110 protein-coding genes and 2 pseudogenes (1 of these 112 only partly in view) are annotated in these 113,220 nt (G+C 66.2%); 58 read left to right on the forward strand and 54 right to left on the reverse strand.

All coding sequences use genetic code 11. From position 1 onward, the window contains the following. A protein-coding gene (locus tag OIE68_RS25510) for a VOC family protein (RefSeq protein ID WP_040695175.1) crosses the window boundary here: on the forward strand, positions 1-208 show its 3' end. Its footprint begins 221 nt before the window's first position; 208 of the gene's 429 nt are visible here — the last part of the coding sequence; the start codon falls outside the window, past its left edge; the stop codon is at positions 206-208. A gap of 27 nt (positions 209-235) precedes the next feature. On the opposite strand, the gene OIE68_RS25515 is transcribed toward OIE68_RS25510, so the two are convergent. From OIE68_RS25515 to OIE68_RS25525, 3 genes are all read right to left on the reverse strand, one after another. Further along, positions 236-1,072, reverse strand: a complete 837-nt coding sequence (locus OIE68_RS25515; RefSeq protein WP_327101803.1) for a carbohydrate ABC transporter permease — start codon at positions 1,070-1,072, stop codon at positions 236-238. Between the two features lie 65 nt (positions 1,073-1,137). Further along, the gene (locus OIE68_RS25520; RefSeq protein ID WP_419150561.1) at positions 1,138-2,064 is read right to left on the reverse strand and encodes a carbohydrate ABC transporter permease; all 927 of its coding nucleotides are present in this window, start codon (positions 2,062-2,064) and stop codon (positions 1,138-1,140) included. Beyond that, complete coding sequence (locus OIE68_RS25525) at positions 2,061-3,353, reverse strand: sugar ABC transporter substrate-binding protein (RefSeq protein ID WP_327093618.1); 1,293 nt, start codon at positions 3,351-3,353, stop codon at positions 2,061-2,063. Before OIE68_RS25525 ends, OIE68_RS25520 begins: the two co-directional genes overlap by 4 nt. 204 nt (positions 3,354-3,557) lie before the next feature. On the opposite strand from OIE68_RS25525, the gene OIE68_RS25530 reads away from it, so the two are divergent. Next, positions 3,558-5,870: a carbon starvation CstA family protein gene (locus tag OIE68_RS25530; protein ID WP_327093619.1), complete on the forward strand. Its 2,313-nt coding sequence runs from the start codon at positions 3,558-3,560 to the stop codon at positions 5,868-5,870. Further along, a complete protein-coding gene (locus tag OIE68_RS25535) occupies positions 5,867-6,130 on the forward strand; it encodes a YbdD/YjiX family protein (protein ID WP_419150562.1) in 264 nt (87 codons plus the stop codon). Before OIE68_RS25530 ends, OIE68_RS25535 begins: the two co-directional genes overlap by 4 nt. Before the next feature lie 9 nt (positions 6,131-6,139). On the opposite strand, the gene OIE68_RS25540 is transcribed toward OIE68_RS25535, so the two are convergent. The 4 genes from OIE68_RS25540 to OIE68_RS25555 form a co-directional block, all read right to left on the reverse strand. Next, positions 6,140-6,658: a methylated-DNA--[protein]-cysteine S-methyltransferase gene (locus tag OIE68_RS25540; protein WP_327093620.1), complete on the reverse strand. Its 519-nt coding sequence runs from the start codon at positions 6,656-6,658 to the stop codon at positions 6,140-6,142. Beyond that, positions 6,655-8,283, reverse strand: a complete 1,629-nt coding sequence (locus tag OIE68_RS25545) for a DNA-3-methyladenine glycosylase 2 family protein (protein WP_327093621.1) — start codon at positions 8,281-8,283, stop codon at positions 6,655-6,657. The genes OIE68_RS25540 and OIE68_RS25545 overlap by 4 nt, the downstream gene beginning before the upstream one ends. 115 nt (positions 8,284-8,398) lie before the next feature. Next, positions 8,399-11,701 carry an AAA family ATPase gene (locus OIE68_RS25550; protein ID WP_327093622.1) on the reverse strand — a complete coding sequence of 1,101 codons (3,303 nt, stop codon included), beginning with the start codon at positions 11,699-11,701 and terminating at the stop codon, positions 8,399-8,401. Positions 11,702-11,915: 214 nt separating this feature from the next. Continuing rightward, a complete protein-coding gene (locus tag OIE68_RS25555; protein ID WP_327093623.1) occupies positions 11,916-13,097 on the reverse strand; it encodes an exonuclease SbcCD subunit D in 1,182 nt (393 codons plus the stop codon). 651 nt (positions 13,098-13,748) lie between these two features. Here OIE68_RS25555 and OIE68_RS25560 point away from each other — a divergent pair. Both OIE68_RS25560 and OIE68_RS25565 read left to right on the forward strand, forming a co-directional pair. After that, a complete protein-coding gene (locus OIE68_RS25560; RefSeq protein WP_327093624.1) occupies positions 13,749-14,906 on the forward strand; it encodes a DNA recombination protein RmuC in 1,158 nt (385 codons plus the stop codon). 56 nt (positions 14,907-14,962) lie between these two features. Next, complete coding sequence (locus OIE68_RS25565) at positions 14,963-15,961, forward strand: DUF6542 domain-containing protein (RefSeq protein WP_327093625.1); 999 nt, start codon at positions 14,963-14,965, stop codon at positions 15,959-15,961. A 130-nt stretch (positions 15,962-16,091) separates the two neighbouring features. Here the strand turns inward: OIE68_RS25565 and OIE68_RS25570 are convergent, their stop codons facing one another. Beyond that, a complete protein-coding gene (locus OIE68_RS25570; RefSeq protein WP_327093626.1) occupies positions 16,092-17,102 on the reverse strand; it encodes a 4-hydroxy-3-methylbut-2-enyl diphosphate reductase in 1,011 nt (336 codons plus the stop codon). 233 nt (positions 17,103-17,335) lie between these two features. Between OIE68_RS25570 and OIE68_RS25575 the strand changes: the two genes are divergently transcribed. The 4 genes from OIE68_RS25575 to OIE68_RS25590 are packed head-to-tail and all read left to right on the forward strand — an operon-like array spanning position 17,336 to position 19,906. Further along, positions 17,336-17,959 carry a lipid droplet-associated protein gene (locus OIE68_RS25575; protein WP_327093627.1) on the forward strand — a complete coding sequence of 208 codons (624 nt, stop codon included), beginning with the start codon at positions 17,336-17,338 and terminating at the stop codon, positions 17,957-17,959. 23 nt (positions 17,960-17,982) lie between these two features. Then, positions 17,983-19,320, forward strand: coding sequence for an exodeoxyribonuclease VII large subunit (gene xseA, locus OIE68_RS25580; RefSeq protein WP_327093628.1), 1,338 nt, complete (start codon positions 17,983-17,985; stop codon positions 19,318-19,320). Between the two features lie 2 nt (positions 19,321-19,322). After that, positions 19,323-19,565, forward strand: a complete 243-nt coding sequence (locus OIE68_RS25585) for an exodeoxyribonuclease VII small subunit (protein ID WP_040695202.1) — start codon at positions 19,323-19,325, stop codon at positions 19,563-19,565. Beyond that, entirely contained in the window at positions 19,562-19,906 is a 345-nt protein-coding gene (locus OIE68_RS25590; RefSeq protein WP_327093629.1) for a VOC family protein, read from the forward strand. Before OIE68_RS25585 ends, OIE68_RS25590 begins: the two co-directional genes overlap by 4 nt. A gap of 95 nt (positions 19,907-20,001) precedes the next feature. Here the strand turns inward: OIE68_RS25590 and OIE68_RS25595 are convergent, their stop codons facing one another. Further along, positions 20,002-20,568, reverse strand: coding sequence for a DUF4245 domain-containing protein (locus OIE68_RS25595; RefSeq protein WP_327093630.1), 567 nt, complete (start codon positions 20,566-20,568; stop codon positions 20,002-20,004). Positions 20,569-20,736: 168 nt separating this feature from the next. Between OIE68_RS25595 and glpX the strand changes: the two genes are divergently transcribed. From glpX to OIE68_RS25610, 3 genes are all read left to right on the forward strand, one after another. Beyond that, a complete protein-coding gene (gene glpX / locus OIE68_RS25600) occupies positions 20,737-21,780 on the forward strand; it encodes a class II fructose-bisphosphatase (RefSeq protein ID WP_327093631.1) in 1,044 nt (347 codons plus the stop codon). 115 nt (positions 21,781-21,895) lie between these two features. Next, the gene (locus tag OIE68_RS25605; RefSeq protein WP_327093632.1) at positions 21,896-22,459 is read left to right on the forward strand and encodes a YbhB/YbcL family Raf kinase inhibitor-like protein; all 564 of its coding nucleotides are present in this window, start codon (positions 21,896-21,898) and stop codon (positions 22,457-22,459) included. Positions 22,460-22,717: 258 nt separating this feature from the next. Beyond that, positions 22,718-24,124, forward strand: coding sequence for a class II fumarate hydratase (locus OIE68_RS25610; protein WP_327093633.1), 1,407 nt, complete (start codon positions 22,718-22,720; stop codon positions 24,122-24,124). Positions 24,125-24,342: 218 nt separating this feature from the next. On the opposite strand, the gene OIE68_RS25615 is transcribed toward OIE68_RS25610, so the two are convergent. From OIE68_RS25615 to OIE68_RS25625, 3 genes are all read right to left on the reverse strand, one after another. After that, positions 24,343-25,212 carry an acyl-ACP desaturase gene (locus tag OIE68_RS25615; RefSeq protein WP_327093634.1) on the reverse strand — a complete coding sequence of 290 codons (870 nt, stop codon included), beginning with the start codon at positions 25,210-25,212 and terminating at the stop codon, positions 24,343-24,345. Positions 25,213-25,360: 148 nt separating this feature from the next. Continuing rightward, entirely contained in the window at positions 25,361-25,897 is a 537-nt protein-coding gene (locus tag OIE68_RS25620; RefSeq protein ID WP_327093635.1) for an esterase, read from the reverse strand. A gap of 156 nt (positions 25,898-26,053) precedes the next feature. Next, on the reverse strand, positions 26,054-27,448 hold the full coding sequence (locus tag OIE68_RS25625; protein WP_327093636.1) for a PhoH family protein: 1,395 nt from the start codon (positions 27,446-27,448) through the stop codon (positions 26,054-26,056). Between the two features lie 281 nt (positions 27,449-27,729). Here OIE68_RS25625 and OIE68_RS25630 point away from each other — a divergent pair, with 281 nt between their 5' ends. Further along, entirely contained in the window at positions 27,730-28,002 is a 273-nt protein-coding gene (locus OIE68_RS25630) for a hypothetical protein (protein ID WP_327093637.1), read from the forward strand. 112 nt (positions 28,003-28,114) lie between these two features. Here OIE68_RS25630 and OIE68_RS25635 read toward each other — a convergent pair whose 3' ends face one another. Together OIE68_RS25635 and OIE68_RS25640 are read right to left on the reverse strand one after the other, a co-directional pair. Continuing rightward, positions 28,115-28,534, reverse strand: a complete 420-nt coding sequence (locus OIE68_RS25635; protein ID WP_327093638.1) for a limonene-1,2-epoxide hydrolase family protein — start codon at positions 28,532-28,534, stop codon at positions 28,115-28,117. An 89-nt stretch (positions 28,535-28,623) separates the two neighbouring features. Then, positions 28,624-29,370 (reverse strand): TetR/AcrR family transcriptional regulator, encoded by a 747-nt coding sequence (locus tag OIE68_RS25640; protein ID WP_327093639.1) that lies wholly within the window; start codon positions 29,368-29,370, stop codon positions 28,624-28,626. Positions 29,371-29,481: 111 nt separating this feature from the next. Between OIE68_RS25640 and OIE68_RS25645 the strand changes: the two genes are divergently transcribed. From OIE68_RS25645 to OIE68_RS25660, 4 genes are all read left to right on the forward strand, one after another. Next, the gene (locus tag OIE68_RS25645) at positions 29,482-30,678 is read left to right on the forward strand and encodes an FAD-dependent monooxygenase (RefSeq protein ID WP_327093640.1); all 1,197 of its coding nucleotides are present in this window, start codon (positions 29,482-29,484) and stop codon (positions 30,676-30,678) included. 169 nt (positions 30,679-30,847) lie between these two features. Then, on the forward strand, positions 30,848-32,245 hold the full coding sequence (locus OIE68_RS25650; protein ID WP_327093641.1) for a PPE domain-containing protein: 1,398 nt from the start codon (positions 30,848-30,850) through the stop codon (positions 32,243-32,245). Further along, positions 32,245-32,982 carry an ESX secretion-associated protein EspG gene (locus OIE68_RS25655; RefSeq protein WP_327093642.1) on the forward strand — a complete coding sequence of 246 codons (738 nt, stop codon included), beginning with the start codon at positions 32,245-32,247 and terminating at the stop codon, positions 32,980-32,982. Before OIE68_RS25650 ends, OIE68_RS25655 begins: the two co-directional genes overlap by 1 nt. 56 nt (positions 32,983-33,038) lie before the next feature. Then, positions 33,039-33,470, forward strand: coding sequence for a hypothetical protein (locus OIE68_RS25660; RefSeq protein ID WP_327093643.1), 432 nt, complete (start codon positions 33,039-33,041; stop codon positions 33,468-33,470). 528 nt (positions 33,471-33,998) lie between these two features. On the opposite strand, the gene glyA is transcribed toward OIE68_RS25660, so the two are convergent. Together glyA and OIE68_RS25670 are read right to left on the reverse strand one after the other, a co-directional pair. Next, the gene (gene glyA / locus OIE68_RS25665; protein ID WP_327101806.1) at positions 33,999-35,294 is read right to left on the reverse strand and encodes a serine hydroxymethyltransferase; all 1,296 of its coding nucleotides are present in this window, start codon (positions 35,292-35,294) and stop codon (positions 33,999-34,001) included. Positions 35,295-35,527: 233 nt separating this feature from the next. Then, positions 35,528-36,097, reverse strand: coding sequence for a TetR/AcrR family transcriptional regulator (locus OIE68_RS25670; RefSeq protein WP_327093644.1), 570 nt, complete (start codon positions 36,095-36,097; stop codon positions 35,528-35,530). Positions 36,098-36,260: 163 nt separating this feature from the next. On the opposite strand from OIE68_RS25670, the gene OIE68_RS25675 reads away from it, so the two are divergent. Further along, positions 36,261-36,707 carry a PaaI family thioesterase gene (locus OIE68_RS25675; protein WP_327093645.1) on the forward strand — a complete coding sequence of 149 codons (447 nt, stop codon included), beginning with the start codon at positions 36,261-36,263 and terminating at the stop codon, positions 36,705-36,707. Positions 36,708-36,719: 12 nt separating this feature from the next. Beyond that, a complete protein-coding gene (locus OIE68_RS25680) occupies positions 36,720-37,166 on the forward strand; it encodes a nitroreductase family deazaflavin-dependent oxidoreductase (protein ID WP_327093646.1) in 447 nt (148 codons plus the stop codon). A 313-nt stretch (positions 37,167-37,479) separates the two neighbouring features. Here the strand turns inward: OIE68_RS25680 and OIE68_RS25685 are convergent, their stop codons facing one another. Continuing rightward, positions 37,480-38,676 (reverse strand): DUF885 domain-containing protein, encoded by a 1,197-nt coding sequence (locus OIE68_RS25685; protein ID WP_327093647.1) that lies wholly within the window; start codon positions 38,674-38,676, stop codon positions 37,480-37,482. A gap of 177 nt (positions 38,677-38,853) precedes the next feature. Between OIE68_RS25685 and coaA the strand changes: the two genes are divergently transcribed. After that, on the forward strand, positions 38,854-39,786 hold the full coding sequence (gene coaA / locus OIE68_RS25690; protein ID WP_327093648.1) for a type I pantothenate kinase: 933 nt from the start codon (positions 38,854-38,856) through the stop codon (positions 39,784-39,786). A 101-nt stretch (positions 39,787-39,887) separates the two neighbouring features. Here coaA and OIE68_RS25695 read toward each other — a convergent pair whose 3' ends face one another. Together OIE68_RS25695 and OIE68_RS25700 are read right to left on the reverse strand one after the other, a co-directional pair. Continuing rightward, positions 39,888-40,484, reverse strand: a complete 597-nt coding sequence (locus OIE68_RS25695; RefSeq protein ID WP_327093649.1) for a hypothetical protein — start codon at positions 40,482-40,484, stop codon at positions 39,888-39,890. Between the two features lie 29 nt (positions 40,485-40,513). After that, positions 40,514-41,302 (reverse strand): isoprenyl transferase, encoded by a 789-nt coding sequence (locus OIE68_RS25700; protein ID WP_327093650.1) that lies wholly within the window; start codon positions 41,300-41,302, stop codon positions 40,514-40,516. Positions 41,303-41,491: 189 nt separating this feature from the next. Here OIE68_RS25700 and trhA point away from each other — a divergent pair, with 189 nt between their 5' ends. The 3 genes from trhA to OIE68_RS25715 all read left to right on the forward strand — a co-directional run bounded on the left by trhA (position 41,492) and on the right by OIE68_RS25715 (position 46,153). Beyond that, positions 41,492-42,115: a PAQR family membrane homeostasis protein TrhA gene (trhA, locus tag OIE68_RS25705; protein WP_327101807.1), complete on the forward strand. Its 624-nt coding sequence runs from the start codon at positions 41,492-41,494 to the stop codon at positions 42,113-42,115. A gap of 175 nt (positions 42,116-42,290) precedes the next feature. Beyond that, entirely contained in the window at positions 42,291-44,576 is a 2,286-nt protein-coding gene (locus OIE68_RS25710; RefSeq protein ID WP_327093651.1) for an MMPL family transporter, read from the forward strand. Next, entirely contained in the window at positions 44,573-46,153 is a 1,581-nt protein-coding gene (locus OIE68_RS25715; protein WP_327093652.1) for an adenylate/guanylate cyclase domain-containing protein, read from the forward strand. The genes OIE68_RS25710 and OIE68_RS25715 overlap by 4 nt, the downstream gene beginning before the upstream one ends. A 245-nt stretch (positions 46,154-46,398) precedes the next feature. On the opposite strand, the gene OIE68_RS25720 is transcribed toward OIE68_RS25715, so the two are convergent. Together OIE68_RS25720 and OIE68_RS25725 are read right to left on the reverse strand one after the other, a co-directional pair. Then, the gene (locus OIE68_RS25720) at positions 46,399-48,459 is read right to left on the reverse strand and encodes a thioredoxin domain-containing protein (RefSeq protein WP_327093653.1); all 2,061 of its coding nucleotides are present in this window, start codon (positions 48,457-48,459) and stop codon (positions 46,399-46,401) included. A 193-nt stretch (positions 48,460-48,652) separates the two neighbouring features. After that, the gene (locus tag OIE68_RS25725; RefSeq protein ID WP_327093654.1) at positions 48,653-49,384 is read right to left on the reverse strand and encodes an alpha/beta hydrolase; all 732 of its coding nucleotides are present in this window, start codon (positions 49,382-49,384) and stop codon (positions 48,653-48,655) included. A gap of 197 nt (positions 49,385-49,581) precedes the next feature. Between OIE68_RS25725 and OIE68_RS25730 the strand changes: the two genes are divergently transcribed. The 7 genes from OIE68_RS25730 to OIE68_RS25760 all read left to right on the forward strand — a co-directional run bounded on the left by OIE68_RS25730 (position 49,582) and on the right by OIE68_RS25760 (position 58,602). Further along, a complete protein-coding gene (locus OIE68_RS25730) occupies positions 49,582-50,382 on the forward strand; it encodes a PaaX family transcriptional regulator C-terminal domain-containing protein (protein ID WP_327093655.1) in 801 nt (266 codons plus the stop codon). 98 nt (positions 50,383-50,480) lie between these two features. Further along, positions 50,481-52,196: an FAD-dependent monooxygenase gene (locus OIE68_RS25735; protein WP_327093656.1), complete on the forward strand. Its 1,716-nt coding sequence runs from the start codon at positions 50,481-50,483 to the stop codon at positions 52,194-52,196. Further along, positions 52,193-54,298, forward strand: a complete 2,106-nt coding sequence (locus OIE68_RS25740; protein WP_327093657.1) for an acetate--CoA ligase family protein — start codon at positions 52,193-52,195, stop codon at positions 54,296-54,298. The genes OIE68_RS25735 and OIE68_RS25740 overlap by 4 nt, the downstream gene beginning before the upstream one ends. Next, positions 54,295-55,974, forward strand: coding sequence for a (2,3-dihydroxybenzoyl)adenylate synthase (locus OIE68_RS25745; protein ID WP_327093658.1), 1,680 nt, complete (start codon positions 54,295-54,297; stop codon positions 55,972-55,974). Before OIE68_RS25740 ends, OIE68_RS25745 begins: the two co-directional genes overlap by 4 nt. Continuing rightward, a complete protein-coding gene (locus OIE68_RS25750; protein ID WP_327093659.1) occupies positions 55,971-57,044 on the forward strand; it encodes a cupin domain-containing protein in 1,074 nt (357 codons plus the stop codon). The genes OIE68_RS25745 and OIE68_RS25750 overlap by 4 nt, the downstream gene beginning before the upstream one ends. 6 nt (positions 57,045-57,050) lie before the next feature. Further along, on the forward strand, positions 57,051-57,872 hold the full coding sequence (locus tag OIE68_RS25755; protein WP_327093660.1) for a fumarylacetoacetate hydrolase family protein: 822 nt from the start codon (positions 57,051-57,053) through the stop codon (positions 57,870-57,872). A 10-nt stretch (positions 57,873-57,882) separates the two neighbouring features. Next, positions 57,883-58,602 carry a maleylpyruvate isomerase family mycothiol-dependent enzyme gene (locus tag OIE68_RS25760; RefSeq protein WP_327093661.1) on the forward strand — a complete coding sequence of 240 codons (720 nt, stop codon included), beginning with the start codon at positions 57,883-57,885 and terminating at the stop codon, positions 58,600-58,602. A 24-nt stretch (positions 58,603-58,626) separates the two neighbouring features. Here the strand turns inward: OIE68_RS25760 and OIE68_RS25765 are convergent, their stop codons facing one another. After that, positions 58,627-61,353 carry an ATP-binding protein gene (locus OIE68_RS25765; RefSeq protein WP_327093662.1) on the reverse strand — a complete coding sequence of 909 codons (2,727 nt, stop codon included), beginning with the start codon at positions 61,351-61,353 and terminating at the stop codon, positions 58,627-58,629. Positions 61,354-61,379: 26 nt separating this feature from the next. Then, positions 61,380-61,889, reverse strand: coding sequence for a hypothetical protein (locus tag OIE68_RS25770; RefSeq protein ID WP_327093663.1), 510 nt, complete (start codon positions 61,887-61,889; stop codon positions 61,380-61,382). Positions 61,890-62,305: 416 nt separating this feature from the next. On the opposite strand from OIE68_RS25770, the gene OIE68_RS25775 reads away from it, so the two are divergent. Together OIE68_RS25775 and OIE68_RS25780 are read left to right on the forward strand one after the other, a co-directional pair. Continuing rightward, a complete protein-coding gene (locus OIE68_RS25775) occupies positions 62,306-63,271 on the forward strand; it encodes a helix-turn-helix domain-containing protein (RefSeq protein ID WP_327093664.1) in 966 nt (321 codons plus the stop codon). 34 nt (positions 63,272-63,305) lie between these two features. Next, a complete protein-coding gene (locus tag OIE68_RS25780; RefSeq protein ID WP_327093665.1) occupies positions 63,306-64,253 on the forward strand; it encodes a LysR family transcriptional regulator in 948 nt (315 codons plus the stop codon). Here OIE68_RS25780 and OIE68_RS25785 read toward each other — a convergent pair. Beyond that, positions 64,205-65,107, reverse strand: coding sequence for a serine hydrolase (locus OIE68_RS25785; protein ID WP_327101808.1), 903 nt, complete (start codon positions 65,105-65,107; stop codon positions 64,205-64,207). The genes OIE68_RS25780 and OIE68_RS25785 overlap by 49 nt on opposite strands. Positions 65,108-65,213: 106 nt before the next feature. Between OIE68_RS25785 and OIE68_RS25790 the strand changes: the two genes are divergently transcribed. Continuing rightward, entirely contained in the window at positions 65,214-65,768 is a 555-nt protein-coding gene (locus OIE68_RS25790) for a GyrI-like domain-containing protein (protein WP_327093666.1), read from the forward strand. 21 nt (positions 65,769-65,789) lie between these two features. Here OIE68_RS25790 and OIE68_RS25795 read toward each other — a convergent pair whose 3' ends face one another. From OIE68_RS25795 to mca, 4 genes are all read right to left on the reverse strand, one after another. Continuing rightward, positions 65,790-66,356 carry a TIGR03086 family metal-binding protein gene (locus OIE68_RS25795; RefSeq protein ID WP_327093667.1) on the reverse strand — a complete coding sequence of 189 codons (567 nt, stop codon included), beginning with the start codon at positions 66,354-66,356 and terminating at the stop codon, positions 65,790-65,792. Positions 66,357-66,613: 257 nt separating this feature from the next. Then, positions 66,614-67,924 (reverse strand): FAD-binding oxidoreductase, encoded by a 1,311-nt coding sequence (locus OIE68_RS25800; protein ID WP_327093668.1) that lies wholly within the window; start codon positions 67,922-67,924, stop codon positions 66,614-66,616. Positions 67,925-68,059: 135 nt separating this feature from the next. Further along, positions 68,060-68,329, reverse strand: coding sequence for a hypothetical protein (locus OIE68_RS25805; protein WP_327093669.1), 270 nt, complete (start codon positions 68,327-68,329; stop codon positions 68,060-68,062). Beyond that, positions 68,329-69,195, reverse strand: a complete 867-nt coding sequence (gene mca, locus OIE68_RS25810) for a mycothiol conjugate amidase Mca (RefSeq protein ID WP_327101809.1) — start codon at positions 69,193-69,195, stop codon at positions 68,329-68,331. Before mca ends, OIE68_RS25805 begins: the two co-directional genes overlap by 1 nt. Positions 69,196-69,337: 142 nt before the next feature. On the opposite strand from mca, the gene OIE68_RS25815 reads away from it, so the two are divergent. Then, a complete protein-coding gene (locus OIE68_RS25815) occupies positions 69,338-69,778 on the forward strand; it encodes a DUF4307 domain-containing protein (protein WP_327093670.1) in 441 nt (146 codons plus the stop codon). A 297-nt stretch (positions 69,779-70,075) separates the two neighbouring features. Then, complete coding sequence (gene greA, locus OIE68_RS25820; protein ID WP_327093671.1) at positions 70,076-70,570, forward strand: transcription elongation factor GreA; 495 nt, start codon at positions 70,076-70,078, stop codon at positions 70,568-70,570. A gap of 71 nt (positions 70,571-70,641) precedes the next feature. Here the strand turns inward: greA and OIE68_RS25825 are convergent, their stop codons facing one another. Then, entirely contained in the window at positions 70,642-71,817 is a 1,176-nt protein-coding gene (locus OIE68_RS25825; RefSeq protein WP_327093672.1) for a cystathionine gamma-synthase, read from the reverse strand. Between the two features lie 100 nt (positions 71,818-71,917). On the opposite strand from OIE68_RS25825, the gene OIE68_RS25830 reads away from it, so the two are divergent. Beyond that, positions 71,918-73,093, forward strand: coding sequence for an acyl-CoA dehydrogenase family protein (locus OIE68_RS25830; RefSeq protein WP_327093673.1), 1,176 nt, complete (start codon positions 71,918-71,920; stop codon positions 73,091-73,093). 366 nt (positions 73,094-73,459) lie between these two features. Here OIE68_RS25830 and OIE68_RS25835 read toward each other — a convergent pair whose 3' ends face one another. Next, positions 73,460-73,669, reverse strand: coding sequence for a hypothetical protein (locus tag OIE68_RS25835; RefSeq protein ID WP_327093674.1), 210 nt, complete (start codon positions 73,667-73,669; stop codon positions 73,460-73,462). 279 nt (positions 73,670-73,948) lie between these two features. Between OIE68_RS25835 and OIE68_RS25840 the strand changes: the two genes are divergently transcribed. Then, positions 73,949-74,422 carry a DUF4254 domain-containing protein gene (locus OIE68_RS25840; protein WP_327093675.1) on the forward strand — a complete coding sequence of 158 codons (474 nt, stop codon included), beginning with the start codon at positions 73,949-73,951 and terminating at the stop codon, positions 74,420-74,422. 95 nt (positions 74,423-74,517) lie between these two features. On the opposite strand, the gene OIE68_RS25845 is transcribed toward OIE68_RS25840, so the two are convergent. Next, entirely contained in the window at positions 74,518-75,900 is a 1,383-nt protein-coding gene (locus tag OIE68_RS25845) for a cystathionine beta-synthase (protein ID WP_327093676.1), read from the reverse strand. Positions 75,901-75,994: 94 nt separating this feature from the next. Here OIE68_RS25845 and OIE68_RS25850 point away from each other — a divergent pair, with 94 nt between their 5' ends. From OIE68_RS25850 to OIE68_RS25865, 4 genes are all read left to right on the forward strand, one after another. Next, a complete protein-coding gene (locus OIE68_RS25850; RefSeq protein WP_327093677.1) occupies positions 75,995-76,468 on the forward strand; it encodes a hypothetical protein in 474 nt (157 codons plus the stop codon). 225 nt (positions 76,469-76,693) lie between these two features. After that, entirely contained in the window at positions 76,694-77,548 is an 855-nt protein-coding gene (locus tag OIE68_RS25855; RefSeq protein WP_327093678.1) for an SGNH/GDSL hydrolase family protein, read from the forward strand. A gap of 69 nt (positions 77,549-77,617) precedes the next feature. After that, positions 77,618-78,838, forward strand: a complete 1,221-nt coding sequence (locus OIE68_RS25860) for an acetyl-CoA C-acetyltransferase (protein WP_327093679.1) — start codon at positions 77,618-77,620, stop codon at positions 78,836-78,838. Between the two features lie 176 nt (positions 78,839-79,014). Then, on the forward strand, positions 79,015-79,362 hold the full coding sequence (locus tag OIE68_RS25865; protein WP_327093680.1) for a DoxX family protein: 348 nt from the start codon (positions 79,015-79,017) through the stop codon (positions 79,360-79,362). Positions 79,363-79,442: 80 nt separating this feature from the next. On the opposite strand, the gene OIE68_RS25870 is transcribed toward OIE68_RS25865, so the two are convergent. Both OIE68_RS25870 and OIE68_RS25875 read right to left on the reverse strand, forming a co-directional pair. Next, on the reverse strand, positions 79,443-80,288 hold the full coding sequence (locus tag OIE68_RS25870; RefSeq protein ID WP_327093681.1) for a Bax inhibitor-1/YccA family membrane protein: 846 nt from the start codon (positions 80,286-80,288) through the stop codon (positions 79,443-79,445). Positions 80,289-80,446: 158 nt separating this feature from the next. After that, positions 80,447-81,595: a class I SAM-dependent methyltransferase gene (locus tag OIE68_RS25875; protein WP_327093682.1), complete on the reverse strand. Its 1,149-nt coding sequence runs from the start codon at positions 81,593-81,595 to the stop codon at positions 80,447-80,449. Positions 81,596-81,723: 128 nt separating this feature from the next. On the opposite strand from OIE68_RS25875, the gene OIE68_RS25880 reads away from it, so the two are divergent. From OIE68_RS25880 to OIE68_RS25895, 4 genes are all read left to right on the forward strand, one after another. Further along, complete coding sequence (locus OIE68_RS25880; protein ID WP_327093683.1) at positions 81,724-82,302, forward strand: AMIN-like domain-containing (lipo)protein; 579 nt, start codon at positions 81,724-81,726, stop codon at positions 82,300-82,302. Between the two features lie 63 nt (positions 82,303-82,365). Beyond that, the gene (locus OIE68_RS25885) at positions 82,366-82,770 is read left to right on the forward strand and encodes a DUF6153 family protein (protein ID WP_327093684.1); all 405 of its coding nucleotides are present in this window, start codon (positions 82,366-82,368) and stop codon (positions 82,768-82,770) included. Between the two features lie 82 nt (positions 82,771-82,852). Then, positions 82,853-83,506, forward strand: coding sequence for a DUF305 domain-containing protein (locus tag OIE68_RS25890; RefSeq protein ID WP_327093685.1), 654 nt, complete (start codon positions 82,853-82,855; stop codon positions 83,504-83,506). Positions 83,507-83,726: 220 nt separating this feature from the next. Then, positions 83,727-84,269, forward strand: a complete 543-nt coding sequence (locus OIE68_RS25895) for a hypothetical protein (RefSeq protein ID WP_327093686.1) — start codon at positions 83,727-83,729, stop codon at positions 84,267-84,269. Positions 84,270-84,275: 6 nt separating this feature from the next. On the opposite strand, the pseudogene OIE68_RS25900 reads toward OIE68_RS25895, so the two are convergent. The 3 genes and pseudogenes from OIE68_RS25900 to OIE68_RS25910 form a co-directional block, all read right to left on the reverse strand. Next, positions 84,276-84,920: pseudogene (locus tag OIE68_RS25900) on the reverse strand (alpha/beta fold hydrolase); the annotation flags it as partial. A 200-nt stretch (positions 84,921-85,120) separates the two neighbouring features. Then, the gene (locus OIE68_RS25905; protein WP_327093687.1) at positions 85,121-85,453 is read right to left on the reverse strand and encodes a hypothetical protein; all 333 of its coding nucleotides are present in this window, start codon (positions 85,451-85,453) and stop codon (positions 85,121-85,123) included. A 92-nt stretch (positions 85,454-85,545) separates the two neighbouring features. Continuing rightward, positions 85,546-87,147, reverse strand: coding sequence for an FAD-dependent monooxygenase (locus OIE68_RS25910; RefSeq protein WP_327093688.1), 1,602 nt, complete (start codon positions 87,145-87,147; stop codon positions 85,546-85,548). A gap of 87 nt (positions 87,148-87,234) precedes the next feature. On the opposite strand from OIE68_RS25910, the gene OIE68_RS25915 reads away from it, so the two are divergent. Then, complete coding sequence (locus OIE68_RS25915) at positions 87,235-87,951, forward strand: TetR/AcrR family transcriptional regulator (protein WP_327093689.1); 717 nt, start codon at positions 87,235-87,237, stop codon at positions 87,949-87,951. 9 nt (positions 87,952-87,960) lie between these two features. Next, positions 87,961-88,086 (forward strand): annotated as a pseudogene (locus OIE68_RS47160) (BTAD domain-containing putative transcriptional regulator); the annotation flags it as partial. A 138-nt stretch (positions 88,087-88,224) separates the two neighbouring features. Here OIE68_RS47160 and OIE68_RS25920 read toward each other — a convergent pair. Then, positions 88,225-89,175, reverse strand: coding sequence for a GlxA family transcriptional regulator (locus tag OIE68_RS25920; RefSeq protein ID WP_327093690.1), 951 nt, complete (start codon positions 89,173-89,175; stop codon positions 88,225-88,227). A gap of 292 nt (positions 89,176-89,467) precedes the next feature. On the opposite strand from OIE68_RS25920, the gene OIE68_RS25925 reads away from it, so the two are divergent. After that, positions 89,468-89,911 (forward strand): hypothetical protein, encoded by a 444-nt coding sequence (locus OIE68_RS25925; RefSeq protein WP_327093691.1) that lies wholly within the window; start codon positions 89,468-89,470, stop codon positions 89,909-89,911. An 8-nt stretch (positions 89,912-89,919) separates the two neighbouring features. Here OIE68_RS25925 and OIE68_RS25930 read toward each other — a convergent pair whose 3' ends face one another. From OIE68_RS25930 to OIE68_RS25940, 3 genes are all read right to left on the reverse strand, one after another. Further along, positions 89,920-90,960 (reverse strand): medium chain dehydrogenase/reductase family protein, encoded by a 1,041-nt coding sequence (locus tag OIE68_RS25930; protein WP_327093692.1) that lies wholly within the window; start codon positions 90,958-90,960, stop codon positions 89,920-89,922. 98 nt (positions 90,961-91,058) lie between these two features. Next, positions 91,059-91,631: a TetR/AcrR family transcriptional regulator gene (locus OIE68_RS25935; protein WP_327093693.1), complete on the reverse strand. Its 573-nt coding sequence runs from the start codon at positions 91,629-91,631 to the stop codon at positions 91,059-91,061. A gap of 41 nt (positions 91,632-91,672) precedes the next feature. After that, positions 91,673-92,023 carry a helix-turn-helix domain-containing protein gene (locus OIE68_RS25940; RefSeq protein WP_327093694.1) on the reverse strand — a complete coding sequence of 117 codons (351 nt, stop codon included), beginning with the start codon at positions 92,021-92,023 and terminating at the stop codon, positions 91,673-91,675. A gap of 59 nt (positions 92,024-92,082) precedes the next feature. Here OIE68_RS25940 and OIE68_RS25945 point away from each other — a divergent pair, with 59 nt between their 5' ends. After that, complete coding sequence (locus OIE68_RS25945; protein WP_327093695.1) at positions 92,083-92,673, forward strand: carboxymuconolactone decarboxylase family protein; 591 nt, start codon at positions 92,083-92,085, stop codon at positions 92,671-92,673. Here OIE68_RS25945 and OIE68_RS25950 read toward each other — a convergent pair. Beyond that, the gene (locus OIE68_RS25950) at positions 92,646-94,667 is read right to left on the reverse strand and encodes a glycosyltransferase family 39 protein (protein WP_327093696.1); all 2,022 of its coding nucleotides are present in this window, start codon (positions 94,665-94,667) and stop codon (positions 92,646-92,648) included. The genes OIE68_RS25945 and OIE68_RS25950 overlap by 28 nt on opposite strands. 120 nt (positions 94,668-94,787) lie before the next feature. Beyond that, a complete protein-coding gene (locus OIE68_RS25955; protein ID WP_327093697.1) occupies positions 94,788-96,011 on the reverse strand; it encodes a hypothetical protein in 1,224 nt (407 codons plus the stop codon). A gap of 181 nt (positions 96,012-96,192) precedes the next feature. Here OIE68_RS25955 and OIE68_RS25960 point away from each other — a divergent pair, with 181 nt between their 5' ends. After that, positions 96,193-97,113, forward strand: a complete 921-nt coding sequence (locus OIE68_RS25960; RefSeq protein ID WP_327093698.1) for an esterase/lipase family protein — start codon at positions 96,193-96,195, stop codon at positions 97,111-97,113. Positions 97,114-97,232: 119 nt separating this feature from the next. Further along, positions 97,233-98,357, forward strand: coding sequence for a metallophosphoesterase (locus OIE68_RS25965; protein WP_327093699.1), 1,125 nt, complete (start codon positions 97,233-97,235; stop codon positions 98,355-98,357). A gap of 71 nt (positions 98,358-98,428) precedes the next feature. On the opposite strand, the gene OIE68_RS25970 is transcribed toward OIE68_RS25965, so the two are convergent. After that, positions 98,429-98,992, reverse strand: a complete 564-nt coding sequence (locus OIE68_RS25970) for a TetR/AcrR family transcriptional regulator (protein ID WP_327093700.1) — start codon at positions 98,990-98,992, stop codon at positions 98,429-98,431. A 94-nt stretch (positions 98,993-99,086) separates the two neighbouring features. On the opposite strand from OIE68_RS25970, the gene OIE68_RS25975 reads away from it, so the two are divergent. Next, positions 99,087-100,394, forward strand: a complete 1,308-nt coding sequence (locus OIE68_RS25975; RefSeq protein WP_327093701.1) for a family 1 glycosylhydrolase — start codon at positions 99,087-99,089, stop codon at positions 100,392-100,394. Here OIE68_RS25975 and OIE68_RS25980 read toward each other — a convergent pair. The 3 genes from OIE68_RS25980 to OIE68_RS25990 are packed head-to-tail and all read right to left on the reverse strand — an operon-like array spanning position 100,378 to position 103,789. Continuing rightward, complete coding sequence (locus OIE68_RS25980) at positions 100,378-101,307, reverse strand: hypothetical protein (protein WP_327093702.1); 930 nt, start codon at positions 101,305-101,307, stop codon at positions 100,378-100,380. The genes OIE68_RS25975 and OIE68_RS25980 overlap by 17 nt on opposite strands. Continuing rightward, the gene (locus tag OIE68_RS25985) at positions 101,304-102,743 is read right to left on the reverse strand and encodes a pyridoxal phosphate-dependent aminotransferase (protein ID WP_327093703.1); all 1,440 of its coding nucleotides are present in this window, start codon (positions 102,741-102,743) and stop codon (positions 101,304-101,306) included. The genes OIE68_RS25980 and OIE68_RS25985 overlap by 4 nt, the downstream gene beginning before the upstream one ends. Beyond that, positions 102,740-103,789, reverse strand: coding sequence for a helix-turn-helix transcriptional regulator (locus OIE68_RS25990; protein ID WP_327093704.1), 1,050 nt, complete (start codon positions 103,787-103,789; stop codon positions 102,740-102,742). The genes OIE68_RS25985 and OIE68_RS25990 overlap by 4 nt, the downstream gene beginning before the upstream one ends. A 402-nt stretch (positions 103,790-104,191) precedes the next feature. Between OIE68_RS25990 and OIE68_RS25995 the strand changes: the two genes are divergently transcribed. Next, entirely contained in the window at positions 104,192-104,524 is a 333-nt protein-coding gene (locus OIE68_RS25995; RefSeq protein WP_327093705.1) for a hypothetical protein, read from the forward strand. 85 nt (positions 104,525-104,609) lie between these two features. On the opposite strand, the gene OIE68_RS26000 is transcribed toward OIE68_RS25995, so the two are convergent. Together OIE68_RS26000 and OIE68_RS26005 are read right to left on the reverse strand one after the other, a co-directional pair. Continuing rightward, on the reverse strand, positions 104,610-104,738 hold the full coding sequence (locus tag OIE68_RS26000) for a hypothetical protein (RefSeq protein WP_327093706.1): 129 nt from the start codon (positions 104,736-104,738) through the stop codon (positions 104,610-104,612). Positions 104,739-104,779: 41 nt separating this feature from the next. Continuing rightward, the gene (locus OIE68_RS26005; RefSeq protein ID WP_327093707.1) at positions 104,780-105,163 is read right to left on the reverse strand and encodes a MerR family transcriptional regulator; all 384 of its coding nucleotides are present in this window, start codon (positions 105,161-105,163) and stop codon (positions 104,780-104,782) included. Between the two features lie 46 nt (positions 105,164-105,209). Between OIE68_RS26005 and OIE68_RS26010 the strand changes: the two genes are divergently transcribed. Beyond that, positions 105,210-106,145, forward strand: coding sequence for an alpha/beta hydrolase (locus tag OIE68_RS26010; protein WP_327093708.1), 936 nt, complete (start codon positions 105,210-105,212; stop codon positions 106,143-106,145). 9 nt (positions 106,146-106,154) lie between these two features. Here the strand turns inward: OIE68_RS26010 and OIE68_RS26015 are convergent, their stop codons facing one another. Next, on the reverse strand, positions 106,155-106,913 hold the full coding sequence (locus tag OIE68_RS26015; protein ID WP_327093709.1) for a hypothetical protein: 759 nt from the start codon (positions 106,911-106,913) through the stop codon (positions 106,155-106,157). Between the two features lie 132 nt (positions 106,914-107,045). Between OIE68_RS26015 and OIE68_RS26020 the strand changes: the two genes are divergently transcribed. Continuing rightward, complete coding sequence (locus OIE68_RS26020; protein ID WP_327093710.1) at positions 107,046-107,759, forward strand: DsbA family oxidoreductase; 714 nt, start codon at positions 107,046-107,048, stop codon at positions 107,757-107,759. Between the two features lie 12 nt (positions 107,760-107,771). On the opposite strand, the gene OIE68_RS26025 is transcribed toward OIE68_RS26020, so the two are convergent. Beyond that, entirely contained in the window at positions 107,772-107,930 is a 159-nt protein-coding gene (locus OIE68_RS26025; RefSeq protein WP_327093711.1) for a hypothetical protein, read from the reverse strand. Between the two features lie 165 nt (positions 107,931-108,095). On the opposite strand from OIE68_RS26025, the gene OIE68_RS26030 reads away from it, so the two are divergent. Then, entirely contained in the window at positions 108,096-108,437 is a 342-nt protein-coding gene (locus tag OIE68_RS26030; RefSeq protein WP_327093712.1) for a hypothetical protein, read from the forward strand. Between the two features lie 3 nt (positions 108,438-108,440). Here OIE68_RS26030 and OIE68_RS26035 read toward each other — a convergent pair whose 3' ends face one another. Further along, positions 108,441-109,772, reverse strand: coding sequence for an aspartate aminotransferase family protein (locus OIE68_RS26035; protein WP_327093713.1), 1,332 nt, complete (start codon positions 109,770-109,772; stop codon positions 108,441-108,443). An 87-nt stretch (positions 109,773-109,859) separates the two neighbouring features. Here OIE68_RS26035 and OIE68_RS26040 point away from each other — a divergent pair, with 87 nt between their 5' ends. Beyond that, positions 109,860-110,780: a LysR family transcriptional regulator gene (locus tag OIE68_RS26040; protein WP_327093714.1), complete on the forward strand. Its 921-nt coding sequence runs from the start codon at positions 109,860-109,862 to the stop codon at positions 110,778-110,780. A 179-nt stretch (positions 110,781-110,959) separates the two neighbouring features. On the opposite strand, the gene OIE68_RS26045 is transcribed toward OIE68_RS26040, so the two are convergent. From OIE68_RS26045 to OIE68_RS26055, 3 genes are read right to left on the reverse strand one after another with little or no spacing between them, the layout of a single operon-like run. After that, entirely contained in the window at positions 110,960-111,454 is a 495-nt protein-coding gene (locus tag OIE68_RS26045) for a flavin reductase family protein (RefSeq protein ID WP_327093715.1), read from the reverse strand. Positions 111,455-111,468: 14 nt separating this feature from the next. Beyond that, positions 111,469-111,684 (reverse strand): hypothetical protein, encoded by a 216-nt coding sequence (locus OIE68_RS26050; protein WP_327093716.1) that lies wholly within the window; start codon positions 111,682-111,684, stop codon positions 111,469-111,471. Further along, positions 111,675-112,124 (reverse strand): LLM class flavin-dependent oxidoreductase, encoded by a 450-nt coding sequence (locus tag OIE68_RS26055; RefSeq protein ID WP_327093717.1) that lies wholly within the window; start codon positions 112,122-112,124, stop codon positions 111,675-111,677. The genes OIE68_RS26050 and OIE68_RS26055 overlap by 10 nt, the downstream gene beginning before the upstream one ends. Before the next feature lie 127 nt (positions 112,125-112,251). Here OIE68_RS26055 and OIE68_RS26060 point away from each other — a divergent pair, with 127 nt between their 5' ends. Next, complete coding sequence (locus OIE68_RS26060) at positions 112,252-113,181, forward strand: ACP S-malonyltransferase (protein WP_327093718.1); 930 nt, start codon at positions 112,252-112,254, stop codon at positions 113,179-113,181. Positions 113,182-113,220: the final 39 nt, after the last annotated feature.

A 113,220-nucleotide genomic window follows, 5' to 3' on the forward strand; every position in this document is an offset into this window, starting at 1 on the left:
GGGCGACAACCCGTTCTGTGAGCGCGGGCCGGGCACCGATTCGATCTACCTCGTCTGCGAGGAACCCGACGCCCTGCACGACCGCGCGGTCGCGGCGGGCGCGGAGGTGGTGCGCGGCCTACGCGATGAGGACTATGGTTCGCGCGGCTTCACCGTCCGTGACCCGGAGGGCAACCTTTGGAGCTTCGGCACCTACTGGGGCGAGTAATAACGACGGCCGCCATCAGCGCGGCCGTCAACGCCCGCCCAGACCGGATGCCGCGATGCCCCGCACGAACGCCCGCTGCGCGATCGCGTAGACGACCACCAGCGGCAGCAGAATGACCACCGCCGCGGCCATGAGAATCGGCCATTGCGTATGGTACTGGCCTTGTAGCCGCACCAAACCCAATGTGGCGGTGGCGATGTCGTTGCGCTGGATCATGATCAGCGGCCACAGGAAGTCGTTCCAGACCGTGATCCAAGTCAGCACCCCCAGCACCATGAGCCCAGGACGGGTGTGCGGCAACAAGACTCGCCAGAACACCTGCCAGGTGGTGCACCCGTCGATGATCGCCGCTTCCTCGAGTTCGGCGGGCAAGGTTCGGAAGAACTGGCGCATCAGATAGGTGCCGAATGCGCTGCCGAACAGACCAGGAACGATCATCGCCCACGGTGTATCCACCCAGCCGAAGGCGCGCATGATCAGAAATTGCGGAATCACGGTAACTGTCAACGGCACCATCAGCGTGCCGAGGTAGGCGAGGAAAAGTACGTCCCGCCCGCGAAAACGCAAGCGCGCGAACGCATATCCGGCCAGCGAGCAGAAAAAGACCTGCCCCGCCGTGACACATAACGCATAGAACGCGGTGTTGAGCAACATCCGCCCAAGCGGCAGCAGGTCGAAGACCTTCCCATAGTTGGACCACTGCGGACGCGCGGGAACCAGTGACGGCTCGGTGATCTCGCCATCGCGCTTCAACGAACCCGACAACGCCCACAGAATCGGAAACAGCGCACACCAGGCGACACCGACGAGCGCCACATAGATCAGGACGCCACGCACCGTCCGGCGCAGAATGGCCCGCTCCACCCGACCGGTACTGCGTGCCCGCACACCGATCCGCACCGGAAGCGACCGAACCGCCTCGTACGCATTCACGACTCCACCTCCGACCGGCGCGCGAACCACAGCTGTAAGAGCGTCAGCACCAGCAGGATCGCGAAGATCACCCAGGCCAGCGCCGCCGCATAGCCGACCTCGTAGAACCCGAAGGCATTCTGGAACAACATGATTCCGAGCAGATAGGTTCCGGTCTCCGGTCCGCCATTGCCGCCGGTCAAGGCATAGGCCTGATCGAAGGCCTGCACCGAATTGATGATGGTGATGACGAAGACGAACGACAGCGGCCCGCGAATCAACGGCAGCGTCACCGACCAGAAGCGCCGCAGCGCCCCCGCACCATCGATGCGCGCCGCCTCGTACAGCGTCTCCGGTACCCCCTGCATCGCTGCCAGCAGGATGACCGTCGCGAAAGGCACGCTCTTCCATACGGTCACAATGCTCAGCGAGACCAGCGCCCAGTCCGGGTCGGTCAGCCACGGCATCGGATCGATGCCGACCCAGCCGAGCATGATGTTGAGCAGCCCGTCATCGGTGGTGAAGATGAAGCGCCACACCACCGCCATGGCCACGGTCGAAGCGACCAGCGGCAGGAACGCGATGGTTCGAAAGATGCCGATACCAGCCAGCTTTCGATTGAGGACGGCCGCAACGGCGAGGCCGATCACCACCGTCGGCACCAGCGTCAATACGGTAAACACGGCAGTATTGCGTAATGCGATGAGGAACAACGGATCCGACACGAACAGCCGTCGATAGTTCGATACCCCCACGAACCGTGGCGCACTGAACAAGTCCCACGAGTGCAGACTCAGATACAACGAAACCCCGAGCGGAAACAGCAAGAACACCAGCACCGCCGCCAGATTCGGTGCCACGAAGACCCAGCCCGCCCGCTCGCGCCGCCGCGCAAGCCGCCCTTGCTCGTGTGGCGCACGCATCCGGCTACCGATCAGTTTCATGAGGATTCCAGAAGAGTATTGATATCGGCTGTCAGGGATGCGCTCATGGATTCAGCGGTTGCGGCACCGCGTAGCACCCGATTGCCACCGCGCTCGAGCAGCGCGGAAACCTTGCCCCACACCGGAGTAACCGGCAGCGCTCGCGAATTCTCCGGTCCCTCCGTGAACACCTGGAGGTTGCGTATCTCGCGATGCGCGTCCGCGAATCCGGCCGCGCCCATTGCGGATTTCAGCACCGGCACGAACAGTCCGGAGGCGGCGATAATGGCCTGCCCAACCGGCCCGGTCGCGAATTTTACGAATTCCCATGCTTGTTCGATGCGCGGACTATCCGCGGCAATCGACAACCCGGTGCTGCCCACATCGGTAATTGCCCCCGGGCCGCCATGCGGGCCGACCGGCAACACCGTGACATCGATGGGCAGATCATCCTGTCCGGCGAACTCGGAATACAGCCAATGCCCACCCATCGCCATAGCCGCCCGCCCACGGCGGAACAGGTCGGGCGCCGAAATCGACTGCTGGTCGGCAACTTTCGGCGCAACCCGGTGGCGAACCGCGAGATCAGCATAGAACTGGAATCCCTCGGCGAAGCGCGGATCACCGAGATTGGTCCTGATCGGATCCACCGACGGCGAGAACCACTCCGCCCCATTGTTCATACCGAAACACGCGGCCGAGAAATACGGCACCCAGGCGTCGGCAAAGCCCCACTGCTGGTTCCGCCCTGATGACTCATGCCGCGTGAGTGCCCCTGCGGCATCGAGGAATTCGGCGAAGGACCAGGCATTCCGCCACCGGGTAGGCGCGGTCACCCCGGCTTCGGCGAACAGCTCCCGGTTGTAGTAGAGAAACACCCCCGACCACTGTTCCGGCAGCGCATACTGCCCACCGCCGTAGGTGAAGGTGTCGTAGAGCGCCGGATAGCTGTCGGCACGCAGTGCGGCAGCGTATTCGGGCTCCCGATCGAGCAGCGTGCGCAGATCCAGCAGCACGCCACGTTCGGCGAGTCCGGCATAAAGCAACTCCCACGCCATCATGACGTCGGGACATTTGCCGCCCGCACAGTAGGTCAGCATCTGCTGCAGCGGATCCGGCCCGGACATGATGGTGCGAATCCGGATCTCCGGATGCCGCCGCTGGAACTCGTCGATGATCTTCAGCCGGACCCGTGCCTCTTCCGGCCTGGCCTGAAAGAAGAAGGTCAGCGCGTCGTCATCGGATCCGCAGCCGGTGGCGGCGAGCAGCGGCGCGGCCAGCACCGAGCCGAGCAGCGTGCGCCTGCGCAACGAGGCCCTCCTCCAGGCGGGTGTGGAGCTTGGCGGAATCGCATGGCAGCATACGTTCGGCAACACCGACGTGATGGCCGACACACGAACAAAACTTAACGTTGTCCAAAGCCGATCGGAAACAAGCCCGGTCGACATCACCAATCGGATACGTTGTCAGATGTTTGAGCAGGGATCCTGCGCGTTTTTCAGGAGAGTAAGCGGATGGCGACAATCGAATATTTGCGGACGGATCCCGATCTGCCGCCCGTCGGGGTGGTCGATCACTCCCCGATCACGCCACGGAAGAAGGCGATCTTCGGAGCGATCGCGGTCGTCGGAGCGATAGCCTGGGCCATCCTCGCCATCTCCCGCGGTGAGAACGTGAACGCGGTGTGGATCGTGATCGCGGCGGTCTGTACCTATGTGACCGCCTACCAGTTCTACGCCAGGCTGATCGAATACCGGATCACCAAGCCGCGCGACGATGTGGCCACGCCCGCCGAGGAATTGGAGAACGGCAAGGACTACATGCCGATGGACCGGCGGGTGCTCTTCGGGCACCACTTCGCCGCCATCGCGGGCGCCGGTCCACTGGTCGGACCGGTGCTGGCCGCGCAGATGGGTTATCTGCCGGGCACGATCTGGATCATCGTCGGCGTCGTCCTCGCCGGCGCGGTGCAGGACTACCTGGTGCTGTGGGCCTCGTCGAAGCGCCGTGGTCGCAGCCTCGGGCAGATGGCCCGCGACGAACTCGGACCGATCGGCGGTGTCGCCGCGATCGTTGCCGTGCTGGTGATCATGATGATCCTGCTCGCGGTGCTCGGCATCGTGGTCGTGCAGGCGCTGGCGGCGGTCAAGGGGCCGGACGGCGCGCTGCACGGCGGCAGCCCGTGGGGTGTGTTCTCCATCGGCATGACCATCCCGATCGCCCTGTTCATGGGTCTGTACCTGCGCTTCGTGCGGCCGGGCCGGGTCGGCGAGGTATCGGTCATCGGCTTCGCACTGCTGCTGTTCGTGATCATCTCCGGCCGTTGGGTTTCCGAATCCGGTTGGGGCCGTGACCTGTTCACGCTGTCCGGCACCACTATCGCCTGGCTGCTGATCGTCTACGGTTTCATCGCCTCGGTACTGCCGGTGTGGTTGCTGCTCGCACCGCGCGATTACCTGTCGACGTTCATGAAGATCGGCACCATCGGTTTGCTCGCGCTCGGCATCGTGTTCACCATGCCGGTGCTGAAGGCGCCCGCAGTATCGCAGTTCGCGCACAACAGCAACGGTCCGTCCTTCGCAGGCAGCCTGTTCCCGTTCCTGTTCATCACCATCGCATGTGGTGCGCTGTCCGGATTCCACGCCTTGGTCTCCTCCGGCACCACGCCCAAACTGCTGGAGAAGCAGTCGCATGCGCGGATGATCGGCTACGGCGGCATGTTGATGGAGTCGTTCGTCGCGATCATGGCGATGATCACCGCGAGCATCATCGACCAGCACCTGTACTTCGCCATGAACGCGGGCGCGGGTCTCACCGGCGGTACCGCCGAGAAGGCCGCCGCATACACTAATTCCCTTGGTCTGAGCGGTGATCCGATCACCGCGGGTGAGTTGACCCAGACCGCCAAGGATGTCGGCGAGACCAGCGTCATCTCGCGCACCGGTGGCGCGCCGACGCTGGCGATCGGCATGTCCCAGGTGATGTCCGGATTCCTCGGCGGCTCCGGGTTGAAGGCGTTCTGGTACCACTTCGCGATCATGTTCGAGGCGCTGTTCATCCTCACCACCATCGACGCCGGTACCCGCGTCGCGCGCTTCATGCTCTCGGATTCGCTCGGTAATCTGGGTGGTCCGGCGAAGAAGTTCAAGGATCCGTCGTGGCGGCCCGGTGCGTGGCTGTGCTCGGCCATTGTGGTCGCGGCCTGGGGTTCGGTGCTGCTGATGGGTGTCACCGATCCGCTCGGCGGCATCTATACGCTCTACCCGCTGTTCGGCATCTCCAACCAGTTGCTGGCCGCGATCGCGCTCACCGTCGTGCTGACCATTCTGATCAAGAAGGGTCTGGTGAAGTGGGCGTGGATTCCCGCGCTGCCGCTGATCTGGGATCTGACCGTGACTATGACCGCGTCCTGGCAGAAGATCTTCTCCGCCGATCCGAAGCTCGGCTACTGGAAGCAGCACGGTAACTACAGTGCCGCCCGCGATGCCGGAAAGTTGTTGGCGCCCGCCAAGAATGCCGACGATATGGACAAGATCGTGCGCAACACGTTCATCCAGGGCACGTTGTCGATCATCTTCGCGGTGTTGGTGCTGGTCGTCGCGGTGGTCGGTGTGGTGGTCTGCTTCCGTGCCTGGCGGGCGGGCGGTGGACCGAGCAGTGAAACGCCGGACGAACCGTCGAAGATCTTCGCACCGCGCGGCTTCATCGCCACCGCGGAAGAGAAGGCGGTGCAGCAGGAGTGGGATGCCCTGATCGAATCGGGGCAGGTCCGGGCACCTGGCGCCGCACATGCCAGGGGCGCGACAGCGGATACCGTGGAACATTGACCGCAGCAGCGCAGCCGAATGACGGCCGGTCACCTCGACCGGCCGTCATGCGGCGTCTGCGGGTGGCCGGAAGTGCCTGTGCGGCAAGGGTTCGCGCATTCGGTTCATGGTTCAACGCGGTGCTCGGCGGTCAGGATTACCAGCGCTATGTGGACCATCTGCAGCGCAATCACCCCGGTTGCGAGATTCCGTCGGAGCGCGAGTATTGGCGACGTCGGCACGCGGATGCGGATACCAATCCGCAGAATCGTTGCTGCTGAACGATCCGACTAATCGATAGTCAACTGAGCTTCGCCACGCTCGTGATCCAACAGCCAACGCTTGACCGGCAGCCCCCAACGGAACCCGCCGAGCGCTCCCCCGATGCGCAGAACCCGGTGGCACGGCACGAAAAGCGCCGCGGCATTGCGGGCGCAGGCATTGGCGGCGGCGCGGGTGGCGTCGGGACGGCCGGAGATGGCAGCGTATTCGGTATAGGTAACCGGATCGCCCGCCGGGATCTTGCGCAGCACTTCCCATGCGTGTATGAGGAATTCGCCGGATTTCTGACGCACCTCGATCGCGTCGATGGCGGTCAGCTCGCCGCGGTGATAGGCGGTGATCGCACGGGTCACCTCGCCGAGGTCATCGCGCCCGCGTAGCTCGCTGGGCCGCAGACTCGGGTGGATCAACTGGCGCAAGTTCTCGGCGTCGGCGGTCCAGCCGGAGGCGAGGACGGCACCGTCCGCATCGACGAGCGCGGTGAACGGGCCGATCGGAGTGTCGGAGGTCGCGAAATCGGTTGTCACGATCGGGTCTTCGCTTTCGGTGCGGCGACGGACTTCGTCGCGGATGCTTTCGGCGGTGTGGCCTTGCGGCCGGCGAGCGCGGCCTTCCACAGGTGCATGGATAGATACGAACGCCACGGGGCCCAGCGCGCGGTATCGGTGAGATCGACGCCGAGGAGGGTGGCGCCTTGGCGGACGACGAGATCGGTGTCGAGCAGCACATCTGGATCGGCGAGCAGTCGCATGGTCACATAATCGGCGGTCCACGGTCCGACACCTTCCAGCGCCAACAGGTCGCGGCGCAGGTCGGTGGCGGTGCGGCCCTGGTGCAGCACCAGATCGCCGGCGGCGAGCGCCGAGGCCACACCGACAATCGAGCGGATCCGCCGCGCTGGGCCGGTCAATACCTCGGCCCCGCGTTCGGCGATCGCAACCGGTGTCGGGAACAGCCGTGCGACCGGTCCGTCGATCGGCTCGCCCAGCGCCTCGACCAGTCGAGCGGTGTGGGTCGCGGCGGCGGATACCGAAATCTGCTGACCGATCATGGTGCGCAGCAATAACTCTGGACCATCGAGCGCGCCGGGCACTCGGATACCGGGAGTGAACGGCGGGCGGGCCCGGCCCCGGCGGACGGTGGCCGCACCGACATTGAAGGGATGGTCGGCCGGTGCCGCACCGGCATCCGGGAGATCTCGTCCGGACGTCTCGATGACGTCGGTATCGGCGGGCACCACGCCGAGCGCCTCATCGATGCCGACCGGGTCCGCGTCCAGGTCCAGCAGATGCCGCAGCCGTGCGACGGTCGGTGCGAGATCGCGCATATCGTGCAGGGACAGTTCGGCGCGCACGTGATCGCGTTGGAAACTCAGCCGCGTCGTCGCATGTCCGTGCGGGGTACGCAGGCTCCGGGTGTAGGCGCGGTCTTCCCATAGCTCCATACCCGGCACGACGTGCGAGGAGAGGAACCACTCGAGCCAGCCGCGGTCCAGCGGCTCCCGAAAAGGCAGCCGCAGCGTCAGCGATCCATTGGTGGCGGACACCAGGTGGCTGCCGGAGCGGGTCACCCGCTGCGCCTCGGTGCGCATGGTGGTCGGACTGACCGCGAATACCTCGCGGACGGTGTCGTTGAACTGGCGAATGCTGGCGAATCCGGCCGCGAAGGCGATATCGGACATCGGCATATTCGTGGTCTGGATCAACAGCCGCGCGGTGTGCGCGCGATGCGCCCTGGCCAGCGCCAGCGGACCGGCGCCCAGTTCGGTGGTGAGCACCCGGGTCACCTGGCGCTGTGAATAGCCCAGCGTGGCGGCCAGTGCGGGCACGCCGCCGCGCTCGATGACGCCGTCGCCGATGAGTCGCATCGCCCGTGCGGCCAGATCGGCGCGGGTATTCCACAGCGGTGATCCGGGTGCGGCATCGGGCAGGCAGCGGCGGCAGGCCCGGTATCCGGCCTGCTGCGCGGCAGCGGCCGTCGGCAGGAATGTCACATTCGACGGCTTCGGCGTGATCGCCGGACATGAAGGGCGGCAATAGATTCCGGTAGTTCGCACCGCGGTGAAGAACTGGCCGTCGAATCGGGAGTCCCGGGTCGACACCGCTCGATAGCAGCGTTCGAAATCCAAAGCCGTGATCGTCACCCAATCCACAATGGCAGCAACCCGCGCCGGACGCTAGCGGAAATCCGCCACAACCCCCTGTGGCCCCCCGGACGAGACCGACCAGAACAGAAAGCGGTGGGCACGCAATGATCAGCACGTGCGCTCAGGCGACGGTGGTGCGGAGTTGGGAGCCCGCTCGCCCGCGTATGACGTGCAGGCGGCTCGGAATACGCTGGCGCATTTCGTCGACGTGGCTGACCACGCCGACCACACGCCCGCCGGCACGGAGCTCGTCGAGAACGCCCATGACCGCGTCGAGGGTGTCGGCATCGAGTCCGCCGAAACCCTCGTCGATGAAGATGGTGTCGAGCACCACGCCGCCGGACTCGGCCGCCACGGTATCGGCGAGACCGAGGGCCAATGACAGTGCGGCCATGAAGGATTCGCCGCCGGAGAGGGTTTTGGCGGGGCGGACGGCGGCGGTGTAGTCGTCGCGGATATCGAGACCGAGGCCACCGCGACGGCCGCGCGGGCCCGCCTTGTCGGAGTGCACGAATTCGTAGCGGCCGCCCGACATTCGGCGCAGGCGGACCGAACCCGCCAATGCCACCTCTTCCAGCCGGGCAGCAAGTACATAGGAGCGCAACGACATTCGGCGGTTGTTCTCGCCTCGGCCCGCGACGACTTCCGCGAGTGCCGCCAGTTCCTCGTGGGCGCGCTGTACCGGGGCGATCCGATCGACCGCGGCCCACAGCTGACCACCCAAATCCTCCAGCAGGTTCACCCGGCGAGTGGCCTCCGCATGCGCGGCGACGGCTGCGTTCAGTTGGGTCTGCGCGGCGGCCACAGCGGACTCCAGCTCCTCGAGATCGCCGGGTTCGGTCGAGGCAGCCGCTTGGATCTCCGGCTCCGCGAGGACGGCCTCGGCATGCGCGCGAGCCCGATCCGCAGCCACCAATACCGCTTCGATCTCGTTCTGCCGCTGCGTGGTTCGCGAGGCAGCGGTGACTACTCGCGCGTATGCCGTCAACAAGGCCACGTCATCGCGTGGTCGCGCGTCGGCTTCGACGACCGCCGAACCGACTGCGCTCCTTGCGGCTCCCGGATGGTCGACGCTCGCCTCGATCGAATCGGAGACCGCACCAGCACCAGAACCGTCGGCGTCGGCGTCGGCGTCGATGACCGCATCACCACTGGCTGTGCCCCCCGGATCGACGACCCGCGAAGCACTCGGACCAGCCGCCCGACCGGATGTTGCCCCCGGACCGGTTGCGACGGAGTTCTCAGCCGACTCGATGGCGAAACCTGCTGCCAGCGCAAGACTTTCGACTCGGTCGGCGATCACGGTGACCTGCTCGATTGCGGCCGACTCGTCCTTGCGTGTGTCGCGGAGGGCAGTGGCGTCGCCGATCAGGGTGTCGAGGCGGGTGCGGCGGCGGTCGATGGTTTCGTCGGCGCCTGCGGCAGTGCGCAGGCGGTCGGTGAGTTCGGTGAGGCGCGCGGTGGCGGCGGCGATGCGGGTGGTGACGGTGCTGCGGCGGGTGTCGGATTCGCGGAGTTCGTCGTGCAGGCGCGATTCGTCGGTGCGCAGGCGGGACAGTTCGGCGGTGAGGCTGTCGGAGAGGGTGGCGAGTTCGGCGGCGTCTTCGTAGCGGTCGGTCGCGGCGCGCAGGGCGGCGGCCAGTTCGACGCGGTCGGCATCGCCGCCGCGGGCGATGAGGGCGTCGATTTCGCGTTCCAGATCGGTGATTCGGGCCAGCACCCGGTCGCGGGCATCCTCGGCCGCGCGCTCGACGGTGGCCGCCGCATCCTCGACGTCCTTCGATACCGCGCTGGCTGCGGCGCGAGCCGGTGCTGGGTGGTCGGCGGAGCCGCATACCGTGCACGGCTCCCCGTCGAGCAGCTGACCGGCGAGTTCGGCGGCCATTCCGGCCAGCCTGCGCTCACGCAGGTCGAGTACGCGTTCCTTGGCATCGAGGTGCGCCGCGCGGACCGACTCCAATTCGATCCGGGCGTGATCGAGAGTTGTTCTGCGACCGGCGAGTTCGACCGCCGCCGTCGCCGACGCCTGCAGGCGTTCGCATTCGGCGGTCATGGTGGGCAGTTTGGCCGCGGCCTCGGTGGTTTCGCGCAGCCGAGCCTCGATGGTGGCGATCGATTCGGGCAGTTGCTGACGCATTCGGTTCAGCTTGTCCACGCGGCCGGAGAGTGTGGTGTCCTCATCGCGCAGCGTGCCCAGTTCGGAGGTGAGCCGGGTCGCGGTGGTCGCATCGGCGCTCACCTCGTCGAGCGCGCCGATCTGGGCGCTCCACCGTCGAATGGCCGCATCGACATCCGCGTCGGCGGCGACGGTCGGCACCCCGTCCTGGCCGCGCTCGACCGCGATCAGCTCCAAGCCCGCGACATCGACGCCAGCGGGTTCGGCGAGCAGTGCGGCCAATCGTGCTGCGATGCGGTGGGTTTCGTCCGATTTGCGCCTGGCGTGCACTACCGCCGCGCGTGCCTCATCGATGGCCTCGGCGACCGGCGCGGCACGGCGGGCCGATTCGAGTTCGGCCTGCAGGTCGGCGCGATGGTCGGCTGCGGCCGCGTATTCGTCGAGCCGCTCCCGGGCCGCGGTCATGCGACGGCGCAGTTCGTGCAGGCGACGTTGCTCCTCGGCACGGGACCTGATGCGCACCGATTCCTGTTGGCAGCGTTCGGCTTCCGCCGCGGTCGTGGTGAGTGCTGCACGCGCGATCGCGAGCAGATCCTGCGACCAGCCGACTGCCTCGAGCGGCCCGACGGTTTCGGCCGCCGTCTCCCCCGCAGCCACCGCGACCTGTGCGATCAACCGATCGATGCCTTGCTTGCGCGACTCCACGTCCGCGGTCGAGGCCCGGCGCTTGTCTGCCAACCACTGCTCGGCACTGCCGAAACGTTCGGTGTCGAAGAGCTTTTCGAGAAGCTTCTCGCGCTCCTCGTTCTCCGCGCGCAGAAATCGCGCGAAATCACCCTGGGGCAACAGCACGACTTGGAAGAACTGGTCCGCGCTCATGCCGAGCAGGCGGATGATCTCGTCGCCGATATCGGTCAGGCGAGCGAGGTTCGCGCCGCGCCCGTCCAACCATTCCAGCGTCGCGGCGGCATTCTCTTTGACCCAGCCGCTTTTGGCCCGTTTGCTCGGCCGCTGGAATTCCGGCGAGCGCGTCAACCGCACTCGTCGGCCACCCAGCGTCGCCTCCAGCACGACCCGCGGCGGCGTCTGCTCGTCGGCATGATCGGAATGCAGGCGCTTACTCTCGCCACGTGCGCCCGGCACGCTGCCGTACAACGCGAATGCGATCGCATCCAGCACCGTCGTCTTTCCGGCCCCGGTCTGCCCGTACAGCAGAAACAGCCCATCGGCGCCGAGCGCGTCGAAATCGACAACCGTGGTCTCGGCGAACGGACCGAATGCGGTCATCTCCAGCCGGTGCAGCCTCATTCAGCGGCCCCTTCGAGCGCAGTCGACAGCGCGGGCATGCGGTGCGTCGTCCGGCGAACCAGGAAACGTCCACCGAGCGCGCCACCGCTCCAAGAACCCACGCCCGAGGCAAAGCTGTTGCGATAACCAATGCCGCGAAGGGTGTTCCGCATGCCCGGCACGGATTCTCCGAAGCGGTGTCCGCTGGTGACCGGCCTGAGCGCACGACGGCCGCTCATGCGGACAGTTCCCCAGCAAGCGTGACCGCTGCGGGCACCTCGCGGTCGGGTTCACGGATCGCGGCGGCGAGCGCCCGTTCCAGCCAGGCCATTTCACCCGGGGTGGGTTCGCCGCGGACGTCGGTGAGGAAGCTCTGCGCTACTTCGGTATCGCGGCGACCGTGCACGCGCTCACGGTAGCGCAGTTCCGGGTTTCCTTCCGGACGTGACCATTCCACGTGCACCGCATGCGGGAAGCGTTCGCGCAGTTTGCGCATGGCGTCGACGGGGCGGGCGTAGTCGGTGAGCGTCGCCGAGACGTAGTGCTCCTCGGCCTCGGAATAGGCTGTGTCGCCGAGCAATTCGTCGAGGGTACCGCTGAGGCGGCTCAGCCCGCGCACGAGCGGGAGGTCGCGGCGCTGCACCGAATGCAGGCCGGTGGCGTCGAGATCGACGAGCCATACCGCCTTGCGGTGCGAGGTCTCGGCGAACGAATACGGCAGCGGGGAACCGGAATAGCGCACCGATTCCGAGAGCGTCTGCGGTGAATGCAGATGTCCGAGCGCCACATAGTCGATGCCGTCGAATGCCGACAGCGGCACCGTCTCCACGCCACCGACCGAGATCGAACGCTCGGAACCGGTCGCCTCGCCACCGACCACGAAGGCATGAGCGAGTACCACCGTGCGGGTGCCGGGACGCTCGGCGATATCGGCCCGGATCCGGCTCATTGCCGCATCCAGGATATCCGCATGCGAACGTGCTTGCGGCACACCGAGTTCGGCGCGAGTTATCTCCGGTTCGAGATACGGGATGCCGTAAAAGGCGATCGCGCCGTGCTCGTCGGACAACAACACCGGCTGATCGGCAGCGGCGACCGTCGTGCGCAGATGCAGCCCGCCCGCCGCCGCGAAACTCGCACCGGCACCGAGCCGCGTCGGTGAATCGTGATTGCCGGAGGTCGCGATGATCTGCGCCCCGGCCGCGCGGATGGCCTCGAATCCCTGGATACACACCGCGATCGCGTCGGCGCTCGGAATGGATCGGTCGTACACGTCCCCCGGCAGTACGACGACGTCAACGGATTCCGCGGCCACCAATCCGGCGATGGCCGCGAGCGCGGCGGCCTGATCGGCGAGCAGATCGACCCCATGGAATGTGCGCCCGATGTGCCAGTCCGAGGTGTGCAGCATCCGCATGCCGCGAAACCGTAGGCGATCGCACCGACACACTCAACAATTGGCTGTATCTTCGGCCGCGCCTTCGGCGCGGCGTGTTCGCGGCCCCCTGGTGTCTCGCGTCCGAGCCGTCGAGACTCGCGCCTGCGGCGCATGCGCTTCGACGGCTCGGACGCGAGACGGGCCGCGAACGGGTCGCTCGTAAGACTCGCTCCGTTGTGGCCGGCGATGGCGGATCGTTCGGCACCTGATGCCCTCATGCCGGGGGGTGGAGTTCCGCGCCTGCGGGCGGATGCGCTTCGACGACTGGGATGCGAGATGGGCCGCGAACGGGTCGCTTGTAAGACTCGCTACGTTGTGGTCGCCGGTGGCGGATCGCTCGGCACCTGACGCCCTCATGCCGGGCGGTGGAGTTCCGCGCCTGCGGGCGGATGCGCTTCGGCCACTGGGACGCGAGACGGGCCGCGAACGGGTCGCTCGTAAGACTCGCTCCGTGGTGGTCACCAGAGCAGGAACCCGACCTTGCAACAGAGCGGGCACAGTGTTGCTGGGCTCGGTACGACGACGGACCGCACAGTTCGAAACCGCGGCTCATAGGCTTTCGTCGACGAACTGCTGCCCGATAGCTCACGGGTTTCGAACTTGTCGGTGCCATGCGGCACTATCTGCGCTATGACCGCACCGATGCTCGTCGCACTGATGCTGGTGTTCGCCGCCGGGGTAGGGCTCGGCTGGCTCGGACATGCCGCGCGCGCCGGGCAACGCGCGACGGCAGCGGAGGCGAGACTGGCCGCAGCCACCGACAATGAGCGGCTACTGCGGCAATCGCTCACCGCGGCGAATGAGGATGCGGCACGCCGACATTCGCATGCCATCGGCGCGATGGTAGATCCGCTGCGCGAGGCCGTCGGCGCGCTGAACCAGCACATCCAGCAGGTCGAACATCACCGGATCAACGCCTATTCGAGTCTGCGCGAACAGGTCGCGGGGATGCAGCGCACGTCACATCAGCTCACAAGCCAAACAAGTCAGCTCGTGGCCGCACTGCGCGCGCCGCAGGTGCGCGGGCGCTGGGGCGAGATCCAATTGGAGCGGGTGGTGGAACTGGCGGGCATGACCCGGCACTGCGATTTCGACACCCAGGTGAGCCGGGCCGCGCGCAGCGACGGGGCTACCGAACGCACCGGCATGGTACGGCCGGACCTTGTGGTCAATCTCGCAGGCGGCAGGCAGATCGTGGTCGACGCCAAGGTGCCGTTCACCGCCTACCTCGACGCCACCATGACCGACGACCCGGACGAGCGCGCCGAACTGCTCGGCCGCCATGCCAAACATCTGCGTGCCCATATCGATCAGCTGGCCGATAAGGCCTATTGGCTGGCCTTCGATCCCGCGCCGGAGTTCGTGGTGCTGTTCGTACCGGGCGATCCATTCCTCGATGCCGCACTCACCACCGATTCCGGCCTGCTCGAGTACGCGTTCGGCCGCAACGTGATCCTCGCTACTCCGACGACTTTGATCGCGTTGCTGCGTACAGTCGCCTTCGGCTGGCGGCAGGAAGCACTGTCCCGGGATATGGCAACCGTTCAGCAATTGGGTCGCGAGCTCTACAACCGGCTCGGCATGACCGGCCGACATCTGGACCGCCTCGGCGCGCAACTCGGTAAGGCCGTAGACGCTTTCAACTACACCGTCGCCTCGGTGGAGTCGCGGGTGATGGTCACCGCCCGCAAACTCCACGATCTTGAAATAGCCGAGCAGGAGGTACCGGCAATCCATCGAGTCGATTCATTGCCGCGGGCGGTCGGCTTCGCCGACGCCGACGATTAGCCCTGCGACGGCCGTGCCGTAACGCCGCCGAGCGCGGCGGCAGTTAGTGTCATGGTGTGGCTGCTTCCCAACGTGTGCGAACCCGGGTGCCCGCGCCGCATCGTTCGATCCTGCCCTCGGTGCCGGGGATTCCGGCCGGGGCGGCGGTTCTGATCGCGGTGGCGTGCACATTTTTGGGGTTCCTGATCGATGCCCACGGCGAGAACAACGAGCTGACCGGGACGTTCAACACGTTGTACGTCCTCGGCTGCGTCGCGGCGGTGCTCGCCGTTCGCTATCGCGGACTCTTCACGACGATGGTGCTGCCACCGCTGTTGCTGTTCGTCGCGGTGCCGCTGGCTTATCAGCAGCTCACCGGTGGCGCTTCGACCGGCCTCAAAGACATCCTGTTGAATCTGGCGATCCCGCTGGTGAACCGGTTCCCGATCATGGCGCTGGCCACCGTGCTGGTGCTGGCGATCGGCGGCGGGCGGATCCTGCTACACAGGCGTGAGGAAGCCGCCGGACGCGCCGACGAATCCCGTCGCGGCACCAGCTGGGGCCGCAGCAGCGCAGCCAAACGCACCAGGTCGGAGCGCACCGAGCGCGGCTCGCTCGCCGATGCCGCGCGCCGACGCACTCGCCGTCCCCAGGCCGATACATCCGACCTCGATACCGATCTGCATCTGCCGCGACCGAGTCGGCGCGGTAGTTCGGAAGTAGCGGACACCCCACCGCGCGTCGGCGGCGCCGCAAAGAACGCCCGGGGTGACGAACGCCCGAGCCGCGAGCGCCGATCGAGCACCCGCGCCGCCCGCCCCGCCACGGCAGCGGCCCGCAACGAAGGCGAACCGACCCGAGCCGCACGACCCGCCACGGCAGCGGCCCGAAGCGAGGGCGAACCGACCCGGGCCGTACGACCCGCTGCGGCAACCCCTCGGGCCGATGCAGATTCGAGCCGAGCGGCAGCGACCAGGCGGCGCGGTGAAGCCCCACCGCCACACCCGCAGCCCAATGTCCGCTACCGCGAACGTGATTCGAGCCGCACCGAGCGCCGTCGACCGGAAAACCTCTAGCCGAACCCGAACGGCTCTCGACATCAGCGACCCTCACGCGGGACAGCATCCACGCGCAGCCTCACAGCTCAACGCCGGGAACCGCGCAGCACCCAGCTTCGCGCCGAGCCCTGGAAATCCTCGGCGCAGCTCAGCGACGCGACGTCCGCAACTCCCTTGGCAGTGCGAATACCAACGTCTCGTTGGCCGTGGTCACCGGCTGCACCTCGCCGAAACCGTGCTCCGCCAACATATCCAGCACACCACGCACCAGGATGTCGGGGACGGACGCACCCGAGGTGATGCCAACCGTGCGCACACCTGCCAGCCACGCCGGGTCGACCTCACGGGCGTAGTCCACCAGGTATGAGGCCTTCGCGCCCGCGCCGAGGGCGACCTCGACCAAGCGCACCGAATTCGACGAATTGCGCGAGCCGACCACGATCACCAGATCGCATTCCGGTGCCATCGCCTTGACCGCCACCTGACGGTTCTGGGTGGCGTAGCAGATGTCATCGCTCGGCGGATCCTGCAATCCGGGGAACCGCTGCCGCAGCCGCTGCACCGTCTCCATGGTCTCGTCGACGCTGAGCGTGGTCTGGGAGAGCCAGATCACCTTGGACTCGTCGCGCACGGTGACCCGGTCGACCGCATCCGGACCGTCGACGAGCTGTACATGCTCAGGGGCCTCGCCCGCGGTGCCCTCGACCTCCTCGTGCCCCTCGTGACCGATCAGCAGAATGTCGTAGTCGTCGCGGGCGAAACGCTTGGCCTCCTGATGCACCTTGGTCACCAGCGGGCAGGTGGCATCGATGGTGCGCAGATTGCGCGCCGCTGCCGACTCGTGCACCGCGGGTGAGACCCCGTGGGCGGAGAATACGACCAGCGCACCCTCGGGCACCTCGTCGGTCTCGTCGACGAAGATCACCCCCTGCTCACGCAGCGTCTCCACCACATGGCGGTTGTGCACGATCTCCTTGCGCACGTAGATCGGGGCGCCGTGCTTTTCGAGCGCCTTCTCCACCGTCTCGACCGCGCGGTCCACGCCGGCGCAGTAGCCACGTGGTTCGGCTAGCAGCACACGCTTACCACCATCGGCATCGGCGGATCCGGAACCGGCCGAGCTGGCGATTCCGACGTTCAAAGGGATGGCCGAAGACATGCCCCTCAGCTTACGTGCGGCCGAGGAATGCTGGACGGCCGGTCACGTCGTTCTCGACACACTCGCACCGGGCGAAAAATGCCGCCGAATGATGCAGAACCCCCGGCGCGCGTGGTCAGGCCCGCAGGAGGCAGCCCGCGTAACCACGCGGGGCCCCGCGCGCGCCAAAAGTAGATTCCGTGTCTGTGACACCAGTGCTTTGCAGAACATCCCGTATCGGGCAGGCTAGGAGCATGTTTCGACCACCGTTCCTGGCCCGGGTCGCCGCCGGCGCCGCCGTATACGCCATCGAAGAAACCCGTCGGCTACCAACTGTCGCAATGAATTTCCCGATCACCGCGATCAGCCAGATGTTGCAGACCACAATGCACGTCCAGCAGTTCGTGACCAGTCTCGCCCTCAAGGGCGACGGCGTATTCGACCGTCTCACCAACGCCCCGGTCGAGCAGCCCGAGTGGGCCACCTTCGACGAGGACACCGAGCCGGAGTTCACCGCTCCCGCCCGCACCAGCAGTTTCGACCTGTATGACGACGAACCGACCGACTACGCCGCCGATGCCGCCCGTGCCGCTGAGACCAATGGTCACGCCGCCCCCGTGCAACCCATCGTCGTCCCGGAGACCGAGGTTTCCGCGGTCCCCGAACCCCAGCCCGAGCCCGAACCAGAGGTCGTCGAGCCCGAGGTGGCCACCCGCTACGACTACGCCGATATGACCCTGGCCCAGCTGCGTGCCCGCCTGCGCATGCTGACCGTCGAGGATCTGAACGCCCTACTCGAGTACGAACAGCAGACGCGTGCCAGGGCGCCGTTCGTGACCATGCTGACGAACCGGATCGCCACCGTGCGGGCCCAATGAGTTCAGCGTCGCGGAGCGATTCGATGGGGGGTGGTGGCCGGGATAGGCCCGAACCCCCCGCATCTTCGTCGACGGTTGGCCGGGAATCCGCCGGCCAACCCGACCGAGCCGCTCCCGCCAACTCCGCCGAACAGCCGTGGCCGGTGCGTTCGGTGGCCATCAAGGTCGCCCAGTGGATCGATCGGCTGGGCAGCATCTGGGTGGAGGGCCAGATCACCCAGATCAATCTGCGTCCCGGCACCAGCACCGCATTCCTGGTGTTGCGCGATACCGCCGCCGATATGTCGCTGTCGGTGACCTGTCATCCGGATCTCATCCGCCGCTCCGCCGTCCCGCTGCAAGAAGGCAGCCGGGTCGTGGTGTACGGCAAACTCGCGTACTTCACAGGACGCGGCACGATTTCGTTGCGCGCCATAGAGATTCGCCCGGTCGGCATCGGTGAACTGCTGGCCCGCATCGAACGGTTGAAGGCACTGCTCGCCGCGGAGGGACTATTCGATCCCCGGCTGAAGCGGCCGATCCCGTTCCTGCCCAAGACAATCGGCCTGATCACCGGCCGAGCCAGCGCCGCCGAGCGCGATGTGCTGACGGTGGCCCGAAATCGGTGGCCCGCAGTGCGTTTCGAGATCCGCAATACCGCGGTGCAGGGCCCGACCGCGGTACCGCAGATGGTGCAGGCGTTGGCCGGACTCGATCGCGATCCGGCCGTCGAGGTCATCGTGCTCGCTCGCGGTGGTGGCAGCGTCGAGGATCTGCTGCCCTTCTCCGATGAGACGCTGTGCCGCGCGATCGTCGCCGCGACCACGCCGATCGTCAGCGCGATCGGTCACGAACCCGATAACCCACTGTGCGATCTGGTCGCCGACCTGCGCGCCGCCACCCCCACCGACGCCGCCAAGCGCATCGTGCCCGACGCAGCCGCCGAACTGGCCGGGGTCCGCGATATGCGTGCCCGCGCCGCCGCCGCGCTGCGCGGCTGGGTCGACCGCGAAACCAGGGCACTGGCCCAGTTGCGTTCCCGGCCGGTGCTGGCGGATCCGCTGCGCGAACTCGACCGCCGCTACGACGAGATCGAACGCCTGCGCACCGCGGCACGCCGCACCACCGACCACCTGATCAGCGCCGAAACCACCACGACCCGGCACCTGCGCGAAAAACTCACCGCGGTGGGACCGGCCGCGACGCTGGCCCGTGGCTACGCTGTCGTGCAGCGTGTCAGCGGTAAGGAGCGGCATGTGGTCCGCTCGATCGAGGACGCGCCCGCGGGTAGTCAGCTGCGGATCCGGGTCGCCGACGGTGCCATCACCGCCGCCGCACTCGGCACCCAAGCATTGGGCAAGACCGACACAGGGAGGAACTGACCTTGGCCGACCCCGGCAAGGACGACGAGCTGGCCGAGATCTCCACCTTCGGCTACGAACGCGCCCGCGACGAACTGGTCAACGTCGTCAAGATGCTCGAACAGGGCGGTCTCGACCTGGACGAATCCCTCGCGCTGTGGGAGCGCGGCGAAGCACTGGCCACCCGCTGCGAGGAACATCTGGCCGGCGCGCGTCAGCGGGTCGAAAACGCCCTTTCCCGCACCGACCTCGAAACCGACGAATGACCATCCGCCGCGCCACCCCCGATATCCGCACCGAGGACATGGCGGCCAGTCGCGAGTTCTACCGGCGGCTCGGTTTCGAAGAGGCCATGGACCTCGGCTGGGTGGTGACGATGGCATCCCCGATCAATCCGACTGCACAGGTGCTGCTGCTCGGCCCGGAAGCCGAGCAGCTGCAACCGGATATGAGCGTCGAGGTCGAGGATGTGGACGCCGTACACGCCGAAATGGTCGCCGCGAATGCGGACATCATCTATCCGCTCCGCGACGAGCAATGGGGCGTGCGCCGATTCTTCGTCCGCGATCCCAGCGGCACGATCGTCAACGTGGTCAGCCACCGCTGACCGACCGCCTCACTCGGGCTGGTCCCGCGCACCGATTCGCACGCCACGCATGTTCAGCCCTGTGAATTCGTGCGCGACGCGCGGTTGGCCGGGCGCTAGCGCTGCAAGGGCCGGGCGGCGGCGATGGCGGCGGCGAGGGTGGTGAAGACCGCGTGGTTGCCCGCGCCGGTGATCAGCACTCGGGACTGGCCGAAGTCCGCGATCCACGCCGTCTCGGAACCCTGTTCGGCATAGACGACCCACTTCTGGTCGCCGACCTGCTCGGTGCCGGTGCCGTAGCGGGAGCCGAGCACGAAGCGCGACAGCGACTCCTCGGTCGCGCTGCTCTGGCTCATCCGCATATACGTGCCCTGCGGTGTGATGAAACCAACAGTGCTGACCGGCCCGCCGCCGGTGGTGGTGATCGTGTCGCGGCTACCGGAGTTCGGGGTCCACTGTTCGGGCAGGCTCGGATTGCGGATCGGGAAGGGCATCGTCTTCGCGTCGTTGGCGAGTGCGGCCGTCACGTCGAAGTGCGGAATCTGCCCCTGTGTCGGCCCTTTCCCCGCGAAACTGCACTGGCTGGCGAGCCCGGCGAAGACCACGGCGATCAGCACCAACGGGATCAGTGACCAGAACAGATCCCGGTAGTCGTTGAGAATGCGTGGTTTTTGGTACGACACGCTCCCAGTATCCACGCCGGTCGCGGCACACTGCCGCAGAGGTGGTCGGAGATCTGGAGCCGACCTTTCGAGCGGCCTGCAAGCAATCGCTACAGGTAGTACCTGATCGAGAACGGTCACGCTTCTGAGAGAATCAGCGGTAGCAACGACCGTAGGAGGCACACCGTAATGACGGCATCTTCGCCCGCACCCAGCCGCCGCGAGGCGCCGGACCGCAACCTGGCGCTCGAACTGGTCCGGGTCACCGAGGCCGGTGCGATGGCCGCGGGCCGCTGGGTCGGCCGCGGCGATAAGGAAGGTGGCGACGGTGCGGCCGTCGACGCAATGCGGCAGCTGGTCAGCTCCGTTTCCATGCGCGGCATCGTGGTCATCGGTGAGGGCGAGAAGGACGAAGCGCCCATGCTCTACAACGGTGAGCTGGTCGGCGACGGCACCGGTCCCGAGGTCGACTTCGCGGTCGACCCGATCGACGGCACCACCCTGATGTCGAAGGGTTCGCCTGGCGCTATCGCGGTGCTCGCGGTCGCCGAGCGCGGCGCGATGTTCGACCCGTCCGCGGTGTTCTACATGCACAAGATCGCGGTCGGCCCGGACGCGGCGGGCGTGATCGATATCTCCGCCCCGATCGGCGAGAACATCAGCCGGGTGGCCAAGGCCAAGAGTCTGTCGAAGTCCGATCTCACCGTCTGCATCCTGGACCGGCCGCGCCACGCGGACCTGATCCAGGAGGTCCGCGACGCCGGCGCCCGCATCCGCCTGATCTCCGACGGTGACGTCGCGGGCGCCATCGCCTGCGCCCGCCCCGACTCCGGCACCGACATCCTGGTCGGCATCGGCGGAACCCCGGAGGGCATCATCGCCGCCGCCGCCATGCGCTGTATGGGCGGTGAACTCCAGGGCATGCTCGCCCCCAAGGACGACGCGGAACGCCAGAAGGCCATCGACGCGGGTCACGACCTCAGCCGCATCCTCACCACCAATGACCTGGTCGCGGGCGACAATGTCTTCTTCTGCGCCACCGGCGTCACCGACGGTGACCTACTACGCGGCGTCCGCTACTTCCCCGGCGGCGCCTCCACCGAGTCCATCGTCATGCGCTCCAAGTCGGGCACCGTCCGCATGATCGACGCCTACCACCGCCTCACCAAGCTCCGCGAATACTCCTCGGTCGATTTCGTCGGCGACGAGGACGCGGTGCCGCCGATGCCCTGATCTTCTCGAATGCGTCGAGCCCGGTCCGCTTCGGATCGGGCTCGATTTTTCGTCATGTGCGGTGCTCTTTCCGCGACGGTAAGCTCCGGAATCCCCAGCAGACCAAGGAGATCCGGTGGCAATTATCGGGAAGCTGTTGAAGAACCGCCGCGCCGGAGAGCAGGGCGTCGCCTGGTATCTTCCGAACCTCGCCACCGACGCGACCTTCGAAATCACCAGCCCGGATTTCACTCATGCGTCGCCACTACCAAAGGTGCACGCGTCCAAGCGGATCGGTGGCCGAGACGCATCCCCCGCGCTGGCGTGGAACGCGCCCGACGGTACGGCGCAACTGCTGCTCGTCGTCGAAGATCCGGACGCACCAATGGGATCGCCATTCGTGCATTGCGTAGCCCTGCTGGAACCGACCCTCGCCGAACTGCCACAGGACGGACTGCGCGCCGACCATCCCGCGCCCGGCGTCAGCATCCTCCGCTCCGGCTTCGGCCGCGGCTACCAAGGTCCGGCCCCGATCAAAGGCCACGGATCGCACCGCTACGCTTTCCAACTCTTCGCCCTGACCGAGCCGATCGACACCATAGGCGGCAAGCCCGCCGCGAAAGCGAAACCGCGCGAGGTATTTTCCGCCGCAAAAGCAGTCGCCCGTGGCCGGATCGATGGACTCTACGAACGGCCGTGAACGAGTAGCTTGCGCAAGCGGCGGTAGGGATCGCCAGATCAAGATCAGGTGGCACTGGTGTAGGGGGCTTTTCGCGCGATGCCGCCACCAGTTCCACCTGATCTTGATCCGGGGGCCTCGCACACCGACGCATCGCACGGAACGCTGTGTCCGGGGCACGAAGGTGTGCGGGGGAGTGGGGTATTCCGGCGACGGGTGTGCGAATCGCCTCAGGCGTGGCAGCCCCACGGCTGGCGTATGCGGCATAGGGTCGGGATTATGACGACCGAGGAGACGCAGTTCCGGATCGAGCACGACACGATGGGGGAAGTTCGGGTTCCCGTGGATGCGTTGTGGCGGGCGCAGACGCAGCGGGCCGTGGAGAACTTTCCGATCAGCGGGCGCGGGTTGGAGCGGGCGCAGATCCGGGCGCTCGGCCTGCTCAAGGCGGCGTGCGCCAAGGTGAACAAGGATCTCGGGCTGCTCGATCCGGCCAAGGCGGATGCGATTATCGCCGCCGCGAATGAGATCGCCGACGGTCTGCACGACGACCAGTTCCCGATCGATGTCTTTCAGACCGGCTCGGGCACCAGCTCGAATATGAACGCCAACGAGGTGATCGCCTCGATCGCGAAGGCCAACGGCGTGAATGTGCATCCGAACGACGACGTGAACATGTCGCAGTCGTCGAACGACACCTTCCCCACCGCGACCCATCTCGCCGCCACCGAGGCCGCGATCAAGGATCTGATCCCGGCGCTGGACCACCTCCGGCTGGCGCTGCAAGACAAGTCGGCCGAATGGCGCACCGTGGTGAAGTCCGGGCGCACCCACCTCATGGACGCCGTACCGGTGACCCTCGGCCAGGAGTTCGGTGGCTATACCCGCCAGGTCGCGGCGGGTATCGAGCGCATTATGGCGGCGCTGCCCCGGCTCGGTGAGCTGCCCATCGGCGGCACCGCGGTCGGCACCGGTCTCAACGCGCCCGCGGGTTTCGGCGCGAAAGTCGTTGCCGAACTGGTGCTGTCGACCGATATCGATGCACTCTCCGAGGCTCAGGATCACTTCGAGGCGCAGGCCGCTCGTGACGGTCTGGTGGAGGCGTCCGGCGCACTGCGCACTGTCGCGGTGAGCCTCACCAAGATCGCCAACGACATTCGCTGGATGGGTTCGGGCCCGCTGACCGGTCTCGGTGAACTCCAGCTGCCGGATCTGCAGCCCGGCAGTTCGATCATGCCCGGCAAGGTGAATCCGGTACTGCCCGAGGCGGTTACGCAGGTCGCCGCGCAGGTGATCGGCAATGACGCGGCGGTCGCGTTCTCCGGTGCGAGCGGCGCATTCGAGTTGAATGTCTACATTCCGGTGATGGCGCGCAATCTGCTCGAATCGATTCGGCTGCTCGCCAATGTGTCCCGGCTGTTCGCCGATAAGTGCATTCGCGGTCTGATCGCCAACGAGGATCACCTGCGCACCCTCGCGGAATCGTCACCGTCGATTGTGACGCCGCTGAATTCCGCCATCGGCTACGAAGAGGCGGCCGCCGTCGCGAAAGCGGCGCTGAAGGAAAAGAAGACCATCCGTCAGACCGTGATCGATCGCGGTTTGCTCGACGAGAAGCTCACCCTGGAAGAACTCGATCGCCGCTTGGATGTGCTGTCGATGGCCCGGGTCGAAGACGGAAAGTAGTCGGAATCAGAAAACGCGGTCGAGCGTCACGTTGGACACCTTCATGCCGATCCAACGTGACGCTGGAGTGCATACGCACAGGTACGGCACCTATCCGCACGGGTCGTCACGGAACGATGCCGAGAGCCGCGACGAATGCGACGACAGCGAGAAAAGAGACCGGCCGACGCACAAAACTGTGCGCCGACCGATTCACCTCCTGGATGTGACCGCGAGAATCAGGCCAGCGATCCGGCCCGCAGGCCCGCGAGTTCCGCGCGCGCCTTCTCACCATCTGCACCGAGACCGGTGCGGGTGAAGAACTCCCAACGCTCCAGCAGCGGACCGAAGACCAATTCGTTCTCCTTGGCGCGGTCGTAGATGCCCGCCTCGGCGAGTACATCGTCGCTGCTGCGCCCATCGGACAAGGTCACCGACGGCACCTCGAACCGCGCGACGCTGTCGGCGATGGCGCGCATTGTCTGATCCGGTGCGACGCCGAACGCCGCGCTGATCAGGTCGGCGAAGAAGATCGACTGCAGTTCATCGTCGCGCGCGATGCGCTCGGCGATGGCGGTGACCATCTTGTTCTCCCCGAGCGCGGCGGTGTTGCGATGCCGGATGGCGGCGGCCGCCTCCTCGAACGCGCAGGTGGCGAGCACGTCGAGCAGGTGCAGCGCAGGACGCCGGAAGCCCTTGGTCATATGGTCCATCCGCAACCGCTCCAACTGCACCGGGTCGACCGACCGGGTGACCATGAGGTAGTTGCGGATCATGATCTCGTGCCGGTTCTCCTCGGCCGTCCACCGGCCGACCCAGCGCCACCACGATCCGGTGCGCAGGTACTTACCGACCTCACGGTGGTACGAGGGCAGATTGTCCGCGATGAGCACGCTGACCGTCAGCGCCAGCTTGGCGCTCTCGCTCAACTCGGATTGCTCCGGCTCCCAATCGATTCCGCCGAGGAAGCCGAAATTGCGGCCGTCGTCCCACGGGACATAGTCGTGCGGCTGCCAGCCGTCGGCGGCGGCGATGTGGCGGCGCAGATTCAGCTCCACCTCATCGGCGAGGGACGCGAGCAGTTCGCGATCGGTCAACAGAGTTTGCACTAGCACAACCTAGCGGCTGGGCCCCGCGATGCGGGGATCTACGAATAGGAATCGGTACCGGCGTCCGAGCGTACAAGCACCAGCTCTTTCGAGCGAACCGCGAGCACTCACCAATAATGGCATGTGAGCGCCCGGACGCCGGTGCGGATCAGGACTTCGGCGTGACGGTGGTATTGCCGTCCACCCAGGTGATGGTGCCGCCGACGAAATCGCTCTGCTTGCCGCCGGGGATGTCCTTCTCGTCGCTGGTCGGGTACCCGATCTTGCCGTCGGGGCCGTCGTTGTCCTCCCACGCCTTGCGGATTTCGCCCCAGACGATGTGCGCGCCGCTGTCCTTGCTCCAGACGATCGCGCCGCCGGTGAAGTCCTGCCACTTGCCGTCGTTGGGGGCGTCCTCCTGCGACTTCAGCGGAGCGCCGAGCGGACCGGTCGGGCCGCCGGACTGCACGTACTTGTCGAAGATGATGCCGGAGACGGTGATGTCGCCGCCCTGGGTGGCGATCTTGGTCTCCTCCGCCGCACCGGACATATGCTCCTCGCCGTGGGCGGCCGCCGAGGTGGTCGTCATGGACGCGGCGGAGTTCTTGTCCTTGTCGTCGTCATTGCTGCAGCCGGTGGCCAGCAGCAGTGCCGCGGCCGCGGTGACCGCGGTGAATCCAGCCGTTCGTCGAGCGAAGTGGTGCATTTCCATCCCTCTCGTCGCGCGTAGCCTGGGCCGATGTTCGGCAACGGCCCGGCGAATCGATATAAGACTCGCCGGGCCGTCGCTGAACAGGTATCACGCGGATACTACCCGCTCGATTGTGATGGGAAACACACCCTGGATAGTTGCTGCTACCCGCTATGCATTCGGGCCGTATTCCTCCAACATCTCGGTCACCAGCGCCGCGATCGGCGACCGTTCGCTACGGGTCAGCGTGATGTGCGCGAAAAGCGGGTGTCCCTTGAGCTTTTCGATCACCGCGGCGACACCGTCGTGCCGACCGACCCGTAGGTTGTCGCGCTGGGCCACATCGTGGGTGAGCACGACGCGCGATCCGGTGCCCAGTCGGCTGAGCACCGTCAGCAGCACATTGCGCTCCAGCGACTGCGCCTCGTCCACGATCACGAATGAATCGTGTAGCGAGCGACCGCGAATGTGGGTGAGCGGCAAGACTTCCAACATGTCGCGGCTGAGCACCTCCTCCATCACCTCGCGACTGGCCAACCCGTCGAGCGTGTCGAAGACCGCCTGCGCCCAGGGGCCCATCTTCTCGCTCTCCGATCCCGGCAGATAGCCGAGATCCTGCCCACCGACCGCGTACAGCGGACGGAACACCACCACCTTGCGTTGTGTGCGACGCTCGAGCACCGCCTCCAAACCGGCCGTCAGGGCCAGCGCCGACTTGCCGGTACCGGCCCGGCCGCCGAGCGAGACGATGCCGACGCTCTCGTCCAGCAGCAGATCCAGTGCGATGCGCTGTTCGGCCGAGCGGCCGTGCAGTCCGAACGCCTCGCGTTCACGCACCAACTGCACCCGCTTATCCGGCGTGACCCGGCCCAGGGCGCTGGAGCTTGCCCCGAGCAACCGGATTCCGGTGTGGCACGGCAGTTCCCGCGCCTCGTCCAGATCGATCACGGCATCGGCGTAGAGCTGATCGATCTGTGTTTTGGAGACATCGATCTCCACCATTCCGGCCCAGCCGGAGGTCACCACGTCCTGGGCGTGGTATTCGTCGGCGTGCAAACCCACCGCACTCGCCTTGACGCGCAAGGGAATGTCCTTGGACACCAGCACGACCTGACGGCCCTCGGCCGCCAGATTGAGCGCACAGGCCAGGATGCGGGAGTCATTGGTGTCGGTGCGGAATCCGACCGGGAGTACCGCGGGGTCGGTGTGGTTGAGTTCCACCTGCAGCGTTCCGCCCTCGGTGCCGATCGGCACCTGCTGATCCAGCCTGCCATGCTGCAGGCGCAGATCGTCAAGGTTGCGCAGGGCTTCCCGCGCGAACCAGCCCAGTTCGTGATGGTGGCGCTTACCTTCGAGTTCGCTGATCACGACCAGCGGTAATACGACATCGTTTTCGCCGAACCTGGTGAAAGCCCAGGGATCCGACAGTAGAACCGAAGTGTCGATGACGAAGGATTTCGCACCGGAATTCTGGGAATGCGAGGGGCGGGCCCCCTTCGCGGCGGCTTCGCCTTTCGCGGAGCTGGAGTGCGCCGAGGGAGCGGGAACGGAGCGTGCAGCAGTCACGGTGGGCTCCTTTGTGTTCGCGCGGCACCCGCACGAACGATCTCGCTGGACCGGTCCGTCCTGATGGGATCCGACTTGCGTCAGATGCCCAGAGGGCCGGGTGCCGGCCCTCTCGTACTGAGTAGCTCAGTCACGGTTCAGGACCTCCCGTACGAGCCACACCGACGCGGCCCGCACCAACGACGCTACCGCCGACTGCCCGGTCTCCGCTCGGGCACAGGTAGGCGTGTCCGTGAATTTGTCGTTAACCCCGCATTGGTGCAGGGGATAGAGTCGCAGGTATGGCCGGTAACGAGGAGTTGGAGAAGCTGTCGTCCAAGGAGCTGCACGACCGTGCGGTCCGGCTCGCGGCGCGACGCGGTGACATCAAATATCTGTGGCGACTACTGAAGTCGATTCCGGCCGCCGAGGCCGCCGCGGGCAATCTCGGCGAGAGCGAGGCCGATATCAAGTACGTGCTGCCGATGATCGACGACTACATCCACGCGGGCGACGGCAAGATCGCCGAGATCCTGCGACCCTACTACCTCGACTACCTCGCCAAGCACACCTGAGTTCCCGCACCCGGCCCTCGGCGAAGGCGCCGACGGTAGTCGAATGGCGGCTGTCGCGGCGGCCCGGAGCCACCATTCGACTACCGTCGGAAGCAGCCTCGATTGCGATGGATCAGCTGCGGGGCAATGCGGCGCGGAAGAGTCCGACGGCGGTGCCGCGCAGGAAGTTCTCCCAGCTGAAGTGGTCGTCCCACAGGATGATTCGGCCGTCGCGCAGTTCGAAGGTGCCGCAGACCCAGAACGCGATCCGCAGCGGGCCGACGCGCAGGATATCGGTGCGGTCGGTCAGCACGAAGTCGCCGTTGGCGGCGATGTGATGCATTTCGGCGGCGAAGCCGATGGTGTCGCGGTTCAGCCCGCGCAGGATCTTGCGCGTGAGGCCGCCGCCGACCGTCGGCAGTGAGGTGTTCTTCCAGACGACATCGGGGTGCAGGAGGTCCAGTGCCTCCTCCACCGCGCCGATCTCGAGTGCGGCGAAGAATTCCCGCACCGTGGTGATCGCGTCCTGCTCCAGTTCCAGTTCGTCGGTCATGCACTGAGCCTAAGCGGTGGCCTCGCATTCGCTCGTCCAAGCGCAAGAGACCAATGACGGACTTTGTCGGGCTGCGCCCGATCGTGCCGCTAGGGTCGGCGGCGGTCGGCGATGAGGACACCCAGACCATCGAGAATTCGGTCGATGCCGAAGCTCAACGCATCCCCAGGACCGTCGATCGAGGGTGGTCCGCCGGTGGCGGCGGCCTCCTCGGCGAAGGCGGCGGATACCAGGGGAAACCGGTCACCGGCGGCGGCCATCATCGCGGCGAACTGCCCAGCGATCTGCTGCGCCGTTTCTCGCCGGTCCGCGGTCGTCACCTGCTGCACGAGACTGCGGATGTGCCCGTTGAGCAGCACGATGGTGTCCAGTTGCTCGGGCCCGGTCAGCCCGGTGCCGTCCAGCGCGGTCAGCGCGGCGTTCATCCACCCCATTTCGTTGGGGCCGATCGCCCGCACGCCCACGGTGAGGGTGATCGACCAGGGGTGTGCGCGGTAGCGCTCGAAGATCGTCTCGGCCCAGCGGCGCAGCCCGGCTCGCCACGGCTCTTCCTTCGAATCCTCTTGCGCCGCAATAATATCCGGTGGAGCTCCGAGCGCGGTATCCACCATCAGCGCGGTGAGCTGATCCTTGCCGGGCACATACCGGTACAGCGACATCTTGGTGAAGCCGAGGCGCTCGGCCAGGCGCTGCATGGACAGGTTCGTCAGCCCTTCGGCATCAGCGAGAGCGATGGCCTCCGCGACGATCCCCTCCAGCGATAGCGCGGGCTTGGGGCCGCGCTTCGGCCGCTGCTGGGTGCCCCAGAGCAGTTCGACAGTGGTCGGTGCAGGCATTTCCACATCCTTACGCATTGCGTGTTGACAAGTAACTGTGTCCACCATACTCTAATTCGTGTCCAGTGGATACAGATTCCATCGGACGCAGATATAGACTCGGGAGACATCATGCGCAACAAGACCGTCCTCATTTCCGGCGCGAGCATTGCCGGTCCCGCACTGGCCTACTGGCTGCACCGCTACGGGTTCGACGTCACCGTGGTCGAACGCGCTCCGGCGCTGCGCCCGGGCGGCCAGGCCATCGACTTCAAGGGAAAGACCCACTTCACCGTGCTCGAGCGGATGGGCATCCTCGAGGAGGTCCAGGAGCGCCGCACCGGCACCACCGACACCGTGTTCGTCGACGAGAACGGCGAGCGGCTCGCGTTCATGTCGGGCGACTTCACCGGTGGTGATGTGGAGATCCTGCGCGGCGACCTGGCCGAGATCATGTACAAGCGAACCGCCGAGCATTGCGAATACCTGTTCGGCGATTCGATCAGCGCGCTCACCGAACTCGCCGACGGCGTATACGTCGAATTCGAGCACGCACCGGCGCGCGCCTTCGATCTCGTCTTCGGCGCCGACGGCATCCACTCCCGGGTACGCAAGCTGGCCTTCGGACCGGAGCGGGACTTCGTCGAGTACCTGGGCCATTACTACTGCGTCGCGGGGGCGAGCCCGTGGAGCAAAGACGCCACCGGTCCGCGTCCGCGGGCAACCGCCTACGGCCACAACGCTCCCGGCAAGCTCGCGATCACCGGCGGCTCGAAGGCACAGCAGTTGTACATGTTCGCCTCATCGGAGCTGGATTACTCCCGCGATGACATCGCCGCCCAGCGCCGCATCGTCGAACAGGTCTACGCCGACGTCCAGTGGGATGTGCCGCGGATGCTCGATGAGATGGCGGATTTCGACGACTTCTACCTCGACACGATCAGCCAGGTGCGGATGAAGGGCAACTACACCAAGGGCCGGGTCGCGTTGATCGGCGACTCGGCGTACGGAAATACCCTGGGCGGCTTCGGCACCGGGCTCGCCGTGGTCGGTGCTTACGTCATCGCGGGCGAACTCGCCCTTGCCGACGGCGATTACCCGCTGGCCTTCGCCAACTACAACGCAATCATGAAGCGCTATGCCAAGATCGCCGGCAATAGCAACGCGGGCAAATTCCTCGCCCCGCGCACCGCACGCGGCATCAAGATGCGCAACTGGTTCCTGCACTCGTGGATGTGGAACCTGATGCTGAAGTATGCCGATAACGCGGCCAACGATATCGATCTGCGGGACTACCCGACGCTGGTCGGCGCGGCCGATGCGAATTGATGACACCGATGGGCCATGGGCCGATCCGTCCGAGTGACGTCGGCCCGAACCCATTTCAGCCGACCGCACGGTATGGCGTGGCGGAATCGACTGTGTTTCGATGGAACCGAGGTGGGGTCGAGTGCGTCTATAAGGTCAGACGGCACTGACGGAAGGGGCTGGCTCGGCCATGACAGCACAGATGGACGGCCGCGCGATCACCAATCCCGAGAACGCGCAGAACTTTTCGCACGCGGAGATCAAACAGGCGGCCGACCAGATGAATCCGGACGGACTGGACGGTGCGTTCGATGCCTGGGTCGCCATCGCGGCGGCGGTGACCAAGGCCGGACAGCAGTTCGAAACCGCGATTCAGCAAGCAGTGGATCAACATTGGGAGGGTGCGGCGGCCGACCGGGCGGTGCGCGCCATTCGGGAGTATGCCGCGCGCGTCGGTGAGCTGGGTGAGTCGCTGGATCAGCAGTCGACACCGCTGTCGGCGGCGGTGAGTGCGGCGGGGCGGTTCAAGGTGGCGGTGCCACCGGTGGTGGATAGTTCGGATAGTCCACGGGGGCCTGAGCTGCGGAATTCGCAGGAGGAGCAGGCTCGGGACGATATGAGCACGTTGTATATCCAGCCTTATGGGAGTACGGCGCCGTTGATTCCTACGTTGCCGCCGCCCGCTAATCCGATTTCCGGGGGGTCGGGGGTTTCGGGAGTGTGGGGGGCTTTGCCGGGTGGGGATTCCGGGAATGCAGGGGATACGAGCCCGGCGGAGGGCACCGGCCAGGGTGGGGCTGCTGGCAAGGCAGCGGATACAGGCACGACGGAGGGCACCGGCAGGGCTGGGGATACAGGTAAAGCGGCGGATAGCAGCGGGACTGGGGATGCAGGTAAAGCGGCGGACGGCAGCGGGACTGGGAATTCAGGCAAAGCGGAAGAGACTAGCGGCGCCGGGGATACAGGTAAGGCAGAGGACACTGGTAAGGCCGGGGATCCGAACAATAGCGGGGACACAGGTAAGGCGGATGGGTCGGGCCGAGCTGAAGCTGTTGCTCCGCAATCTATTCCGTCGACTCAGAACAATGGCTCGTCGACCATGCCCGCGTCCTCTACCCATACATCCACAACTTCGGCCATCCCCTCGGCGGCCGGTACGCAGATCGCACCGACCACATTCATGTCCGGCGGGATCGGGCCGGGGACCTCGACCTCGACGGGCGCTTCCCCCAGTCTCGGTAGCGCACCCAGTCCCGGCGGTGCGCCCAGCCCCGGCGGTGCGCCCAGTCTCGGTGGTGCGCCCAGTCTCGGTGGTGCGCCCAACACCAGCGAGACTCCGAGTCCTGGCAAGTCGGTGCCGGGCACCACACCGGTAGCGACGACTGCTCAGCCGACCACCGGTACACCGAGCCGCGTGGGCGCGACAGGTGCCGCCGGATACTCCGGGATGTTTCCACCCGGCGCGCGTGGCCGCCGGGGCGAGGACGGTGAACACAAGTCGGCGAAGTACCTGCGCACCGAGGAGCACGGCGAGGAGCTCATCGGCGAAGTGGAGAAGACTGTGCCGCCCGTACTCGGGGCGCAATGATGACGCAGTGGACCTTGTCCGCCGAGCAATTCGCGGCGGCTTGGTTCGGCACCGGCCTGGATCGCATGCCCTTTCCGTTTCGCTTCACCAGCCGCTTTCCCGGACTCCATGAATATCGGGCCTACCAGCGGCAATTTCGCGCGGAGCTGGACCGTGAGGACAATGCGTCACTGCAGCGTGCCATCGGGGTGCTCGCCAAACCCGAGTGGCGCATCGAACTGTTCGGCATCGATAACACCCGCGGCGGGATCGAAGTGCGCGCCATCGGCTGCGCCACCCGCACCGGACCTGGCGTCATCGCGCTGCAGGCTGCGGCTCCGGATGGCGGCAGGGTACGGCTGCGCCGCGTCCGCGGCGACCAACTCGCCACCGAACTGATCCGCCTGCTCCCCGATCCGGCACCCGGCACCGCGGCCGAAAAGAGTTACCTCCTCGACGATCTCAACGACGACCGCCCCGACCCCTTCGGCAACTCCCCCTCCCGGGCCATCCAGGACCGCTACCGCCGCTTCTGGCGCCAACCCTGCGACACCAGCGGCACCGCCACCGTCCTGGTCGGCCCCCGCAATGCCGAACCCCTGCGCACCGGAAAACTCCGCTGGATCGACACCAAGGCCGGCCGCTACTGCGAAGTCCCCGCCAACCGCGCCCTCATGATCCGCCCCGCCACCAGCGCCGACATCACCCGCTACCTAGACGAGTCCATCGTCCGAGCCAAAGCCCGCGTCGACCAATAGGACTCGCGCTGCGGGATCAAGATCAAGACTCGAAGGGGCCGGATAGGTTGTTCGGTATGACGACGCGCGCGGAGATCGAGGCTTATCTGGTCGAGTATCAGGAGGCGTTGAGTGCGTTCGACGCCCAGCGTTCGGTGGCGCAGTGGGGTGCGCCGGGAACCATGGTCAGCGACGCTTTCGTGGGAACTGTCGCCACCACCGCCGAAATGGCCGAGGGGTTGGAACAGTCCTATCCGCTCTACCAGTCGCTCGGCCTCGCCAGTGTCGACCACACGGTGCTCGAGCACGTCGACCTGAGCGAGCGCATCACCCGCATCCACGTGCGCTGGCACTTCTACGACATCGAGGGCAATCTGCTCACCGACAGCGACTACGAATACCTGCTGCGCCGCGACGACGACGGACAATTGCGCGCCTACGTGGCGGTCGCCATCGACGAGATGGACAAGATCGCCGAGCTGGCCGCCGCAAAGGGTATCCAGCTCTGAATCCGGTTGCCGTCGAACCGGATCCGATTCGACGACAGCGAGCCCGCCGCTGGTCGGGACCCACACCCGTCGACCCGAATCATGCTGCGGCCGAGCCGAACCGGCGCACCCATGCGGCAGGTAGGTGGTGTCACACACCCAGTGCCTACCTCACCCAGGCCACACACCTTGTGCGACATGATCGCTGGATATGCGATAACACCGGTGCGGCTATTTTCGGGCGGCGGCCAGGTGGTCGGATACGAGGGGTGTCGAGGAGGACGCCGAGGTCCGGCCAGGGGAGAGGCTGGGGCGGTCCTGAACTCGGGGTGCGGGGTGCATTCGGTCGCCGGCGCGGAGTCGGCCGTCGTGCAAATCGGCGCAGATCGGGCCAGCCGCAGCGATCTCAATGCGCCCGACAAGAAGCGCCCAGAAGTCCGGCGGCGGAGAGGCTTTCGATCTCACCTACAAACGAGTTCGCCTGGGAACCCGCGCACACCAACGAATACTGTTGGCGCGCAGCCGGATTCCCAGGCGAATAAGAGGGGCTCAGCCGAGCAGGTGCCAGTCCTCGAGGCCGTTGTAGAGCGGCAGATCCCGGGCCAGCTTGGTGACGCGGGCACGCAGGGCATCGACATCGGAGCCGCCTGCCAATGCGGTGGCGATAATGTCGGCGACCTCGGTGAACTCGGCATCACCGAAACCACGGGTGGCCAGGGCGGCGGTGCCGATACGCAGGCCGGAGGTAACCATCGGCGGGCGCGGGTCGAACGGAACGGCATTGCGGTTCACCGTGATTCCGATTTCGTGCAGCAGATCCTCACCCTGCTGACCGTCGATCTCGGAGTTGCGCAGATCGACGAGCACCAGGTGCACATCGGTGCCGCCGGTGAGGACGCTGATGCCCTTGTCCTTGACGTCCGCACCGCCGAGCCGCTCGGCCAGAATCTTCGCACCGGACAGGGTGCGCTCTTGGCGCTCCTTGAATTCGGCGCCCGCCGCGATCTTGAACGCGACGGCCTTGGCGGCGATCACGTGCATGAGCGGGCCGCCCTGCTGACCCGGGAAGACCGAGCTGTTGAGCTTCTTGGCGTACTCCTGCTTGGCCAGGATCAGTCCGGAGCGCGGACCGCCCAGCGTCTTGTGCACGGTGGAGGACACCACATCGGCGTAGGGCACCGGCGAGGGGTGCAGACCGGCGGCGACCAGACCGGCGAAGTGCGCCATATCGACCCACAGCTTCGCGCCGACCTCATCGGCGATCTCCCGGAACGCCGCGAAGTCCTGGTGCCGCGGGTAGGCCGACCAACCGGCGACGATCACCTTCGGACGCGAGCTGAGCGCGGTCTTGCGCAGCTCCTCCATATCGATACGGTGATCTTCCTTGCTGACCCCGTAGGAGTGCACCTCGTAGAGCTTGCCGGAGAAGTTCAGCCGCATGCCGTGGGTGAGGTGACCGCCGTGCGCGAGGTCGAGGCCGAGCAGCCGGTCGCCCGGCTCCATCAGCGCCATCAGCACCGCGGCATTCGCCTGCGCGCCGGAATGCGGCTGTACATTGGCGAATTCGGCGCCGAAGAGTTCCTTGGCCCGATCGCGGGCGAGAGTCTCGACGACATCGACGTGCTCGCAGCCACCGTAGTAGCGACGGCCCGGGTAGCCCTCGGCGTACTTGTTGGTGAGCACGCTGCCTTGTGCCTGCAGCACCGCGCGCGGCACGAAGTTCTCCGAGGCGATCATCTCGAGGGTGTCGCGTTCGCGGGCGAGTTCGCCTGCCATCGCGGCAGCGACCTCCGGATCGAGCTCACCGAGGGATTGGGTATTGACAGAGGCGGTCGTCTGCGTCACCTGGCCGAGTCTATTGGCCGTCCGCGCCGCGCCGATCAGGGGGTTCTGTGTCTCGGTGTGCATCGCAACCTCCGTGGTCCGGGGTGGCCCGGAGTGCGCACCCCAAGGCCATGAGCCCAGCACCCAGGCGCGCGGTGCGGGGCGAGGGTGCTTCCCGGTGGTTGCTTCCACCTCGAGTGCGCCAGTCGCGGTCGCATCATCTTATCCGGGGGTCGGCAACGGGCCGAGACCCGTCAAGCCCCGGGGACGGCGGACCGCAATAAGGCGGTGAGATGCACTTGCGCGTCGTCGAGCGGCCGAGTGGATTTCAGCGCCCGGGATTGAATGATGGCGCCCTCCAACGCACTGATGACGAACCCGGCCAGCGACCGCGCCTCCTCGGCCGATAAACCCTTGTCACGCAATCCGTTCGCGATCTGGTCGGTCCAGTCGGTGAACACGGTGCCCGCAGCGGCCTGCACCCGCGGCTCGGATTCGGCGAGTGCGGCGCCGACGATCGGACATCCCGTGGCGAACACGGACTTTTCGAGCGTGCGCCGCCACCAGCCGACGAGCGCGTCGATCCATTGCTCGGCCGATCCGGAGCCGGTGATCTTGTCCGCCACTGCGACGAGACGCGCACCCGCCGTCTTGGTCGCAACCTCGACCAGCTCGCTTTTACCGGATGGAAAGTGCTGGTAGAGCGAGTTGCGGGAGGCACGGCTGCGTTCGAGCAGAGCGGCGAGCCCGGCGGCGTGCACGCCCTGTTCGCGCACCAGATCGATGGCGCTCTCGATCAGTCGGTCGCGCGGACCCAAGGTCATCGCCGTCCTCCTTGTCCATGCTTGCATGAACCGATCGGTCCATGCTGCAATCATGACAGATGTGAACCGATCGGTTCATCGAAAGGACGGGATTCATGAGCGAGCGAACATTCGACACAGCCGCATTTGCGGTCATGACGAAGCCGAGCGCCGAGGCGCGGTCATGAGCGCACCGACCGATCTGACGCAGCTGTCGGGACTCGAACTGCTGCGTACCGCGATGACGACGAAATCGCGGCCGCCGTTCATCGGCGATCTGCTCGGCCTGGAGGTCGAGGAACTCGAGTTCGGCAAGGCAGTCTTCGGACTCCGGACCCGGCCCGATTTCGCCAATCCGCTCGGGACCACGCACGGCGGCATCTGCGCCACCCTGCTCGATTCGGTGATGGGCTGTGCGGTGCACACCACGCTCGACGCCGGTGTCGGCTACACCACGCTGGAACTGAAGATCAACTACATCCGCGCGGTCCCCACCGACGGCCGTCGCCTGATCGCCACCGGCACCACCATCCACGTCGGCCGCACCACCGCGACCGCCGAGGGTCGCGTCGTCGACGACCAGGGCAAGCTGGTCGCACACGGCTCCACGACCTGCGTCATCTTCCGCTGAAGGAGCACAGCTATGAGTCAACGCACCACCGACGCCGCCGCGCGCAAGTTCCGGCGGGAACGGTTCATCGGGCGCTATCTCGCCAATCCCGCTGTCGGACTACTCGATCGAATCGGTATCCGCTCCTCCATGCTCGCCGAGTTGGAGACCATCGGCGCCAAATCGAGTCAGCCGCGTCGCGTGCCGGTCACCGTTTCGATCGACGACGAGGGCGCGTGGCTGATCTCCCAGCACGGCCACCGCGCGGGCTGGGCGCGCAATATCGCTGCGAATCCGCAGGTCCGGCTGCGTCAGGGCAAGCGCTGGTACACCGGCACCGCGGCCTTCGTCCCCGATGACGATGTGGTCGCCCGCGCCCGCGCCTTCGCGAAGGGCAGCGCCGCCGAATCGGCCACGGCCTGGACGATCAAGGCACTGGAATCCGACCCCATCTCGGTGCGCATCACCTTCACCGCGTGAGGATGTGCCTCGCGCGCGCCGAATGGGTCACGAACCAGTGCAAGCCATTACTCCAGCGCACTGTTCCGCAACAAGCCGCAGGTCGAGCGTGCCCATTGTTCAAGGGGCGCGAGTTTTCGGGGGCAGACGGGCGTTAACGCCAGGGCCGATATCACCGGTTTCACAGGCGAGTCCGTCCACATCGCTACCCCGAGGAGACGCCATGCTGAATCTGGTCTCGGTCCCGACATCGCCGCTCGATGCCCTCCTGCGGACGCTGTCCCAGTTGATCTGCACCATCTCCAGCGGCGGCGGTTGCGCCGTCATCCAGTAATCACATGACGCGCAGGGCACCGGGAGTGAGCGGTTCGTCGAGGAGGCGGCGGAAGCGATCGGCGCGGTCGTCGGCGTCGACGGCACGGTCGAGCCAACTGCCGAGGAGGCGGTAGCCCTCGACGTAGGTGCTGATGTAGGCGCGCCACAACGGCGAGGACAGAAAGCGCAGGGATTGGCGGGCGCGCTCGGGTGTGGTCAAGCTCCAGCGCTGCAGGAATTCGGCGACCTCGTCGGTGTCGCGGCGCCGATCGTGCAGCAGCAGCGCGGCATCCTGCCTGACCCCGAGCAATCCGGCCGAAGCATTCGAAAGCTGTTCGGCGCGTTCACCTTCGAAACGCAGACCCAGATCGGCGTAGATCTCCTGCGCCCACTTGCCCCAGCCCGGTCCGACAATCGAACGCAATGCCAGATCCGCAAGGCCCTCGGCCATCAGGCACTGCGGGGTGTTCACCAGGAACAGCGTCTGCTCGGCCTGCCCGTTCGCGACCAGACCGGCCTCCTTGCGGCAGTGCTCGGTGTGATGTCCCGGATAGGCCTCGTGCGCGATGAGGCCGGGCAGATGCGCCATATGCTGTTTGAGATCGGAGTTGATCGCCACCCGGGAGTGGTAGTTGCCCAGGTAGTAATTGAAGCCGGACCAGGGCTTATCCCCCACCACCTCATAGGTGACGTGCTCGTGGTCGGGCAGCGGATAACGCTCGCGCACCCGTTCCCGCAACGCACTCGAGAACGCCTCGACACAGACACTCAACCGCTCCGGCGGAATCTCATCGGCCTTGCGAAATGCGGTCACCCGCTCGGCGAGCGGGCCGTCACCGGGCAGCACCTCGTCCATCTGCCGGTGCGCCTCGCGGTAGTCCTCGACATCGCCGGGTGCGATATCGACATCGAAGTACGCGCGCACCTCGTCGACGAACCCGATGTCGTCCCCGGCGAACTTGCGACCGGAGCATTCCAGCGCCCGCAGATGCACATCGAGGAATTCGGTCCGCTGCCGCGGCAATTCGGCCGCGGGCAGTTCCGCACGCAATGCCGCCGCCCGCCGCGCCAACTCGCGCGGCTCGGGAGCGGGCGCGTTCTCCACCTCGCGACGCAACGCCGGATCGCCGGTATAGGCGTCGACGAAACCTTCCTCCAGCCGGTCGAATGCCAAGCCGAGCCGCAGGTACTCGGTCACGAGGGGATGCGCTTCCATGTCCGCCGACATTAGCCGCTGAAGGCCATGTCATCGACCGGTTACCACCCGGTATCGGCACCCCGCGTTTCACACGATGTTGACGCAGAGCAGAATTCGGCTATGCGAGAGCTGGACCGAATCTCATACAGTCGGCGCGCGATGTATGCGTGTTTGCCTGAACGGAGTGTCGGGTAAGTGGCACGAATGAGCGAGCCGAGTCCCTATGTGGAATTCGACCGGAAACAGTGGCGGACCCTGCGTAAGTCGACTCCCCTGGTGCTCACCGAGGAAGAACTGATCGGTCTTCGCGGCCTCGGCGAACAGATCGATCTGGAAGAGGTCGCCGAGGTCTACCTCCCGCTCGCTCGCCTCATCCACCTGCAGGTCGCCGCACGTCAGCGGCTGTTCGCCGCGACCGCGACCTTTCTCGGGGAGACCCATCCCGATGAACAGGTGCCATTCGTGATCGGTGTCGCCGGCAGCGTCGCGGTCGGAAAATCCACCACCGCCCGCGTACTACAGGCGCTACTCGCGCGGTGGGATCACCATCCGCGTGTGGATTTGGTCACAACCGACGGATTCCTATATCCCACCGCGGAACTGAATCGGCGCGGCATCATGCACCGCAAGGGTTTTCCAGAAAGTTATGATCGCCGCAAACTACTGCGCTTCGTCACCGAGGTGAAATCCGGTGCAGCCGAAGTATGTGCGCCGGTGTATTCACATATCTCCTACGACATCGTGCCGAGCAAGTTCCACTGCGTGACTCAGCCCGACATTCTCATCGTGGAGGGTCTCAATGTGCTGCAGACCGGTCCGCGGTTGATGGTCTCGGATCTGTTCGACTTCTCGATCTACGTCGACGCACGCATCGAGGACATCGAGAACTGGTATGTGCAACGGTTTCTCACGCTGCGCGAGACCGCCTTCGCCGATCCGAACGCGCATTTCCACCACTACGCGGGCTTCACCGACGACCAGGCAACGGCCGCCGCGAAGGAGATCTGGAACTCCACCAACCGGCCCAATCTGGTCGACAACATCCTGCCCACCCGTCCGCGCGCGACGCTGGTGCTGCGCAAGGACGCCGACCACAGCATCAACCGGCTGCGGTTGCGCAAGCTCTAGCCGTAGCGACTGCTTGCAGGCCGTAGCGACTGCTTGCAGGCCGTAGCGACTGCTTGCAGGTCGCTCGAAACGGTCAGCTCGAAACGGTCAGCTCGAAAGAGTCACAGCTTCCAGGCCGCGTCCAGCCGGGCGGCGACATCGATATCGCGCACCGCGGCGATATGCGGTTTGCGGATTTCGGTGGCGAGATAGCGCGCGACGAAGCGCCGGATCTCGTGGTCGACGCTGGCCAGGATGCGCAGCAGCTGTCCGCGTTTGGTGGCGGTGGCCACATTGATGCGAACATCGCTCGGGCGCGGCTCGGCGATATCGATGACGACCCGCAGCGGTTCGGCGGTGCGCACAGTCAAATGCAGGTGGATATTGCCGTCGATGTGGAAGCGGTGCCGGTCGACGGCGAGATCGAGCAGCAGATCTACATCGAGCGGGATGACCAGCTCGAAGGAGATGACCTCGTCGACGTACCGTTGCAGCTTCGGTTCTCCGAGTCGCACCTGCGCCGCGACCTTCGCCAATTTGGCGGGCCCGACACCGATCGGGCCGAAATCGAAGGCGGCACCGGTCAACTGGGCGAATGCACCCGAGATGCGCTGTTCCGAGGCCGCATATTCCAGGAAGCGCCGACCGAATTCCGCATAGCCGATGTAGGACATCTGCTCCCCCTTCGGCCCGGGCACAGCACTCGTCGACTCGTCCACAAACCGGACGGTACGCGAATGTCGTTGCGTCAGATACCGAAGCGGCGATGTCGAGCGGCGTAGTCGCGCAAGGCGCGCAGGAAGTCCACCCGTCGGAATTCCGGCCAGTAGGCCTCGGTGAACCATATTTCCGAGTATGCGCTCTGCCACAGCAAAAATCCGGAAAGACGCTGCTCACCGGAGGTTCGGATGACCAAGTCGGGATCCGGCTGGCCGGAGGTGTAGAGGTGCTGGCCGATGGAATTCACGGTGATCGACTGGACCAGATCCTCCCCGGTCTCCCCCGCCACGATCTCCTGGCGGACCAGCTTGCGGACCGCATCCGCGATCTCCTGCCGACCGCCGTAGCCGACCGCGACATTCACGTGCACACCGTCACGTCCGATGGTTCGTTCGGCGGCCGTGCGCAGCCGCTTGGCGACCAACTCCGGAAAGCCGTCGAGGGTGCCGACGATGCGCACACTCCAGTTCTGTTCCGGTGCGGACAGCTCCTCGACGACATCGGTGATCACCTCGAACAGGGTCTCCAGTTCGTCGGGATCGCGCTGCAGATTCTCGGTGGACAGCAGATAGACGGTCACCATCTCGATGCCCTCGTCCGCGCACCAGCCGACCAGTTCGGCGATTTTCAGCGCGCCGACCCGATGCCCGTGGGTCACATCGGTGAAACCGTTTTCTCTGGCCCAGCGCCGATTACCATCGCACATCACCGCGACGTGCCGAGGATGTTGTTTGCCGGCCAGCTGCTTGGACAGCCGCGCCTCGTAGATGCGGTATGGCAAACCACGCACCTGACTCGGAAGCTCCACGGCGACCAACCCTACGCCTCAGCGGCGCGATCCCGGCATCGACTGTGGTTCCGGGTACAGTGACCAAGTACCGGAACTTACGGTACCGTAGGTTACCGGCGGGTATCACTAGGAGGTAACTCGGTGTCCGAAATAATCGGCACGACCGATGCGACACCTGTCGCGATCCCGGGCACGTCGATACTGATCAAGCCGCGGATGCGGGGCTGGATTCACACCTGGGCGGTCGGCATTGCGGCTATCGCGGTGCTCGTTTTGGTCTTGAAGGCCGCAAGCGTCTCGGCGACGGCAAGCTGGTCCACTCTGATCTACGGGCTGACGGTGTGCGGGTTGTTCGGCATCAGCGCCGTATACCACCGGGTGACTTGGGCCACCGCGAAGGCGCGCATCCAGATGAAGCGGGCCGACCATTCGATGATCTTCCTGTTCATCGCGGGCAGCTATACGCCGTTCGCATTGCTCGGCCTGCCGGGCCGAACGGGCCAGATACTGCTGCTGGTCGTGTGGCTCGGCGCGCTGGCCGGTGTGGCGCTGAAACTGTTGTGGCCGACCGCGCCCCGTTGGGTCGGGGTGCCGCTGTATCTGCTGCTCGGTTGGGCGATCGTGCCGGTGGCCGGGCAGCTCAACGCGAATATCGGCATCGCACCGCTGATCCTGCTGCTCATCGGCGGTCTGGTCTACAGCGGTGGCGCGATCCTCTACGCGACCAAATGGCCGAACCCGTGGCCCACCGTCTTCGGCCACCACGAGTTCTTCCACGCCGCGACGGTGTTCGCCGCCCTCTGCCACTACGCCGCGATCTGGTTGGTCGTGCTGCGCTGAGTGCATCCGGGCACCCCGCCCGTGCACCGAGCACCCGCACAGCGGATGCCCGGCTCTGACCATGGGGTGCCCGGTACGTACGAGCCGGGCAGCCGGAGCATCGCGGGCATGCCGAATTGCTCTTTGCGGCAATAGAGTTGGGGACGGATGCGGATCCGGAAAATAGCGGGGCGAAATGACACAGCAGACGATCGAGACCGGTAGACAGCAGGCGGGGCGCGAGCAGGGAATCGGCTACCGCTGGGGCGTGGCGATGGCACAGCACCGGCGGATCGTCGTCGCGGTATGGCTGGTGCTGATCGCCGCGTGCGCGGTCGCCTACCCGCAACTCAACGGCCGCCTGGAGGCCATGGAATTCCACGCCGACAAGGCGGAATCGACGCGGATCACCGAACTGCTCGCCGCGCACTATCCGGATCTGGGAGCCGAACAGCTTGCGCTGGTCTTCGATTCGGAGCAGCGGACCGTCGATGATCCGGCTTACCGAGCGATCGTGGAGCGGGCGGTCGCGGATCTGCGCGGGGTTCCCGGGGTGCGGGTCGCGGTGGGGCCGTTCCAGGGAGATCAAACGTCGCAGATCTCGGCGAGCAGGCATGCGGCGCTTGCGGTCGTCGGGATCGACGGCACGATTCCGGAGCGGGCAGAACTGGCCGGTGAGCTGCAGGAACGTACGGGACAGTTCTCCGGAGACGGGGTGACCGTCGGGCTCACCGGCTTCTCACCGGTGCTGCGCGATCTGATGGAGATCGAGGTGGCCGATTCCGGGCGGGCCGAGGCGCTGGGCCTGCCGGTAGCGTTCGTGCTGCTCATCCTCGCGCTCGGCACGGTGGTCGCCGCGTTGGTGCCGGTAGTGGTGGCGTTGAGCGGACTGCTGCTCGCCTTCGGCGGACTGTTTCTGCTTTCGCATGTGATGGCGACCAGTTCGCTGTTGCTGGCCGTCGCGACCATGATCGGCACCGGCATCGGGCTGGACTATGCGATGTTCGTGGTCAGTCGGTTCCGCGAAGAGCTCGGGAAGCCGGGCGGGAGTTCCGCGGCCGGTGTGGCGCATGCCTGCGGGATCGCGATCGCCACGGCAGGTAAGACGATCGTCGCCTCGGGCTTCATCGTGATGATCTCGCTGTGCTCGCTGGTGGTGGTGCGCGCGCCAGTGTTCCGCGGTATCGCCGTAGGCGTGGTGATCGCGGTCGTGGCCGCGCTGATGGTGGCGCTGACGCTGCTGCCGGCGGTGCTGGCAATGCTCGGATCGCGGGTGAATCGCGGTGCGCTGCCAGCTCGGTGGCAGCCGTTGGAGACCCGGCCGGGATCGGATGCCGATCCGGCGAGCGGGCGGTGGGCGCGGTGGAGTCGGATCGTGATGGCACGGCCGGTGGTGTTCGGTATCGCGGCCACGCTGGTGTTGCTGGTGGCGGCCGCGCCACTGACCGGAATTCGCTACGGCATGGATATGGGCACCGCGGCGATGGGCGATACCGCGTCCGGCAAGGCGAGCAAGGTCGCCTCGGAGAATTTCGCGCCCGGACTGCTCGCGCCGATCACGATCGTGGTGACCGGTTCCGGTGATACGCCGCTGAATGCCACGGCGGCCGGCGAGGTGCAGAACTTCCTGACCGCACTCCGCTCGGATGAGCGGGTCGAACAGGTGCTGCCGATCCAGCGCGACGGGCGGATCTTCGCGATGGTGGTGGCGAAGTCCGCATTCGATTCCAGCGAGGCCGATCAACTCGTCCGGGAGATCCGCGACCGGGCCACCGCACTGCCCGGTGACGTGCTGGTCGGCGGTGCGACGGCGGAGTTCGCGGATATGTCCGACGAGATCACGGGGAAACTGCCACTGGTCGTCGCGCTGGTTCTATGCTGCTCGTTCGTGTTCCTCATTGCTGCCTTCCGCAGCATCGCGCTACCGATCAAGGCAATAGTGATGAATCTGCTGGCCACCGGCGCGGCCCTCGGCATCACCGTGGCGGTGTTCCAGTGGGGCGTCGGCGAGTCACTGCTCGGGTTCCACAGCACCGGGTTCATCCAGGTATTCCTGCCGACGATGGTCTTCGCGATTCTGTTCGGGCTGTCGATGGACTACGAGGTGTTCCTGATTCGCCGGATCAAGGAGTTCTGGGAGAACTCCGCGCGCGCCGCGGCCGATAACGAATACGCCGTGGCAGCCGGGCTCCAGCACACGGCCCGCCCGATCAGTGCGGCGGCGGCGATCATGGTGGTGATCTTCGGCAGTTTCCTGACCGCCAGCGTGCTGGAGCTGAAGCAGGTCGGGTTGGCGCTGGCGGTGGCTGTAGCGATCGATGCGGCACTCGTGCGGTTGGTCTTGGTCCCCGCGCTGATGAAGCTGTTCGGAACCTGGAACTGGTGGCTGCCCGGCTCGGGGACGCCCGTGCGCGTCGGGGTTTCGGTGCGCACGCACGCGACGGCGCAGGCGGGCTCCGATCCGGATGTCAGGGCACCGTGATCACCAAGCTGGTTGTTTGGGCGCTGAAGGCGCGGTGGGGGTTGGCGGCGGTGGTGATCGCCGCGAATCTCGGTGGCCTCGGGGTGATCGTGACCGAGCTGTGGCTCAGTGGATTTTTCGGCCGGATCGGGGATGACTGGCGGCGCATCATCGGACTGGCGTCGATCTATCCGGTGGTGGGTTTCCTGGCCGGGGTCGGGCTCGCCGTGCGCGATCGGACCGTGTATTTCGGGTGGCTCGATGACGGGCGAAAGCCGACCGTCGACGAGGCGCAACGGCTGCTGCGCCTACCGATCGCGATCACCACCCGAGCGCTGGCGATATGGCTGCCCGGCGTGATCGTGGCGGCCTCGATGCTCTCGCATCTGGCCGCACACAACAGTGCGGCGGTGACCGTGGCCCTGTTCGCCCTCGGCGCACTGCAATCGGCCGGATTCACCTTCCTGATCGTCGACCGGCTGATCCGCCCGACCATTCCGGTGGTGTCCGGGGTGCTCGGCCCCACCGCGCACTGGAGTTCCTCGGTGCTGATGCGGGTCGTGATGACCTGGGCGGTGGCGGGTGCGATGCCGCTGCTCATGCTGATCACGGTGCTCGCCGACCCGGCCTCCGGCGCACCGGACCGCGTCCGCGCCGCCATCTACCTCTCCATCGTCGGCATCGGATCCGGCGCGCTGGCGACCGCGATCCTGGCCCGTTCGGTCGCAATGCCGATGCGCACGCTGCGCCGGGCGCTCGATCGAATCACCAAGGGCGAGTTCGATGTTCGGGTTCCCGTCGGCAGCACCAGCGAGATCGGGCGGCTGGAGAATTCGGTCAATGAACTCGCCGCGAATCTGTGTGAACGCGAGCGGATGCGGGATGTATTCGGCCGGCACGTCGGCACGGAGGTCGCCGAGCGGGCATTGGCGGGCGGGGTCGATTTGACCGGCGATGTGCGCGACGTTTCGGCGTTGTTCGTCGATGTCACCGGATCCGTCGAGCTGTCCAGCGGTCTGACACCGCATGATTTCGTGGCCAAGCTCAATCGCCTGCTCGCGATCGTGGTTGCCGCGACCGAGGAGAATAACGGGCTGGTCAATAAGTTCGAGGGCGATGCGGCGCTGTGCATCTTCGGTGCGCCGATCGCATTGCGCGACAATGCGACACCTGCCCTGCGGGCCGCGCGACGCATTCGCGACGAGGTCACGGCCACCGGCGAACTCGATATCGGCATCGGCGTCGCATGTGGGCGGGTGTTCGCCGGTGATATCGGCTCCGATACGCGGTTGGAATACACGGTGATCGGCGATGCGGTAAATGAGGCGGCCCGGCTGACCACCGAAGCCAAGGAGGTGCCGCGCCGAATCCTGGTGAGCGGTGCGATCATCGAGTCGGCGGCCGAGCACGAGCGCGCCAAATGGGTTCTCTACGACAACATTCCGCTGCGTGGAATGCCCGAACCCACCGCCTGCTGGACCGATGTGGAGGCCGCCCCGACCTCCCATGGGGTGGAACCCGCTACCGATCCGGCCGCCATCAGCGCGATCGCCGAAGTACGAACCGCGACAACCGAATCGCCCTCGCAGAAGCGCTGAGCGCTGGAGCGCGGCGACGCGCAGTGCCCGCGGCCGGGCCGTCGCGTCGATCATCCCTGCGGGATCAGTTCAGAGCAGCCAGCCGGTCAGGGCGACAACCTCCGCAGCGATACCGGAGACCTCGCGGCCATCGGTGCCGACCCGATGCACCCAATCCGGAGCCTGGCATGCAATCGGTGCGCGGGGAACTCGGAGCGCGGACTTGATTGCGGTTGGATGGGCCCAGCCGAGCGGGTGTGGCGGGGCTAGGGGCGGTTCAGGGAGGCGCGCAGCTCGGATGGGGTCGTTACGGGGAGGTCGCAGACGGAGCCGCGGCAGACGTAGGCGGAGGGGGCGCCGTTGACTGGGATGCGGTCGGTCAGGAGGGGGACCGAGTTGGCGGTCGCGGCGATGATGACGGTGCCGCCGGGGGCTTCGGCGCGGGCGGTGGCGATCAATTCCGTTGCCGCGGTTGCGGTGTCGGATAGGGCGATGGCTACCTGGAGGGGGCCGCGGAGCGCGGCTTCGGCGGCGGTGAGCCATTGGCCTGCCGAGCGTGGGACGCGGGCAAGGACGACGGCGCCACGTTGGAGGGTTTGGTCGGCCAGTTCGCGGTAGCGCAGTGCCGGTTCCGGGGCGCTGGTGGCAGCGGCTGTGAGGAGGGCTTCGGCCAAGGCAGATGCGCCTGCGGGGGTTGCGCCGTCGATGGGATCACGGGGGCGGGCGACGAGGGTTTCGGCGTCGTCGGAGGTGTCGAACCAGCTGCCGGGCGCAGTGTCGTCAGCGAAGTGGTGAATTGCCTTGTCCAACAGTCGTTGTGCGTGGTCGAGCCAGTCGAGTCGGCCGGTGGCCTGGTGTAGGGCCAGCAGGCCGGTGACCAACCAGGCGTAGTCCTCCAAGACGCCTGGAGACGCGCCGACCACGCCACCGAGCGAGGCCCGGCGAACCCGGCCGTCGACCACGTGTTCAGCCAGTAGGAAGTGGGCGCAACGAGCGGCGGCTTCCACCCAATCATCTTGCCGCAGTGCAGAACCCGCCTCAGCGAGTGCGGTAATCGCCATTCCGTTCCAGGCGGTCACCACTTTGTCATCGCGGTCCGGCTGTGGGCGTCGAGCACGGGCTGCGCGCAGGGTCGCGCGGGCACGTTCGAAGCGTTCGCGGGCAGTCCCGTTGTCGGACAATGCATCCGGATCGACATACCGGGTGAGCACCGAGGTGCCCTGTTCGAAATTCCCGGCGGTAGTTACCCCGAAAACCTCTGCGGCCCAAGTACCTTCGATAGGACCGAGTTCGCCGACCAGCTCGGCGGGTGTCCAGACATAGGTCGCGCCTTCGACACCCGGTCCGCCCGGCTCCAAGTGGGTGTCGGCGTCCAGCGCGGACGCGAACCCCCCGTGGTCGGTACCGAGGTCATCGAGAATGAACTGCACTGTCTCGCGAGTAACCCGGTGCGCCAATGACTCTCGCTCAGGGCTGCGGCGGGCGAGATGCGCGTAGGCGCGCAGCAATTGCGCATTGTCATAGAGCATTTTCTCGAAATGCGGCACCAGCCATGCGGCATCGACGGAGTAGCGCGCGAACCCGCCGCGCAACTGGTCGTAGATCCCGCCGCGCGCCATGGCTTCGGCCGTCCGATTCACCACATCGAAGGTCGCGGCATCGCCGGTGCGCTCCCAACTGCGCAGCAGCCCCTCCAACAAAGCCGATGGCGGAAACTTCGGCGCACCACCGAACCCGCCGTGCTTGTGGTCTTCATCGCGCAGCACCGCGCCGACCGCATGATCGAGCAGTTCGGCCGAAATCGTCACATCGGCATCGGGCAGCCCGGCGGCCTGCGCACGCAGCGCGTCGGCCACCTGCGCGGAAGCCTTGTCCACCTCATCGCGCCGGGTGTTCCAGGTATCGGTAACTGCCGTGAGCAATTGGGTGAACGACGGCATCCCACCGCGCGGCACCTTCGGGTAGTAGGTGCCGCAATAGAACGGCTCGGCCGCCGGCGTGAGGAAGCACGTCATCGGCCAGCCACCCTGACCGGTCATCGCCACCGTGGCATTCATATAGACCGCGTCCAGATCCGGACGCTCCTCACGATCCACCTTGATGCACACGAAGTTGTCGTTCATCTGCGCCGCCGTCCGCGCATCCTCGAACGACTCGTGCGCCATCACGTGGCACCAGTGGCAAGACGCGTATCCGATCGACAGCAGGATCGGCACATCCCGTGCGACCGCCTCCGCCAAGGCATCGGCATCCCACTCACGCCATTCGACTGGGTTGTCAGCGTGCTGAAGCAGATAAGGCGACGTCGCGCTGGCCAATCGGTTCACACTGCCAGCCTCCCACACCCGGCAGGCACATACCACGACCCACACACCACCCCATCCGACCGAGCACACGCGACTGCGCGAAAGCCGCAATAACCGCAGGTCACAACCAGTGTGCAGCTGGAGGTGGCCTGCGGTTCGACGGCGTTGCGGGCCGACGGCGCGCGCCGTACGAGAATGCCGGGATTTCGGGTCGTTATCCGGCCGCGGCCTGAATGAGTGCCGTGGCGAGCGCTTCGGGCTGGGTCAGCTGCGATTCGTGGCTGCCGGGGGTGTAGATCAGCGGAGAACCTGCGGGCAGCCGCTCCGGAAACCTCGATGCCCAAGCGAATTCGCCGGGCGGCAAGGCGAGGTCGTCCTTGGACAACACGTAGGCCGACGGCAGCTGCAGGCGTTCCCATTCGTCGAGTTCGAGCGCCTCGTTCATGGTGTGGAACGGCTGACGTTCCAGCAGCGGGTACACCACCCGCTGCGTCTCCGGCGACGCGTCCTGCATGAAGGCGGCGGTGAAGACCTCGAACGGGAACATGACGGAGTTGTCCGACGAGGCGGCGGCCGAGGCCCGGAACATCTCGCCGTAGGCCGGTGGGCACAGGTCGATGAGGGATTCGCCGGTGCGGGGGACGAACGCACTCCAGTACACCAGCCGTTCGATGCGGGTGGCCAGTCGAGCGGCGGCACCCGAGACCGGGAAGCCGCCCCAGCTGTGCCCGACCAGGACGACATCGTTCAGATCCGCCCGTTCGACGTAGTCGACAAGGTAGTCGACCGAATCGGACAGATGAATGTCCGCACGCTCGTCCTCGGAGTTGAGCCCCGGCAGTGTGGGTGTGTGGACGACATGGCCGGCTGCCCGCAGATGCTCGGCGACCGGACGCCAGGTCCAGCCGCCGTGGCAGGCACCGTGGACGAGTACGAATGTCGACATCGTTGTCTCCTGCAAGTGGTTGATCATGTTCGCGATCGGTCGGCACTTGTGCGGACTGCGCCGACCTCGAACTCGCCAACAATGGGAAATGATGGTTGTGACTCGATGTGAGTGCCATCACTATGTGACATCTTCATCTACTATGTCAATAGATTTGAAACATTTCTCTCGGCATCCGCCGAGACAGGAGGAACGGAATGCGGCCGCGGGCACTGGTGTTCGACCTTTACGGCGAGTACTTCCGATACACCGGGGGCGCGGCCAGGCTCGGCGCACTCACCGAGCTGATGGGCGTCTTCGACGTCGAGCCGACCACCGTCCGAGTGGTCATGACACGGCTGCGCAAGGACGGCTGGTTCGATTCCAGCAAATCCGGGCGCGAGGTGTCGTACCTGCTCAACGACAAGAGTTGGCAGTTGCTCGACGACGGGCGCAGCCGAATCTTCGAACGGCATTTCGACGAGTGGGACCGCACCTGGACGCAGGCGCTGGTCGACGAATCCGGCGTCGACCGTGACCAGCGCAAGCGGATCGAGAAGGCACTGACCTGGTGGGGGTTCGGCAACTACGGCGGCCCGGCCTGGTTCTCCCCACATGACCGCGAGAAACAGCTGCGCGAGGCGCTCACCGGCGGCGACGAGCTGCACATCCAGTTCCTGCGCGGCCGCAGCGCCGGCCTGGCAGGCGACCGGCTGATCGCGCAACGATGCTGGGACCTGGGCGAGCTCGGCGCCGACTACCAGGCGTTCATCGAGGAGTTCCGGCCCCGGCTGGCCCGCTACCGGCGCGGTCTCGAGGGCGCGGCCGCGCTGATCGAGCACATGCGGCTCATGCAGCACTATCGCCGCTACCCGTTCCGCGATCCGGATCTGCCCGAGACGCTGCTGCCGGCTGGATGGCGCGGGCGCGCCGCCCACGAGGTGTTCACCGAATGCCACGACATCCTGCGCGCCGCTGCCGAGCCGTTCGTGGCCGCCGCCGGCGACGCCGCCACTTAGATGTGTAACAGTTTTCTTGACGAGAGCTACTTATTTGTCACATACTTTCGCCAGGTTCCGCGCGAGACCCGCGCCACAGTCAGACAAGGGCGACACCGATGTCACTTCCCGATCAGAATCCGCTACCCACGCCGCCGCTGCGTGTCGCGTGCATCGGCGGCGGCCCCGGCGGCCTGTTCACCGCGATCGCCCTGGCGCATGCGCTGCCCGGCACCACGATCGACGTCTTCGAGCGCAACAGCGAATCCGATGTGTTCGGTTTCGGGGTGGTGTTCTCCGACGCGACCCTGGACAACATCGATGCGGTCGACCCCGTCCTCGGTGCGGCGCTCGACGAGCACGGCCGGCACTGGGATGCGATCACGGTCCACCTCAAAGGTGCGGCGGTATCCGCAGGCGGCAACGGGATGTCGGCCGTGCACCGCCGCATACTGCTCGAGGCCCTGCGCCGACGCGCGATCGAGCTCGGCGCCCGTTTGCATTTCGACACCGCGGCCGGTCCGGACGAGCTCGACGCCCACGGCAGCTACGATTTGATCGTCGCCGCGGACGGCACGAATTCCGCGGTACGGCAGCGCTTCCTGGACCATCTCGGCCATTCCGTCGAGGAGGCGTCAGTCAAGTTCATCTGGTTCGGCACCACATTCGAATTCGACGGCCTCACCTTTCTGCACGAGCGGTCCGAGCACGGCAACTTCGCCGTACACGCCTATCCCATCGGCTCGGGTTTGAGCACCTTCATCGTGGAAACCGACGAAACCACGTGGCGTAGCGCGGGACTCGACGGATTCGACGCCGCCGCCCCACCCGGTTCCTCGGATCTGGTGACCCAGCGCTATCTCGAGCGGGTCTTCGCTGCGCATATCGACGGTCATCCATTGGTGGCCAACAACTCTCGCTGGGCCAACTTCCGCACCCGCCGTACCGACCACTGGTACACCCGGGCCGCCCACGGCACCCCGGTCGTGCTGCTCGGCGATGCCGTGCACACCGCGCACTTCTCGGTGGGCTCGGGCACCAAGATGGCCATGGAGGACGCCGCGGAACTGGCCAGGGCACTCGCCGCGCACCCCGGAGATCTGCAGACGGCACTGGCTCGGTTCCAGCACATCCGGCAACCGCAGGTGGCCAAGATCCAGAACTCATCACTGCCGAGCCTGTCGTGGTGGGACCACTTCGGCCGCTACTACGACGCATTCGAGCCGTGGCAGTTCGGATTCCACTTCTTCAGCCGCTCGATCTCCGCCGAGAAGATCCGGATGCGCGACAGCGCGTTCGTCGCCGCGTCCGAGCGAGCCTGGTACACCGAACACGGTGCGGCGCCCCTGGATACACCGCTGCGCATCGGTGCCCACGTCCTGGGCTCGCGGCTGCTGCGGCTCACCGAGCACTCGAGCAAAGGCTTGCTGATCAGCGACGGCGCGGTCACCGCATGGGCCACGACCGCCGAGGGCGTCCGCGACGACACCGACTCGACACTACCGCTGGTCACCGCACCGGAGGCCGACAGCATCACCCTCGCACCCGAGGTGTGCGCGGCGCTCGACGAGCTGTGCGCGCGACGGCCGTCCGCCGTCGTCGTGCACGCGGGCACCGCCCTGTCGCGCGCACTGGTCTCCGAGTACGTGCGGTTGCTCCAGCACATCCCGACGATCATCGTCGAGCGGCCCTCCGCCATCCGCAGCCGTCGCGCGGTGGATGAACGCGACTGCGCCGCAACGCTCGTCCTCTCCGGACGGGCCGATGCCGTCGTCTACGAACCCGAGCCACAGAGCGGTGATCGGGTACTGATCGAGGCGGCGACGGCGAAATGACAGTCACCAGCACCGGCACCGTTCACCACACCCCGTTGGACCGGCTCTTCCGCCCCACGTCCATTGCTGTTGTCGGGGCGTCCACCGCGGTCGGCAAGCTCGGATCGGCCATGCTCGCGGCCGTCCGGCGAGCGGCCACGGACGCACCGGCCGTGTACGCGATCAACCCGACCGGCACCGCTCCCGGCTTCCTGCCTTCCATCCGAGCAGCTTCCGAAACTCATGGCCGCCCAATAGATCTCGCGGTGCTCTGCATCCCGGCAGGCGCCACTCCCGACGCGCTGCGCGAGGCCGCCGAGTGCGGTGTCGGCGGGGCCGTCATCTGCTCCGGCGGCTTCGCCGAGACCGGCGCCGAAGGCACGGCGCTACAGGAGGAGGTGGCGAAGATCAGCGCCGCCACCGGAATCCGGGTGCTCGGGCCGAATACCTCCGGGTTCTTCCGGCCCGGTGCGACGACGGTGAGCTTCGTACCCACGGTTCGGCGAATCCGGCCCGGCCCGGTGGCCGTCGTGGCCGCCAGCGGCGGCATGAACCACGCGTTGTCGTTCCTGCTGTCCGAACAGGGCGTCGGCGTGGGATTCGGTGTGGGCCTGGGCAATTGCGTGGACGTGACGAACATCGACGTCCTGGAATATCTGCGCGCCGATCCTGCGATCACCGCCGTGGCGCTACATATCGAATCGGTCGACGACGGGGCCGCCCTGCTGGCGGCCATACGCGTGGTGACCGCGGCGAAACCGGTGGTCGCCATGGTCATGGGGCGCGGCGACGTGTCGGCGTTCGCCGAATCCCATACCGGCGCGCTCGCGACTTCATGGCGGACTACCCGGGCACTGCTGACGGAATCCGGTGCGGTCGTGGTGGATTCCGAGCAGCAGCTAGTGGACGCGCTGGCGGTGCTGAGCCGCACGCGGCTGCCCGCGGCGCCGACCCCGGGCATCGGAGTGGTCACCGCACAGGCCGGGCCGGGCCTGATGGTGCTGGACAACCTGCTGGCCCATGACATCCGGGTGCCGGCGCTCACCGAGGCGACCCGGGCCGAGCTGGCAAAGCTGTTGCCGCCCATGACATTCCAGGTGAATCCGGTGGACACCGGCCGACCGGGTGCGACCTTCGACAAGGTACTCGCCGCCACCGCCGCCGATCCTGACATCGACGCGGTAGCGGTCTACGCTCTGGCCGAGCCGGATGCGATCGATCTCGCCGACGCGGTCCGGCGGTCCGGGATCCACCGGGACCTGCCCGTCGTCCTCGGCATCGGCGGCCCCGCCGACGCGGTCGCCCCGAGTGTGACCGCCGCGGACCATCTCGGCGTGCCGGTACTGCCCGGCCCCACCGCCCTCGCCACCGGGATCCGAGCACTCGTACAGGACGCCCGAGTCCGCCACCTGCGGGCGGCGGACGACGACGGCCGAATCACCACGCACCAGGCCGAAGTCGCGCTTCCCGCCGACGAGGCGACCGCCAAGGAACTACTCGGCGCACTGGGTATCGCCACCCCGCCGCGACGGGTATGCACCGACCGGGCCGCTGCCCACCGCGCGCTGGCCGAGCTGCCGTCGCCGGTGGCGGTCAAGATCCTCGACGCCACTGTCGTGCACAAGACCGAGATCGGCGGTGTGCACCTGAACGTTCGCACCACCGGGGACCTCGACACCGCGTTGGACGCCCTCGATGCCATCGGCAGCCCCGCCTATCTGATCGAAAGCATGGCGGCACCCGGCGTCGACCTGATCCTGGGCGTGCGCCGCGATCCGGTGTTCGGCCCGATCGCGGTCGCCGGGCTCGGCGGCACAGCCGCCGAGGTGATCGGCGATGTGGCCATCCGCGGGCACAGGTTGACCCACGCCGGAGCCGCGGCCATGCTCGACGATCTGCAGTGCGCACCGCTGCTGGACGGCTGGCGCGGCGGACCGGTGCTCGATCGCGACGAATTCGCCCGTATCGCAGTCGGTTTGGTGACGTACCTGGCCGATCACCCCGAGATCGGCGATATCGAGATCAACCCGCTACGACTCACCCCGACCGGTCTGATCGCCCTCGACGCGGTCGTCGTCGCGGCGCCCGACCGGCAGAGCCCGCTCGAAGGAGAGCAGCCATGAACACCCGGCACCCTGTATCGATCGAGGGAACCGTGCCCTGGCCCGGCGACGTCGCCGCACGGTACCGCCGGGCCGGGTACTGGCGGGGCCGCTCGATCGGCTCTTACATCACCGAACAGGTCGGCCGCCGTCCCGACGACGAAGCGATCGTCGACGGCACGGTGCGCCTGTCCTACCGGCAGCTGTGGGATCGGTCCGCCTCGTGCGCGCAGGCACTGCTCGACTCGCAGATCGCCCCGGGCGACCGCATCGTGCTGCAGCTGCCGAACTGCTGGGAATTCGTCACACTCACCCTGGCATGCCTGCGCATCGGCGTCGTCCCGGTAATGGCGCTGCCCGCGCACCGGCTGTACGAGCTGACGCACCTGGCCGCGCTCTCCGGCGCCGTGGCTGTGGTCGTCGCCGACGCCGACCGCGATACCGACCTGCGGCAGAGCGCCCAGCAGATCGCCGCCGCGGTTCCGAGCCTGCGAACCGTTTTCGTACACGGCCAATTATCCACCGGCCCAACTGAATACGTCCCGGAGCGCAGCCTCGCCGCGGCCATGAAGACGCCCGCGCGGTTCGCCTCGGCCGAGTACGAACCCACTGGCCCCGATGTGGCCTGTCTATTGTTGTCGGGCGGCACCACCGGTCTGCCCAAGCTGATCGTCCGCACCCATGACGACTACGCCTACAACATTCTGTGCTGCAATGAAGTATCCGAATTCAATGAGCGCACAGTCTATTTGGGCACGCTGCCCAGCAGTCACAACTTCCCGCTGGCCTGTCCCGGCATCCTCGGCGTGCTCTTCGCAGGCGGCCGGGCGGTGATGTTACCGTCCCCCTCCCCCGAGCGGGCCCTGCGCACCATCGACGCCGAGGGTGTCACCGTGGCCGCTGTCGTTCCCGCCGTGGCGCAGACCTGGATCGAATACCAGCGCGAGCATCACACGCTGCGCGGCAACAGTTTACGAGCATTGCAGGTGGGCGGCTCGAGAATGCCGGACGAGCTCGCGGCCCGCGTCGAGCCGACTCTGGGCGCACGACTGCAGCAGGTGTTCGGCATGGCCGAGGGGCTGATCAATATGACCCGCCTGGACGACGATCCGGAGATCGTGTTCACCACCCAGGGGCGGCCGGTCAGCGCGGCCGACGAGATCATGATCGTCGACGAGAACGGTGCGCCCGTGCCGGACGGCACTCCGGGCGCCCTGCTGACCCGAGGCCCCTATACCCCGCGCGGCTATTTCCGAGCTCCCGAGCACAATTCGCGCGCTTTCACTCCGGATGGCTGGTACGCCAGCGGCGATGTCGTCATCCGCCGACCCGACGGCAACCTCGTGGTCGCCGGGCGGGACAAGGACATGATCAACCGCGGCGGCGAGAAGATCTCCGCCGAAGAGATCGAGAATTTCGCCTACCAGCTCAACGGCGTGGAAATGGCCGCCGCCGTCGCCATGCCCGACCCCCGGCTCGGCGAGCGACTGTGCCTGTATCTCACTCTGGCACAGGGTCATTCGGTCGAACTGTCCGATGTCGTCGCCCTGATGAACAGCGCCGGCGTTGCCCGGTTCAAACTTCCCGAACGACTCGTCCTCATCCACCGGATGCCCGTCACCAAGGTAGGCAAGATCGACAAGAAGGCGCTGCGCGCGGACATCCTCGAACGCCTCACCCAGGAGAGCACCCGATGACCACAGACAACAACCGCGGCGACGAGCCGCTCGACGAGCTCTACCGAGACTTCGAAACCGCGCACCTGAACCCGTTGTGGACCCAGCTCGGCGACCTCATGCCGATGACACCCACCTCGAAAGCCGTTCCCTTCGTGTGGAAATGGTCGACCCTGTATCCCCTCGCGCAGCGCGCGGGCGACCTGGTACCCGTCGGCCGAGGCGGCGAGCGGCGCGCCATCGCGCTCGCGAATCCGGGACTCGGTGGTGTACCCCACGTGACGCCGACTCTGTGGGCGGCCATCCAGTACCTCGGCCCGAAGGAGACCGCGCCCGAACACCGGCACAGCCAGAACGCTTTTCGCTTCGTCGTCGAGGGCGAGGGCGTGTGGACGGTGGTCGACGGCGACCCGGTCGCCATGCGCCGGGGTGATCTGCTGCTCACGCCGGGATGGCATTTCCACGGCCACCACAACGAAACCGACCAGCCGATGGCGTGGATCGACGGCCTGGACATACCGTTCGTCCACTACACCGACACCGGGTTCTTCGAATTCGGATCCGACGGTGTCACCGATGATGCCACCCCGAGCGTGTCGCGCTCGGAACGACTGTGGGTGCATCCTGGTCTGCGACCCCTGGTCGGCCTCGGCGCCAGAACCAGTTCGCCGATCGCTGCCTACCGCTGGGAACACACCGACGCCGCTTTGCGCGAACAGCTCGCCCTCGAGGATGAGGGATACGCGGCCACGACCGAACCCGGGCATGCCGCCGTCCGCTACACGAATCCCACCACCGGCGGCGATGTCATGCCGACCATCCGTGCCGAATTCCACCGGCTGCGGCCCGGGGCGCACACTCGCCGACGCCGCGATGTCGGCTCGGCGGTCTACCAGGTATTCGACGGTTCGGGCCGATTCCACCTGGGCGAGAACACAACCGAGGTCGGCAAGGGCGATTTGATCGTCGTCCCGTCCTGGACCGAATGGTCGATCTCCACCGACACCGAATTCGACCTTTTCATGTTCTCCGACGCACCGATCATCGAACGCCTCCACTTCAACCGCACGCACATCAGCGAAGGAGCTTGATCCGCGATGAAACTCGCCACCCTGCGCCTGGACGGCGGCACCGCGGCCGTGCGGGTCGACGACGACCGCACTGCCACCGTGATCGAAGGCTATCCCGACCTGTCGGCCCTGCTGACGGAGGCAGACTGGAAAGTGCTGGCAGACAAGGCATCCGGCCGCGACGTCGACCTCACCGACGCCGATTACGCGCCAGTCGTCCCGAACCCCGGCAAGATCATCTGCGTCGGTCTCAACTACGCCACCCACATCAAGGAGATGGGACGGGAACTGCCGCAGTACCCCACACTGTTCTCCAAATTCAAGGAGGCACTGACCGGACCGTACGACGACGTGATCGTCCCGCGCTACGCCGCATCCCAGCTCGACTGGGAGGCGGAATTGGCCGTGATCGTCGGCAAACGCGCCTATCGGGTTTCCGAGGCGGACGCCGACGCCCACATCGCCGGCTATTCGGTGATCAACGACTACACCATGCGCGACTACCAGTACCGCACACTGCAATGGGATCAGGGCAAAACCTTCGACAGCACAAGCGGTTTCGGCCCGTTCCTGGTCACCGACTATGTACTGGGCACCCGCATCGAGACCCGTCTCGACGGTGCGGCCATGCAGAGCGCCACCACCGACGACCTGGTTTTCACTCCGGCCGAGCTCATCGACTACATCTCCCACATCGTGACCCTGCAGCCCGGTGACGTCATCATCACCGGCACCACCGGCGGCGTCGGCCACGCCCGCACACCCGCCCGCTACATCCAGGACGGGGAGACGGTCGAGGTGACCATCGACGGACTCGGCACCGTGCGCAACAAGACCATCATCGAATAGGAAAGCCACAGTGGAATTCCACGAGCTCGACCTCCCCGAGCGGCTACTCCTCGCCCGCCGGGGCACCGCGTACTTCGCTCAGCGCATCGCCGAACTGTCCGACACCGACTTCGACAGCGGCACGCTGTTGGCGGCCTGGACCCGCAGACATCTGATCGCCCACGTCGGTTACAACGCCGCCGCGCTGTGCCGCCTGCTCGACTGGGCCGCGACCGGAATCGAGACACCCATGTACGCGTCGGCCGGACAGCGCGCCGGGGAGATCGACGAGGGAGCCACCCTCAGCCCCGCCGCGCTGCGAAACCTGTTCCACCACACCGCCGCCCGCCTGGACGAGAAATGGCGGCACCTGCCGGAATCGGCATGGACGGCCGAGGTCCGAACCGCCCAGGGCCGAGTGGTCCCGGCCGCGGAAACCGTTTGGATGCGGGTCCGCGAGGTCTGGATCCACGCCGTCGACCTTGCCGACGACGGCAGGTTCGGCGACTTCCCCACCGTCGTACTCGACTCACTGCTCACCGACATCGTCGGCATGTGGCGCAGAAAAGGACTCGGCACCGGACTGGTCCTGACGGTCGACGACCGCGCACCCATTGCCGTCCAAGAGAATTCGCCCACCACAACGCGGGTGTCCGGCCCCCTCGCCGCAGTTGCGCGCTGGGCGGCCGGTCGCGGCGCGATCGGTCTCGAAACCCACGGCGATACCGTCCAGCCACCAGCGTGGCTGTAACCGACAATTCTCGCGGGCGTCCGGTCACCTGTGCAGCATTATCGCAGCGACCTCGCGCCGCGATCGCAGCTCGAGCTTGGCGAGGATATTCGACACGTGGGACTGAACGGTGCGGCGCGATAAGAACATTTGCGCCGCGATACCGGAGTTGGAGCAGCCATCGGCGACGAGCGCGGCGACCTTGCGCTCGGTATCGGTCAGCGCCGCCCAGCCGGATTTGGGCCGGTTGCGCCGACCGCGTACACCTCGCCGAATGTCGTACGGCCGCACGCGTGCGTCCGTGCGGGCGGTATCCCAGGATGCGCCGAGTCGGCCGTAGATCCCGATCGCGGTGTCGAGCGAACGGCGGGCGTCGGCATCGTGCCCCGCCGCGGCGAGGAGCACGGCGGCGTTCTCGTGCGCCTGTGCTTCGTAGAGCAACCGTCCGGACCGCCGGAAGGCCTGGGCCGCCGCCAGCAGGCTGTCGGAATCGCGCTCGGCCAGACCGCGACACAGTAGCGCTGTCCCGATCCTGGAGGCGGTCGGCTGGCGCGCCACAATCTCGTCGGCACCGACCACTACCGACCGCGCCGCATCCGTATCGCCGAGGTCCGCTGCCAGTCGGGCGATATCCGGGAATATGTAGTAGAGCGTCGCCGCGGCCGAACGGTCGGCCAGTCGCTCATGGGTGTCGACGAGCAGTTTCAAGGCGAGGTCCGGATGACCGTGCGCCTCGTGCGTCAATGCTTTGGCCCACAAGTGCAAATGCGCGTAGCCGGTGTTGCCCGCGAGATCGTCCGGTATGGGAATGCTGTCCACGTCCGGCTGGAACGTGCCGCGGTGAATACCGATGAGTGCCGCGAGGCTACCCGCGACCGTCGAGTACCCGAGCACGTCCGGCGCCGCGCCTGCGCCACATTCGGCCACTGCGTCATCCCAGCGACCATTCAGCAGGTAGAGGCGTGCCTTGGCGACCCGGTTCGCGGACAGGGACACTCCAGCGACACGGCGGTTGCGCGCTATCGCCTGATTCAGCACGTCTTCGGCATCTGTGAGGCGATCGAGCTCGATCAGACAGTGTGCCCGCAGCGCATATGGATCGAACTGGTCCGGCGAGGTACCGACGGTCGAGGCGACGGGTATGCGAGTGCTCAACTCCAGTGCCTCGGCGAGATGGCCTCGGGTGTACCGAATCGCACCCACGGCGGTGAGGCCGTATCCGATAGTGAGGGGGTCCCCATTGGATTCCCCCATCGCGATCGCCACTCGACCGGCCCGCTCGGCCGCATCGAACCGCTCGAGGAATACATTGTCCACCGCGCACATGCCGTGGAAGCGGGCCGCCGCCTCGATATCGAGATCCATTGTGCTCAACGCCGTTTCGGCGATATCGACGGCCTCAGCGATCCGACCCCGGGCTCGGCAGACTTGGGCGAGCAGCCAGCGCACTTCGATATCGTCGCCGTACTCCGACAGCGCAACGCGCACCTCGGCCTCCGCCTCGGCAGCTCGGCCGCTCCACAGCAGCGCCTCGATGTATCGGCGGATCAGCTGTGGATTATCGGCCTCCGTCCTCGCGCGCCGCAACAGCCGCACCGCCAGCTCGGGCGCTCTAACGGCCAATTTGTCGCCTACGGCTATCAGCCAGTCGGGGCCGATGTCGTCCAGTTCGTAGTCGGCGACCGCCAGATAATGGGCGATTCGCTCGATCGGCGCCGTCCGCAGGACCCGTCCAGCCGTGCGCAGCAGACCAGCGCGCACCCTCGCAGGCAACTGATCGGACAGCACCTGCCGGATCAGTTCATGCCGGAACACCACTTCGGAGTCGACAAGTTCGAGCACCCCGGTCGCCATCACGTCACTGACGATGCTCCACACTTCCAGCAGGGGCCGGTCCAGAACCGCCGCCAATTCCGTGACGTCGACGACCGGGCCGAGCGCGGCGGCAGTCGCGAGCACATACCTGGTCCGGCGCGGCAGAAAGTCCAACCTCCGCGAAATCGCTTGCGCGAGTGTGGTGGACGAGCGCTGCCCGGCGACTGTCTCGGCGGCGTCGGCGCTGATCGTGATCGCCTGCTCGCGCTGCAAGGCGGCCACCAATTCGGTGATGTAGCGCGGATTTCCGCTCGCACCCGCTACCTCCCGCAGCAACCCTCGGCCCGGGGTGGCACCGACGATATGCGACACCAATTCCGCCCCTGCCTCGTCGGAAAGCCTGCCGAGTCGTATCAGCGGGGCGCGGCGGGCGACGAGTTCGGCCGACAGCGTGGTGAACGCCGAGTCCTGCGGCTGTGGGCGGGCGCTGAGCATCAGCAACAGCGGGAGCTCATCGATGCGAGCGCAAAGCCGCTGCAGCACGGACACGCTCGACGTGTCGGACCACTGAATGTCATCCATGATCAGCGCGAGCGGGCCGGTAGCGCACCAGGTTTCGACGTGATCGAGGATCGCCTCGGCGATGGCGATCTCAGGCATCGCGTCGCCCGCCAGGACGTCGCTGTCGAGCAGCGCGCGGATCGCATCTGCCCCCGGCGTGTCGGCGTCGAACCAGGTGAGCAACGCGGCGAACGGGACGGTCTGCTGTGGTTCGCTGGCGGCCCCGAGCCGAATGTGCAGACCCGCCGCTGCGCATCGCACGCTGGCAGCGTGCAATAGAGACGTCCTGCCGATACCTGGTTCGCCCTGCACCAGCACCACGGCCCCACGCCCGGCAGCGACCCGACGTGCGAGCGCCGCCAGCTTCTCGATCTCGCCATCACGACCGATGACCACTGTCGATTCCTGGAAAGGCCTTGTCGTCAACGAACTGGGCATGCGAGCGCCCGATCGCCGAGTCCGACCGAATCCGGCACCACGTCGACATTCCCGGACGGGGATATGGTGACAGATGGCAAATCCCATTGTCGTGCCGACTTTTCGGCGCGCCAGGCGACATTCCACCCGAACGGCATCACGTGGACGCGGTCCCCGTATTCCGCCAGTTGTTCGGCGAGATCCGAAAGCACGTCCAGTGTGTCAGCGAGGACATCCAGCGGATCGGCGGCCGACATGAATCGAGGGGTCGTGCAGTGCGGGGTTCCGGCGATAACGATATGCGCCGCCTCGCTGACGAGGCACAGGTACCGGATCGCGCGAACGGCCTCGGCGGACAACGGACAATCGCCCGGTTCGACGACGACTCGCACCACCAGGCAATCGACAAACCTCTGTGTCACCCCGACCGTCGTCGGGTCGACGGCGACAGCACAGGGACCGGCCGCCACCAGGGTGTATTCGAAACTGCGCCAACGACTTCCGACGCCCCTCATCCAAGGAACCTTCCCCGCAGACGCTGTTGGAGGCCGGTCATGACTCCGTCGGCACATTCTGGTCGGCGACCCCGCAGAGGCTGTAACAGAAAACGAACGGCACCCCGCCGTCGTTGAACCACGCATGTGTCGCCGACCACGATTCTGCGCATATGAACTCCTGACTATCGTCCACGACCAACTGCACGGGTCGGCATCGATAGCCGCACCGACCTGGGCCTCAGCTATCCGGACGGTAGCCGCCGTCCGCGCGGCTCCGCTTGTCCCGAAGCGCAAAAGCATGGTCCGAGTGCGCAGAACTCGACACCCGACAATGCTTGCTCCAGCGGTGATCTGCTCGGTTCTGCACTAGGCTGCTACCAGAGTTGGGGCCGACGCCCGGGCCACCGATGATCGACGAATCGGAGGCGATATTCATGAATCAAGCGGCTATCGCTGACTCCACCACGACAAATGTGGTGGATCCACATGAGCGAGCCGAGTACTGGGCCGATCTGATCAGCACATACCACTGTAGGTTGGGCTATCGCTTCCCGAGCCGCACCGACTTCCGAGGGCACACCCAACTGCGGCGCACCGACGCCTACCAGCTCGTCGGGTGGAGATCGGATGCCGTCACCTACCTTCGCAACCCGAGCCACATCCGCGCCGACCCCGATGACGACTACCGGCTGATCGTTCCGTTCACCGGGCGACTGTCCTTCCGCACCGAGGACAGGTACGGGATCCTCGCGCCGGGCACCATGTGCCTGGTGGCGGTCGACCGGCCCTACGCGATGTCCATGTCCGACAGCACGCGCGGGATGATCATCACCATTCCGCGCAAGGAGATCAAACATCGCCTCAACCGCGTGGTGCCGCCCAACCATCCGCTGGATCTCACGACCGGGCTCGGGCGGGTGACCGACGGGATCCTCAGCGGCCTGCGCACCGAATCCGCCGCACTCACCGACCTCCAATTCGACAGCGTCTCCGAACGGCTGGTGGATCTGCTCTGCATGCAGATCCTCGGTGAACCGGCGAGCTCGCCCACCCAGCTCGCTCATGTCGAAGCGACCGCTCGCCGGTATATCCACGACCATGCCGGAGATCCGGACCTCACCGGCACCCGTGTCGCCATTGCGCTCGGCTGGTCACTGCGTCAAATTCAACTGGCGTTCAGCGATGCCGGCACCACGCCCAGCGAAGTCATCCGGGAAGAGCGCCTGCGATTGGCGCGCGACCGCCTGCGCAGCCCCGCCTACCAGCATCGAAGTATCACCGATATCGCGTCGGACCTGGGCTTCGGCTCGATGAGCAGCTTCAGCAAGGCCTTCCGCCGACGCTTCGACACCACGCCCGGCCAACTCCGCGAGGACTGGCGGGCCGCACCCCAGCGCTGATTTCAGGAGCGAACGGTCGCGATATCGTCGCAGCGTGGACTCCCTGCGCCAGCTGCGGTACTTCGTCGCCGTCGCCGAAGAACTGCATTTCGGGCGGGCCGCCGAACGCCTCGGCATCGCGCAGCCGCCGCTCAGCCAGCGCATCCGCAAACTCGAACACGATCTCGGGGCCCGGCTCTTCGACCGGAACAGCCGACGTGTCGAACTCACCGAGGCGGGTCAGATCCTGCTCGTCGAAGCCCGCGATCTGCTCGCCCGCTGGGACCGCGCGCAACGGATGGTGGGCAAGGCGCATCGGGGTGAGATCGATGCGCTGCGGGTCGGTGTCCCACCCGAACTGGCCGGGCGGGTGCTCGCGGCGATCCTCACCACATTCGAAAGCCGTGACGTCCGAGTCGATCTACAGGAACTGACCACCGCCGAGCAGATCCGACTGCTCGCCGACCGTCAACTCGATGCCGGACTGCTGCAACATCCGGTCGATGTGGTCGGACTCGAGCTCGGACCCGAGGTCGAGACACCGCTCGGGGTGGTGTTGCCACGCGATTCCCCGCTGGCCGCACGCTCCGCGCTCACCCTCGCCGACCTGGCCGGACTCGGTCTGGTGATCTTTCCGCGGGCCGCCGCGCCCGGACTCTACGACGCGACCCTGCGCACCTGCTGGGAGCACGGCTTCCGGCCCACCCGCGTCCAGCACGCGCGCAATCCCGAATTCGTGCTCGGCATGGTGCTCTCCGGCCGCGGCGTCGCCTTCGACCAGGGCATGGTCGCGCAAAAGGAACCGCGCGTCGTCTGGCGACCGCTGACCGACGCACTGAGCTGGCGGCTCTCGCTGGCGTGGCCCGCCGCGGCACCACATCCGCTGGTCCGCGAACTGGCCGAGCTGATCGTGACGGTCATCCAGGGCGACGGCGCGTCACGGCCCGCGCCCGCTCAGGAGGTGGCACAGCGGCCGTGGAATGTCGTATTCGGCAGATCGTGACGGATGCGGTGAATCGCCAGCCGCGCGGCCTCGCCGATCGCATGATCCACCTCGGGCAATCGCTGGGCGAGCGTATCCGCCCTGGTGAATACCGCTACGGCATAACGACTTCCACCGGGATATGCCACCACCCCGATCTCATTGCGAATCGCGGGCAGTGATCCGGTCTTGCCCCACACCGACACCTCCGACGGGAAGGCCGCGGCGAGCCGGTGCCAGTTGAGCTGCTGGCCCATGAGCTCGCGCACCCACCGGCAGGCGGCAGGATCGCCCGCGCGGTCCTGGCCGAGCAGGGTGAGCAGCCGGGTCATGTCGCGCGGCGTGCTCGCGGTCGTACGCAGTGGGTCCATGGCCCGGGTGGCAAGCACTTCCGACACGCTCAGGGTCGGGAAGCGCCGCGCGAACTCGGTGGTATCGGATGCGCCGATATCCTCAGCCATGGTCTGGACGACGTACCTGGGCGAGCCGACGATCCGCGTCTCGGTGAGCCTCAATTCGCGCACCAGCGAGCGCACATTGTCCAGGCCGACGCGATCGAAGAGCAGGTCGGCGGCGGTGTTGTCGCTCACGGTCAGTGCGAAGAACGCCGCATCGCGCAGGCTGAACTCGACATCGTCCAGACATCCGGCGGTGCCGACGCCACCGAGCCGGTCCGCCGCGCTCGCCCGCACCCGATCGGTCGGGTCGAGCTGACCCGCGACCACCTGACGGGCGAACTCCAGCACCAACGGCACCTTCACCACCGACGCCAGCACCACCGGTTCATCGGCGCCGAGCCCCACCTCACCGGCGCAATCGAAACATCGGGCGTGCACCCAACCGCGCACACCGGCCTTACGGAAGATCTCCTCCACGACTGCCAAACTTCCACACGGGACTGCTCCGAGTCAGCTTGACTCTCCCGCCGATGGAGGGTTCACGCTCGTCACCGTCCGAGATTTCGATACCGAAGGGCTCACGATGAAACTCGATCTGGCCAAGAGCGACCCGCACTACTACGACGCCACCCGGGAACCCGAACTGCGCACCTTCGACACCTACGGCTATCTGACGGTCACCGGCTTCGGCGCACCCGGCGGCGAGCGGTACACCGAGGCGGTGCAGACGCTGTACCGATCCGCGTACGGCGCCAAGAAGATCGCCAAGGCGGACGACCAGGATTTCGTGGTGCCGAAGCTGGAGGGCCAGTGGTGGGTGAACTCCGACGAACCGCCGCTGTCGGTGCCGCGCGAGCAGTGGCAGTGGCGGCTGATGATCCGCATGCCCGAGGTGGTCACCGCCGAGATGGTGTCCGGGGCGACGTTCGAGCGGTTGACCGAGGGGGAGGCGATCCAGGTCATGCATATCGGGCCGTACGCCACCGAACCGGAGACGCTGGCCAGGATGGAAGCGTTCATGACCGCCGAGGGGTTGCTGATGAACGGCCGCCATCACGAGATCTACCTCTCCGATCCACGCAAAGCCCCCGGCGCGAATACCCGCACGATTCTGCGTCATCCCGTGCGTCGCGCCTGAGATCTACTCTGCGGCAAGCGGTTACCAGGCTCGTCCGAGATAGCCGAGCAGTCGACGGTGTGCGGGCGCCTCTGCCGGTACCGTGACCTCGTCGTCGAATATCCCCGGCTTGCGGAACCCATCGAGTCCGCCCATGGCGTGCATTGTGGTCAGCAGTTCGGCGCACAATTCGTCATCGGCGAGGTCGGGGCGATCGATGGCCAACGCGATATCGACGCCGTGCGCGACGACCTCGGTGAGATGGACCATGGCGGCCGCCGGACCGGGGAGCTCGCCGAGTGCCATGCGCACGGTGCCGGTCAGGGCGTCGGGGCGATGCCAGGCCGCGCGGTCCACCTCGGCGGCCGCGGCGAACGCGCCCTGCGGATCGATGCCGAGCCAGTCGTCCTCGAGTCCGGCGCCCGCATCGGTCCCGCTCACCCCGGCCGCGAACCGGTGCATATTGCCGACGGCATGATTGAGCACCGCATGCACATCCCAATCCTGACATGGCGTCGGCGCCGCGAGCCGGTCGCCGTCGACGGCGGCGATCACGATCGCACCCGTCATATCCAGTGCGCGGTCGATCTGTCCGATCACATTGTCCATGGGCATCCTTCGCTCGAAGAGTCAGCAGAATGGGTAGCACAACCGGATGCCGACCAAACTCGATCGAACACGGCCAAAGTCGATCCAACGCCGCCCAGATCACGGAATCCAGCACGACAAGGACCCGAAAAGGTTGCGCCGATACCGTTCCGGAGCAGCACATGATCGAATGTAAACGGCCCTACCGAGTTCCGCCGAGCACTGCGGACCGCCAGCCGATAGGGGCCGACGGTCCGCAGTGACGTATGCGAAATCCGTTATCCGAGAACCGGATAATTGGCGCGGATCACCGACCGCGGATCGCGCGCCCGCTTGATCTCCCGCAACCGCGCCAAGGTCGACGAGTCGAATGCCGCGGCGGCCGTCTCCTCCGGAGTGAGGAAGGTGTACGGCTTGAGCCCGCTGATGTGCGCGCCGATCGCGTCGACGATCTCGGCCCGCCGGGCCTTGACCGCGTCGACGATATGCGGAAGTCCGAGTCCCAACGCATAGAGCAGATAGGGCTCGGTGACCGGTCCGCGCGCGCCACCGTCCGCGCCCGCCCTGGCGAATGCGCCGCCGAGATGGCGGATCTGGATATCGACCAGCGGTGCGACCGGCTCGTCGAGCAGGGTCTTCACGACCGCGTCGCCGAGGTCGGTGAGCAGTTCGGCGCGGGACAGGGACGGGCTGGGATCGGTTGGCTCCGCCGTGATTTCGCCGAGGCTCGCCACCGACAGCGCGCCACGCTTATCGGCGAGCGGCCCGTCGATCGCGTCCAACCGGGTCAGCAGGGATCGGCCTACCTCGGGTTCGCCGAGGTAGGCGACATCCAGCGCGACCATCGGCGGCGCATCCGGGAACTGGAACCGGTGGAACCACACCGACAGTTCGTCGGGTGCGTCGGCGGTGATCTCCTGGAATGCCTCGAAGACCTCCGCCGTGCGCGCACCGTGCCACATCACCCGCCCGCCGTAGAGCCCCGGCGCCGGGAAGAGGTCGAATTCGAGCGCGGTCACCACCGCGAAATCGCCGCCGCCACCACGCAATGCCCAGAACAGCTCCGGATCGTTCGCAGCGGTCACCCGCGTCCGCGCGCCCTCGGCGTCCACGATCTCGAAGGCGCGCACCGCATCCGAGGCCCAACCGTGCTTGCGGCCGAACCAGCTCATCCCGCCACCGAGGGTGTATCCGGTGACGCCGACCACCGGATTGCTGCCTGCGAGTCCGGTGAGTCCGTGCACCGCAGCCGCGGCCTGCACCGAGCCCCAGTTCGCGCCCGCGCCGACCTTCGCCACCCGCCGCTCGGCATCGATCTCGACACTGTCCAGTCCCCCGGTGCGCAGCAGGATCGCGTCCTCCACCCCGCCGGCGGCGCCGTGCCCGGTCGGCTGCGCGATCACCGGTACCCCGGCTCGATATGCGTGTGCCACCACCGCCGCGACGTCATCCGCATCGCCGGCCCGCACCACCGCGGCGACCGGCTGGGTGACCGTCAAGGTCCACGGCCGCGCCGCCGCCTCGAAGCCCGCGTCACCCGGCACCAGCACCCGGCCGGATAGTTCAGCGCGCAGATCCTCGAATGTCATTGGTATGTCCTCACTTCGCAGCTGTGCCCGAAAGCACCTGCGGCCCGTGGATCGTGCCGCGACTACCCCAATGACGAAACGGGAGCGGTAAATGTAACAGCGGCCGCCCGAGATTCTCGGACGGCCGCTGCGAAATCAGGTTTTATCAGGCCCTTCGTCGGACTCGACGTCCTTCTTGTCGAGCCGGGTGATACCGGGTTCGGTGCCCTCGTCGGCCGCCTGATCCGGTTCCGGATGTTCGGGCTCGAAGGTCGCGGGCAGGCCCTTGATATGCCGGTTCATCGACCGCACCAGCAGGACGGTCCCGGCGAGCAACACCAGAATGATCACCAGACCGAGCGGCGACGCCTTGCCGAATTCGGGTCCGGTGGGCGTGCCGGGAGTTTGCGCTAGCAGAACCAACATCACCGGTGCTCGTCTTCGATACCGGCGAACAGATCGGTCTCCGGCCGCGCGGAGTCGACCCTGGACTTGGCCAGTTCGAACTCCTCGGTCGGCCACAGCCGCTGCTGCATTTCCATCGGAATCGCGAAGAACGCGCCGTTGGGATCGATCTGGGTGGCGTGCGCGCGCAGGGCGTCATCGCGCTGCGGGAAGTATTTGGCGCACTCGATCTGGGTGGTCACCTTGGACATGCCGTCCGGGCGGCCCTGCCGGTAGGCGCGCATCCGTTCCAGCCACTCCTGCAGCGGAAACGGCTCACCGATCCGTTCGTATTCGGCGGCGAATACATCCAGGCGGGCCATGGTGAAACCGTGGTCGTAGTAGATCTTCAGCGGCTGCCACGGCTCGCCCGCATCCGGGAAACGCTCCGGATCGCCCGCCGCGTCGAACGCGGCCATCGACACCTCGTGGCAGCGGATGTGATCGGGATGCGGGTAGCCGCCGTTCTCGTCATAGGTGGTCATCACATGCGGCTTGAACTCGCGCACCACGCGGACCAGCGCCTCGACGGCTTCTTCCAGCGGGACCAGCGCGAAGCAGCCCTCGGGTAGCGGCGGCAGCGGATCGCCCTCGGGTAGGCCGGAGTCGACGAAACCGAGCCAGGTCTGGCGCACACCGAGCGCGGCGGCCGCGGCCTCCATCTCCTCGCGCCGGATCTCGTCGATCCGCTCCAACACGCCGGGAGTGTCCATCGCAGGGTTGAGGATGCTGCCGCGTTCGCCGCCGGTCAGCGTGACGATGAGGACATCGTGGCCCTCGTCGGCATACCGTGCGGTCGTCGCGGCACCCTTACTGGATTCGTCGTCGGGGTGCGCATGAACCGCCATGAGCCGAAAGCCACTCACGTCTCGTTCACCTCATCAACCACCGTCATACCTCGTACTCTCCGCCGCCGGGGTCCGATCTGCTTGTCCCTATAGTTCCATTCGACAGACTTTTGTTCCGACGTACCCCCCGGAGTGAGACGGCATGAGTGAAACGCCCGGTGACACGCCGATCGACCGACGTGCCGACCGGTACGGAACCACGCCACGCCCGACGCGCCGCTGGATTCCGTTCGCACTCGGCGCGGTCGTGCTCGCCGCGGGTCTCGGGGTCGCCTACGTCGGCTTCCAGAAGTACGGACCGGAGGATATCGACGCCGAACAGCTCGGTTACACCGTCGTCGACGACTCGACCATCTCGGTCCATCTCAAGGTCACCCGCAAGGATCCGCAGCAGCCGGTGGTGTGTTTCGTCCGCGCGATGGCCAGGGACGGGTCCGAATTGGGCCGCCGCGAGGTGCTCATCGAGCCGTCCGGCAGCGGCACCATCGAGCTGACGACCACCGTGCGTGCCTCCGCCCGGCCGGTGTCGAGCAGCATTTACGGCTGCAGCGATGACGTGCCGAAGTATCTGCGGGCAGGCTGATTCCGGGCAATACGCCACTGAGCGGTCTGCAAAATGAACGCCGACCTGCATGTTTGTGATTCATGCTAAAATGGCGTGATACACGGTTCCGGGGCTCGGAGCCGTGTTTGCTGCATTGGCGGCCAGCGCTGTTAGTTCCGGGTTAGTGAGTTTGCCGGACCTGAAGCCTGTCGGGGTTCGATGAACTTCCCCAGGATGGCACTAGCCGTCGGCTGGTGCGTGCCCGCCCCCTGTGGGCACTGCAGCGGATCAGGGAACCCGGCCTCGGCCGGGAACAACTACTAGGGAGTGATCGAGATGACTGAGACGCAAGTGACTTGGCTGACCCCGGAGTCGCACGACAGGCTCAAGGGTGAACTCGACGCGCTCATCGCCAATCGTCCGGTCATCGCCGCCGAGATCAACGAGCGCCGTGAAGAGGGCGACCTCAAGGAAAACGGCGGATATCACGCCGCGCGTGAAGAGCAGGGTCAGCAGGAGGCGCGCATCCGGCAGCTGCAGGAGCTGCTGAACAACGCAAAGGTCGGCGTTGCGCCCACCAAGTCCGGCGTCGCGCTGCCGGGTTCGGTCGTCAAGGTCTACTACGACGGTGACGAATCCGACACCGAGACCTTCCTCATCGCGACCCGCGAAGAGGGTCTCAACGACTCCAAGCTCGAGACCTACTCGCCGAGTTCGCCGCTCGGTGGCGCGCTCATCGATGCGAAGGTCGGCGACACCCGTGAGTACACGCTGCCCAACGGCAAGACCATGAAGGTGACGTTGGTCAGCGCCGAGCCGTACCACAGCTGATTCCGGGCCTGAAGCCATGAAGAACGGCCGCATCCGGAAAGTACGGATGCGGCCGCTCTTCGTTTCCATATCTAGTTCGCCAGTGCCTGTTCGATGTCGGCCAGCAAATCGCTGACGTCCTCGATGCCGACCGAGAGTCGCACCAGATCGTCCGGCACCTCCAGCTGCGAGCCCGCGGTGGAGGCGTGCGTCATGGCAGCCGGATGTTCGATCAGCGATTCCACGCCGCCGAGCGATTCGGCGAGGGTGAAGATCTTGGTGCGCGAGCAGAACTCGTGCGCCGCATCTTTGCCGCCGTTGAGCCGCACCGAAATCATGCCGCCGAAGCGCTTCATCTGCTTGTCGGCGATGGCGTGGCCCGGATGCTCGGCCAGGCCCGGGTAGATGACCTGCGAAATGGCCGGATGCCTGGTCAGGAATTCGGCAATGGTTTCGGCGTTGTCGCAGTGTCGATCCATCCGCACCGCGAGGGTTTTGGTGCCGCGCAGGGTGAGGTAGGCGTCGAACGGGCCGGGCACCGCGCCCGCACCGTTCTGCAGGAAGGCGAAAGCCGCATCGAGTTGCGGATCGTTGGTGATCAACGCCCCGCCCACGACATCGGAGTGCCCACCGAGGTACTTGGTGGTCGAATGCGTGACGATATCGGCGCCGAGCAGCAGCGGCTGCTGCAGGTACGGCGTGGCAAAGGTGTTGTCCACCACCAGTTTCGCGCCCGCGACATGTGCGACCTCGGCGAGCGCCGGAATGTCGCCGATGCTCAGCAGTGGGTTGGTGGGGGTTTCGATCCAGATCAGCTTGGTGTTCGGGCGGATCGCGGCACGCATCTCGTCGACATTGAATACATGCGCGGGCGAATGCTCGATGCCCCACTGGCTGAAGACCTTGTCGATCAGCCGGAAGGTGCCGCCGTAGGCGTCGTCCGGGATGACGATGTGGTCACCGGGGCGCAGCGTCGCCCGCAGCGCACAGTCGGTGGCGGCCATGCCGGAGGCGAACGCGCGTCCGTAGCGGCCCGATTCGAGCGCGGCGAGGTTCGCCTCGAGTGCGGTCCTGGTCGGGTTGCCGGTGCGGCCGTATTCGTAGCCTTCGCGCAACCCGCCCACCCCGTCCTGGGCGAACGTCGAACTCGCGTAGATGGGCACGTTCACCGCACCGGTCCGCGCTTCGGGTTCGTATCCGGCATGCACGGCTCTGGTGGAGAATCCCAGCTCAGCTCTGTTCATTGTTCGCTCGCTGCGCTCGCTCATGAGGTCAGCCTAAACCTGGGCGATCGGCGGGCTATCAGCCGGACCATTTGTTGTGACCCGATCCCGGCTTTCGCGGCGGCGACGGCGGTAGGTTGAGCTCATGCTGAGCGTTGATGAACTGTTCGCGATCGATGCCCTGTTGACCGAGGACGAGCGCGAGATCCGCGATACCGTCCGCACGTTCGCGAACCATCGGTTGCGGCCGCAGATCGCGGAATGGTTCGAGGCAGGGACGTTCCCAGCCCGTGAGCTTGCGCCGGAACTCGGCAATGTCGGGTTGCTCGGTATGCACTTGGAGGGCTACGGATGCGCGGGTCTGTCGGCGACCGCCTACGGTCTGGCCTGCCAGGAGCTCGAGGCGGTCGATTCGGGTGTGCGCAGCATGGTTTCGGTGCAGGGTTCGCTGGCCATGACCGCGATCCACAAGTTCGGCTCCGAGGAGCAGAAGCAGCAGTGGCTGCCGGATATGGCGGCCGGACGCGCGCTCGGCTGCTTCGGACTCACCGAACCGGATTTCGGCTCGAATCCGGGTGGCATGCGAACCAGGGCCAAGCGCGACGGCACCGACTGGGTGCTCAACGGCTCCAAGATGTGGATCACCAACGGATCGGTGGCCGATATCGCGGTGGTGTGGGCGCAGACCGAGGACGAGGGCAAGCAGGTGGTGCGCGGCTTCCTGGTCCCGCCGGCCGCACCCGGATTCGCCGCGCGCGAGATGCATCACAAGTTGTCGTTGCGCGCATCGGTGACGGCGGAATTGGACTTCGACGACGTGCGGCTGCCTGCCGATGCGGTGCTGCCGCAGTCGCGCGGACTGAGTTCCCCGCTCGCCTGTCTGAGCGAGGCGCGGTTCGGCATCATCTTCGGCGCCCTCGGCGCGGCGCGCGACTGTCTGGCCGCGACCATCGAGTACGCGCGGACCAGGGAGGTCTTCGACAAGCCGCTGGCCGCCTACCAGTTGACCCAGGCGAAGCTCGCCGATATGGCACTCGAGTACGGCAAGGGCCAGCTGCTCGCGCTGCAGGTCGGCAGGTTGAAGGATCGCGGCGAGGTGCTGGCGGAGCAGATCAGCGCGGGCAAGTTGAACAGCACCCGGGAGGCCATCGCCATCGCCCGCGAATGCCGGACCATACTCGGCGCCAACGGCATCACGCTGGACTATCCGGTGCTGCGGCACGCGAACAATCTCGAGTCGGTGCTCACGTATGAGGGCACGGCCGAGGTGCATCAGTTGGTGCTCGGAAAGGCGCTCACCGACTCGAATGCGTTTCGGTAATAACTCGGCCGGACGTTTGAATGAAACGCCACAATTTCATAGATGCTGGCCGATTGCTGGCATGAGTAGACGTTTTCGCTCGGCCCCGCGGTACTCGAAGTGTCGGCATGAAGGACTTTGAACCGCCTGCACCAGACACACGGGGTACCGGCGCTCGCCGCAGCCGCGGCACTACCCGCGCCCTCGGCAGCGCTGGACCAGCACGCCGCGGCAGTGCGCGACATTCTCGAACACGGCGTCGAGGGGTCGACCGGATTTCCGGCGGCGGGGCCTTCTCGACATTTGCCGCCATCAGCACATGGTGACCACTCGTCCAGCCTGGCGACAGCCGCTCGCCCGGCTCGCGCCGGGGTGTCGAAGAGGGAGTCAGCGCATGTCGCGGGGGTCGTCGTATCGCATGTATTCGCCGGTCCGGGAGAAGCCGCCTTGGTGGGAGTAGTCGTCTTGTATGGCGTCTGTCCAGCCCTGGCCGCGGGCTGCCTGCTGGTCCATCCAGATTTGTTCGCGGACGGCGTTTTCGCAGCCGCGTCGGTAGGCCTGGGCGTGCCCCTTGACGGCGGGCATTTCGCCGGCCACTCGCCCGATGCCCGATGCCCGATGCCCGATGCCACGAATCCTGGTGTACGACTGGCACATTCATCATTGCAGACTGGTCGGCCTAGTTTCACAACGCGAATTACACCGTGTAGAGAACATTGTTACTGCCTGTCATCGCTGTGCCATCTCGACGTCACCGAATTGCCAAGGGACGAGGCGCAAGCTGTATCGCATCGAAATGTACGTGGAGGTACACGATGCACGCGCTCTTATCCGACCCCGCCGCCCGGTTGATCTCGATCCCGTTGGGAGCCAGTCATGTTCGTGCGTAGTAGCGCCCCGATCATCGGGGGTGCGAGAGCCCTGCCGGATCAGCGTGAATTGGTCGCTGCCTTCGGCGGACATCCGGTTGAGCCTGCTCGGGAGCATCCGCTCATTCCGCTGGCACACGCGCTCGCGGACCTGCACCGGCAGCGGCACGGCGATCCGCTCGCCACCGCCGGAATCGATTGCCGCCGAGCCGAACTCGTCTCCGCCATCGACACCTGGGTAATCACCCGGGTGCCGCAGCGGCGCTCGACCGCACATATCCGCGCCGAATCCATCGGCGCGACCATGGATCGAATGGCCGCCGCCTACGTCCACGCCAGCCACCTACTGCATACCGCCGAAAAGGTCGCCGACGACCGCGTCCACGCCGCCTGGTACCGCCTCGCCCTACTCGCCGACCACTGGACCGACCTCATCATCGGTGCCGCCCAAGACAACCCGCGCACCCGCCGAACCGCGTAGCGCGATCAAGATCAGGTGGCAATGGTGGCGGTGGCTTCTCGACCGATGCCGCCATGGCTTCCACCTGATCTTGATCCAGTGGGTGGGTGACGGAGTTAGATTGAGCCTGTGCTGAGGAAGCCGAGTAGGTCGTGGCGGGTGATTACGCCTACGGGCTTGCCGTCTTCGACCACCATTAAGGCATCGGTATCCGATAGCGCTTTGGTTGCGGCCGAAATGGGTTCGCCTGAGCCGATCAGGGGGAATGACGGGCTCATATGCTGGGCAACCGAATCCGTCAGGTTCGCACGGCCTTCGAAGACCGCCGACAGCAGGTCACGCTCGGTCACGCTGCCCGCGACCTCGCCCGCCATCACGGGCGGCTCGGCGCCGACGACCGGCATCTGCGAAACCCCGTACTCGCGCAGGATCTCGATCGCATCGCGCAGGGTCTCCGACGGGTGGGTGTGCACCAGATCCGGCAGCGCACCCGATTTGCCGCGCAGCACATCGCCGACCAACGGCTCCGCCGCGCCGTCCATCCGATCACGCAGGAAGCCGTAGGAGCTCATCCACTGGTCGTTGAAGATCTTGGACAGGTAGCCGCGGCCACCGTCGGGTAGCAGTACGACCACGAGCGCATCCGGATCGCGCCGGGCGACCTCGATGGCCGCGATCACCGCCATACCGCAGGAGCCGCCGACCAGCAGGCCCTCCTCGCGCGCGAGCCTGCGGGTCATATCGAAGGAGTCGGCATCGGAGACGGCGATGATCTCGTCGGGCACGGCCGGGTCATAGGCCGAGGGCCAGAAGTCCTCACCGACGCCCTCGACCAGATACGGCCGACCGGTGCCGCCGGAGTACACCGACCCCTCGGGATCGGCGCCGACGATCTGCACCTTGCCGCCGGAGACTTCCTTCAGGTACCGACCAGCGCCGGTGATGGTGCCGCCGGTACCGACACCGGCCACGAAGTGGGTGACCTTGCCGTCGGTATCGCGCCAGATCTCCGGCCCGGTGGTCTCGTAGTGACTGTCCGGCCCGCCCGGGTTGGAGTACTGGTCCGGCTTCCACGCGCCGTCGATCTCGCGGACCAGCCGGTCGGAGACGCTGTAGTAGCTGTCCGGGTGGTCCGGGGGCACCGCGGTCGGGCACACCACGACCTCGGCGCCATAGGCACGCAGCACGTTGCGCTTGTCCTCGCTGACCTTGTCCGGGCAGACGAACACGCACTGGTAACCGCGCTGCTGCGCGACCAGCGCGAGCCCGACCCCGGTATTGCCGGAGGTCGGCTCGACAATGGTGCCGCCCGGCCGCAGTGCACCGGAGGCCTCGGCCGCCTCGATCATCTTCACGGCGATTCGGTCCTTGGAGCTACCACCCGGATTCAGATATTCGATCTTGGCCGCGACAATGCCTGCGTTGGGGCCCACCACCGAGTTCAATCGAACCAGCGGCGTATTGCCGATGAGGTCAACGACGTGATCAGCGATGCGCATGCCCCTATCGTTGCAGAAGGGGTCGATATCCGTGCGCGCGCGTCTAGCCCGACAAATCGCACATGACGGTGATCACTTCCCTAGGATCGCAAATATGAAGCAGCCGAACATCGCTCGCGCCGCGACAGTTCTGGCCGGAGCTGCAGTGGCCGCCGGAGTCCTCGGGGCCGCCCCCGCCCAGGCCGCGACCGTTCAGTTCCCGCAGGTGCCGACGCTGGCGCACGGCGCCCTCTGCTGGACGACCATCCGCACCTGGGCCGACACCAGTGCGCAGTGGCCGGGCCGGGCCGTTCTCAATGTGCGCGCGGATCCGGCGGTGGGGCTCGGACCCGGTGACTATCCGCTGGCTCCGCTGTGCGAGGTCCGCACCACCGTCGCGTGGCGCAATCTGAACACCGGCGCAACGGGCAGCTACGACAACAACGTGGTCACCGGCCTCTACGGCAGCATTCAGTACGCCCTGTTCCAGGACACCGGTCCGGGACGCGTCGAGGTCACCGTCACCACCGACACCGCGAGCGTCCCCGCGCACGGGTGGTTCGACGTTCCCGGCGACCCGCCAGCCTGAATCGCGCCACGAGTTCGCTGCCTGCGGTAACCGTGTCTGCCGCACGGCGGCCTCATCTCGTGTTGCCTCGAACCGCAACAACTGATTTCGTAGATACATGGGTAACTCATCGGGTACGCCCTGGAGCTGTGGCGCACCCAACCACCGGCCCGGACCGCAACTGCCGTGACTCCCGACGACCGGCAAAAGGCCCGGGGAGGCGGGGGAGTATGGAAGACCGCGGTTGTGACGGGTGCCGCAACTGTATTGGCCGGTTCCGGCGCCGGGACCGCATGGTGGGCGACATATCGGCTGCTCATGGCACAGGCCGGGGTCGCGCGCGGGGTCATCGGGCGCGATACCTCGAAACCGCCCGAGGCCGACGGCATCTACACCGCGGGCTGCCTCGCGCCGCAACCGTGGCGCACCGGTCTGCCTGCCGACGTGCATCTGATGATCTTCGGCGATTCCACCGCGGCCGGGGTCGGCTGCGTATCACCCGAGGAAGTCCCCGGCGTGCGCATCGCCCGCGGCCTCGCCGAGGCCTCCGGACAGCGAATCCGGTTGAGTACCAAGGCCATATCCGGTGCGACCTCGAAGGGGCTGTCCGGACAGGTCGACGCGATGTTCGTCGCCGGCCCCCCGCCGGATGCCGCGGTCATCTTCATCGGCGCCAACGATGTCACCAAGAAGCACTCCATCCGCGCCTCCGCGCACCGGCTGGCCGCCGCGGTGGCCCGCCTGCGCCGTGCCGACAGCATCGTGGTGGTCGGCACCTGTCCGAATCTCGGCACCGTCGTGGCAATTCCGCAGCCGCTGCGGACGGTGGTGCGTAACTGGAGCATCCGCTTGGCCCGGGCCCAATCGGTCGCGACCACGATGGCCGGTGGCATCCCGGTGGCAATGGGCGACCGGCTCGCCTCGGAGTTCCGTGCCGCACCCGAGCAGTTGTTCTCCGAAGACGGATTCCACCCCTCGGCGGCGGGTTACGAACTGGCGGCCACGCTGCTGCTCCCGGTCCTGATCGAGGCACTCGAGGAGGCGACCCCGGGTTCCCGCCCAACAGGACGCGACGTAGATTCGATCCGAACGCACAAGTAACAAACGGTTCGAAGACCGCGTTTCGGACACCGTCCCGGCGCACCCTGACCGTCCAACAAAGGAGTCCTCATGCCCGAGGCCGTCATCGTTTCCTACGCTCGCTCGCCGATCGGCCGCGCCGGAAAGGGCTCGCTGGTGAGCATGCGGCCGGATGACCTCGCGGCCCAGATGGTCCGCGCGGCTCTGGACAAGGTTCCCGGCCTCGCCCCCACCCAGATCGACGATCTGATCCTGGGCTGCGGCCAGCCCGCCGGTGAGGGCGGTTTCAACATGGCCCGCAATGTGGCCGTGCAACTCGGCTACGACACCCTGCCCGGCGTCACCCTGAACCGCTACTGCTCGTCCTCGCTGCAGACCACCCGGATGGCCTTCCACGCCATCAAGGCCGGTGAGGGCGACGTGTTCATCTCCGCCGGTGTCGAGACCGTGTCGCGGTTCCCGAAGGGCACCGCCGACGGCTGGCCGGACACCCACAACCCGGAGTTCGCCGAGGCCGAGGCCCGCACCGCCAAGCGCGCCGAAGGCGGCGCGGACCTGTGGACCGATCCGCGCGCCGCCGACATCCTGCCCGACGTCTACATCGCCATGGGCCAGACCGCCGAGAACGTCGCCCAGTACACCGGCATCAGCCGTGAAGATCAGGACCATTGGGGCGTGCGCTCGCAGAACCGCGCCGAGGATGCCATCAAGGCCGGCTTCTTCGAACGGGAGATCACCCCGGTGACCCTGCCCGACGGCACCGTCGTCACCACCGACGACGGCCCGCGCGCCGGCACCACCTACGAGAAGATCTCGCAGCTCAAGCCGGTGTTCCGCCCGGACGGCACCATTACCGCCGGTAACGCCTGTCCGCTCAACGACGGTGCGGCCGCGCTGGTCGTCATGAGCGACACCAAGGCCAAGGAGCTGGGCCTGACCCCGCTGGCGCGCATTGTCGCCACCGGCGTCTCGGGCCTGTCCCCCGAGATCATGGGCCTCGGCCCGATCGAGGCGGTTCGCAAGACCCTGAAGACCGCCAAGATGACCATCGACGACCTCGACCTGTACGAGATCAACGAGGCATTCGCCGTCCAGGTCCTCGGTTCCGCCCGCGAGCTGAACATGGACCTCGACAAGCTGAATGTGTCCGGTGGCGCCATCGCCCTCGGCCACCCGTTCGGCATGACCGGCGCCCGCATCACCGCCACCCTCATCAACAACCTCCAGACCCACGACAAGCAGTTCGGCCTGGAGACCATGTGCGTCGGCGGCGGCCAGGGCATGGCCATGGTCATCGAGCGCCTGAGCTAGTTTTCGCGCCCCTCGGGGCGACAAACGAAATCCGTTGAACGGCTCCCCATCCGGCGCGATAGGGAGCCGTTCGACGTTTCATCGGTTGGGCTCCGCTCGCCGATGTCACACTCCCCACCCGGGCTCCGTCTACTCAGCGAATCACCAGCTGAACCCGTTCCGAAGGAGCCCATTCCATGTACACCGCCTACGTCATCGTCACTGTTCTCGCCGCCGCGTGGGTCGGCTTCTCGGGCTTCTCGTTGCTGCGGCGGGCGAAGTTCGTCGTCGATCCGCTGGTCGAATACGGCGTGCCCGAATCGTGGTGGAACCTGCTCGGCCTGGCCAAGACCGCGGGCGCGGTCGGACTCGTTGTCGGCCTTTGGATCCCGGTGATCGGATACGCCGCCGCGATCGGCGTCGTGCTGTACTTCACCGGCGCGGTCGTCACCAATATCCGGGCCCGCGCCTACGGCCACATCCCGTTCCCGCTGCTGTACATGATCCCGGTCATCGTCGCCGCCGGTCTCGGCATCGCCGCCTGAGCCCGATGACGGTGCTAGGGGCACACGAAGAACGGCTCCCTACCCGAGCGGGAAGGGAGCCGTTCTCGGTAGCCGAATCACTAGTCGTTGTTGAAGTAGCTCAGCAGGCGCAGGATTTCGATGTAGAGCCAGACCAGGGTGACGGTCAGGCCGAGGGCGACACCCCAGGCGGCCTTCTCCGGGGCCTGGGCGCGGATGAGCTGGTCGGCGGCGTCGAAGTCGAGCAGGAAGCTGAAGGCGGCGACCGCGATCACGACCAGGCTGAAGACGATGGCGAGGGGGCCGCCGTCACGCAGGCCGAGGCCGCCGTCGATGAAGAAGCCGGCGATCAGGTTGCCGACGATCAGGACCAAGATGCCGATCATCGCGCCGAAGATCATTCGGGTGAAGCGCGGGGTCACGCGGATCGCGCCCGTCTTGTAGACCACGAGCATGCCCGCGAACACGCCGAAGGTGCCGAGCACCGCCTGCGCGATCATGGCACTGCCGCCGACGCCGCCGAATTCGATGTTGGTGAACATGAACGACAGCGCGCCGACGAACAGACCCTCGAAGACGGCGTACGAGAGCACGACAACCGGGTTGTCCATCTTTCTGGCGAAGGTCGCGACCAGCACCAGCACGAAGCCGATCAGACCACCGCCGATGACGAACAGCGGCGCCAGCGAGGTGTTCGCGTTGGTCAGGCCGTAGGAGATGATCGCCGACAGCGCGAGCACACCGAGTGTGATGGCGGTCTTGGTGACCACATCGTCGATGGTCATGGCCCGGGTGGCCGGGGCCTGCTGATACTGGGGGTACTGCGGGTACTGGCCGTGCTGCTGGGTCATCTGGCCCGCGCCCGTCACCCCTGACCCGAAGTTGGCATAGCCACTGCCCTCTTGCCGAGGAAGTTGACGAAAAACCGGATTGCTAGTAGTGCGCACCGTTGATGCCTTTCTGGAGTCGTGGTCCACGTCGCCGTGGCCGTCAGTCCCGAGCCGTCTCATCCGAGCCGGTGTCCGATATCCAACTAGGTTGTCCAACGTGTATCGACCCGGCCGAGTTCCCGAGCGACCCTTCGGTACGGACAATTCGGACTCTACTACCGCTGAACGTCGCGCAGCCCACGCACGGATCGCGTCACCGTGAATTTCCGATTGCGGCCGATCACCTCGGTCTGGCCGACCATCCGCTGGACCACGCCGCGATAGTTCAGATGCGAGTTGTAAACCGTCCACAGTTCACCGCCGGGACGCAGCACCCGACCGGTTTCAGCGAACATCTTGATCGCCGATCCGGTGTGCACGGCGGCGCCGACATGGAACGGCGGATTGCAGAGCACCAGATCGGCGCTGTTGTCCGCGGCGGAGGACATGGCGTCGTCGCGCACCACGGTCACCCGATCGGCGACCTCGTTGACCACCGCGGTCGCCCGCGCCGACGCCACCGCGGCGGCCGACTGATCGGTGCCGACCACCCGGATGCCGGGCCGCGCCTTGGCCAGCGCGACCGCCAGAATGCCGGTGCCGCAACCGAGATCGATGGCATCGCGGGCATCGGGCTTCATCCACTTGAAGTGCTGCAACAGGAATCGGGTTCCGATATCCAATTTGGCGCCGGAGAACGCCGCGCCGTGCGCGACCACGTCGATATCGATATCGTCGATCCGCTCATGCACCGGAAATGGCGGCGCGGCAACGGGTTTCGGCCCGCTCACCAATAGCGTGCGGGACTTCTGCCGGCCCCGGCTCGCGCGCACCTGCGAGAACGATTCGGCCAGTACATCGTTCATGGATTTGGTCAGATATTTGTCGCGCCCGCCCGCGAATACGGTCACCTCGGGATCCGCGTAGCGGGCGACGGCGTCGGCGACCTCGGTCAGTCCGGCGAGCATGCGCGGTAGTCGCAGCAGCACGACCTTGGCGTCGGCGAGCAATTCTTTGGAGAGCGCGTGTGCGGTATAGCGATCCGCGAGACCGAGCACGCGGGCATTGTTGGCCAACGCGAGTTCGCCGGTGAGCAGGTCCTGATGGACACGGATATCGCGCAGATCGTGTCCGGCGATCGCGCCGAGGGTGAGCGCGCCGTAGGCGTCGCCGATCACGGCGATCCGGCCGCTGCCTGCGGCATCGATGGCATCGGCGGCGACGTCGAGAATCAACCGGTCGGCGGCATCGACGGCGTAGAGGTTCAGCGCCTCCACATCCGGGTACCGCCGCAGCCGGCCAAGTACGTCCTCGACATCTCCCACACCTCAAGTGTGCTAGATCGTTGCCGATGGATCGCGCCCACCCCGGCATGTCGGCGACACTCCGGTGCCGAACACCGGGTCATCGCAAATCCCCGACGGCGCGAGCCGCGACCAATACCATCAGCCACATGCGTAACAGGATGGTGCTGTTGGTCGCCGCCGCGGCGACGGTGCTCGTCGGCTGCGGCGACGGCGGGTCCAGCCCGAACACCACGACCACCGCGCCGACCCCGACCGGCACATTCACCGATGCGCCCGACACCGCACCGCACGATGCGGGGCCCAAGCGCGGGACCCCGTCCAGCGACGCGGGCGTGACCGTGTCCGGCATCCGGATCGGGCACCACGCGGGCTTCGATCGCGTGGTCTACGAACTCGGCGGTGCGGGCACGCCCGGCTGGATCGTGCAGTACACCGGGCAGGCCATCCAGGACGCCAGCGGCAAGGTAGTCGATGTCGCGGGCCGGTCGATTCTGGAGGTTCAGATCACCGGGTCGGCGTATCCGTTCGACAACGGCGTGACGCCGTATTCGGGTCCCGATCCGGCCACCGACCCCAGTGCGCCGGTAGTCGCGGGGGTGTATCGGAGCGGAGTTTTCGAGGGCACGACCCAATCGTTCATAGGGGTGAATACCGATCGCCCAGCCTTCGAGGTCAGCACCCTGACCAATCCCACCCGGCTGGTCATCGATATCGCGAATACCTAGAAGGTGCCCAATACGGTCAGGGGGTATCGAAGGTCGCCGTGCGGCGCTCTCTAGAATGACGCTGTGGTCGAACCGCAGCCGTCTTCGCGCACCACCGGACTCGTCCGGGTGCTCGGCGTATTGGTGCTGCTCGCAGGCATTGTCGCCATGCACGCCGGAGTTTTCGCAGTCGCGCCCGCCGATGACCACCACGCGATGGCGACCATGGCACTGCCCGTCGACCACAACGCGGCCGCCGGACCGGACTGCACCTATGACGGTTGCGGCCACGCACACGGCGGCATGCACGCCTGCGTCTTCATCCTGACCGCCGGCGCGGTCGCCCTGATGCTCGTCCTGCTCTACTGGATCACCCTCGATCGACCGGGTGGCGGTATGTCGAAACCGCGCCAGTGGCGGCCGATACGCGAACGCGCACCACCGTGGACCGTGCCGTCCCTGGCCGAATTGTCGATTCTGCGGATCTGACAGACCCCACCGCGCCCGCAACCACGGACGCGGCTGCCGCCTGCCCAAAACCGTTCATTCGCAATTCCCCAGGAGCACAGACATGTTCATCACCCGTAGCCGTATCACCGTCGCCATTGCCGCAACGACCACCGCCGCAGCGCTTTTCGCCGGAGGTTGTAGCAATGACAACTCCATGCCCGGTATGGATCACGGCTCCTCGTCGGCGAGCTCCGGAAAGCCCGCTACCCGAAGCGATTTCAACGCCGCGGACGTGACCTTCCTGCAGACGATGTACCCGCACCACGCGCAGGCGGTCGAGATGGCCCGGCTGGTGCCGAGCCGCACCCAGAATGAGCAGGTGCGCGCGCTCGCCGCGGATATCGAGAAGGCGCAGTCACCGGAGATGGAGCAGATCACCACATTGCTGGAGAGCTTCGGCAAGCCCGCGCCCACCAGCTCCGGCCATAGCGGGCACAACATGGAGATGACGACCACCATGAACATGCCCGGCATGACCACAATGCCGGGCATGATGTCGAACGAGCAGATGAACGCGCTGGCAGCGGCCTCCGGTGCGGACTTCGACCGGCAGTGGTTGGAGCTGATGATCGAGCACCACACCGGCGCGATCGCCATGTCGAACACCGAACTCGCCGGCGGCGTCAATCCGGACGCGAAGGCTCTCGCCACCGCCATCGTCGCCGCCCAGCAGGCCGAAATCGGCACCATGCGCGGGCTGCTCGGCCAGCGCTGACACAGCGACGCGGAGCACACCGGGACAATCGCGTTCCGGTGCGCTCCGCACCGACCATGCGGTTCCTGACCAGTGCTTTTTCGGTCGTTCGATATCGGTTGGTCATCGATATCGGTTCGGTCGGCTGACGTCGACGGTTGCGAACAAGTACGGTCTTTACGTCCGGCTTCCTACGCGCCTCCAGCGGCCGGATGTTCGGAGGGGAGAGAGGGGAACCGAAATGCGACGACTAGAGCGGACGGGCCTTGTCGCCGCGGCGGCAGCCACTGCGGTGGGTGTCCTGACCATCGGCGCGTGCTCGAAGCAGATCAACGGCAGCGCGCAGGTCAACCAGACCGAACTGGCCGCATACGCCTCCGAGGTCACGGCGTCGTCGGTGGCCGCGTCCTCCTCCCGCGCGGCGGCGGCCGAACGTGCGGCCGGGACCGCCTGCGACACGTTCACCAGCGCGAACAGCAGCTCGATCCGCACCTTCAACGACTACATCGACGCGAGCAACAACAAGGGCGTCAACGATCCGGAGACCAACGCCAAGGCCAATGACGCCGTCACCGCGCTGCGCAATAGCGCCCGGACCATCGACTCGAAGGTGACCTCCGACGTGCCGTTGGCCGTAGCCGGCCCGCTGCGCAGCTACCGCGACGACACCAACGCCCTGGCCGACACCCTCGACCGGCGCGCGCCGACCGATACCCTCAATGTCGCGATCGATAAGTTCAACGCCACCAAGAACGTCGCCGAGGACGCGTGCAAAGCCTACTGACGCAGTCTATTTCGCGTTCCCATCGGCACGGTTGAAGAACTCTTCGAGCAGTTCGTTGAACGGGGCACTGGTATCGGGCACCAGATGTCCCATACCGGGGCAGACGGCGCGCTCGGCGTCGGTGCGCTCGGCGAGTGCGTCACAGATCGCCTCGTAGACCGGTCGGTCACCGCCCGAGACGACCAGGATCGGGAAGGAGGCGGCGCGCAACGGGTCCAGCGGCGGCACCGCTTCGTCCGGCGGGCGCGCACCCTGGAGTTGCCGCATGCGGTCCAGTAGTACCTGCGGGATGGGGTCGGTGAGCGTTATCGGCACGCCCGCGACCGGGAGGAACCGCGCCAAACCGGCTTCCGGCGAGGCCGATGTGTCCTCGATGATGTCGCGCGTCACCTTACTCGTGGCATCAACTTCCGGATTGCCTTTCGCGACGGCGAACAGCGGCGGTTCGACGACGGTGAGCGATCGGATGTGCTCCGGGCGCAACGCGGCGGCGTACAGCGAGACCAGTCCGCCGTAGGAGAAGCCGACCAGGTGCACCGGCCGGCCCAGGAGCTGGTCGGCGACGAGCCGGGCTTCCGGTTCGAAATCCTGTCTGGCAGCGGGAGTTCCGCCGTGACCGGGCCGATCCGGGGCGAGCAGCGTCCACCGCTCGGCGAGCGGCTGTTGCCGGACTGCAGCTCGCGGCGGATTTCGAGCCGGATCTCATGCTGCATCCACCGGTCGACTTCGCCGCACCACTGGTGGCCGCCCAGCGCGGCATCGCATCGATCACCTACGGCACCGGACCGCTGCCGAAATACGGCAGATGCCAACGGCGGCAATGGTTGCCAAGGAACTATGTCAGGGATGAATCAAGCGCCGGGCGGGACGGTCGGCTGCCAGGGGGCGGGCTCCTCCGATGCACGCGGCTGTGGACGGCGGCCGCGCCGCTCGAAGAGCACGAGGGTGATACCGGTCAGCGAGGCGACGAGGGCGACGAGGGCGAAGATGAACGCGGTACCCGGAAAACCGGCCGCCCCGATCACCGCAGCGACGATGGCGACGAGTCCGCCGATGATCAGCAGGACGAACCCGGGCCAATTTCTGGCGTCCGCCAAGGTAATTCCCGGCTTCGGCTCGGTCGCGCGGGCGATATCCGGAGCGTCGTCGAGCGGGGGAATTTCCCACGGCCCTTCCGCTGTCATGGTGGTACCTCACATTTCGCTGTCAGGCTGGGTGCTTATGCCTGATGCCTATAAGGTGCCCCTGACGTGACGATCCGAAACAGGCAGGTGAACTAGCCGACCGTGCGGCCGAGCACTCGCGCGAGCGCACGGGTGAGGTCGTCGGCCGGATCCGGCGGGGTGATCGGCGCACGCCACGCGACGATCTGGTCGGGTCGCACGAGAAGTGCGCCGCGGTTGGTGATTCCGACCTGCACCGGCCAGTCCTGCTCCTCGACGACCACCGCCGGAAGGGAAACGAGCAGACGGGCGGCAACCTCCTGGGCGGCGCGTAACCACTCCGCGTTGTCGCACGCGACGAGCAGCGTGAATCGGGACTCGACAAGGTCGAGTGTGGAGTGCCGGTTACCGTTTCGTGCCACCCACCCATGCGGGAGTCGGGATCCCGGAGTGCCGTCGAGGACGAGTTCGATGTCCTCGGTCGAGGGCAGTTCGGGCTGTGGTTCGATGACGGCTGCGGAGTCGTAGCGGTAGCCCATGTGCACGACCGGTGCGTTCACGATGCCCATCGCGGCCCGCCCGGCAGCCGCGGCCGGGCTCATATCCCAGTGCAGGTGTGGGGCTTTCAATCGAAGCAGGGCTTGGGACAAAGTGTTCGTCGCGACCGGCCGCCGCTCGGCATCGTAGGTGTCGAGGAGGGCGGGGGCGGCGGCACCGGCCAGCACCGCAGCCAGTTTCCAGGCCAGATTGTGTGCGTCGGCCGCGCCGGTGTTCAGGCCGAATGCGCCGAGCGGCGGTACCGCGTGTGCGGCGTCACCAACGAGGAACACCCGGCCCTGCTGGAATCTGTCGGCCACCGATCCTCTGGCTCGCCAAGGCAATCTGCTGACGACTTGTGGATCGAGTTCGGGGTCGCCGATTGCGGTGCGGATCAGTTCGCGGCAATGGTCGATGGTGAAGTCGTCGGCCGACTCGCCCCGCTCCGGGTCGTAATCACTGTGGAATACCCACTCTTTCGCGCCGTCCACGGTCATCAGGATGCCCGGCGCTGCGGGCGTGGTGATATCGCAAGCGACGAACTGTCGTCCCTGGGTATACGGACGCAGGTCGGCGTGGAAGAGAATATTCATCTTCGGATTGCCCAGCGGCCCAGGGCCGGTCGTGCCGATACCGAGTGCCTTGCGTACGCCGCTGTGCACACCGTCCGCGGCGACCAGATAGTCCGCGCGAATCGTCTGCCCGTCATCGAGGTGCGCGGTGACACCATCGGCGTCCTGTTCGAAGGACAGCAGTCGCATTCCGTATCGAACGGTGGCTCCACCCCGCGTGGCCGCGGGCAGCAATACCGAATCGAGCCGATGCTGCGGGCAGGTGCCGCGGATGACGGCCGGGGTGACCGGATCCGAGCGCTGGTGTGATCGCGCGAGTGTGGCATCGGGCAGCCCGGCCAGGTTCGCCGAGGCGAGGGTCACCGCGGACAGCTTGCCGAGATTGCCTGTCGACATATCGACGGCCACGGCATCGACAGCGTCGATGACACCGGCCTCACGTAGGTATTCCAGCGTGCGCGGGCCGAGACCGGTGGCCCGTGGGTGCACCGACGGCTCCCGCTGGGCCTCCACAACCAGCGCCGCGACTCCGTGCCGGGCCAGCAATAGCGCCGTGAACAGGCCGACCGAGCCGCCGCCGACTATCAGAACCTTGGTGTGCAACATGACAACTCCCTAATGGCTACAGCGTTACCAATAGTGATACACCGTAGCCACACTGCTACGATGTTCACAACAGCCAAAGGAGCAGCAGTGACTAATTCGGCGAAGAGCCCCGCGCTGGTCTGGAGCAAGGAGAGGCGGACCCCGCGCCGCCAGGCCCCCGGCGTGGAGCAGATCGTCCGCACCGCCATCGGACTGGCCGATGGCGAGGGACCCGATGCGGTGTCCATGCGCCGCATCGCCACCGAACTCGAATCCGGCACCGCATCGCTCTACCGGTATGTCGCCAGTCGTGACGATCTGCTGGATCTGATGATCGATGCGGTCCGCGGCGAGGTGGCGCCGCCCGAACTCATCGGTGACTGGCGCGCCGACCTCACCGCCGTCGCCACACACCTGCGCGACACCATGATCCGGCACCCATGGCTGGCCTCCGAACTCACCGGTCGTCCCACCCTCGGTGCGAATTCCCTTCGCCTGCACGACACCTCACTCTCAGCGGCCACCGAGCTGACGTCCGATATCACCGATGCGGCCGCGATCGTGGATACGGTGCACGCGTATGTCTTCGGCGTCACCGCCGCCCAGCTCGCCGAGGAACAGGCGCAACGTCGCACCGGACTGACCGAGGATCAGTGGCGCGAAACCGTCGCGCCGTATATTCGCGAAGTGATCGAAAGCAACGAGTACCCGAATTTCGCTCGTCGCGTTCGTGATGCGGCCGATACCGACGCCGATCAGCGCTTCGAATTCGGTCTCGGATGCGTGCTCGACGGCATCGCCGCCCGGGTACACCACCACTACTGAGCTGCCGATATTCGACATCGCGAACGGCGTTGGCAGCTAACGGCTTTGGAGCTCTATCGCAGCGGGCGACAGACGCAGGCGCCAGCGGCGTTGCGGCGGGTCCGGGAGCTGGTGGTCGACGAGTTCGGCGTCGAGCCGGGGCGCACTGCACGAGTTGGAACGCCGCTTGCTCGACCACGATCCGGCGCAGCTGCGCGATGCCGCGGTGGCGACGACCCGCCGTCGAGAGGCCGTGCTTCGGCCTGGCTGGAATCGGCTGTCCGCCAGTTGAAGTCAGCGGACTCGACTCTGGAAGGCGGTGCGGTAGGTGTGCGGGCTGGTCCCGACCACCCGTTTGAAGCGGTCGCGGAAGGCGGTGGGCGAACCGAAGCCGACCTGGGTGGCGATGCGGTCGACCGGATGGTCGGTAGCTTCGAGGAGGTATTGGGCCTGGCGGATGCGGGCGCGGTGCAACCACTGCAGCGGAGTGGTGCCGGTCTGTTCACGGAAGCGGCGGTTGAGCGTTCGCGGACTCATACTGGCCTGGGCCGCAACATCTTCCAGGGTGAGTGCGTTTGCGGCGTGCTCCTCCAGCCAGCGCAGCAGCGGTTCCATCGACGCACCCTGCGGCGTCGGCGGCTGGTCGTGCACGATGAATTGCGCCTGTCCCCCTTCGCGTTCCAATGGCACGACCGCGAGGCGGGCGGCGTCGGCCGCCACCGCGGAACCGTGATCGCGGCGAATCATGTGCAGGCACAGGTCGATTCCGGCGGCGGCACCGGCGGAGGTAAGGAATTGTCCGTTGTCGACGTAGAGCACATCGGGGTCGACATCGATGGCGGGATAGCGGGCGGCGAGGGTCGGGGCGGCGAGCCAGTGCGTGGTGGCGCGCAGCCCGTCGAGCAGACCGGTGGCGGCGAGGATGAACGCGCCGACGCAGATCGAGGCGATGCGGGTGCCGTTGGCCGCCGCCGCGCGCAGTGCCTCGATGACATCGTCCGGGACCGCAACGGTGGGGTCCGCGCAGCCGGGAAGCACGATCGTGTCGGCCTCAGCCAATGCCTCCAGCCCCCAGCGCGCCTTGATGGTGAACAGTTCGGTCTCGACAGTCGGCGCGGCCGCGCAGACGCGAACCCGGTAGGCGGGGCGGCCGTCGGGTAGGCGGCTGCGGGTGAAGGATTCGATCGGCGTGGACAGGTCGAAGGGCAGGACCTGGTCCAGCGCGAGGACAGCCACAGTGTGCATGCCGAAACCGTAGGCGATCACGAGGTTCCCGCCAATGGGTGTGACCTGCGGCATTACCGATTTATGCAGATCAGCGTGATTGGCGAGAATCCGTTGGCTTATGGCAATTCCGCCAGTTCCCGCACCACTCGGCGATCATTACCGTCGGCAGCACCTACAAGATGAAGGAGCTGACACGGTGCTCGCCCAGTTCGTATTATTCGACGGATTCGATCCGCTGGATGTCATCGCGCCGTTCGAGGCCGGCAAGCTGCCCGGTGGCGCCGCCGCCATCGCGATCTGAGCGCCGCCCGTGACGAAACTTCTACTCTCCCTGCATGTGCTGGCGGCCATTATCGCCATCGGCCCGGTAACGGTGGCGGCAAGTATGTTCCCCGCCACCGTCCGCCAGGTACAGACAGACCCACATCGCTTGGCCATCGCACACAACCTGCACCGCATCTGCCGCGTCTACGCCACCATCGGCCTCGCCGTCCCGGTCTTCGGGCTGGCCACCGCCGCCGGCCTCGGTGTACTCAGCGATATCTGGCTCACCGTATCCATTGCTCTGACCGGTGTGGCCGCCGGAATCCTCGCGCTGGCGATCCTGCCCGACCAATCCCGCATCCTCGCCGCCTTGCCACAAACCATTCCCGCCACCGGCCAATTGGCCATGCTCACCGGCATCTTCAACCTCCTGTGGGCCGTGGTCACCGTCCTGATGATCGTCCGCCCCGGTTCGACGACCGGCGCTTGACCAAAGATTCAGTGCGGCAGTGAGTTTCCGGGTACGAGGACAACTTTGCCGGTGACGGTGCCGGATTCGGCGAGCTCCATCGCGCGGGCGGCCTCGATCAACGGAATACGAGCGGCCACCTGCGCACGCAGGCTACCCGCCGCGGCCAACTCGAATACCGCGCCGAGATCCGCCGCGATCGCGGCGCGGAAACGGGTGCGGTTGCGCTGGCCCGCCCAGATATTGAAGAAGTGCGCATTCCGCTTGTTGGGCAATAGGTTCCACCAAATCAGTCGGCCCACCAGCGCGAGCACCGGGAGGCGCGAGTTGCCCGGATCGTCTTTGGTGGATGCGGTGCCGTAGGAGACCAGGGTGCCGTGGGGCGCGAGCAGGCGGAACGAGTCGACGATCCCCGGCCCACCGACATGGTCGAAGACGGCGTCCACCCCGCCCGGCGCAAGCGCTCGAACCTGTGCCACCACATCGCCGCGGTAGTCGATAGCCTCGGCGCCCAGCGCCGCGACGGCCTCGGCATGCCGTGCGGACGCAGTGCCGATCACACGAATACCGGCGTGGCGGGCCAGCTGCACGAGCGTCGAGCCGACGCCGCCGTTGGCGCCGTGCACCAGAATGGTCTGACCTGCGCGAACCTTGGCGATGCGGTGCAGCATCTGCCATGCGGTAATGCCGTTCACGACGAAGGTCTCGGCCGCAGCGGGATCCAGGCCATCGGGCACCGGAACCAGATCCGCAGCGGCCAGCACGATATGACTCGACCAACCGCCGATCTTGGTCAGTGCGGCGACGCGTCGTCCGAGCAGCGCCGGATCGACCCCGGGTCCGATCGCGGTCACCGTGCCGACCAGGTCATACCCGGGCACGAACGGGAAGGGCGGCTGGTCGTAGTACTTCGCGCGGCGCATCTGCTGTTCGGCGAAGGAGACACCACTGGCCTCGATGGCGATCATGGCCGCACCGTCGGCAGGTGCGGGCAGTTCACGGTGGGTGACCTGCAAGCCCATCGGGTCGACGGGGCCGGGCAGCAGAATCTGGGTTGCCTGGATGTTCATGGGTTTGCCTTTCGATGCAGAGTGAGTGATCGAACAGTCACTCTGTGGTTAAAAAGAGTGCCCCCGCAGGGGCAACGGTCGTTTGAAACAACTACCCCTCACGTCGTCGGATCGACGTGCCGAATACCGGCACTCAGCATTCGCGCCCAGTCGGCATCGAGACCGTCGAGTCCGAGCGTGGTGATCAGATGACAGAGTTGCCCGTAGGCGATGAAGCGCTGCACCGCCGCGTCATCAGCACCGGAGCGCGTCTTCGCGTAGGTCGTCACGCGCTCGAGCCCACGGCGCACCGCCTCGGCGACCTCCGGAATATCGACCGCCGATTGCGCATGCACCTGCAGCAGCAACAGATTTCGATCGGCGATCAACTCCGCATACGCCGCACCCATTTCGTGCAGGATGGCATCGGGTTCGGCACCAGCAACCCGCGCGGCACCCGCGGACAGCGCTCGCTCCACAAGCTCGTAGCACCGGTCCAGCGCCGCGATGAACAGCGCGATCTTGCCGGGAAACAACTTGAATACGTAGGCGGGCGAGATATTCGCCCGCGCCGCAACGGCATTGATGGGCGTCCCGCGATATCCGGTCTGCGCGAATTCGGCGATCGCGGCATCGACCACCGCCTCGCGCCGGATCTCCGACGTAGAAAGAACAACTCCGGGCCTGCTCATGTGAGTGACTATACACTCACTTCTCCCGTTGCTGTCAACCGTCAGACGTCGTCAGACCAGCGCTGAACCCAGATCTGAAGTGGTCCAAGGGCTTCGACGAGGTCGAGGCCGTCGGCGGTGAGGCGATAGCCGCTCGGGTCGGTCTCGACAATGTTCACCTCGCGCAATTCGCGCAGCCGATCATTCAGGACACTGGCCGACACCCCACCGGTCAGACTCTGCAATTCACGGAAGGTGACGCTCGCACCGTCACGTAATTCCCACAGCACCCGCAACGTCCAGCGCCGTCCGAGCAGATCCAGCAGCGCCATGATCGGGCGGCCGGTGCGTGATCCGCGCACAGACTTGCCGACCATCGATGCCTTGCCTGCTTCGGATTCCGAAGCTACCATCGACATAGTCCTTGCTCTGTTTTTCGAAGCATGCCGACAAGTCTAGCGAGGTTTGATCGATGACCACCCGAATCGCCCCACTGCGCCCGCCCTACGCACCCGAGATCGATGCGCAACTGAAGAAGTGGATGCCGCCGGAAGCCGCATTCGAGCCGCTGGCGCTGTTCCGCACGCTGGCCGTGCACGACGAACTCTTCTCGCGTATGCGGCCACTCGGCGCCGGAATTCTCGGCCACGGCCGAGTGCCGCCGCGCGACCGCGAGATCGTCATCCATCGCACCTGCGCTCGGGCGGGCGCCGAGTACGAGTGGGGCGTGCACGCGGTGGTCCAGGGTCCTGCCGTGGGCCTGACCACTGCCCAAATCGACGCCGCCGCAAGCGGTCCGGCCGATGATCCGGCCTGGACCGCCGCGGACAGCGTGCTGGTTCGGCTGGCCGACGAACTGCACGACACCGGGAATATCTCCGATGCCGTCTGGGCCCGACTGGCCGAGCGCTATGACGACGACCAGATCCTGGAGCTGATCATCATCGCGGGTTGGTATCGCTTGCTCAGCACCGTAATCAACAGTGCCCGAATCGAATTGGAACCCTGGGCGCGGCGGTTTCCGGCAGGTACCCCTCAGTTCGGTGTCGCGGCCAGGTCGTAGACCGCGACATTGCCGATGTGAACGGCCTGGTAGTGCGCGGCGACCCAGTCGCCGATGTCCTTGTGGCCGATGGGTCGCCACGGCTCGTCTTCCGGGGCCGGTGTCGCGGCATCACCCTGGTTGCGCACGCGCCAGGAATCGGGCAGTTGCACTTCCTGTGCCAGGTAATAGCGGACCTGGTGGGTGCGGACCAGTTCCTGGAACTGATCGAGGGTGGGCACCGGATCCTCGGAGGTGAAGCCGCCGATCGCGATAACCGCTGTGCGGCTGGCCAATTCGAGAGTGGCCGCGGTCGAGGAGCGGTCTACGGCCGCCGACCAGCGGGTCGTGGTGTCGCTCAACATTTTCACCACCTGCGGCTCAGCGAAGTTGCCACCCATGATCCGGCCCACCTGGGATTGCTGTTGGGAATCGGGCTTGCGTGCCTTGGCAGGCCCGACCGTCGGGCCGCCACCCGTATGCGACTGCGGCAGCGTCGCCACCGCGTATGCCGTCGAACCACCCAGACCCGCGATGATGCCCGCGATCACCAGCACGGAGGTCACCCGGTCCCGCAGGCGCCGTCGCCCGGCCGCCGGAACAGATGCGATGAGCAGACCGACCGCCGCGAGCACCGAGATCACGATAATCGTCCAGCGCAGCCACGGCTGCCAATCCGAATTCCGCTGCAGGACAATGAAGGCCCACACACCGGCGGTGAGAATGAGTGCGGCGGAACCGATACGACCGAATGCATCGGCGCGGCGACGCCACATTTCGTGCACACCCAGTGCGAACATTCCGGCCACGGCGGGCCCGATCGCCAACGTGTAGTAGGCGTGCATGCCGCCCTTCATAGTCGAGAACGCGATGCCGTCGATGATCAGCCACAAGCCGAAGGTCAATGCCGCGCCACGAACCAGATCGGTGCGTGGTGCGCGCCACCGGGATGCCAGCACCAAGGCGAAGGCGAGAATCGCCGCGGGCAGCAACCAGGAGATTTCATAGCCGATTTCCCCGGTGAACAGCCGGTCCGGACCCGAACCGAATCCGCCGAACCCCTGTCCGCCTCCGGCATTGTGCGGCATTTGGTAGCCGGGTGGCAGCTCGAAGCGGTTGCCGCCCTTGTGGTTCCGGCCGAGGAAGCGGGCGAAGCCGTTGTAGCCGAGCACCAGATCCATGAATGTGTTATTCGTGGATCCGGCAAGATACGGCCGCGAGGATTCCGGCCACAGCATGGTCAGCACCACGAACCAGCCGGAGGAGACGACCAGCGCGCCCGCCGCGGCCAGCAGATGCCACAGCCGCGTGCGCAGTTCGGTCGGCGCGACGATCAGATAGGCGATGCTCAATGCGGGCAAGACCATCAATCCCTCGAGCATCTTCGCCAGGAATGCGAAGCCGAGCGCGACACCGGCCAGCATCAGCCACCGCACACTCGCCTGCCGCAGGGCTCGGATCGTGCAGTACGCGCCCGCCGTCATCAGCAGGACCATCACCGCATCGGGATTGTTGAACCGGAACATCAACGCCACCACCGGTGTCATCGCGAAGACGGCACCGGCGAGCAGTCCCGCGCCGCGGCTCTGCGCCGCCCTGGTCACCGCGCCATACATCAGCGCGACCGTCGCGACGGCCATGAGTGCCTGCGGTATCAGCATGCTCGCACTGCTGAATCCGAACAGCTGACCGGAAAGTCCCATCACCCACTGCGATACCGGCGGCTTGTCGACGGTGATGAAATTCCCGGGATCCAGCGATCCGAACAGCAGCGCCTTCCAGTCCCGCGAGCCCGACCAGGCCGCGGCGGCATAGAAGCCATTGCCCATGGCATTGACGGTGATATTCCATAGATAGGCCACGGCCGTCGCGATCAGCAGCACCGCCAGCCCGATGCGCTCCCACCGTCTGATCGGCGGCAACGCTGCCGCGGGTGCGGGCGGGGTCGTATGGGGCGGCGTCGTATCGGGTGGGGTCGTATCGGGCAGGGACGCCGGGGCACTGGTCACTGTCACCTGGGGAGTATCACAGCCGTCCCGGTGGAGCCCCTTTGCGTTTCCTGTCAGTCCGCTGTGAGCCTGCCCCTAACCCTGTGACCATGGGATTTGGGCCGCTAGGTGCGGTGACTGATCTGTTCAGATCGCCGGAATTTCGCGTTGGAACCAGTCGAGGATTTGCGGGAGCGCGACGCGCGCGGTGGCGGAGTGGTCGATATCGCCGAGATCGGTGAGGGTGGCCCGGTCGGTGCGCATGGCTTGCAGACAGTGTTCGGCATTGGCGTAGAGCACATTTCGATCGCCGGTGGCGGCGTAGAGGTGGACCGGAACGCGCGGGGTCCAGTCGCACGTGCCATCGCTGGCAGCCACCGCTTCGCGCGCGGTTCCGGTCGGATCTTGTGCCAGGGCAAGGAACTTCGGCGTCAGCAAGAGTTCGGGGCGCACGGGTAGGGCAGTGCCGATGGTGATCTCGTTCTGCCGTCCGTCGAAGAGTTGTTCGACGCGATCGGCAATCGGTTCCTGGAAGGCGTCGACGGGCCGGTCGTAGAGGTGATAGATCCGGTTCATCGCGGTGATCCAATAGGCGAGGTAGAAGACCGCGACCGCCGGGAGGACCCGGCCCTCGATGGCGCCGGGCGTCTCGACGTGCTGAACGTCGTAGGGGCCGCTGATCGGTGCCAGGGCGGCCAGTCCGAAGCCAGGGGCGTCACCGCCCTGTAGCGCCTTGCCCAGTGCCGTCGCGGCCTGGCCGCCCTGGGAGAAACCGGTGACGAGGACATCGGAATCGAGGTCGTGCTGCTGTCCGGCGGCCATAGTACGGGCAGCGCGCAGCAGATCGACCGAGGCGCTGACCTCCGAGGGCGCATGGGTGTAGGGATGTGCGCCCGGGCCTTCGCCGAGGCCGAGGTAGTCCGGCGCGATGGCCGCATAACCCGCCGCGGCGAACATGATGGTGCGGGCACGATCGGCACGCGTGTCGTTCACCGAGGGCGCATCGCTTTTCAGCACCAGCGTGCCGTGCTCATAGGTGACGACGCGCAGCCGCCGAGACTCGGTACGCGGCAGGACGACAAGGCCGCTCGCCGTGGTCGGGTCGCCCTCCGGGGTGACTGTTCGGTAGACGACACGATAGGCATCGACGCCATTGCGCGCGGGAGTGCCGATATTCGCGCTGGCCAGATAGGTCGTTGTCTGTTCCGCTGACAGCTGCACGACCGGCGTGGTGCTGACAACCTCGCCGCGCGCGACCGCCAGTGGGTTATCGGACCCGCAGGCGGGGGCCACGAGCAGTGCCGCGGCGAGCAGTGCGATTACCGAACGCGGTGTGCTGCGCATGAATTCGGGTTCCTCTCGAACGACCACACGGACCATCGTGACACCGCCGACTCGTATTTCCGCGACTCGCCAGCCGACCGAGCATATTTGCTCCGCATTCGCTGCCATGTTATTAACCAGGCGATCGTCAGCCGTTTCGGCCCAGATCACCGAGCCGATGGCGTGTTTCGTTTGCAGGTCCCGATTTGTGAGCGAAGGAGCGTTTGCGGTGTTTGCGAAAAGTTCGCGTCTCCTCCTACCGATTATCGTGCCCGCGGTACTCATCGGCACCCTGTTCGGCGTGCGCGCTCCGGCGCACGCCGACGATGCACGTCCGGACGGGAGCGTGCCACCGGCCGGTGCCAATGATTGGACCTGCCGCCCGTCGGCGGCACATCCCCAACCCGTTGTCCTGGTTCACGGCACATGGGGGAATCAGAACTCGTGGGATGTGCTCGCACCACAGCTGAAAGCGCAGGGCTACTGCGTATTCTCGCTGAGTTACGGGCGCGCGATCTCCAGTATGCGAGGTGCACAACCCGGGGTCTACGGCACTGCGGATATGCGCAACTCGGCCAGGGAAATCGCGCGATTCGTCGACGAGGTGCGGGCGGCCACCGGCACACCGAAGGTGGATATCGTCGCGCATTCCCAGGGCGGTCCGCTGGTTCGGCAATTCATGCGGTTCGACGGCGGTGCGAATCAGCGGAATCCGGCGGAGAACAAGGTGGACCATCTGGTCACCATCGCGGCGACCAATCACGGCACCACCGCGGAAGGGCTCGGCTTCCTGCTGCCGACCGGAAGTGCGCAGGCGCCGATACTCGGCGTGATCGCGAGATATCTGGGCACGGCCGCGGCGCAACAGCTGATCGATAGTGAATTCCTGCGCAGCCTCAATGCCGGGGGCGATACCGAGCCGGGAGTCACGTACACGGTTATCGCCAGCCGTCTCGATCGGGTCGTCACTCCGCCCGAGGCCACTTTTCTCACCGCCGGAATCGGGGCCACCGTCGACAATGTCTGGGTGCAGGACCTGTGCCCGGACGACGAGTTCGACCATGGCGCGCTACCGGAATCCCCCACCGTCGAATACGTCGTGCAGAAAGCCCTCGATCCGGCGTATAGCGGTCCCGCCTGCCAGGGCTGACCTGCGCGGATTACGGGCACCGACGCACTTGCGTCAACGCTGTTATCGTCGATAACGCCCATGGTGCTCCGGTGGTGGGACCGTGCGCCGCACCGTCCCCCGCGAGGAATGAAACTTTCGTGAAATACGTCCCGCGTATCGTCCTGTTTCTGGCGATTCCCGCCCTGCTTTTCCTGGTGCCTTGGTGGACCTTGATCGGCGCCACGACCGACGGGGCGCTGTTCTGGCTCGGCTCGGCGATTTTCCTTGCCGGATTCGTATGTCTGCCCGCGGCGATGTTTCTCGGCCATGGTCCGCAGCAGCATGATGCGGCATCCATCGTCGGCGACACGCTGCTCGGGCTGATGTGGGTGGTTTTCAGCTGGTCGGTGCTCGGCAATGTGGTCGGGCTCGGACTGTCCGTGAGCGGGGTGGACGATCCGGCGCGGTCCAGGATCGTCGCCGCCGGAGTATTCGTGATCGCCGCCGCGCTATCCGTCTGGGGTGTGGTCGAGGCGCGCCGGGTGCCACGGGTGCGCACTCTGGATGTCGCGATCCGTGGGCTCGGACCGGCACTCGATGGACTGCGCATGGTGGTCATCACCGACACGCACTACGCCGCGCTGGACCGGTTGCGCTGGTCGGAAAAGGTCGTCGATGTGGTGAATGCCCAGCAGCCCGATATCGCTTGCCACGCAGGCGATCTCGCGGACGGCTCGGTCGAGAAGCGACATCGGCAGGTCGATCCACTGGGTAAGATCGAGGCTCCACTCGGGCGGTTCTACATCACCGGCAATCACGAATACTTCGGCGACGCAGCGGGCTGGATCGAGCATATGACCTCGATCGGCTGGCAGCCGCTGCACAACCAACACGAGACGATCACCCGCGGCGATGACCGGCTGGTGCTTGCGGGCATCGACGACCCCACCGGCGTCGGCCTGCCCGGACACGGGCCCGACCTCCCGGCCGCCCTCGCGGGCGCGGACTCGAACGCACCGGTCGTCCTGCTGGCCCATCAACCCAGGCAGGTCATCGAGGCCGCCGCGGCCGGCGTCGCCCTGCAGATCTCCGGTCACACCCACGGCGGCCAGATCTGGCCGTTCCATTATCTGGTCCGCCTCGAACAACCCGTGGTCGCCGGTCTCAGCCGCCACGGCGAGCACACCCAGCTCTACACCAGCCGTGGCACCGGGTTCTGGGGTCCGCAATTCCGGGTCTTCGCGCCCAGCGAAATCACCGTCCTCGTATTGCGCGGCGCCTGAACGAGACTTGCCCCGTAGGGGTATAGCTTCGCGTGGTGGACGCTGGTCTGGCACACGCTAATCGAGCACGATCACATGACGTAGCGGCGCCAGACCTGTTCGAGGTGAGCCGCCATATCGATGGTCGGGTCGATCAGCCAGCGGGCTTGGAGGCCGTCGGCAAGGGCGAAGAACATGGTTGCGGCGCTGTCGGTGTCGATATCGACGGGAAGGGTGCCCGCTGTTTGCATTTCGCGGAGCGCGTGGGAGAAGGCTTGGATGCCCAGGCGATAGCGTTGTCGCATGTAATCGTGGGCCGGATGGGTCGGGTCGGAGGCCGCGGCCTGCATGTGGGTGAACAGTTCGATCAGGCCGGGGACCTCGGTATTGCGGCGGACAACCTCGATGAATGCCTCGGGTGCGGAGCCGTGTAGTGCGGAGGCGTCGGATTCGTCGCGCTTGCGCAGTACGGCGATGAACAGTTCCTCCTTCGAGCCGAAGTAGTGCAGCAGCCCGCCCTGGCTCAGCCCGACCGCATCGGCCAGCTCGGCGATGGAGGTGGCCGAGTACCCGCGCTCGGCGATCGTGCGCAGCGCGGCATCGAGGATCTGCTCCCGTCGTTCTATGCCCTTGCCGTAGGGACCCCGTTTTGCCATCGGGCCAGTTTAGGCACGAATCGCGGATCGTCTTGTCAGCCAAAACCGAGCATTGTACGGTTTTGTAACTCTCGACGAACAGGAGCACCATCCGATGCGACTCCGCGCCCTCTGTGTGGCCGTTTGGGCCGCCGCACTCCTGCCGAGCTCCCCCGCTTTCGCGCGGCCGGAGCCGCCCGCGCAGGTCGCGCCGCTCGGCTCGGACTTCCTCTGGGGTGTCGCGGCCTCGGGCTACCAGTCCGAAGGCCATGCGCCGGACAGCAATTGGAGCCGCTATGTCGCGGCGGGTAAAACCGATGACCCGTACCGTGATTCGGTCGACTTCTTCAGCCACTACGCCTCCGATATCGAACTGGCCGCAGGCTTGGGTGTGCAGGTGTACCGGATCAGTGTGGAATGGGCACGCGTGCAGCCGCAGCCGGGCGTGTGGTCGGCGGAGGGATTCCGCTTCTACGACAATGTGATCGGGAAGATCAAGGCCGCCGGGATGCGTCCGATGATCACCCTTGATCACTGGGTGTTCCCAGGTTGGGAGGTCGATCGCGGCGGTTGGCACAACCCGGACATGGTGGCGGACTGGCTCGCCAACGCCCGCACCGTCGTCGACCGCTACGCCGCCGACAACCCACTGTGGGTCACCTTCAACGAACCCACCGTCTACGGCCTGAACGAACTGCGCCACGGCGGACTCCAGGCCAACGATGTGCCAGGGATGCAGGACCGACTCGCCCAGGCGCACAACGCCATCTACGACCACATCCACCAGTTACAGCCCGGTGCCATGGTCACCAGCAATGTGGCCTATATCCCGGCCGCCGAGGACGTGGTCAACAAGCCGTTCATCGACAAGATCGCCGACAAACTCGACTACGTCGGCATCGATTACTACTACGGCTTGACCCCCGACACCGTGACGGCACAGATCGACAACCTGACCAAGCTCTGGAACAACCCGCTGCAGCCCGAGGGCATCTACTACGCCCTGCAACACTATTCGCGCCAGTTCCCCGGTAAGCCGCTCTACATCGTGGAGAACGGGATGCCCACCGAGAACGGCAATCCCCGCGCCGACGGCTACACCCGCGGCGACGATCTGCGCGACACCATCTACTGGATCCAGCGCGCCAAGGCCGACGGCATGAACGTCATCGGCTACAACTACTGGAGCCTCACCGACAACTACGAATGGGGCAGCTACACACCACGTTTCGGCCTCTACACCGTCGACGTACTGACCGATCCGACCCTCACCCGCAACCCCACCGACGCGGTGCCCGCCTACACCGCGATCACCCGCAACAGCGGTGTTCCCGGCGACTACCGTCCGACTCGGGCACCCCAGCCCTGCTCACTGGTCGACGCGGCAGCCAGCTGCACCGACCCGATCACCGTTCCGCGCTGAACGCAGTACGACTTTTCAGCAAGGCGGCGGTGGCGGCGCTGTAGGCGTGACTCGCTTCCACCGGACGCAGGGTCGGGTAGTTCGACCGGTGCGTGACGATGACGCCGTTCGGGAGGGTTACGGTGCGATCCGGGACGGTGGCAACGCAATTGCCGCCGGATTTGGCGACGAGGTCGACGATCACCGTCCCGGTGCGGAGTGCATCGAGTGCGGTGGCGTCCAGCAGCAGTGGGCCGCGGGAGCCGCGGTGCACGGCGGCGCAGATGATGAGATCGGGCGGGTCGGCGGTGAGGTGGGCGAGAAGCCCGTCCGGATTCGGCAGGAATGCCTTGGCACCGTGTCGGATTGCGGTGGACTCCTGTTCCTTGCGGTTGCCCATGGCGGTCGGCTCGTCGCCGCGGGCAGCGGCCGCGGCGATGGCGGCAAGTCCGGCCTGACCGCAGCCGAGGATCAACGCGCGCACGGGCCCCTCGGTCGAAAGGAGTTGTCGCCCTTGCTCGTAGGCGACATCGCCCGCTATCCGGCTCATCGCGGAGAGCGCATCGATATCGGGGCGGGAGTGCGGAACGGTTTCATAGCCGACGGATTCGATGCCGCGAGCGCGCAGTCTCGCAATCAGGTCGTGGCGATGCACGGGGTCCTGGAATCCGATGAGGGTCATCCCCGGTCGCACCGAATCCAGTTGGTATGCCGGAGGTTTCACCCACACGACCACATCGCAACGTGCGAAGATTTCCGCACGCTCGCCCACCTGCGCCCCGGCCGCCACGTAGGCCGCATCGTCGAACCCGATGGACCGGCCCGCATCGTGCTCCACGATGACCCGCACGCCCGCGAGCCCGCGCACATCGTCCGGTATCAGCGCGACGCGCCGCTCCTCAGCAGCGGTCTCCCGCAGAACTCCGATAATCATTGTTGTTCGATGACGGGCAAACCGCACCCGGCCAGCACTTTGGGATAGGTCAGCCCATTCCGGATCTCATACAGAAGCTGTTCGAGCCGGTCGAATAATTCGTCGACCAGATCCGCCGACTCGTGCCCGGGCGCCTTGCGCGGCGCGAGCACGTTGAATCGGACACCGAGGCGCTCGGATCCGGTCCGGTCCAGCGCGACATTATCGATTCCGGCACCGGCAAGCAGCAGATCCTCTATCTCCGCACTGGTTTCGACGCCCGCCTGGTCGAGGACCGCATCGTCGAAGACCACGGTAAGGAACATGCCCTGCCGACTACCCAGCGGCCGAATGACGTTCGCACCGAGCCGAGCATTGATCGCATCGATGTGGCCGTGCGCGCGATCCAGCTGGTCGAGCATCCGCACGCGGTTCTGCGCGAAGTAACTCTCGGGCGTGTGCTCGACAATCGCCCGCGCCAGATGCGTCGACTCGCGCTGGAACGAAATGGTCAGCCGCTCTCGAATCCTGGCCAGCCATTCGGCATCACCCGAGCAGGCCGCGCCCAATTTGCATGGTCCGAAGGCGTTATAGCCCTTGGAGTTTCCGGTAATGGTGAGCACCTGGTCGTACAGCCGACGCACACCATCGTCGGTCGCGAACTCCACTGCGGCGATCGGAATATGCTGTTCCACCATGCAATCGAAGGCCATATCGCAGATGACCGGTACCCGACTGGCAACGAGCACCCGGCCGATCGCCAGCAACTCCTCGGCCGAATAGTCGGTGAATACCGGATTTCCGGGCAGCGTGAGCAGCACCCCGCACAGTTCGTCACGGTCGGCGAAGTAGTCCAGGCAGGACGCGAGCAGATCCGGATCGATCTTGAAGGAGTCGTCCGGCGCAACAGGGCACGCCTCCATCCGCAAACCGTACTTCTCCACATGAATGCCTGAACTCTTGTACAGGCCTTCCGGATACACGATCACACCGCCGGGGCGGGCCAGCGTCGCGACCGCCTCTTCGAGCAGCATGGTGCTCGAGTACGGACAGACGATGACCTCCTCCGGCGATACCCGGACTCCAGGTATCCCGTCGGCCGGCTCCGCCAATCGCCCGAACAGCTTGTGCGCTGCCAACTCTCGCAATACCAGCGGCTGTCGCTTGTGATACAGCGTGCCATCGGCGTATTCGTCCGGCGGTTGGGTATGCATCAGTTCGCGCCATGCCAGATCCAGTGCGGCGACGGCACTTTCGGCCAGCGGCAGACCGGTCTCGCCGTGGTAGGCGTCCAGCACATCCGAAAACGTCCGCTCGCCCGTCCCCGCGAACCGCGGCCGCGCACCCAGATGCCGACGCACTTCCCGCTTGCGCTCCTCAGAGCGATTGGTGCGGGCGGCGAGGCTGGGTGCCGGTGTCCGCCAAGGCAGCCGATCGTTATCAGCCAGCCGAGTCACGACACCTCACTTTCGAAGGACGGCTCTCCCGGCGCGGTCATCCCGCGCCACCTCTGTTCCAGCGCCGCACGGAACAGACCGCGGCAATCGCCCTCGGTGAGGCGCTCGTAACCGGCCAGTTCCGGTGACGCGACGATATCGTCGACGACAATGCCCGAACCGGCGACCTTGAGCTCATAAAGACGCTCGAACCGGCGCACCGCGAATGCGACATCATGCTTCAAGGCCGAGAACCGGGTCGCCACGCGCGCCTGCCGGGAATAGTCGTATTCACCGACGGCGACGTACCTTTCGTCGACGATGAGCATGCTCTGCGCGTTGCGCGCGTGCTCACGCTTGACCAGCACGCTCTCCACGCCGGCACGCGCCTGTTTCCACAATTTGTCGTCATAGGGCCACACATCCTCGATCGTGTCGAGGACATACATGCGTCGCACATCGATTCGAGGCGGATGGGTCGTATCGGCCAGGCGCAGGATCGCGGCGTGATAGTCGTCGCCGACATCGCCGCCGATGGTGCCCAGATCAGCGGTGTGGATCGCGCGTACCGACGCCTTGGCCTGCTCGAGGATCATCAACCAGTCGCTGACGGTATTCCATTCCCAGACGGTCGCGCTGCGCGAAGGGATCTGCGCCAGGATTTCCTCGGCCCGCTCCAACTGCCGATCCGCGATCATGCGCAGCGGTTCGATCTCCTCCCGCGCGAAAGTCGCATCGATCAAGCTGCCCGCGATGCCGAGCGCGCGCTCGACGAGTTCAGGGTCCTTGCCGAGCAGGACATTGAAGCGCATGCGCAGATCGTGGTATCCGCCGCTGGCGAGATCGTCGGCGATACCGTCGGTCGAGGGCAATTCCTGGCCGAGCGCCAGGCTGAGACGTTCGCGCAGCGGTAGCGGTGGCACCCGAGTCCCGTTCTCGATCTGCTGGATCAGGCTGCGCGAACAACCTGTCTTGGCCGCGAGTGCGGCCTGGGTGAACCCGCGTTCCGTGCGGAGCCGACGGACCAGATCCCCGACCTGCTCACCGTCCGGCCCTGAGCCAGCCATGCCGCGCCTCCATCCCTACGCTCGGATTTTCAATGCTCACGATGTGTCATCCGACGTCATCATAGCTACGTTACGCCGCGAGGCAGTGATAGCGACGATGGAAGTTTTCTGGTCGATCGCTGGAAACCGTACGGGCGGGCAGATATTGCGCAAGACCGCTCCGATACCTAGGACCTCGAATGCACGTTGCGGTACTCAAAGCTGCTCTCACGGAGCAGATTCCAGATACACAAGGCCGAATTTGCTTATATCTAAGCAATATTGATTGAGAAATATCTTCAGATAGCTTCTATGCTTAGTTGACATCCAGAAGTGGCGATCCATAGCATTGTTGTCAGCGTCACATCCGATCCGGAGCTCGCTTTCCGGGACAGATGGGTTCGATCGACCAAGGGAGGGGTCATGACATTGAGGCTGACCGACTGGTTGATCACCAGCGACATCACCCCCGAAACCGCCCGCTACACCGGCAGCGGCTGGGTTCTGAGCTGGCTGCCCGGCCAACTGCTGACGCGAGAGCAGGCCATGACCGGCATGGTGCTCGACGAGACCCTGAGCGATCCGGATCCCGAAGACTACGTGCTCGCCATGGAGATTGCCGCCATCCGGGCCGCTGATCTCGGCCTCGAATTGGCTCAGGCGGTCGTGCTGCTGCACGCCCGCATCGTCGAACGAGACCGGCGGCAAGCCGGCACCAACTGCCGCATCGCGGTACCGACCACACCGGCCGCGTAACGGCAGTTGGCGCCGCGGAGGGGTCGGCGCCACCTGACGTCGCGCCGAAACAGGGTCCGGCGAGTACCGCTCGCCGGGCCCTGTTTCACGAGTCGGAACGCCGAAGACGCTTGGCGGAGCGCGACTTTCGCCCGGTGCGCGCTATTCGCGGATCGTCGGCGACCTCGTCGCGCCGCACATACAAGCCCAGGAATGCCTGCACGGTGGCCGTCATCCGAATCCTTCAGCAGCCGTTCGCGTAACTGCGAACCCTCGCTACGGCACCGAACCGAACGCCTGCTTGAAGTCGGGGCACTCGACCAGCGGCTGGTGGGTGCAGGTGGCTGCGTGGCGGAGGCTGTCGCGCATGCGAGTGAGTCGAGCGATGTCCTCGTCCAACTGCCGAGCCTTCTCTGCCATATGGCGGCGGAGTTCGGTATCCGCGGGCGTGGCCACGAGGAATCGCGCGATCTGCGCGAGTGTGAAACCCGCTGCGCGAGCACAGGATACGAGCGCCAGGCGGTCGATCACCTCGGCCCGATAGGTGCGCCGCAAACCGTTGCGCCCGTCGGATTCGATGAGCCCGCGCTTCTCGTAGTACCGCAGCGCCGACGGCGCCAACCCGGACCGCGCGGCCACTTCCGCGATATCCAGCACCATCACTACTCCTTGACTTGAAGCACGCTTCAAGTCAGACGATAGTGCAATGAGCGAAACAAAAGAAGAGCTGCACCCCCAGGTTCAGGCATATCTGGATCGTCTCGTCCGCGCGAATTTCGGCTCGGTGCACACATTTACCCCGGAGCAGGCACGCGAGGGATGGCGGCGACAGATCGCCCTACTCGGCGAACCGGAACCCGTTGCCAATATCGAGAACCGCACCGTCGCGGGCATAGGCGGACTCCGGATCTACACCCCGGATGGTGAAGGCCCCTTCCCCGCATTGGTGTTCTTCCACGGTGGCGGCTTCATGCTCGGCGATCTGGACACCCATGACGGACTGTGCCGCGGTCTGGCGAACGGTGCGGAATGTGTCGTGGTCTCGGTCGACTACCCCCTGGCTCCGGAGCACAAGTTTCCCGCCGCACCCGACGCGTGCTTCGCGGCGACGCAGTGGGTCGCCGATCATGCGGCGAGCATCGGCGTCGACGCCACTCGCATTGCCGTCGGCGGCGACAGTGCGGGCGGCAATCTGGCGGCGGTTGTTGCGCACATGGCACGCGACAACGGCGGTCCGGAACTGACCTTCCAACTGCTGATCTATCCCGATCTCGATTTCCGCAGAACGAATTTCAGCATCACGGAGTATGCGGGCAAGTACGGAAATATCAGCCGCGATGCCCAGCACTGGTTCATGGACAGCTACTTGAATGGTTCCGAGGAGAAGCTCGACCCGCGGGTTTCCCCACTGCTCGCCCCCGACCTGGCCGGGCTACCTCCGGCACTCATTGTCACGGCCGAATACGACGCCCTGCGCGACGAGGGCGAAGAGTACGGTCAGCGACTCGAGGAAGCAGGGGTCCCGGTCACGGTCGCTCGCTATCCGGGGATGATCCACGAATTCGTCCGGCATCCTTTCGACGACAGTAGGCGCGCCCGACTCGATGCGACGACGGCGCTGCGGAAGGCATTCGCCCGGTAGCGAATTGCGTCAGTCGCGGTTCGACGGTGCTCGGGAAAGGACAATGGGCATCCGCCACGACAGGCGGACCGGATTGTCGGTCGCGCGACGCACGAGCAGCCATTGGGCGACAGCCGCCATGGTGGAACCGAGCGAGGTCGCTACCGCGAGAAATCCCCAGTGCGTAAGGCCGGCGGATGCGTAGCTGGCGGTACTGGTGCCCGGGATGGCCAGTTTGCCTCGACCGGTAGCCCAGTTCAATATCTGTCCGACTTGGCCACCCAGGTCATAGGTGCGACCGGTCATGGCCTTGAGTTCGGCACCTTTGCCATTGAGGTAAATCAAGCACAGGATCACGAAAAGTGACGCACACGCCAGCGAAATCGCGGTAAGGCGGGCGAGAAGTTCGTTGCGAAGGCGGATATTCAGCACGATGGCGCAGAACGCGGTGATGATGGCGGCGCTGGCGAGGATGGCCCACGTGCCGGTGACCGGCGGGGTTTTGGGCGCCGCTTTCGACCAGACATTCATCGCGTTCGTGGTTATTTCGAGCCGACCGAACGCATTGGCGGCGACCCTGCCGTCGGGCCCCTGTGCGGTGATCCACGATTGGAACAGCATGAGGAGGGTGGCGGTACTGCCGACCGCGGCCAGTATGTAGCCCCAGTAAGATTGGAGCGGTCCCAGCCGCGCCCGGAGATCGGCCAACTCCGCGGCGCGGCCTTGTGTCGGTCCCGGCGGAGCGGTCCCGCGTCGAGATGTGATGGCTCGGGAGGAGTTCTGCTCCATGAACTCAGCTTAGGCGTGGAGCAGTGACGCGACTCACCTCCAGTGGGAACGTCAGTCGGCGGTGACTGGGAACAGATCCGGTCACCGACTCTGTTGCCACTGCCGGGGGTTCGAACGAGAGCGAGGTCGACCGTGCGGGTCGAGATCTGGACCGACATCAATTGCCCCTTCTGCTACCTGGGCAAGAAGCGGTTCGAACAGGCATTGACCGACTTCCCGCACCGCTCCGACGTCGAGGTGGTGCACCGCTCGTTCGAACTGGATCCGACGCTGCCCGCCGACGAATCCGGCCCGGTGATCGCCAAGATCGCGCACAAGTACGGCATCAGCGAGGCGCAGGCGGCCGCCAATGAACGCGGCATCGGCGCACAAGCCGCCGCGATCGGCCTGCCCTATCTGACCGAAGGCCGCGATTACGGCAACTCCTTCGATATGCACCGCCTGCTGCACTTCGCACTCGCCGAAGGCAAACAGGACGCCCTCCTCGACGCGCTGTACCGCGCGAATTTCGCCGAAGAACAATCCCTGTTCGCCGATAACGAGCGCCTGGTGCGACTCGCCGTCACCGCCGGACTCGACGAATCAGCCGCACGCACCGTCCTCGACGACCCGAATGCCTACGCCGACGCCGTCCGCGCCGACGAGCAGGAGGCCGCCCGACTCGGCGCCCGAGGCGTCCCATTCTTCGTCTTCGACCGCAAATACGGTGTCTCCGGGGCGCAACCCTCCGAAGTCTTCACCCAAGCCCTGGACCAAGCCTGGGCCGATCGGGAACCCGTCATCCAAACCATCGGCGGAGCCGACGTCTGCGGGCCGGACGGATGCGAGTTGCCGGCGCACAATTAACCTGCGGCAGTCCTATTCGGTTTCTTCAGTCGACTTCGCCGCAGGACCGAGCCGCACCACACCGGCGTCGAGATCGATCTCGACGCGCGGTCGGTGCACCTGACCGTCGCTGTCCTCACTCCCCTCATCGGCCAGCTTCTGCCCGGGGAACAGTTCACCCATAACGCCCATAGTTCGACGATAGTCCGCATAGCGAGAGACATCGCCAGGTCCGCCTCCTCCGAGTTCACCGGACCGGGCGGTACTCATCACGGCGGCACCGCCGACGTTGCGGCCGGAGTGGCAATCACTCCCATCACAGGCGACCGGCGACCATAGCCACCTACACTGGCCCGCATGTCTGTGCCACGGATGCTCGCATTGTCCGCGTTCGCCCTGCTCACGCCCCTCGCGGGGGCGGCGTGCTCGTCCGAGGGAGCCGGGTATAAGTCCGAGTGCCAGGTCAGCGGTTGTACGGTCACCTTCACGCGTGGCGTGAATGCGAAGGCCAGTGTGCTCGGCATCGAAGCGGAACTCGTTGCGGTGCAGGGCAATACGGTCACATTGAAGGTGGCCGGTCAGCAGCTCGATATTCCGGTCGGGCAGACCCAAGCCACCAACGGGTTCAGCGCGACGGTGCAGGACGTCACCGATGACAAGGTCGTGGTTCGGATCAACACCGGCGTCAACGGCAATTGATCCTCAGCCGCTGGTGACTTCGCCAATGGCTTGATCGAGGATGGAAAGGCCGAGGGCCAGTTCGTCTTCGGTGGCGGTCAGGGGCGGGGCGATGCGGAAGGCGCCGCCCATTCCCGGGAGCTGCACGATATTCATGTGCAGGCCCAGCTCCAAACAGCGCCGTGTGACGAGTGCGCCGAGTTCGTCTGAGCCCTGTTTGGTTTCGCGGTCGAGGACGAGTTCCAAACCGACGAGCAGGCCGCGGCCTCTGATATCGCCGACTACGCTATGTCGCTGGCCGATTCGCTCCAGGCCTCGGCGGAGGAACGTGCCGAGTTCCACCGCACGCTCGTCGAGACGGTCGCGAACGAGGACATCCAGCACGGTATTGCCGACCGCCGCGACCAGCGGGTCCGAGACGTGGGTGGTGAAGAACAGGAACCCGCGATCGTGTGCCCGCTGCTCGATTTCGGCACTGGTGATCACGGCCGCGAGCGGCAGCCCTGCGCCGAGCGTCTTGGACAGGGTCAGCATGTCCGGGACGACGCCGTCGCGCTCGAACGCGTACCAGGATCCGGTGCGGCACAGACCGGTTTGCGCCTCGTCCAGGATCAGCAACATGCCACGCTCGCGACACTTGTCCCGCAGCGCGGCGAAGTAGCCGGGCGGCGGTTCGATGACGCCACCGGAACTGAGAATCGGCTCCACCAGGCAGGCCGCGAGGCTGCCCACCGACTGAGCGTCGATCAAATCGAACGCGAAGTCGAGTTGCCGCCGCCAGTCGAGTTCACCAGCGGCCGTGGTGAAATCGGGACGATACGAATTCGGCACGGGGATGGCGAAATTCCCTGGTGCGGCGGGACCATAGCCCTTACGCCCCGCGCTGTAGGTGGCACTCGCCGCCGCCTGCGTCATACCGTGCCAGGAGCGCGCGAACGAGACGATCTCGTGTTTTCCGGTGACCAGCTTGGCCATTCGGATCGCGGCCTCATTCGACTCCGCGCCGGTGGTCAGCAGTAGAGCCTTCTCCAGCGGTTCGGGCAGAATGTCGGCCAGTCGCCGGGCGAGGTCGACGACCGGACGGCTCAGCATGCCGCTGAACAGATGGTCGAGCTCACCGACCTGGCGTCGAACCGTCGCGACGATATCCGGATGTGCGTGTCCGAGGATGGCACTCATCTGTCCGGACGTGAAATCCAGTATCTCCCTGCCACTTTCGGTGTACAGAAAGCTGCCTGCAGCGCGAGTGATGATTTCGCGGGTGAATTCGCCGGCACCCGCATAGCGGATGAGGTGCCGATCGGCGTCGGCCCAGAAGTCGTCGGTGGACAGTGCTGCGGTGGTTGGAGCGGCCATATTTTCGACGGTAAGGGCCGTCCGAGCATCGGGTCCATCTCAGTTTTCCGGCTGTGCTGTTCGGCTGAGCCGCACAACAATGGACCCATGCTGAACCCTTGGCGACTGCGCCTGCTCAGCCAGCTCGACTCGCTCGGCACTGTCCGCGCGGTCGCGCAGGCGGCCCACCTCAGCGCGTCCAGCGTGTCCCAGCAGCTCGCGGTGTTGGAGGCCGAAACCCGCACCCAGCTGCTGGAACGCACCGGCCGCCGGGTTCGGCTCACCCCCGCCGGACTGATGCTGGCGCGCCGCGCCAGGGGCATTCTCGATCAGATGGACAGCGTCGAGGCAGAGCTGCGCAGCCTCGGCGAGGAACCGGTCGGGTCGGTCCGGCTCGGCGCATTCCAGAGCGCCATCCATTCGCTGTGTGTGCCCGCGGTGACGCGCCTCGCCCGGACGCATCCGCATCTCGATGTCGAACTGATCGAGCTGGAACCGCACGAGAGCATGCCCGCGCTGCGGGTCGGTGACGCCGACATCATCATCACCACAACTGATTTCGTCGAACATCCGCTCGGCTCGGATGTGGATATCGTGCCGTTGGCCACCGATCCGATCGTGCTCATCCTGCCACCGGAGCGCGCTGCCCGCGGGCCCGCCGACCTCGCCGCCTACGCCGACGAGCCGTGGGCCTTCGATACGCCGAAGTCGTATATGGCGAATCTGGCCACCCGGCTGTGCCGGGAATCCGGATTCGAACCGCGGGTGGTGTGCAGGTTCAGCAATTACCTGATGACGTTGCAGCACGTCGAAGCAGGACTTTCGATCGCTCTGCTCCCCGGCTTGGCGGTCGATCCGCGCTATCGCGTCGCGACCCGGGAACTCGCCGATCCCGTCACCCGCACCATAACCGCCGTAATTCGCCGCGGCGCACCGCCACGTGCCGCCGTCCATCTGGTTCTCGAGGAACTGCGTCGAATTCGTGAATTGCCGGTCGACCCGCGTCTATCGACGACTTTCGAAGCGTGACAGCTACTTTCGACCTCCCCCGTAGTCGCCGAGTCCCCGCTCCAAAACCGCAATGGCGCGTCGAGCCCGGGCGCCACAGGCGCGAACAACCCAGAAACCTCCTCGGTGGATCGAGACTAAGCGGCTTGGTCCGCGAATTGGTGGAATCGGGGGAGTTGACAGGCTATCTGGACGCGGCACTAAGTGCCCGCCAGTTCGGTGACCGGGGCGGGGTGGTTGAACAATCTGTTCCAGTAGACCAATGGCACTCGGTCGCTGATGTAGGTCGAGTGGACTCGGCCGGTCAGGATGCTGTGGTCGCCGCCGTCGACGACGTTCACGAGTTCGCAGGCCAGGCGAGCGGCGGCGTGTGGGAGGCCGGGTAGGCCGAGTTCGCAGGGGTGCATGTCGCCTGCGGCGAAGCGGTCTACGCCGGATTTCGCGAAGCGTAGTGCGACGTCGGATTGGTCGGCGGCCAGGACATTGATCAGGAAGAGCTGTGCCGAGACGAAGGTTGCGTGGGTGCTTGCCGATTTGTCCAGGCAGATCAGTGCCATGGGTGGGTCGAGGGACAGCGAGCTGAACGAGCTGCCGGTGAAGCCTGCGGGGCCGGATAGCCCGATCGTCGTCGCGACGGCGACCGGGCTCGGGATCCGGGACATGGTGACGAGAAAATCGGCTCGATCGATGGTCATGGGTCGGCCCCTCGCTATCGGCGCATCTTCAGCGGACCGCCCAGCAGATACTGGCCGACCATCTCGAAATTCGTCGGCGACAGCGTCATATGCTTCACCGCCGCGTGCACATCCCGGAATGCGCGCTCGAGCCGGCTGCTGGTGTAGAGCGAACTGGTACCCGCCATGGCATGTGCGATATCGACCGCGGCCACGGCCTGCTCCCCCACGGTCGAGCTGGTCAGCCGCACCAGCGCGCTGAGTGCGTCGCCACCGGTTTCGCCGAACGCCGTAACGACCGCTCGCCGGTGCCGAAGCAGTGCCAAATCTGGCGCACCGCAAGGACATATTCGCGCATGCGGGCGGCGGGCGCGGACCACGGCATGCTGAACCGGCGGGTTATGTGGTTCTGCTTCTGGGTGCCGAGGCCGAGGGTGAACCGGCCCTTCGCGACCAATTGCAGATCATTGGCAATCATGGCGGTGGACATGGGATTGCGGGCGAAGGCGACCGCCAGTCCGGTCGACAGCCGCACCCGCTCGGTCCGGGCGGCCGCCAGCGCCAGGCCGACGAATGGATCGTGATTCGTCTCGGCGGTCCAGATGGAATCGAATCCGCCCTGCTCCAGTTCCGCGGCGACGTCGCCGAGCACCTCCGGCGACATCGAGGTGGTGTGGAAGTCGAACCTCATGGGGATACCTCCGTATCGGGTCTCTGCGACGATGCAAACATTTCGCGGACCATGCCGACGATTCCCCGAAAGATGTATTTGATCGCTGTTTGAATCGCATTGGATCCCATTGCGGAAGAGTCGAATCATGTACAACTACATCATTACCGCGCCGGGTCAGGGAGTTCAGCAGCCGGGCATGCTCGATGCCTGGCTGGCGGCCGTTCCGCAGGCGCATACGCAACTCACCGAATGGTCCGATATCGTCGGCTTCGATATGGTGTCGGCCAGCCGTGACGAAGTAATGCTCGGCGATACCGCGATCGCGCAACCATTGATTGTTGCCGCCGCACTACTGTCCTTCGAGCTATTGCGCGATCGGATCGATCCGGATGACGTCCTGTTCGCCGGACATTCCGTCGGCGAATTGGCCGCTGCCGCGGGCGCCGGATATGTCGGCGCGGCAACGGCGATCACCCTGGCCGGTGTGCGCGGAGCGGCCATGTCGGCGGCGTGCGCGCTGACCGAGACCGGTATGGCGGCGGTCATGCCGACCAAGCGCGACGGCGCGTCGGATGCTGCCATCGTCGCCGCGGTCGGCGCGGCCGGACTGACCGTCGCGAATTGGAACGGTAGCCACCAATTCGTCGCGGCCGGAGCAAAATACCGCATCGATGCCTTCATCGAAGCGCGACCGCATGGACTGCGGATCGTGCCGCTCACCGTCGCAGGCGCATTTCATACCGATGCGATGGCCACGGCGACACCGAGTTTCGCAAAGGCCGCAGCCGAAGCCACTTTCCTGGAACCGGCCTCGGCGATGGTCGGCAATAGTGACGGCGCGCTCATAACAAGTCCAGATGACTTGCGACAGCGACTGATCGCCCAGATCACCGCACCCGTCCGCTGGGATCTGTGCGCGCAGACAATCGCCGCACTCGCCGCCACGGACGCACCGCACCTCGAACTCGCACCGGCGGGGCCGCTTACGCGACTCCTCGAGCGCGAACGCCCGGAGGCTCGCGCGCTGGCGCTTCGCACTCCGGAAGATATCGACCCCACCGCCGAGGCCGCATAGCGCAGTGTGTCCGGGCCCCACCGAGGGCCCGGACACACT

Source organism: Nocardia vinacea, from assembly GCF_035920345.1.
In the GTDB taxonomy this organism is placed as follows: Bacteria; Actinomycetota; Actinomycetes; order Mycobacteriales; family Mycobacteriaceae; genus Nocardia; species Nocardia vinacea_A.

Excerpts from the sequence above, each read along its gene's own strand:
- OIE68_RS25520 (WP_419150561.1), bottom strand. The coding sequence starts at position 2,064 with ATGAAACTGATCGGTAGCCGGATGCGTGCGCCACACGAGCAAGGGCGG.
- OIE68_RS26025 (WP_327093711.1), bottom strand. The coding sequence starts at position 107,930 with ATGGGCGTTATGGGTGAACTGTTCCCCGGGCAGAAGCTGGCCGATGAG.
- OIE68_RS25610 (WP_327093633.1), top strand. The coding sequence starts at position 22,718 with ATGACGACCGAGGAGACGCAGTTCCGGATCGAGCACGACACGATGGGG.
- OIE68_RS25660 (WP_327093643.1), top strand. The coding sequence starts at position 33,039 with ATGACGACGCGCGCGGAGATCGAGGCTTATCTGGTCGAGTATCAGGAG.
- mca (WP_327101809.1), bottom strand. The coding sequence starts at position 69,195 with ATGGCGGTTCATGCGCACCCCGACGACGAATCCAGTAAGGGTGCCGCG.
- OIE68_RS25710 (WP_327093651.1), top strand. The coding sequence starts at position 42,291 with ATGACACAGCAGACGATCGAGACCGGTAGACAGCAGGCGGGGCGCGAG.
- OIE68_RS25920 (WP_327093690.1), bottom strand. The coding sequence starts at position 89,175 with ATGCACACTGTGGCTGTCCTCGCGCTGGACCAGGTCCTGCCCTTCGAC.
- OIE68_RS25975 (WP_327093701.1), top strand. The coding sequence starts at position 99,087 with ATGCGACTCCGCGCCCTCTGTGTGGCCGTTTGGGCCGCCGCACTCCTG.
- greA (WP_327093671.1), top strand. The coding sequence starts at position 70,076 with ATGACTGAGACGCAAGTGACTTGGCTGACCCCGGAGTCGCACGACAGG.
- OIE68_RS25790 (WP_327093666.1), top strand. The coding sequence starts at position 65,214 with ATGAAACTCGATCTGGCCAAGAGCGACCCGCACTACTACGACGCCACC.
- OIE68_RS25555 (WP_327093623.1), bottom strand. The coding sequence starts at position 13,097 with ATGCGGATGCTGCACACCTCGGACTGGCACATCGGGCGCACATTCCAT.
- OIE68_RS25560 (WP_327093624.1), top strand. The coding sequence starts at position 13,749 with ATGACCGCACCGATGCTCGTCGCACTGATGCTGGTGTTCGCCGCCGGG.
- OIE68_RS25895 (WP_327093686.1), top strand. The coding sequence starts at position 83,727 with ATGCGACGACTAGAGCGGACGGGCCTTGTCGCCGCGGCGGCAGCCACT.
- OIE68_RS25880 (WP_327093683.1), top strand. The coding sequence starts at position 81,724 with ATGCGTAACAGGATGGTGCTGTTGGTCGCCGCCGCGGCGACGGTGCTC.
- OIE68_RS25940 (WP_327093694.1), bottom strand. The coding sequence starts at position 92,023 with ATGGTAGCTTCGGAATCCGAAGCAGGCAAGGCATCGATGGTCGGCAAG.
- OIE68_RS26055 (WP_327093717.1), bottom strand. The coding sequence starts at position 112,124 with ATGAGGTTCGACTTCCACACCACCTCGATGTCGCCGGAGGTGCTCGGC.
- OIE68_RS25655 (WP_327093642.1), top strand. The coding sequence starts at position 32,245 with ATGACGCAGTGGACCTTGTCCGCCGAGCAATTCGCGGCGGCTTGGTTC.
- xseA (WP_327093628.1), top strand. The coding sequence starts at position 17,983 with ATGGGGGGTGGTGGCCGGGATAGGCCCGAACCCCCCGCATCTTCGTCG.
- OIE68_RS26010 (WP_327093708.1), top strand. The coding sequence starts at position 105,210 with ATGAGCGAAACAAAAGAAGAGCTGCACCCCCAGGTTCAGGCATATCTG.
- OIE68_RS25645 (WP_327093640.1), top strand. The coding sequence starts at position 29,482 with ATGCGCAACAAGACCGTCCTCATTTCCGGCGCGAGCATTGCCGGTCCC.
- OIE68_RS26000 (WP_327093706.1), bottom strand. The coding sequence starts at position 104,738 with ATGACGGCCACCGTGCAGGCATTCCTGGGCTTGTATGTGCGGCGCGAC.
- OIE68_RS25685 (WP_327093647.1), bottom strand. The coding sequence starts at position 38,676 with ATGGAAGCGCATCCCCTCGTGACCGAGTACCTGCGGCTCGGCTTGGCA.
- OIE68_RS25775 (WP_327093664.1), top strand. The coding sequence starts at position 62,306 with ATGAATCAAGCGGCTATCGCTGACTCCACCACGACAAATGTGGTGGAT.
- OIE68_RS25840 (WP_327093675.1), top strand. The coding sequence starts at position 73,949 with ATGTTCGTGCGTAGTAGCGCCCCGATCATCGGGGGTGCGAGAGCCCTG.
- OIE68_RS26045 (WP_327093715.1), bottom strand. The coding sequence starts at position 111,454 with ATGACCATCGATCGAGCCGATTTTCTCGTCACCATGTCCCGGATCCCG.
- OIE68_RS25620 (WP_327093635.1), bottom strand. The coding sequence starts at position 25,897 with ATGCACCACTTCGCTCGACGAACGGCTGGATTCACCGCGGTCACCGCG.
- OIE68_RS25825 (WP_327093672.1), bottom strand. The coding sequence starts at position 71,817 with ATGAGCGAGCGCAGCGAGCGAACAATGAACAGAGCTGAGCTGGGATTC.
- OIE68_RS25735 (WP_327093656.1), top strand. The coding sequence starts at position 50,481 with ATGTCACTTCCCGATCAGAATCCGCTACCCACGCCGCCGCTGCGTGTC.
- OIE68_RS26030 (WP_327093712.1), top strand. The coding sequence starts at position 108,096 with ATGTCTGTGCCACGGATGCTCGCATTGTCCGCGTTCGCCCTGCTCACG.
- OIE68_RS25725 (WP_327093654.1), bottom strand. The coding sequence starts at position 49,384 with ATGTCGACATTCGTACTCGTCCACGGTGCCTGCCACGGCGGCTGGACC.
- OIE68_RS26040 (WP_327093714.1), top strand. The coding sequence starts at position 109,860 with ATGCTGAACCCTTGGCGACTGCGCCTGCTCAGCCAGCTCGACTCGCTC.
- OIE68_RS25850 (WP_327093677.1), top strand. The coding sequence starts at position 75,995 with ATGAAGCAGCCGAACATCGCTCGCGCCGCGACAGTTCTGGCCGGAGCT.
- OIE68_RS25995 (WP_327093705.1), top strand. The coding sequence starts at position 104,192 with ATGACATTGAGGCTGACCGACTGGTTGATCACCAGCGACATCACCCCC.
- OIE68_RS25970 (WP_327093700.1), bottom strand. The coding sequence starts at position 98,992 with ATGGCAAAACGGGGTCCCTACGGCAAGGGCATAGAACGACGGGAGCAG.
- OIE68_RS25590 (WP_327093629.1), top strand. The coding sequence starts at position 19,562 with ATGACCATCCGCCGCGCCACCCCCGATATCCGCACCGAGGACATGGCG.
- OIE68_RS25910 (WP_327093688.1), bottom strand. The coding sequence starts at position 87,147 with ATGTTGCACACCAAGGTTCTGATAGTCGGCGGCGGCTCGGTCGGCCTG.
- OIE68_RS25830 (WP_327093673.1), top strand. The coding sequence starts at position 71,918 with ATGCTGAGCGTTGATGAACTGTTCGCGATCGATGCCCTGTTGACCGAG.
- OIE68_RS25905 (WP_327093687.1), bottom strand. The coding sequence starts at position 85,453 with ATGACAGCGGAAGGGCCGTGGGAAATTCCCCCGCTCGACGACGCTCCG.
- OIE68_RS25630 (WP_327093637.1), top strand. The coding sequence starts at position 27,730 with ATGGCCGGTAACGAGGAGTTGGAGAAGCTGTCGTCCAAGGAGCTGCAC.
- OIE68_RS26060 (WP_327093718.1), top strand. The coding sequence starts at position 112,252 with ATGTACAACTACATCATTACCGCGCCGGGTCAGGGAGTTCAGCAGCCG.
- OIE68_RS25750 (WP_327093659.1), top strand. The coding sequence starts at position 55,971 with ATGACCACAGACAACAACCGCGGCGACGAGCCGCTCGACGAGCTCTAC.
- OIE68_RS25570 (WP_327093626.1), bottom strand. The coding sequence starts at position 17,102 with ATGTCTTCGGCCATCCCTTTGAACGTCGGAATCGCCAGCTCGGCCGGT.
- OIE68_RS25680 (WP_327093646.1), top strand. The coding sequence starts at position 36,720 with ATGAGTCAACGCACCACCGACGCCGCCGCGCGCAAGTTCCGGCGGGAA.
- OIE68_RS25575 (WP_327093627.1), top strand. The coding sequence starts at position 17,336 with ATGTTTCGACCACCGTTCCTGGCCCGGGTCGCCGCCGGCGCCGCCGTA.
- OIE68_RS25635 (WP_327093638.1), bottom strand. The coding sequence starts at position 28,534 with ATGACCGACGAACTGGAACTGGAGCAGGACGCGATCACCACGGTGCGG.
- OIE68_RS25640 (WP_327093639.1), bottom strand. The coding sequence starts at position 29,370 with ATGCCTGCACCGACCACTGTCGAACTGCTCTGGGGCACCCAGCAGCGG.
- OIE68_RS25930 (WP_327093692.1), bottom strand. The coding sequence starts at position 90,960 with ATGAACATCCAGGCAACCCAGATTCTGCTGCCCGGCCCCGTCGACCCG.
- OIE68_RS25865 (WP_327093680.1), top strand. The coding sequence starts at position 79,015 with ATGTACACCGCCTACGTCATCGTCACTGTTCTCGCCGCCGCGTGGGTC.
- OIE68_RS25945 (WP_327093695.1), top strand. The coding sequence starts at position 92,083 with ATGACCACCCGAATCGCCCCACTGCGCCCGCCCTACGCACCCGAGATC.
- OIE68_RS25860 (WP_327093679.1), top strand. The coding sequence starts at position 77,618 with ATGCCCGAGGCCGTCATCGTTTCCTACGCTCGCTCGCCGATCGGCCGC.
- OIE68_RS25530 (WP_327093619.1), top strand. The coding sequence starts at position 3,558 with ATGGCGACAATCGAATATTTGCGGACGGATCCCGATCTGCCGCCCGTC.
- OIE68_RS25730 (WP_327093655.1), top strand. The coding sequence starts at position 49,582 with ATGCGGCCGCGGGCACTGGTGTTCGACCTTTACGGCGAGTACTTCCGA.
- OIE68_RS25815 (WP_327093670.1), top strand. The coding sequence starts at position 69,338 with ATGAGTGAAACGCCCGGTGACACGCCGATCGACCGACGTGCCGACCGG.
- OIE68_RS26035 (WP_327093713.1), bottom strand. The coding sequence starts at position 109,772 with ATGGCCGCTCCAACCACCGCAGCACTGTCCACCGACGACTTCTGGGCC.
- OIE68_RS25845 (WP_327093676.1), bottom strand. The coding sequence starts at position 75,900 with ATGCGCATCGCTGATCACGTCGTTGACCTCATCGGCAATACGCCGCTG.
- OIE68_RS26005 (WP_327093707.1), bottom strand. The coding sequence starts at position 105,163 with ATGGTGCTGGATATCGCGGAAGTGGCCGCGCGGTCCGGGTTGGCGCCG.
- OIE68_RS26015 (WP_327093709.1), bottom strand. The coding sequence starts at position 106,913 with ATGGAGCAGAACTCCTCCCGAGCCATCACATCTCGACGCGGGACCGCT.
- OIE68_RS25740 (WP_327093657.1), top strand. The coding sequence starts at position 52,193 with ATGACAGTCACCAGCACCGGCACCGTTCACCACACCCCGTTGGACCGG.
- OIE68_RS25650 (WP_327093641.1), top strand. The coding sequence starts at position 30,848 with ATGACAGCACAGATGGACGGCCGCGCGATCACCAATCCCGAGAACGCG.
- OIE68_RS25550 (WP_327093622.1), bottom strand. The coding sequence starts at position 11,701 with ATGAGGCTGCACCGGCTGGAGATGACCGCATTCGGTCCGTTCGCCGAG.
- OIE68_RS25675 (WP_327093645.1), top strand. The coding sequence starts at position 36,261 with ATGAGCGCACCGACCGATCTGACGCAGCTGTCGGGACTCGAACTGCTG.
- OIE68_RS25670 (WP_327093644.1), bottom strand. The coding sequence starts at position 36,097 with ATGACCTTGGGTCCGCGCGACCGACTGATCGAGAGCGCCATCGATCTG.
- OIE68_RS25755 (WP_327093660.1), top strand. The coding sequence starts at position 57,051 with ATGAAACTCGCCACCCTGCGCCTGGACGGCGGCACCGCGGCCGTGCGG.
- trhA (WP_327101807.1), top strand. The coding sequence starts at position 41,492 with ATGCGGGGCTGGATTCACACCTGGGCGGTCGGCATTGCGGCTATCGCG.
- OIE68_RS25805 (WP_327093669.1), bottom strand. The coding sequence starts at position 68,329 with ATGTTGGTTCTGCTAGCGCAAACTCCCGGCACGCCCACCGGACCCGAA.
- OIE68_RS25745 (WP_327093658.1), top strand. The coding sequence starts at position 54,295 with ATGAACACCCGGCACCCTGTATCGATCGAGGGAACCGTGCCCTGGCCC.
- OIE68_RS25990 (WP_327093704.1), bottom strand. The coding sequence starts at position 103,789 with ATGGCTGGCTCAGGGCCGGACGGTGAGCAGGTCGGGGATCTGGTCCGT.
- OIE68_RS25795 (WP_327093667.1), bottom strand. The coding sequence starts at position 66,356 with ATGGACAATGTGATCGGACAGATCGACCGCGCACTGGATATGACGGGT.
- OIE68_RS25935 (WP_327093693.1), bottom strand. The coding sequence starts at position 91,631 with ATGAGCAGGCCCGGAGTTGTTCTTTCTACGTCGGAGATCCGGCGCGAG.
- OIE68_RS25890 (WP_327093685.1), top strand. The coding sequence starts at position 82,853 with ATGTTCATCACCCGTAGCCGTATCACCGTCGCCATTGCCGCAACGACC.
- OIE68_RS25770 (WP_327093663.1), bottom strand. The coding sequence starts at position 61,889 with ATGAGGGGCGTCGGAAGTCGTTGGCGCAGTTTCGAATACACCCTGGTG.
- glpX (WP_327093631.1), top strand. The coding sequence starts at position 20,737 with ATGACGGCATCTTCGCCCGCACCCAGCCGCCGCGAGGCGCCGGACCGC.
- OIE68_RS25800 (WP_327093668.1), bottom strand. The coding sequence starts at position 67,924 with ATGACATTCGAGGATCTGCGCGCTGAACTATCCGGCCGGGTGCTGGTG.
- OIE68_RS25980 (WP_327093702.1), bottom strand. The coding sequence starts at position 101,307 with ATGATTATCGGAGTTCTGCGGGAGACCGCTGCTGAGGAGCGGCGCGTC.